Source organism: Lysinibacillus sphaericus (assembly GCF_001629735.1).
GTDB lineage: Bacteria > Bacillota > Bacilli > Bacillales_A > Planococcaceae > Lysinibacillus > Lysinibacillus pinottii.
Genome location: NZ_CP015224.1, coordinates 4,494,560 through 4,609,902, shown reverse-complemented (window position 1 = coordinate 4,609,902; position 115,343 = coordinate 4,494,560). Strand labels below are relative to the sequence as shown.

90 protein-coding genes and 3 pseudogenes (1 of these 93 cut by a window edge) are annotated in these 115,343 nt (G+C 36.5%); 22 read left to right on the top strand and 71 right to left on the bottom strand.

The features are described 5' to 3' along the window. Positions 1-564, top strand: partial view of a Crp/Fnr family transcriptional regulator gene (locus A2J09_RS22320; RefSeq protein ID WP_012292949.1) — the 3' portion only. The gene continues 132 nt to the left of window position 1, outside the view; only the last 564 of its 696 coding nucleotides appear in the window; its start codon lies beyond the left edge, outside the window; the stop codon is at positions 562-564. Between the two features lie 59 nt (positions 565-623). Here the strand turns inward: A2J09_RS22320 and A2J09_RS22315 are convergent, their stop codons facing one another. Both A2J09_RS22315 and A2J09_RS22310 read right to left on the bottom strand, forming a co-directional pair. Further along, positions 624-932: a metal-sulfur cluster assembly factor gene (locus A2J09_RS22315; RefSeq protein WP_025116795.1), complete on the bottom strand. Its 309-nt coding sequence runs from the start codon at positions 930-932 to the stop codon at positions 624-626. A 53-nt stretch (positions 933-985) separates the two neighbouring features. After that, entirely contained in the window at positions 986-1,750 is a 765-nt protein-coding gene (locus tag A2J09_RS22310; protein ID WP_031418750.1) for a prolyl oligopeptidase family serine peptidase, read from the bottom strand. A 121-nt stretch (positions 1,751-1,871) separates the two neighbouring features. On the opposite strand from A2J09_RS22310, the gene A2J09_RS22305 reads away from it, so the two are divergent. Together A2J09_RS22305 and A2J09_RS22300 are read left to right on the top strand one after the other, a co-directional pair. Then, positions 1,872-2,681: a Cof-type HAD-IIB family hydrolase gene (locus A2J09_RS22305; RefSeq protein WP_031418748.1), complete on the top strand. Its 810-nt coding sequence runs from the start codon at positions 1,872-1,874 to the stop codon at positions 2,679-2,681. A gap of 144 nt (positions 2,682-2,825) precedes the next feature. Further along, a complete protein-coding gene (locus tag A2J09_RS22300; RefSeq protein WP_012292944.1) occupies positions 2,826-3,683 on the top strand; it encodes a DegV family protein in 858 nt (285 codons plus the stop codon). 103 nt (positions 3,684-3,786) lie between these two features. Here the strand turns inward: A2J09_RS22300 and A2J09_RS22295 are convergent, their stop codons facing one another. The 8 genes from A2J09_RS22295 to A2J09_RS22260 all read right to left on the bottom strand — a co-directional run bounded on the left by A2J09_RS22295 (position 3,787) and on the right by A2J09_RS22260 (position 16,991). Then, complete coding sequence (locus A2J09_RS22295) at positions 3,787-5,253, bottom strand: alpha-amylase family glycosyl hydrolase (RefSeq protein ID WP_031418747.1); 1,467 nt, start codon at positions 5,251-5,253, stop codon at positions 3,787-3,789. Between the two features lie 198 nt (positions 5,254-5,451). After that, positions 5,452-5,820: a YisL family protein gene (locus tag A2J09_RS22290; protein ID WP_012292941.1), complete on the bottom strand. Its 369-nt coding sequence runs from the start codon at positions 5,818-5,820 to the stop codon at positions 5,452-5,454. A gap of 186 nt (positions 5,821-6,006) precedes the next feature. Next, positions 6,007-6,909, bottom strand: a complete 903-nt coding sequence (locus A2J09_RS22285) for a fumarylacetoacetate hydrolase family protein (RefSeq protein ID WP_012292940.1) — start codon at positions 6,907-6,909, stop codon at positions 6,007-6,009. 127 nt (positions 6,910-7,036) lie between these two features. After that, positions 7,037-8,200: a DUF418 domain-containing protein gene (locus A2J09_RS22280; RefSeq protein WP_036160846.1), complete on the bottom strand. Its 1,164-nt coding sequence runs from the start codon at positions 8,198-8,200 to the stop codon at positions 7,037-7,039. Positions 8,201-8,282: 82 nt separating this feature from the next. Beyond that, positions 8,283-11,999: a helicase-exonuclease AddAB subunit AddA gene (addA, locus tag A2J09_RS22275; RefSeq protein WP_012292938.1), complete on the bottom strand. Its 3,717-nt coding sequence runs from the start codon at positions 11,997-11,999 to the stop codon at positions 8,283-8,285. Position 12,000: 1 nt separating this feature from the next. Next, positions 12,001-15,510 carry a helicase-exonuclease AddAB subunit AddB gene (gene addB / locus A2J09_RS22270; RefSeq protein ID WP_012292937.1) on the bottom strand — a complete coding sequence of 1,170 codons (3,510 nt, stop codon included), beginning with the start codon at positions 15,508-15,510 and terminating at the stop codon, positions 12,001-12,003. Between the two features lie 279 nt (positions 15,511-15,789). Continuing rightward, entirely contained in the window at positions 15,790-16,428 is a 639-nt protein-coding gene (locus tag A2J09_RS22265) for a TVP38/TMEM64 family protein (protein WP_012292936.1), read from the bottom strand. A gap of 11 nt (positions 16,429-16,439) precedes the next feature. Then, positions 16,440-16,991 carry a helix-turn-helix domain-containing protein gene (locus A2J09_RS22260; protein ID WP_012292935.1) on the bottom strand — a complete coding sequence of 184 codons (552 nt, stop codon included), beginning with the start codon at positions 16,989-16,991 and terminating at the stop codon, positions 16,440-16,442. Between the two features lie 125 nt (positions 16,992-17,116). On the opposite strand from A2J09_RS22260, the gene A2J09_RS22255 reads away from it, so the two are divergent. From A2J09_RS22255 to A2J09_RS23575, 3 genes and pseudogenes are all read left to right on the top strand, one after another. Beyond that, entirely contained in the window at positions 17,117-17,851 is a 735-nt protein-coding gene (locus A2J09_RS22255) for an AzlC family ABC transporter permease (protein WP_012292934.1), read from the top strand. Further along, the gene (locus A2J09_RS22250; protein ID WP_012292933.1) at positions 17,848-18,174 is read left to right on the top strand and encodes an AzlD domain-containing protein; all 327 of its coding nucleotides are present in this window, start codon (positions 17,848-17,850) and stop codon (positions 18,172-18,174) included. The genes A2J09_RS22255 and A2J09_RS22250 overlap by 4 nt, the downstream gene beginning before the upstream one ends. A gap of 172 nt (positions 18,175-18,346) precedes the next feature. Further along, a pseudogene (locus tag A2J09_RS23575) lies at positions 18,347-18,608 on the top strand (IS5/IS1182 family transposase); the annotation flags it as partial. Between the two features lie 140 nt (positions 18,609-18,748). On the opposite strand, the gene A2J09_RS22245 reads toward A2J09_RS23575, so the two are convergent. From A2J09_RS22245 to A2J09_RS22190, 12 genes are all read right to left on the bottom strand, one after another. Continuing rightward, entirely contained in the window at positions 18,749-18,970 is a 222-nt protein-coding gene (locus tag A2J09_RS22245) for a DUF2198 family protein (protein ID WP_012292931.1), read from the bottom strand. Further along, entirely contained in the window at positions 18,970-20,151 is a 1,182-nt protein-coding gene (locus A2J09_RS22240; protein WP_012292930.1) for a PDZ domain-containing protein, read from the bottom strand. The genes A2J09_RS22245 and A2J09_RS22240 overlap by 1 nt, the downstream gene beginning before the upstream one ends. Before the next feature lie 121 nt (positions 20,152-20,272). Continuing rightward, entirely contained in the window at positions 20,273-21,715 is a 1,443-nt protein-coding gene (locus tag A2J09_RS22235; protein ID WP_012292929.1) for a S41 family peptidase, read from the bottom strand. Between the two features lie 245 nt (positions 21,716-21,960). Continuing rightward, the gene (locus A2J09_RS22230) at positions 21,961-22,548 is read right to left on the bottom strand and encodes a redoxin domain-containing protein (protein WP_012292928.1); all 588 of its coding nucleotides are present in this window, start codon (positions 22,546-22,548) and stop codon (positions 21,961-21,963) included. Then, complete coding sequence (locus tag A2J09_RS22225; RefSeq protein WP_036160843.1) at positions 22,545-23,177, bottom strand: hypothetical protein; 633 nt, start codon at positions 23,175-23,177, stop codon at positions 22,545-22,547. The genes A2J09_RS22230 and A2J09_RS22225 overlap by 4 nt, the downstream gene beginning before the upstream one ends. A 330-nt stretch (positions 23,178-23,507) precedes the next feature. Continuing rightward, entirely contained in the window at positions 23,508-24,818 is a 1,311-nt protein-coding gene (locus A2J09_RS22220; RefSeq protein ID WP_031418728.1) for a murein hydrolase activator EnvC family protein, read from the bottom strand. A 62-nt stretch (positions 24,819-24,880) separates the two neighbouring features. Next, positions 24,881-25,765: a permease-like cell division protein FtsX gene (gene ftsX, locus A2J09_RS22215; RefSeq protein ID WP_031418727.1), complete on the bottom strand. Its 885-nt coding sequence runs from the start codon at positions 25,763-25,765 to the stop codon at positions 24,881-24,883. Further along, on the bottom strand, positions 25,755-26,441 hold the full coding sequence (ftsE, locus tag A2J09_RS22210) for a cell division ATP-binding protein FtsE (RefSeq protein ID WP_025116775.1): 687 nt from the start codon (positions 26,439-26,441) through the stop codon (positions 25,755-25,757). The genes ftsX and ftsE overlap by 11 nt, the downstream gene beginning before the upstream one ends. Before the next feature lie 240 nt (positions 26,442-26,681). Then, on the bottom strand, positions 26,682-27,869 hold the full coding sequence (locus tag A2J09_RS22205) for a DUF4097 family beta strand repeat-containing protein (protein ID WP_012292923.1): 1,188 nt from the start codon (positions 27,867-27,869) through the stop codon (positions 26,682-26,684). Between the two features lie 195 nt (positions 27,870-28,064). Continuing rightward, positions 28,065-30,932, bottom strand: a complete 2,868-nt coding sequence (gene uvrA, locus A2J09_RS22200; RefSeq protein WP_012292922.1) for an excinuclease ABC subunit UvrA — start codon at positions 30,930-30,932, stop codon at positions 28,065-28,067. Positions 30,933-30,939: 7 nt separating this feature from the next. Further along, positions 30,940-32,919: an excinuclease ABC subunit UvrB gene (gene uvrB / locus A2J09_RS22195; protein WP_012292921.1), complete on the bottom strand. Its 1,980-nt coding sequence runs from the start codon at positions 32,917-32,919 to the stop codon at positions 30,940-30,942. 325 nt (positions 32,920-33,244) lie between these two features. Next, the gene (locus A2J09_RS22190) at positions 33,245-33,493 is read right to left on the bottom strand and encodes an IDEAL domain-containing protein (RefSeq protein ID WP_012292920.1); all 249 of its coding nucleotides are present in this window, start codon (positions 33,491-33,493) and stop codon (positions 33,245-33,247) included. A gap of 226 nt (positions 33,494-33,719) precedes the next feature. On the opposite strand from A2J09_RS22190, the gene A2J09_RS22185 reads away from it, so the two are divergent. Continuing rightward, entirely contained in the window at positions 33,720-34,229 is a 510-nt protein-coding gene (locus A2J09_RS22185; RefSeq protein WP_031418723.1) for a competence protein ComK, read from the top strand. Between the two features lie 40 nt (positions 34,230-34,269). On the opposite strand, the gene prfB is transcribed toward A2J09_RS22185, so the two are convergent. The 37 genes from prfB to A2J09_RS22000 form a co-directional block, all read right to left on the bottom strand. After that, positions 34,270-35,374 (bottom strand): peptide chain release factor 2 gene (gene prfB / locus A2J09_RS22180; RefSeq protein WP_206700897.1). Its coding sequence is split into 2 segments (ribosomal slippage): positions 34,270-35,298 and positions 35,300-35,374, totalling 1,104 coding nucleotides; the frame shifts between segments, so codons are not numbered across the junction. Between the two features lie 101 nt (positions 35,375-35,475). Beyond that, a complete protein-coding gene (locus A2J09_RS22175; RefSeq protein WP_036160840.1) occupies positions 35,476-36,009 on the bottom strand; it encodes a competence protein ComK in 534 nt (177 codons plus the stop codon). Between the two features lie 354 nt (positions 36,010-36,363). Then, positions 36,364-38,874, bottom strand: coding sequence for a preprotein translocase subunit SecA (gene secA, locus A2J09_RS22170; RefSeq protein WP_012292916.1), 2,511 nt, complete (start codon positions 38,872-38,874; stop codon positions 36,364-36,366). 141 nt (positions 38,875-39,015) lie between these two features. Beyond that, a complete protein-coding gene (gene hpf / locus A2J09_RS22165) occupies positions 39,016-39,567 on the bottom strand; it encodes a ribosome hibernation-promoting factor, HPF/YfiA family (protein WP_012292915.1) in 552 nt (183 codons plus the stop codon). Positions 39,568-39,666: 99 nt separating this feature from the next. Next, positions 39,667-40,047 (bottom strand): PilZ domain-containing protein, encoded by a 381-nt coding sequence (locus A2J09_RS22160; protein ID WP_008178814.1) that lies wholly within the window; start codon positions 40,045-40,047, stop codon positions 39,667-39,669. Between the two features lie 193 nt (positions 40,048-40,240). Next, entirely contained in the window at positions 40,241-40,651 is a 411-nt protein-coding gene (fliS, locus tag A2J09_RS22155; RefSeq protein WP_012292914.1) for a flagellar export chaperone FliS, read from the bottom strand. Positions 40,652-40,861: 210 nt separating this feature from the next. Then, entirely contained in the window at positions 40,862-41,221 is a 360-nt protein-coding gene (locus tag A2J09_RS22150) for a flagellar protein FliT (RefSeq protein ID WP_012292913.1), read from the bottom strand. Between the two features lie 28 nt (positions 41,222-41,249). After that, on the bottom strand, positions 41,250-43,742 hold the full coding sequence (fliD, locus tag A2J09_RS22145) for a flagellar filament capping protein FliD (RefSeq protein WP_012292912.1): 2,493 nt from the start codon (positions 43,740-43,742) through the stop codon (positions 41,250-41,252). Between the two features lie 21 nt (positions 43,743-43,763). Next, on the bottom strand, positions 43,764-44,156 hold the full coding sequence (gene flaG / locus A2J09_RS22140; protein ID WP_012292911.1) for a flagellar protein FlaG: 393 nt from the start codon (positions 44,154-44,156) through the stop codon (positions 43,764-43,766). 199 nt (positions 44,157-44,355) lie between these two features. Next, positions 44,356-46,374 (bottom strand): sulfatase-like hydrolase/transferase, encoded by a 2,019-nt coding sequence (locus A2J09_RS22135; protein WP_231112980.1) that lies wholly within the window; start codon positions 46,372-46,374, stop codon positions 44,356-44,358. Between the two features lie 58 nt (positions 46,375-46,432). Continuing rightward, the gene (locus A2J09_RS22130; RefSeq protein ID WP_012292909.1) at positions 46,433-47,098 is read right to left on the bottom strand and encodes a class I SAM-dependent methyltransferase; all 666 of its coding nucleotides are present in this window, start codon (positions 47,096-47,098) and stop codon (positions 46,433-46,435) included. A gap of 141 nt (positions 47,099-47,239) precedes the next feature. Next, positions 47,240-48,463 carry a flagellin lysine-N-methylase gene (fliB, locus tag A2J09_RS22125; RefSeq protein WP_036160838.1) on the bottom strand — a complete coding sequence of 408 codons (1,224 nt, stop codon included), beginning with the start codon at positions 48,461-48,463 and terminating at the stop codon, positions 47,240-47,242. A gap of 39 nt (positions 48,464-48,502) precedes the next feature. Beyond that, positions 48,503-49,189: an acylneuraminate cytidylyltransferase family protein gene (locus A2J09_RS22120; RefSeq protein ID WP_012292908.1), complete on the bottom strand. Its 687-nt coding sequence runs from the start codon at positions 49,187-49,189 to the stop codon at positions 48,503-48,505. Further along, positions 49,179-50,231: a nucleotidyltransferase family protein gene (locus A2J09_RS22115; RefSeq protein ID WP_012292907.1), complete on the bottom strand. Its 1,053-nt coding sequence runs from the start codon at positions 50,229-50,231 to the stop codon at positions 49,179-49,181. The genes A2J09_RS22120 and A2J09_RS22115 overlap by 11 nt, the downstream gene beginning before the upstream one ends. A gap of 4 nt (positions 50,232-50,235) precedes the next feature. Continuing rightward, positions 50,236-50,859 carry an acetyltransferase gene (locus tag A2J09_RS22110; protein WP_008178832.1) on the bottom strand — a complete coding sequence of 208 codons (624 nt, stop codon included), beginning with the start codon at positions 50,857-50,859 and terminating at the stop codon, positions 50,236-50,238. Continuing rightward, positions 50,852-51,931, bottom strand: coding sequence for an N-acetylneuraminate synthase (neuB, locus tag A2J09_RS22105; protein WP_008178834.1), 1,080 nt, complete (start codon positions 51,929-51,931; stop codon positions 50,852-50,854). Before neuB ends, A2J09_RS22110 begins: the two co-directional genes overlap by 8 nt. Then, positions 51,928-53,055, bottom strand: a complete 1,128-nt coding sequence (gene neuC / locus A2J09_RS22100) for a UDP-N-acetylglucosamine 2-epimerase (protein WP_012292906.1) — start codon at positions 53,053-53,055, stop codon at positions 51,928-51,930. The genes neuB and neuC overlap by 4 nt, the downstream gene beginning before the upstream one ends. After that, a complete protein-coding gene (locus A2J09_RS22095) occupies positions 53,052-54,212 on the bottom strand; it encodes a LegC family aminotransferase (protein ID WP_012292905.1) in 1,161 nt (386 codons plus the stop codon). Before A2J09_RS22095 ends, neuC begins: the two co-directional genes overlap by 4 nt. Beyond that, positions 54,209-55,213 (bottom strand): NAD-dependent 4,6-dehydratase LegB, encoded by a 1,005-nt coding sequence (locus A2J09_RS22090; RefSeq protein ID WP_012292904.1) that lies wholly within the window; start codon positions 55,211-55,213, stop codon positions 54,209-54,211. Before A2J09_RS22090 ends, A2J09_RS22095 begins: the two co-directional genes overlap by 4 nt. Before the next feature lie 24 nt (positions 55,214-55,237). Then, positions 55,238-56,464 (bottom strand): motility associated factor glycosyltransferase family protein, encoded by a 1,227-nt coding sequence (locus A2J09_RS22085; RefSeq protein ID WP_233499891.1) that lies wholly within the window; start codon positions 56,462-56,464, stop codon positions 55,238-55,240. Next, positions 56,442-56,783, bottom strand: coding sequence for a DUF8042 domain-containing protein (locus tag A2J09_RS22080; protein ID WP_008178846.1), 342 nt, complete (start codon positions 56,781-56,783; stop codon positions 56,442-56,444). The genes A2J09_RS22085 and A2J09_RS22080 overlap by 23 nt, the downstream gene beginning before the upstream one ends. 2 nt (positions 56,784-56,785) lie before the next feature. Beyond that, on the bottom strand, positions 56,786-58,483 hold the full coding sequence (locus A2J09_RS22075; protein ID WP_036160835.1) for a motility associated factor glycosyltransferase family protein: 1,698 nt from the start codon (positions 58,481-58,483) through the stop codon (positions 56,786-56,788). Between the two features lie 102 nt (positions 58,484-58,585). Continuing rightward, a complete protein-coding gene (locus A2J09_RS22070) occupies positions 58,586-59,398 on the bottom strand; it encodes a flagellin N-terminal helical domain-containing protein (RefSeq protein ID WP_008178849.1) in 813 nt (270 codons plus the stop codon). 179 nt (positions 59,399-59,577) lie between these two features. Beyond that, positions 59,578-59,799: a carbon storage regulator CsrA gene (gene csrA / locus A2J09_RS22065; RefSeq protein WP_036160832.1), complete on the bottom strand. Its 222-nt coding sequence runs from the start codon at positions 59,797-59,799 to the stop codon at positions 59,578-59,580. Continuing rightward, positions 59,799-60,242 carry a flagellar assembly protein FliW gene (gene fliW, locus A2J09_RS22060; protein WP_008178852.1) on the bottom strand — a complete coding sequence of 148 codons (444 nt, stop codon included), beginning with the start codon at positions 60,240-60,242 and terminating at the stop codon, positions 59,799-59,801. The genes csrA and fliW overlap by 1 nt, the downstream gene beginning before the upstream one ends. A 14-nt stretch (positions 60,243-60,256) precedes the next feature. Next, positions 60,257-60,820: a DUF6470 family protein gene (locus A2J09_RS22055; RefSeq protein WP_012292900.1), complete on the bottom strand. Its 564-nt coding sequence runs from the start codon at positions 60,818-60,820 to the stop codon at positions 60,257-60,259. Between the two features lie 60 nt (positions 60,821-60,880). Next, entirely contained in the window at positions 60,881-61,783 is a 903-nt protein-coding gene (gene flgL, locus A2J09_RS22050; RefSeq protein WP_012292899.1) for a flagellar hook-associated protein FlgL, read from the bottom strand. A gap of 72 nt (positions 61,784-61,855) precedes the next feature. Beyond that, on the bottom strand, positions 61,856-63,448 hold the full coding sequence (flgK, locus tag A2J09_RS22045; RefSeq protein ID WP_012292898.1) for a flagellar hook-associated protein FlgK: 1,593 nt from the start codon (positions 63,446-63,448) through the stop codon (positions 61,856-61,858). 16 nt (positions 63,449-63,464) lie between these two features. Then, on the bottom strand, positions 63,465-63,965 hold the full coding sequence (locus A2J09_RS22040) for a flagellar protein FlgN (RefSeq protein WP_012292897.1): 501 nt from the start codon (positions 63,963-63,965) through the stop codon (positions 63,465-63,467). 27 nt (positions 63,966-63,992) lie between these two features. After that, positions 63,993-64,253 (bottom strand): flagellar biosynthesis anti-sigma factor FlgM, encoded by a 261-nt coding sequence (gene flgM / locus A2J09_RS22035; protein WP_012292896.1) that lies wholly within the window; start codon positions 64,251-64,253, stop codon positions 63,993-63,995. Positions 64,254-64,373: 120 nt separating this feature from the next. After that, positions 64,374-64,787 (bottom strand): TIGR03826 family flagellar region protein, encoded by a 414-nt coding sequence (locus tag A2J09_RS22030; RefSeq protein ID WP_012292895.1) that lies wholly within the window; start codon positions 64,785-64,787, stop codon positions 64,374-64,376. 79 nt (positions 64,788-64,866) lie between these two features. Then, complete coding sequence (locus A2J09_RS22025; RefSeq protein WP_012292894.1) at positions 64,867-65,457, bottom strand: ComF family protein; 591 nt, start codon at positions 65,455-65,457, stop codon at positions 64,867-64,869. Continuing rightward, positions 65,454-66,839, bottom strand: coding sequence for an ATP-dependent helicase ComFA (locus A2J09_RS22020; protein ID WP_012292893.1), 1,386 nt, complete (start codon positions 66,837-66,839; stop codon positions 65,454-65,456). The genes A2J09_RS22025 and A2J09_RS22020 overlap by 4 nt, the downstream gene beginning before the upstream one ends. Before the next feature lie 45 nt (positions 66,840-66,884). After that, on the bottom strand, positions 66,885-67,727 hold the full coding sequence (locus tag A2J09_RS22015) for a DegV family protein (RefSeq protein ID WP_012292892.1): 843 nt from the start codon (positions 67,725-67,727) through the stop codon (positions 66,885-66,887). Positions 67,728-67,971: 244 nt separating this feature from the next. Next, positions 67,972-68,523 (bottom strand): DUF3225 domain-containing protein, encoded by a 552-nt coding sequence (locus tag A2J09_RS22010; protein ID WP_012292891.1) that lies wholly within the window; start codon positions 68,521-68,523, stop codon positions 67,972-67,974. 295 nt (positions 68,524-68,818) lie between these two features. After that, positions 68,819-69,493 (bottom strand): response regulator transcription factor, encoded by a 675-nt coding sequence (locus tag A2J09_RS22005; protein WP_008178876.1) that lies wholly within the window; start codon positions 69,491-69,493, stop codon positions 68,819-68,821. A 30-nt stretch (positions 69,494-69,523) separates the two neighbouring features. Beyond that, entirely contained in the window at positions 69,524-70,672 is a 1,149-nt protein-coding gene (locus A2J09_RS22000; RefSeq protein WP_012292890.1) for a sensor histidine kinase, read from the bottom strand. A gap of 165 nt (positions 70,673-70,837) precedes the next feature. Between A2J09_RS22000 and A2J09_RS21995 the strand changes: the two genes are divergently transcribed. Further along, positions 70,838-71,473, top strand: coding sequence for a YigZ family protein (locus tag A2J09_RS21995; RefSeq protein WP_012292889.1), 636 nt, complete (start codon positions 70,838-70,840; stop codon positions 71,471-71,473). A 149-nt stretch (positions 71,474-71,622) separates the two neighbouring features. Further along, positions 71,623-72,684 (top strand): LCP family protein, encoded by a 1,062-nt coding sequence (locus tag A2J09_RS21990; RefSeq protein WP_031418683.1) that lies wholly within the window; start codon positions 71,623-71,625, stop codon positions 72,682-72,684. Between the two features lie 481 nt (positions 72,685-73,165). Here A2J09_RS21990 and A2J09_RS21980 read toward each other — a convergent pair whose 3' ends face one another. Then, positions 73,166-74,233, bottom strand: a complete 1,068-nt coding sequence (locus A2J09_RS21980) for a glycosyltransferase family 4 protein (protein ID WP_031418680.1) — start codon at positions 74,231-74,233, stop codon at positions 73,166-73,168. A 224-nt stretch (positions 74,234-74,457) separates the two neighbouring features. Between A2J09_RS21980 and secA2 the strand changes: the two genes are divergently transcribed. Both secA2 and A2J09_RS21970 read left to right on the top strand, forming a co-directional pair. Continuing rightward, entirely contained in the window at positions 74,458-76,821 is a 2,364-nt protein-coding gene (gene secA2, locus A2J09_RS21975; protein ID WP_031418679.1) for an accessory Sec system translocase SecA2, read from the top strand. After that, positions 76,821-77,717 carry an accessory Sec system S-layer assembly protein gene (locus tag A2J09_RS21970; RefSeq protein WP_031418678.1) on the top strand — a complete coding sequence of 299 codons (897 nt, stop codon included), beginning with the start codon at positions 76,821-76,823 and terminating at the stop codon, positions 77,715-77,717. The genes secA2 and A2J09_RS21970 overlap by 1 nt, the downstream gene beginning before the upstream one ends. An 89-nt stretch (positions 77,718-77,806) precedes the next feature. Here A2J09_RS21970 and A2J09_RS21965 read toward each other — a convergent pair whose 3' ends face one another. Continuing rightward, positions 77,807-78,703, bottom strand: coding sequence for a C40 family peptidase (locus A2J09_RS21965; protein ID WP_012292883.1), 897 nt, complete (start codon positions 78,701-78,703; stop codon positions 77,807-77,809). Between the two features lie 249 nt (positions 78,704-78,952). Between A2J09_RS21965 and brnQ the strand changes: the two genes are divergently transcribed. Both brnQ and A2J09_RS21955 read left to right on the top strand, forming a co-directional pair. Then, entirely contained in the window at positions 78,953-80,284 is a 1,332-nt protein-coding gene (brnQ, locus tag A2J09_RS21960) for a branched-chain amino acid transport system II carrier protein (protein WP_036160825.1), read from the top strand. A gap of 192 nt (positions 80,285-80,476) precedes the next feature. Then, complete coding sequence (locus tag A2J09_RS21955; RefSeq protein ID WP_012292880.1) at positions 80,477-81,850, top strand: S41 family peptidase; 1,374 nt, start codon at positions 80,477-80,479, stop codon at positions 81,848-81,850. Between the two features lie 24 nt (positions 81,851-81,874). Here A2J09_RS21955 and A2J09_RS21950 read toward each other — a convergent pair whose 3' ends face one another. After that, complete coding sequence (locus tag A2J09_RS21950; protein ID WP_031418674.1) at positions 81,875-82,495, bottom strand: TetR/AcrR family transcriptional regulator; 621 nt, start codon at positions 82,493-82,495, stop codon at positions 81,875-81,877. Between the two features lie 611 nt (positions 82,496-83,106). Here A2J09_RS21950 and A2J09_RS21945 point away from each other — a divergent pair. Then, on the top strand, positions 83,107-84,081 hold the full coding sequence (locus tag A2J09_RS21945) for a proline dehydrogenase family protein (RefSeq protein WP_012292878.1): 975 nt from the start codon (positions 83,107-83,109) through the stop codon (positions 84,079-84,081). Between the two features lie 124 nt (positions 84,082-84,205). Here the strand turns inward: A2J09_RS21945 and A2J09_RS21940 are convergent, their stop codons facing one another. Then, positions 84,206-85,543, bottom strand: coding sequence for an AAA-type ATPase lid domain-containing protein (locus tag A2J09_RS21940; protein ID WP_012292877.1), 1,338 nt, complete (start codon positions 85,541-85,543; stop codon positions 84,206-84,208). 177 nt (positions 85,544-85,720) lie between these two features. Here A2J09_RS21940 and pruA point away from each other — a divergent pair, with 177 nt between their 5' ends. After that, positions 85,721-87,265, top strand: coding sequence for an L-glutamate gamma-semialdehyde dehydrogenase (gene pruA / locus A2J09_RS21935; protein WP_061504551.1), 1,545 nt, complete (start codon positions 85,721-85,723; stop codon positions 87,263-87,265). Between the two features lie 262 nt (positions 87,266-87,527). After that, positions 87,528-89,507: an S-layer homology domain-containing protein gene (locus tag A2J09_RS21930; RefSeq protein ID WP_012292873.1), complete on the top strand. Its 1,980-nt coding sequence runs from the start codon at positions 87,528-87,530 to the stop codon at positions 89,505-89,507. Between the two features lie 132 nt (positions 89,508-89,639). Here the strand turns inward: A2J09_RS21930 and A2J09_RS21925 are convergent, their stop codons facing one another. From A2J09_RS21925 to A2J09_RS21910, 4 genes are all read right to left on the bottom strand, one after another. Beyond that, entirely contained in the window at positions 89,640-91,556 is a 1,917-nt protein-coding gene (locus A2J09_RS21925) for an N-acetylmuramoyl-L-alanine amidase (RefSeq protein WP_031417531.1), read from the bottom strand. A 236-nt stretch (positions 91,557-91,792) separates the two neighbouring features. After that, a complete protein-coding gene (locus A2J09_RS21920) occupies positions 91,793-92,704 on the bottom strand; it encodes a C40 family peptidase (protein WP_012292871.1) in 912 nt (303 codons plus the stop codon). A 221-nt stretch (positions 92,705-92,925) separates the two neighbouring features. After that, the gene (locus A2J09_RS21915; protein ID WP_227256794.1) at positions 92,926-93,984 is read right to left on the bottom strand and encodes a CAP and S-layer homology domain-containing protein; all 1,059 of its coding nucleotides are present in this window, start codon (positions 93,982-93,984) and stop codon (positions 92,926-92,928) included. A gap of 221 nt (positions 93,985-94,205) precedes the next feature. Next, a complete protein-coding gene (locus A2J09_RS21910) occupies positions 94,206-98,207 on the bottom strand; it encodes a rhoptry family protein (RefSeq protein ID WP_230584336.1) in 4,002 nt (1,333 codons plus the stop codon). Positions 98,208-98,776: 569 nt separating this feature from the next. Here A2J09_RS21910 and A2J09_RS21905 point away from each other — a divergent pair. Both A2J09_RS21905 and A2J09_RS21900 read left to right on the top strand, forming a co-directional pair. Beyond that, positions 98,777-99,454, top strand: a complete 678-nt coding sequence (locus A2J09_RS21905; RefSeq protein ID WP_012292868.1) for a hypothetical protein — start codon at positions 98,777-98,779, stop codon at positions 99,452-99,454. Further along, positions 99,454-100,707: an HlyD family secretion protein gene (locus A2J09_RS21900; RefSeq protein WP_036160813.1), complete on the top strand. Its 1,254-nt coding sequence runs from the start codon at positions 99,454-99,456 to the stop codon at positions 100,705-100,707. The genes A2J09_RS21905 and A2J09_RS21900 overlap by 1 nt, the downstream gene beginning before the upstream one ends. An 87-nt stretch (positions 100,708-100,794) precedes the next feature. On the opposite strand, the gene A2J09_RS21895 is transcribed toward A2J09_RS21900, so the two are convergent. Both A2J09_RS21895 and A2J09_RS21890 read right to left on the bottom strand, forming a co-directional pair. Beyond that, positions 100,795-103,296 carry an S-layer homology domain-containing protein gene (locus tag A2J09_RS21895; protein ID WP_231112979.1) on the bottom strand — a complete coding sequence of 834 codons (2,502 nt, stop codon included), beginning with the start codon at positions 103,294-103,296 and terminating at the stop codon, positions 100,795-100,797. Positions 103,297-103,355: 59 nt separating this feature from the next. Next, complete coding sequence (locus A2J09_RS21890) at positions 103,356-105,248, bottom strand: stalk domain-containing protein (protein ID WP_036160808.1); 1,893 nt, start codon at positions 105,246-105,248, stop codon at positions 103,356-103,358. A 1,191-nt stretch (positions 105,249-106,439) separates the two neighbouring features. On the opposite strand from A2J09_RS21890, the gene A2J09_RS21885 reads away from it, so the two are divergent. Continuing rightward, the gene (locus tag A2J09_RS21885) at positions 106,440-107,471 is read left to right on the top strand and encodes an ETX/MTX2 family pore-forming toxin (protein WP_051563179.1); all 1,032 of its coding nucleotides are present in this window, start codon (positions 106,440-106,442) and stop codon (positions 107,469-107,471) included. 433 nt (positions 107,472-107,904) lie between these two features. Here A2J09_RS21885 and A2J09_RS21880 read toward each other — a convergent pair whose 3' ends face one another. Next, the gene (locus A2J09_RS21880; RefSeq protein ID WP_012292862.1) at positions 107,905-108,945 is read right to left on the bottom strand and encodes a Fic family protein; all 1,041 of its coding nucleotides are present in this window, start codon (positions 108,943-108,945) and stop codon (positions 107,905-107,907) included. 1,637 nt (positions 108,946-110,582) lie between these two features. Between A2J09_RS21880 and A2J09_RS21875 the strand changes: the two genes are divergently transcribed. Then, entirely contained in the window at positions 110,583-111,155 is a 573-nt protein-coding gene (locus A2J09_RS21875) for a hypothetical protein (RefSeq protein WP_012292861.1), read from the top strand. Positions 111,156-111,403: 248 nt separating this feature from the next. Continuing rightward, positions 111,404-112,468: pseudogene (locus A2J09_RS21870) on the top strand (phosphatidylinositol-specific phospholipase C); the annotation flags it as partial. A 388-nt stretch (positions 112,469-112,856) separates the two neighbouring features. Here the strand turns inward: A2J09_RS21870 and A2J09_RS24360 are convergent. Continuing rightward, positions 112,857-113,481 (bottom strand): annotated as a pseudogene (locus A2J09_RS24360) (IS3 family transposase); the annotation flags it as partial. A gap of 263 nt (positions 113,482-113,744) precedes the next feature. Here A2J09_RS24360 and A2J09_RS21865 point away from each other — a divergent pair. Then, entirely contained in the window at positions 113,745-114,914 is a 1,170-nt protein-coding gene (locus A2J09_RS21865) for an FtsW/RodA/SpoVE family cell cycle protein (protein ID WP_012292857.1), read from the top strand. Positions 114,915-115,343 lie beyond the last annotated feature (429 nt).

Here is a 115,343-nt window from a genome sequence, read left to right as displayed (position 1 = left end):
TCGGGTGTTGTATCAATTAGTCAAGAAACCGAAACTGGGAAGGAATTGACGATTCGAATATGTGGTCCTGATAGTATCATTGGAGAGGGTTCATTATTTTGTAACCTTGTCTATAATTCCATGACTGCAAAAGTTTTAGAATCTGCTACGCTATATGTTTTAAGTCGGCAGTCATTAGAACATTTACTGGAAGAACAGCCTACGATTATGGTGGAATATATGAAGTGGCTACAAACAGAAAATTTAAAGCATCAGAGTCGTTTGCGTGATTTAGTGTTAAACGGAAAAAAGGGTGCCTTGTTTTCAACGCTCATTCGTCTATCTAATACGTATGGTAAGCTTTTAGAGGATGGTTCCATTTTTATTGAGTTTCAACTAACAAATACGGAAATTGCAAATTTGTGTGCGACTAGTCGTGAAATGATTAATCGCATGTTGAATGATTTAAAAAAACATGACATTTTGACTTTTGACAAAGGCTTTATTACTATTCATGATTTACAATTTTTAAAAAATGAGATTGCCTGCGAAAATTGTCCATTACAAGTATGCCGTATCGATTAATTCGTTACATGCTAAATCCCTGCTTATTAAAAATAAGCAGGGATTTTTAATAGACACTATTAGCGTACACCCAATGCCATTTTGGCATAGCGTGACATTTTGTCTTTTGACCAAGGTGGATTCCATACAATATTTACATTTGTACTTTTCACTTCTGGAAGCTCGTTTAATGCTGTATTCACTTGATCCACAATCACTGGGCCAAGTGGACAGCCCATCGATGTTAACGTCATTGTAACCGTTGCTACACCTTCATCATCTAAATCTACATCATATACTAAACCTAAGTTGACGATATCAATTCCAAGCTCAGGGTCAATTACATTTTCTAATGCACCTAACATGCTATCTTTCATATCCTGATCCATTCCCATTTCTCCTTCCATCATAGTGTTAACCTTATCATAGCAGATGCATCATATTATGCCAAATGCTCTGCAAGCCACTCTGTTGCTGCCAACATTCCATCACGTGGTACAACATGTCCAGCCTTTTTATTCACCATGAATGTTAAATTTTCAGGGTTTGCTTGATAGTATTCCCGTAATGTTTCATAAAATTTATATGTTTCATGGAAAGGGACGGTTTTATCTAATTCACCGTGCCAAAAGAATATCGGGCGTCCCGCAAATTTTTCAGGAGTTAGACTAACATCATAGTTAGCTAGGACCTCATTAATTTTTTGAACATCATTCTCTGTCATGGGCCAATTGACACCACTTTTTATGAATTGCTGTAATTGGTATTCACCCAACTTTATAAAACCAGGCGCACCCATACATATTGCAGCCGTTTGAATCCAATCATAAAGCTTAAGGCAGCCTGATGTCACAATACCACCCATGGACGTACCTGCTAGGCCAACTTTATGATTAGCTAATAAATTTTTATTCTTTAATTCATTATATAATTGTTCCACTTCATGAATAGAATTTATAACAATGTCCCAAAATTTCAAGTTCATTTGCATCTCTGTTAGGCCTTCGTTACGATCACCATGAAATTTTGCATCTGGTAATAGGACACGCACCCCTTTATGCACCAATTGATATGCATAGTGTAAGTTATGTTCTTTTGCACTCATAAAGCCGTGTAAAAAGATCACTACCGGTGTTTCTTCATTCATATTGTCTGAATGTATATGTAATAAAGGAATATTTCCCCACATTTCTTTTTCTACAAACATTCTTGTCACTCCCAACTCTTGTCTCATCTTTATGTTAGCAAACTTTTTTCACTGTGACAAAATTTTGACGAATGAAAGACAAAGAGATACTATTCAAACTATAGGAAAGGGGCAACGAGCTATGAAACCGCATTTAATCGTGTTAGATTTAGATGGTACTTTATTAACAGACCAACAACAAATTTCCTCAAAAACAAAAAAATCATTATTGCAGGCTAAGGAACAGGGGCATCAAGTGATGATTGCAACTGGCCGTCCATATCGTGCTAGTGATATTTATTATCATGAGCTTGGGCTTACAACACCAATAGTCAATTTTAATGGAGCTTATGTGCATCACCCTAAAAATGCCTCTTGGCAGCATATGCACACTCCCATTGATTTAAGTGTTGTCCATGATGTCGTTCATTCCATTAATAGTTATGAGTATGAAAATATTATTGCTGAGGTAAAAGATGATATTTATGTACACACAGAGGATGATCGCATCTTAAATATTTTTAATATGGGTAATCCCAAAATTACACTTGGGGATTTATACACACATCTCTTAGATAATCCTACAAGTTTACTGATACAGGCAAATGAAGCCAATTCTGTCATTATTCGTGACCATTTACAGGCTGTACACGCTGAAGTTATTGAACACCGTCGTTGGGGAGCACCGCTTCATATTATAGAAATTGTTCGCCGTGGCTTAAATAAAGCAGTAGGCATTGCACACGTAGCAAAGGATTTAGGTATTCCGCGTGAACGCATTATTGCATTTGGTGATGAAGACAATGATTTAGAGATGATTGAATATGCTGGAATTGGCGTAGCGATGGGGAATGGTATATCAAGCCTTAAAAATATTGCCAATGAAATAACTACGACAAATAATGAGGATGGGATTGCAAAAATACTCATCGAACGCTTGAAATTATCATAGTTAAGTAGTAACTTCAAGTTACTATACCATTTTTACCAGTTTAACTTTATTCAGTGGTACCCCTTCCGGTTGACTTAAGTGAGTACCGACTGAATAAAGCTAAACAGGCTTTAAAAAGTAAGTTGAAATTAGGGGGACAAGAGAATGAAGATTTTTACGGATAGTGGATGTGATTTACCAAAGTCTTACTATGAAGAAAATGATGTCGTGCTACTCCCTTTACGAGTGCAATTGAACAACAAAGAATATGAAGATGTCATTTCCATTGATTCCAAAGAGGTTTATGATGGAATCCGTCAAGGTGCCCAACCAAAAACATCTCAAGTATCGCCAGAGCTTTTCTTGAAGCACTTTGAAGATTTAGCCAAAAAAGAGGAGGAAGGTATCTATATTGCCTTTTCTTCAGAATTATCCGGCACATATAGTACTGCTCAAATGATTCGGAATCAAGTATTAGAACAATATCCTTCATTGAAGTTAGTCATTATTGACTCTAAATGTGCATCACTAGGACATGGACTTGTTGTAGAAGAAGCTGTTCGACTTAGAAATTTAGGAACCTCCTTTGAAGATGTAGCGACTAGAATTAGCGCTTTCGCTCCTCAGATGGAGCATTTATTTACAGTTGAAGATTTGGACTACCTCGCTAAGGGTGGGCGTGTCTCAAAGGCTAGTGCCTTTTTAGGTGGTCTTCTAAGTATTAAACCTATTTTAAATGTAGAAGATGGCAAGCTTGTACCGATAGAAAAATCACGTGGTCGTAAAAAAGCACTTAATCGTATGCTGGATTTAATGCAGGAGCGTGGAGGTAGCTTTACGAATAAAATTGTTGGTATTAGTCATAGTGATGATGTGGCCTTTGCCAATGAAGCAAAGGCATCCATTCAGGAGCGTTTTTCTCCACAGTCGGTTCAAATTACAATGATTGGCTCAGCGATCGGTTCACATGTGGGGCCGGGCACTATCGCAATCTTCTTCACGAATAAGAGCTATCAAGGCTAAGCCATGAATGATTGGCATTGCCGAGCTGTTTGAACTTCACTGAATGAAAACAAAAATAGCATGTTAGGACGACTCCTAGCATGCTATTTTCTTTGTGAAATTATTAAGAAGCGTCTTGTTCTTGACGACGAACTTTTCCTCGTCTAATGATGATGACAACAAAGCCAATAAAGATGACCCAAACTAAGCCAAGAGCAACCATATACGGCACGTTTAATCCCTCATCATTTCGAACCTGATAAATCTCTACCATTTCTCTGTCTAAAATAACTGGATAAACTTGCTTTTCATTTATACGAACTTTTTCCTCATGTAAAATCCCGTTTAGCATTTTCCCTTCACCCAGTTGTTCAGGTGTTAAGTCCACGCGTTGTGTTTTGCTCGTATTATTAACCATAATTACCCATTGTTCTTCATCCGAAGTACGTGTAAAGACAAGTAGACCATTTTCATTTGTAATGACTTTAAAATCACCATTACGTAGAGTGGCAGACTGATTTCGTAAGGTTTGAACATTTTTTATATAATCAATTAATTCTTCATCTGTTTTAAAGTTATAAAGTTGATGTGTATCAGGTTTAGCTTCCCCGTTCATCGCAATTTCTGTACCATATTGGACAACTGGAGTTCCTGGCATCATAAATAAAGCACCCATAGCCATTTTTAAACGTGTAGGCGGGAACATATTTTCATTCGCAGAATCGAATGTAAAACGGTGGGTTTCTAGAGAATCTACCATAATTTGCGTCGGTTTTTCTCCTGAAAATGGCTCTGTTAATTTAGACGAGTCCATATCAACATTCTTAAAGATATTACGATAAATTTCTGCTGTCTCCGTTGAGAAGGTTGCATCAAAATCAGCATCGCTCGCTTCATTTGTTATGACATAAAGAGAGGCTTTAGTATCTTTTAATGCAGCTATCATGTTATTTATAAAATCCGTATCAGCATCTGAAATATGGGTTAATCGAATCCCACCAATATCATATGTAGAAACAAAATCTATGGCTGATTGAATAAGCGCTTCTTGCACGTCTTTATTCGATAAATCCCACTGAATTTGCCCATTATTCGTAGAAGCAATCCAGTCTGCTTTGGCAGCATCCTTTCCCCATTCATGATTAGGACTTACATCACTGAGTGGGAAATCCACCATGATAGACATGTTTTTAGCTTTATAGGCCTCTACAACACTTTGGAATTCTTCTGTAGTCCCAAAATGGCGTTCAATCGTAGAATAGCTTGTTGGCATAGATCCATCATATTTTTCTGTAGAGTAAATAGGTCCAATGGAAACAATTGTATAACCCATTTCACCGATAAATTTTAATTTATCTTGTAGACCTGTAAAATCCCCCCCTGCAAATTTCGAAGGGTCTTGCGTATTTGTATCAAAATCGTTTGTGCCCGAGCCATTAAAGAAACGGTCAACGAGTAAATCATAGATGCTCTCTTCTGCAATCGATGTTGTCGCTTTTGCATCCGCATGCGCAACAGGTGTAGTACTTACAAATGTAGTAGCTAGTAAAAGTGATGCAGCTGTCGCACTTATCCACTTCTTGAATTTCACTGTTATTCCCTCTCTTTCAAACCAATCCATCGTCATTTTACCAAATAACACTGTCACGTCGCTATCATTTCAAAAGATTTTACGAAAATGCGGAACGAATTACGGCAAAAAGGTGTCCGTTCACTTCCATTTCAGTATGCTATCTGCTTAAAAAAAATAAAAGCCGCGAAGCACATACTTCACGACTTTCACCAAATATTATGCTAAGAAATTTTGACCCATTGGTAGCTTGAAGCCTAGGAACAATGTAATCAATAAGAATACTGCAAATAAAATCCAGAACATGCCAGTTGGTTTATTTTTCTTTTGGCGTACTAATACCATTTCCATCATACCAATTACTAGAATACCACCTATGAATTTAAAGCCGTAAAGCATGCCCATGTTGTAATTCATGCCTTCAATGAATAATGCCCCACCTGTAATGATAATTAGTACATAGAATAGACGCAATGTCATATGTAAGCCTTTTGATTGCTTGCCCATTAGCGCAGCGATTAAAAAGATAACAATAGCTACTACCCACGTAGTAATATGCAAATGCGTTTGGCTAGTTAAAAAACCCATGTTTGTCCCACCTCATTCATTTTTCTATCAAACTCTATCCTACCATGCGATGGAAAGGGTTTCAAACATTACAATAGTGTTCACATAATTTACACTATTTGCGACTTAGAAACTCCCTAGAAAGCAACTTACACAGGGAGTAATAAAAAAATCCGCGGAGTAAAGACTCACACGGATTCCCTTTTATTATTCAAAATGGTTGACTAAAGTACCGATGCCTTGAATAGATACTTTTACTGTATCTCCAGCTTTTAAGAATTGTGGCGGGTTCATGCCTTTACCAACTCCTGCTGGTGTACCTGTTAAAATAACATCGCCTGGCTCTAGTGTTACATGCTCAGATAGGATAGATACTAAAGTTTCAACTGAGAACATCATGTCCTTCGTCGAGCCGTTTTGGCGTACTTCATCGTTTACTTTTGTGACTACTGTTAAGTCCTGAGGATTCGGAATTTCATCCTTTGTTACAAGGTATGGTCCAAGCGGACAAGTGCCCTCCAAGCTTTTACCTAAGAAGAACTGTTTATGCTTCTCTTGTAAATCACGAGCTGTTATATCATTGGCAATTGTATAACCAAAAACATAATCATATGCTAAGTTTTTCGGAATGTTTTTACCACGTTTTCCAATAACGATAGCAAGCTCCCCTTCATAATCCATTTTAGATGAAAGGTCCGCATGGATGGAAAGCGTTTGTCCATCTGCTGCAATAGCCGTTGGTGATTTTGTAAATACCATTAATTCCGTTGGTGCTGCCTCTGCACCCATTTCTTTGGCATGTTCATTATAATTTTTACCTATACACATAATATTTTTAGGTGTTCGTGGGATTGGTGAAAGCCACTCGATTTCTGTAAATTCACGTTTAAAACTATTAGCACGATCTGATTTTTCAGCTGCTTCTACTAATTTACGAATCTGTTCAACAAAATCAAAGCCTAAAGCAATGCCATCTACAATTGAACTTGAAAAAGAAGGGAGAACTTGAAGTTCATTTTGAATAGCGAGTACATCCCATACCGCTTCTTCTTTTTTTACTTTTGGTCCAAAGCTTACATGTCCACCTAATTTGAATGATAAAATTTTCATGATTGAAAGAGCTCCTTCTTTTTTCTACATGATACAACAATATGATAGAAATTGCCTCACTTTTGCGACAATAATTTTATAAGTTGTTATATCTTCATAAATTATGCATGTGAAGCGGAATATATTATCATATTTTTCCTTTTTCCTTATACGTTAATTTGCGCCATAAAGCCTCTAACGGACCTTGCTTCCATTTTGATAACCAAATTTCGGCTATGATCATTTGTACAACAATTATTCCAAAGGCAATGAATACACCTGTTTCTACACTTACTTTCCCATACCAACCAAAGCCAAATTGATAGAATAAACACGTGCCGATTATGGATTGCAATATATACATCGTTAACGACATTCTTCCAATTTTGCCAAAAGGACTAAGTAGCTTAGGTACAATTGGCAGCAGGCAAAGTAGCACTATGACCGCGATATATCCCACAGAAAGGATAGGGCCACCTATGTATACCTTTAAATAATCTAATAAATATGTCCGTGTAAGCATAATAGGCAAACTTTTGATTGTTATGCCGATAATCAATCCGGCAAGGGCAAGTGCTAGCCACAGCCATTTTAATTCTTTTGCTCGCTCTACTAGACGCCATTTTGATGCAGCTGCGCCTATTAACATATATGGTAAAATAGTAAACAATGCGGCAAACCACATCCCTATACTTGCTTGCATCGATAAGTCTGTTAAGCGTTGCATAAAGGCATCTAGCCAGTTTCCAGTCCCATAAGCCGTAATCGCCTTCTCAACAGATACAATATCTAAATAGTCATCCACCTTCGTATTAAACTCCATAATCCCTAAAACAAATAACATAAAAACTTGCATCAAACCATTCATGATAATTGCACTAATCAATAACCAAATAGGGCTTAAACGTAGTAAAAGCACTAAAAATACCCCACAAAAGGCGTACACCATTAAAATATCGCCCCACCATATGAGTACGGCATGTATTAAACCAAAGGCAAATAATACAGAAAGTCTTCGTAATCCTAGCGTATAGAAATTTTGCTCACGACTTTGTGCTTTTTGCCACTGCATGGCAAGCCCATAACCGAATAGCATCGCAAATAGTGGATAAAAGCTACCTTGTACATAAATATCTAAATTTTTCTGCCAAACGATATCGGATGGTGTTGTAAACCAAGATGCCAAATCAATATGCGGCATTGGCAAATAAAATGCATACATATTTACGAGTAAAATACCTAATAAACTAATACCTCGTAAAATATCTAATGTTGCCAGTCGATCCTGCAACATTGTCGGTTTAAACTCCACAAAATAGCCCCCTCTTAAATAGCAGCTATGGTGTAAGCAGAGCAAGCAAAAATTGCATGACTCCGCTTTCCATAACAAATGCTTATGCCTGTACAGTTTGTTCATTATCGAATAAATACAGCACTTTTTCACTTACTTTAATTTGTAAAATCGATTCAATAGCTTCACTATAAACACGAAGCTGAACAGCATAACGCCCCATTATTTCCTTTGTCAGGGCGGGCTCCTTTGCAAAATGTGGGAGGATGCGGTCTGTCTTGTAATCTAGCAAGACCCAGTTACCATATTCATCCTCAAACAAACAATCGATAATCCCTTGGACGATTTGAGCATCCCCATCTTCATCTACTCTACTAATAGTAAATGGCATTTCTCTACGTATCTGTCTTGCCTGCTTAAAGCGTTGTCCAATTTCGGTATGAAAGAAATGATAAACTTTCTTTATCGGAACCACTTTTCCCTCTGCCTCTGTTAGTAGCTGTTTTGCTACTAAATTTGCTACAAAGCCTTTTACAGCTTCAATAGTATCAAAGCCAAACTGTGGAATATGCTGCATCACTGTATGTACAGCCGTTCCTATTTCCGTGCCTGTTAGCTGTTGATCCTGTAAAAAGGTTGGTCGTGGTGCAATAGAAGTTGAAGTCCGCTTAGCTGGAGTAGCAAAATAATATTCTGGCTCCTCCTGACGCTGTAAGTTTTCTAAACGTTTAATTTCACTGACCGACGTTTTAGAGCGTTTTCTTGTTGATTTTTGATACGTATACTGCGCGTGAAAGCGTGCCTTTATTTCAGATAAAAGTGCCTCATCCTCTTGTGTTGTAAGGTGTTGTTGTATTTCATCATTAAATGCCTGTATATCATACGAATAATGTCTCGTATCAATGGGCTGTATCCACCAATGGGATGGACTGTCCAATTCTTTATATGAAGTGGTAGCTTGGGAGGCAAAGTCACCATGTCTTGCCACAGCTGGTCCAATCCAGTCTAGATAACTATTAGCTCTAGCCCGCAAATATTCTTGAAGCGGAGCATCACTCGGTATATTTTGTGCATCCTGCCAGTTGTCTCGTGTTTTCTCCCAATTTTTCACGGAGCCCACTAAAATCAAACGTTCCTTTGCACGTGTCATGGCAACATATAAGACACGCATTTCCTCTGCACGCATTTCCAGCTCTTTTTTCTCTTTCAGCGCCAAAAACGGTAATGAAGTATAAGTTATTCGATTTTCTGGGTCAATGGCCTTTACAGCTAGGCCAAAATCTTGGTCGAATAAATAAGGATGATGAAAATCCATCTTATTAAATGGGCGTCCCATTCCTGCCACAAAGACTACAGGGTATTCTAATCCCTTGGAGGAGTGAATGGTCACAAGGCGTACTACGTCGTCCTTTTCACCAATTGATTTAGCAGTCCCTAAATCATCTCCGCGTGTACGCATCCGATCTATAAAGCGTAAAAAGCGGAAGAGTCCTCGAAAGGCCGTTTGCTCATACATTAATGCACGATCATGTAAGATACGTAAATTGGCCTGCCGCTGCTTACCATTGGGCATTGCACCAACCATTTCATAATAATGTGTATCTAAATAAATCTTCCAAATTAAATCTGATAGTGATCCACGCCGTGCTAAATCTCGCCAATTTTCAAAAGCTAGCATAAAGCGTTGAAGTTTTTCAAATGTAGTCGTCTGTACTCCCTGTCCTTCACTTCGAATAAATTGTCGTAATGCATCATAGAAAGGTACCTTTGAATCAGCTAAGCGGATTTTAGCTAATTCATTTTCCGTCAAGCCAACAAAAGGTGCACGCAGTACAGAAGCCAAGGGGATGTCCTGATAAGGGTTATCCACTACCTTTAGGACATTTAATATAATCATGACTTCCAGTGCATCAAAATAGCCCTTGGACGACTCTGCATAAAGTGGAATACCCGCTAGTTTAAATTCCTCCACTAAATCCGTCGACCATGTCATAGAGCGCATTAAAATAACAATATCACTATACTTCAATGGCCTTTCTGTCATTGATTTCGTATCATAGACAGTGGTGCCATCTTCCATCATCTGTCGTATACGATCAATAATAAAGCGTGCTTCATATTGTGACTTTTTTAATTCCTCTAACTCAGATGCTTCATCAGTTTTATCCTCTTGCTCGTCTACTGTTTCCTCATCCTGTGGAGGATGCATCACGACAAGCTCAACAGGTACTTCTTTTTCATCATAGGGCGCTGCTGGCTTTAATGACGCATTGTCATCATAGAGAATTTCGCCGACACGCTCACCCATAATTTGAGCAAAAATATAGTTTGTCACGTTCAATACCTCTTTACGACTACGAAAGTTGGCATTTAAATCGATACGCATGCCCGTTGCATCAGGCGTTTCCAAAAACTCACTATATTTCCTCATAAAGAGCTTAGGTTCGGCTAAGCGGAAACGATAAATACTTTGCTTGACGTCTCCCACCATAAACAGATTTCCATCCTGTTCTTCTCCTGATTTGACAAGTTGTAAGATCGTTTCCTGTAGCATATTTGTATCCTGATATTCATCCACAAGTACTTCCTTAAAACGTTTTTTCAGATCAAGCGCTACGGGGGATGGCTGTAGCTCTCCATCTACCTCAACTGTTAAAATTTGCAGTGCATAATGCTCTAAATCTGAAAAATCAATAATACCTCGCTCTAACTTGGCAAGTCTGAATTGCTCACTAAAAATAGTCGTCAATTCCACTAATGTGCCAATTATTGGCGCCATCAAGCGTATTTCTTCTAGCAAACGTGCGGGGGTGCGAATAAAATAGGTTTCTTTCATTTTATTCATAATTTTTTTCGCTGCTTCCCGCTTTTTCTTTGCAAGCTCCTGTAACTCCACGTCTACTAAAGCATCCTTTGATACTCGCTTTAATGTAGACCACTTGACAGTCGCAAAATAATCAAAGAGTTCCTGCCATGTACCTTCCTGACTTATTCGAATCCCTTCCTGAATCATAGCAAAATCAATTTCTGCCGTTTCAGCATATGGGGCTGGTCCATCGGGTTGGAGGGTAATTGCTCGCATTTCTGAAATTAGTACGAAGGCTTCCTCCAAACTATGTCGAACAGTCAATTTAACATAGTGGGATAGCTCTAAATCATCAATTGTCACTTCCTCCGCTAATTCATAAGCTTTCGGTAAGCTCCACAGCCATCTTTGAGGCTCTGCGTGTACCCGAGAAGTATCATAAAGCTTACTAATCAGCGTTTCTATAGCCTGATCATCTCGATCTGACGTAAAGCTATCCACAAGTCGATAAATAGCTTGTACCTGTGTCTCTTCTTCAGAATCATAGGCTCCTTCTAGAACATCCGCTACTATATCATCTCTTAATAAGGCTACCTCTGCCTCATTAGCAATACGAAATCCAGGATCGATGTCGAGCAAATAAGCGTACTGTTTAACAATTGCTAAACAAAAAGAATGCAATGTTGATATTTGCGCCTTATTAATAAGACTCAGTTGTCGTCTTAAATGACTGGAAGTTGGATTTTCTACTATAGCCTTTTCTAGAGCTTCTGACATTCGATGGCGCATTTCAGCTGCTGAAGCATTCGTAAAGGTCACCACCAGTAGCTCATCTACATTGATGGGATTGTCAGTAGCAATAACTTTTTCAATCATACGATTAATCAGTACCGCTGTTTTCCCAGACCCCGCTGCAGCCGACACAAGTGTATCCTGACCACTAGCGTAAATGGCTTTCCACTGATCGTCTGTCCATGAGACATCCGCCGGCTTTATAGGAATTGTTTGGACCATGCTACTCTATCTCCTTCCGAATTTTATCAACAATTTCATTTGGTTTCGCTTGCATTAACTGACGATAGTTTTGTTTACCATCAGATGGATCAAATTGACAAACTGCTGCAAACTGACAATAATCACAGGCCGTTTTGGATTTTAATTTATACGGGCTGATGGCCGTGTCACCAGACAAAATCCCATTCCCAGCCTCCTGATGCTTACGACGTACGAAATGCTGAAGTCTTTTCATATCATTCACAGGCACAATGCGAGATTGCGATTCAGAAGGTGTTCCATCTTTTTTCATATAGACTGGGATAATTTTTGAGTGACCACTACTTTCCTCTAACTGCTCGTCCATTGATAAAATGGATTCAGCATTCTCAGACAGTAGACCCTTCATTTTATACTGCTTTAATCGGTCCTCTTCTATTTCACTATCCGTCATATCCTTATCTAGTTTTAACATGGGGTTATGGACATGGACATACAGTACCCCAGCAGGTTCTGTTTCCCCTGGAAGCCAATAGGTGCTATTTTCCATTGCCACGTCTAAATAGGTAAGAACCTGTAAAGACAAACCATAATAAACCTCATTTAAATCTAGATCTCGAGCTGATGATTTATAATCAACAATCCGTAAATAAGAGCGGTCATCTATCGTGGCACTATCTATTCGATCAATACGCCCTCGCATAAACATTTTCTTACCACTAGTCAAATCAATCTCAAGAGGGGGAAGCTGTTCATGTTGTCCTGGGCCAAACGATGCCTCGATCGCAATTGGTTTAAAGTGAGACACATTTGCATGCTGCGTCAATGCCATCATCGTGCGTTCCACAATTCGAATAAGCTTACGCTGAATATAGCGATAACGTGCACTAGACAATAAAATTTGATGGGAGAAGACAGGAACAATTTGCTCTACTGCTTGACGTGCCAACTGTTTAATTTGTTGTTTTGTTAAACGAATCCAGGATAGTTGCAGTCGGTGAGTTTCCTCTGTTATCCACTTTAACGCCTCATGGAATAAATCACCCATTGCAAAGGTTTCCAAACGGTACTCCGCACGTTCTTCTAAACGTAGACCATACGTTGTGAAATGAGAAAATGGACATCTAAAATATTTCTCTATTCGAGACACACTAGATGTGAGCTTTTGCCCATATAACTCTTGTGTTATATAGGTTTCCAATGGCTCTGCTTCATTTTTATGAGTAATTGGATAATGTACCCGATCAAAAATAAGTGCCCAATATGGGTCCTGTTGATAAAATTTTTGTAACGCTAACCATTCTGGTGCTAGCTCACGGCTATGCTCTGCCTGACGTAGTTGCACCATTAAATGTGCTAACGCTGTTCGCGGATGGCGTAAATACGGTAAAGCACTTTCATCTAATAATTCAATTGGATCCATTACAACACGCTCCGCTTGAACACCACTCAACAACCCAGCTATTTTGTCATTTCCGATGAATTTTTTTATATAAAGAGACGATAACAGTGCCTTTCCTTCTTCATCTGCTGTTGGATACGTCAAATAAAGCTTGTTTGACGGTGTGGAGGCCGCTCGATAAAATAAGAAATTTTCCTGTAATAAACGGTTAGAAGAGGTTGGTGCCAGCTCATAACCAATTTGACTAAACCATTCACGCTCTGTATCTGACAATAAACCTTCATATTCCATCCGAGTTGGATACACACCATCATTCATCCCTAAAACAAAGGCCACTTTAATATTGGATAAACGAGCTAAATCAACCGTCGCTACCATAACCTCATCTAAGGTTGGCGGAATGCGAGAAAATTCTAATGTATCAAAGCCCTCATCAAGAATTTTAGCTGCTTCCTCCACTGACATCTCCTGCTCGCCAAACATATAGACAAATTGATCCAGTACATTGATCCATTCATTCCAAGCTTGCTCATGCTCACTCGCTGCGAGTGCATCTCCTCGCTCAAGCTCACGATCCTTCATAGCTTGAAGCTTCTCATATACCTGTAATGACTCTACTAGCTCAAATAAAGCGGTGGCAATATCCTTACCTGTTGACGCTATACTCAGTTTGTCTTGTAAACTCTTTAACGGTTGACGAATTTCGTCACGAATTGCCTCAATTTCTGCTTGCATCGCACGTTCTTCATCTGTTTGTACACGCGAATGGAACTCAAGCCCACGATACTTTTTATAAAACCAACGAGGCTCTTCAAACCAACGTTCACCATAGATTCCTTGCGCTAAGCAATAATTTTCCAATCGATCAGCTCGTTCACGCCAGATAGTTAGCTCCGCTTGTAAGGGGAAAAACAAATCTGTTTTTACACTTCGAAATACAGGCTCATACTTCCAATTAGACGTCATGATTTCTAATGCCGAACGACTAAGCTCTATCAATGGATGATGGAGCATTGTTTTTTTAGTATTTGTAAATATAGGAATTTCATATTGTTGGAAAATACTTGTAATCAATGGATCGTAAAGCTCTGCTTGTCGATATAAAAGGACTATATCTTGATAACGATAGCCATATTCTCTTGTAAGCTTTGTTATTTCCCGGGCAATCGCGTGAACCTCCGCTCTACGATTGGATGCTTCAAATACCATTACATCTCCAGAAGTTTTTTTGGTGTGGGGCACCATATTAGCAAAATTTGCCTCTACATGTTGTAAATCTTCAGATTGAAATCTTTGAGTATAATAAAAATGTAAAGGTGGCTCAACGTCTATGCCTTCTTCATTTGCAATATCATGTAATCGCTGATTCGTTAACGCCGCTTCATGAAAAAGAGCCTGTTCATCAAAAGCTTCGTCTATATGATCAAACGGAAGAACCACAGTTACATGTTTAGTGACCTTAAGCAATTCACGGACCAGCTCTAACTCTCGCACCGTAAAGGCCGTGAAACCATCAATGTAAATGGTTGCTTGCTTCATCGTTTCAGCATACTTCAATTGCTCCGTTAAAATCGGATAATACCCCTCACTATCGACATATGTCGTACCAAGGCGTTCCTCTAATGCCTGCAAAACGACATATAAATCATTCGTTTTGGCTTGTAAGGTATTTGGCGCGTCAATTGCCTTTAAGGATTCCTTTACCTCAGCTAAAACAGAGCTATTTACACTATATCGACTAAATTCTTTTAAAAGTGTTTCAATTTCCTCCGTAAAACCACGTTTTCCAGCAGCTTGTCGGAATAAGGAGAACTCACTTTTTTGTTCCTCCAGTAGTTTACGGATTAGCATTCGATAACCATAGCCATTTACTTCTTTACGAGCAATCCCACCTGTCTCCTGTAAAACGAGCCATGCTAAACGCTTAAACGTCATCACTTGTGCACGAATTAAGCCTTGCAAACCATGCCTATTCGTTAGCTCATATTCCGTAGAATAAGACATCTGGTCAGGAACAATTATAAAAATAGGATGACCTAGTGGATCACTCTTTAGCTGTTCAACAATTTCTTGATGAATAAATACCGATTTCCCTGTTCCTGAGCGTCCTGAAACAATTCGCAATGTCATATCCGTTTCCCTCCTCTATAGATTGCCTTCTACCTATCTTGATTGAGCGTTAGTAGCGATTCACTAACATTTATATATAAATTATTTTTTATCGTTTCTATCACTAAATCATATTCCGTTAAAAATGATTACGCCATTAACAACGATGGTTAGCTATCTTAAATTCTATCGAAAAAAACTAGCAAATACTATCTATCAACCTTCGATAGACAATAAAAACCAATGAATTCATTTCACAAAAAAACAGCCTCTTCAGCTATTCAAAGAGGCTTCAACTATTTATCTTACATGGTGATCCTGATTTTTCGTCAAATTTCGCGCTTGTTTTAAATCTCTCTCTACACGGGCATTCAATCGCTTCTCAATCAGCTTACCGATAAACCATAAAACAACAATCGCAACAGCTGCAATTATTAATTTCACGGGGCTTGTTAGTAACGATTTTAAATCATATCCCAATACACTCATACCTAAAATCATGACGAACTTGCCGGCTAGTAATACGACTAAGTAAAACTTTTTATGAATATGAGATAAACCCGCTACAATATTCACGATGACAGAAGGTGTAAAAGGGAAACATAGGAGGACAAAAAGAGGGCTTATACCATTCATATCCACCCACTTAATAAGCTTCTGTACTTTCTTACTGCCAGTTATAAATCGCAACCTTGGATGTTTTCCAAAATGTCGGACAAGCAAAAACACTACATAGGAGCCAGCTGCAGAACCCAACCAAGATAATAAAAACCCAAGCCATAAGCCAAATGCACTTGCATTAGCTACAACGAACACCACTAATGGTAGGAATGGTAAAAACGCTTCTAGAAAAGGTAGCAGTAAACCAATGATGGGGCCGAGTGTTCGATACTGCGCCGCCACAAGTTCAATATTTTCTACTGTAAACCATTCTTTCAATATCGACACCTCTATTTATACTGTAAAATTAAATGAAAAATTGTTAACCCTTCAGATGTATTTCGATATTCATGGGGTTGATGCCCCGAGAATACTAGTGTATCCCCTTCATCCAGTAATTCATGCATATCTCCGGCAGAAATAGCAGCTTGTCCTTTGATGATCATGACAGTTTCCTCTACCCCTTCTGTATGGGCTTCACTCCTACTAACAGCTCCCGGCTCCATTTCAACCTTGTAGAATTCCCAGCCTCGTTCTGGATTATACGGAATAATTGAATAGACACGATAGCGTCCCTCATCCTCATCAACATGTGGCACATCCTTACTGCTATAACGCATGAAATGAGCTGTTGGCGGCTGTAATAATGAAGAAAATGAAATACGCATACCAGCAGCTATTTTCCAGATGGTTGATACCGTAGGATTGGCCTCTCCTTTTTCTATTTGAGCGAGTTGCGCTTTACTAACGCCTGTCGCTTTGGCAACATCATCTAAGCTTAAATGACGTTGTTGTCTAATTTTCTTTAATTGAAAGGCTAAATTTCGACTCATTTGTTCCATTTATAATCACCAATTTTCTATTGTTTATTTTATCAGACATATGTATACTTTAATAAACATCAAGAACTATCAAACTATTCCATCAACAGTATACATGGAAATTTTTAAGAAAGGATGACCTATTTATGACAAGTACAACAGAGCTTCATCATGATCCGGCAACAAGCTCTCCTAACGATAGCTTTATACAAGGCGTGAAGGATTGTGTACCCACTTTACTCGGTTATATTAGTATAGGACTTGCATTCGGTGTTGTAGGTTCCGCTTCAGGACTATCAGTGCTAGAAATCGCCCTTTTAACTATATTGATTTATGCAGGCTCTGCACAATTTATCTTTTGTGCACTACTTTTAACAAGTAGTCCTGCTTCTGCTATCATTGTAACCATTTTTGTCGTCAATTTACGCCATTTATTAATGAGTTTAACATTAGCACCTCATTTTACGCGTTATTCCATGCTTAGAAATGTAGGCTTCGGTACTTTATTAACAGATGAAACCTTTGGAGTGGCTGTGACTAAGCAAATGCAAACCGGTAAATTATACGGTAAATGGATGGATGGGCTTAACTTAACTGCGTATCTTTTTTGGATTTTATCTTGTGTCACGGGTGCCTTCTTAGGGCAATGGGTGGCAAATCCTGAACAATGGGGATTAGATTTCGCCTTAATCGCTATGTTTGTCGCTCTTTTAGTTTTACAATTGAGTAGTGTCGGCAAAAGTAAAATCGTGCATTATATTAAGTTAATCGGCTATATGGCTGTTATTATGTATGGTCTATCTTATATAGTACCTTCACATGTGGCTGTTTTACTAGCAACAGTAATCGTAGCAACCATTGGGGTGGTGACAGATAAATGACAACAACCGCTTATATGGTATGGCTAATTATTGGCTGTGCGCTTGTCACATGGCTACCACGTGTCATTCCTTTTATTTTTGTACGCAGTGTTACACTTCCAGATGTTGTCCTGAAGTGGCTTAGTTTTATTCCTGTTTGTATTTTAAGTGCTCTTGTCATTGAAAATTTAATCGATACCGAAAGCGGCAAAATTGTGACGCTTGATTGGCCTGTCTTTATTACATTTATTCCAACGCTACTTATTGCACTGATTACGAAAAGTTTATCTATTACTGTCGTTGCAGGAGTGATCATCATGGCAGCTGTGCGATTTTTCATGTAAAAAGGTCAGTCCCCCATGAGGACTGACCTTAGACTGTAGACAAACTCAATGAAATAAAGTAAAGCCGTTGATTTCCACTACGGGCGGACGCTTTCCGCGGGGGGGTCGCCCTTCGTTCCCATCAACTTCTACATAAAGTACCCCATCTACATAGGTAAATTTTTGAGAAACATCGAAACCTTTGAATGGTGCTAAGTGTCAAGCCTTTCCCAATATACAGAAAGTAAGAATCACAAAAAACTCATTCAACGCCATATTGGGGAACTGTATGTGGAGGAAGCTGAACATTTACGCCATTCCTATGACATCAAACAAATTTCCCTAGAGGTCTGAAAAATTGTCCATGCAGGCGATACCTACTACTTGCTGCCATGAATTTAAAGAAACTAGCTACTTGGACGTGGCAGGCGGCTTCAAAGAGTTCTTATACTTGAAGAGTCTGTTTTATTGGATATCGAATTACCATTTTTAAACATAATGAAAGAGAAAAAAATGACAAAAGGAATCGAGTGTGAACTTCTCAATTCCTTTTGTCGACAGTCTGAGGACAGTCCCCCATGAGGACTGACCTTGTTTATTTCTTCATTTTACTTGCTAGCCAAAAGCCCACTGTCAATGAAAATGCATCTATAACGAAAATAATTGGTGGAGATGTATATCCAGCATATACTGAGGCAGCGATAAGCGCAATGGCCAATAATAGGGCAACATAGCGATTAAACGTAATTCTTGTGAACAATAGCACCAATAAAGCAGGTATGAAGAGCGCTAACATCATTTTGCCAAAAACGTCCATTATATATCCCTCGGCTCAGCTAATAGTAATCCAATTCGGTAATGATCATTACTATAAATTACATGCTGCGTTAAACGAATTTCATTGTTTCGGTCTAACACTTCAAGACGACAATGAGCTGCATTTAATTGTAATGCCTCGTATAATTCATTTTCTGTAAAAATAGAAACACCATTTACTTTCCGAATACATTCCCCTGCAAGTAAGCCCATTTTCTCAGCTGGCGAATCAGTAAGCACTGCTGCAATAATAGCACCCTTTGTGCTAGGTGCTACCGCATAATGATCTGTTTTATCCTGCTGAGCATAATAAATGGAGATGATGATACGGATAATCGCTCCCAACCCAAGCGTCATATAACCGATCATTGGTTCAAGATATGCAGCCAGTCCCCCTATTAAAATAAGCTGTCCAAGTATCACTACAGAACGTCCAATTTTAGGTAATACTAGGGCCGGTAATTCCCTTCTTATCAGCTTGGAAAAGCCAATTACGAGTGGGAAAAGGACGAGTGCAAAGCTAGTATCCCCAATCGTAAACTGTGGCCAGTACGGGAATACAGCAGAAATCGCATCACCAGGCATAACAAAGAAAATGGGCAATACCCAAACATTTCTTGAACGATAGACAATCGCCTGCATACCTCGTTTTGTTTTTTCCATACCAGGTGTTGTGACCTTTATTGCCGCACGTCGAATTAAAAGCCCTTCAGCAATGACGCAAAGACCTACAATAATAGAAATGGTAACGATAGCCCCATTCTCTAAATCGACACCTGCCAGGGAAATGCCCCCCCAAGTAAATGACCAATTGTAGTAAAACATAGCCCATATTGCTAGCGTTGCTACACCCATGGTTAAAATAGGTGACAAAGCATTCAGGAAATACAATACGAGCCCTACGATAGAGACTGCTATTACAAGGATTAAAAAAACTTTTGGAACGGTAAGGCCTGCCGCCACACTAATCAGGGAAATAAGCAAAGCATAAAGCCATCCATCTTTCCATTGTCCGATTAACTCTGTCCAGCCCCAAATAATCCGTCTATTAAAATATTTACGCTCCTGCTTTACGCGACGATAACCTAATAAAATAGCAAATATTATGGCTATATACAGTAATGGGTTGAGTAAAAAGCGGCCAATCGCTGTTACAATTTCTAATAAAATCTCACTAACCATACGAACACCCGCCGTTTCTATCTTGAATACTATGAATTTATTGTATCAAACGACTACACTCTTGCGTAGTACAAACTCATAGAAAGCTTTGTATTATGGTATTTTTGTTCTACTAATTAGTTTATTGTTCGATTGTGTGTAGTAAAAAACTAGTTGCCATTTGGAATTGTTGATCATTCTGACGATCTGTTTTATAATTTTTCAATGTTTCATTCAAGCTATTAAAGAAGGTCGTATCCATATAAAATTCATCTTCTGCTAGCTTTAATTTTTTCTGTTTTCGATAAAGGTTAACCGCTTCAGCCGTTGTATCATCCATATAGCCATCTAACCGATCTATTTGATAGCCAAGTTTCTGCAAGGCATTTTGTGAATAAGAAATTTCCTCGCTCATATCGCCCACTTTAAACTTCCCTGTCAGTGGATGTAGTTGAAAAGCGAACAATTCATTTTGCTCAATTACTAAACTAGCCTCGATGCCTTGCCCATGAATCCATTCTCGCTTCGGTGTTAGCCATTTATTTGTAGATAATTTAAGCTCTCCTCCATTAGAAAGCTCCCATGATTCCTGCACCGTTCCTTTCCCAAAGCTCTTCACTCCAACAAGAGAAGCACGTCCCCAGCTTTTTAAGGCTCCGCTTAATACTTCACTTGCAGAAGCACTACCTTGGTTTTGTAAAACAACAATCGGAATCTTGTTCATCTTTTCTAAATATTTTTCATCGATACCTTTTGTTTGTGTTTTTAATGGTTCCATAGCACCTTCAGCATTTTGCATATATGCAAATACCTTGCCACTATCTAATACTGTGCTTAGTAGCGCTGCGACGCTATGTAAATAACCCCCTGGATTATCACGAACATCAATAACAATTCCTTCAACGTCTTTCCGAAGTAACTTACTTGTTTCAGCAACCCACTCATTTGCCGTCTTCTCACCAAACAGAGAGATAGAAACATAGCCAATTGTCGTGTCCTCTACTTTTACAACTTCACTTGAGACCGTCTTGTTAGAGATAGCTGCCCGTTCCATCGTCATCTTAATATGCTTATCCTCACTTGGACGGTACACAACAATAGTTACCTTCGTCCCCTTCTCCCCTTGAATTAAATGCATTAATTCACTCATCGTTTTACCATCTACACGAACACCATCAACTTGTACAATTTCATCAAGTGAACGCATACCAGCCTTCTCTGCTGGTGATGAACGAACAGGGGAAACTACGATAAATTTCCCTTTATTTTCTGAGAGTTCAATACCAATACCTACTCTTTCCTCAGCTAGCATTTGTCGATGTTGCTCAGCCTCTTCCTTGGAATAATAAGTGCTGTAAGGGTCCTTAATGGCATCTGCCATACCTCGAAGGGCTCCTTCCACCAATGCATCCTTTTTTGTATTGTACACTGATTTTTCTTCAATGAGGGTTATGGCCTCACCAATTGTGTCAACCTCCGTAACAGGCTCCTTTTTATCACCCATATTAAACCAATCAAAGTAAATACCACTGCCTACCACTAAACTACTAAGTAGGACACCGACACCGGCCGTTAATTTGCGCAAATCTTCCCTCCTCCGTCTCTTTTACTGTATGACACTATTTTTTCAAACATACAAGATTGCTTTTCAAAATTATGAAATGAAGAGATACTTTCTCTCAATTTGTGAATAATTGGCATTATCCTACTGGAATTTGGCCTCACCATGCGCGAGCTTCTATTCACTTAAAGATTTTTCATCACTGAGTCAGTGAAAAATAAAAAAAACTGCTCGTTTCAACTATAGAAATCGAACAGATTTTTTATGAACTAATCTAATGCATCTACATATTCTTTTAACATATCCACGTCCATTGGTCCTTTGATGGCACGCTGAATATAACCGTTAGAATCAATAAAATAAGTGGTCGGTATGGTAATAATTTGATAGTCCGAGCCGGCTGAATTTTCAGGGTCCAACAAAATTGGGAATGTTAGCTCAAAGCTATCTCTAAAAGTCATCACCGTATCCACTTTCGCATCAGCTGTCACATCACGCTCAGCGGATGTTAAATTGACAGCTATGATTTCAACATTTTTTTCTTTCCCATATTCATCATAGAAACTTTGCATATGAGGCATTTCTGCCTTACATGGTGGACACCATGTCGCCCAGAAATTTAACACAACCTTCTTTCCACGAAGATCACTTAATTTGACATTTTTCCCGTCTAAGCTTGTTAACGAAAAATCAGGCGGCGTATCTCCATTGCCTAAACCAATTTTTCGCTCCTCAATATCCTTGCCAAGAGCAGATTTCTCAATTGCTCGGTCTTCATCAATTTGCTGTTTTACATATGTACCAATCATCGCAACTACTAAAAGCACGACAATCAGCAGTCCAATATTTTTTTTCATCCTTTACCTCCCTCTTTGATTCCTTCTTGTTCTAAAATAATACCAAGACAAAGCAATACTAGACTAATACCTACAGCCGTTTGCCATATACCAAGTGGCTGGAAGAAAGCAACAATGCTTAGGCCAGTAGTATAAAGTATTAAGCCACGCTTAATCCCCTGCATTTTCCATAGTATGAAGATGGTCAAAACACTTAGTACCAGTAATGTAGTAATCTCACTCGTTGTAGAGTTGTCGTTGAGCAGTACAACAAGCCATTGATAGATGGATTGGGTTAAGATGATTGCCCAGCTATACGCCATCACATGATGGCCTTGTAATGGGAGCTTTTGTCGCTTCCGCCATATTTGCAAAGATGCAACAATGGCGCCAAGAAAGACGCCAACCGTACCTCCGTTGAAATATAGTAAGGAGATGGGTTGCGCCACAACTGTTTTAAAGTCAGTGACAAGCAAGCTAAATTTCCAAACAAGTATAAACGTAAAGGCTGCATCACTATATGCCTCAGACCACTTTTTTGAAAATTGTAAACGTAGAATAAGCCAAACTATGAAAAATGTAATAAGCAGAGCAATTGCAGTTGCTGGTAAAGTTAGTGCTCGGATGGAGTACCAATCTGTATTGATCACTCTATAATCCACCTCCGAAAGATACATACAGCATAGCATAGAACGTTTTCAAAATAAGCCTGTTTCACATTGTGTTCAGAAAATCTTAAGAAATATACCCCACTATGTATATATTCATCATAACATTAAATAGAATTTGATAATAGGAAAAGGAAGGTGCCTCCCTTTTTCAACACTACCTTCAATAATTACTGTCTATCAAATAGTTATGTTTAGCTAGTAATTCTATTATTTTTTGCTGGAGCACTAAACATAATTAAGAACTTCATAATGATGAAGGACAAAAAAAAGCTACACACTAGATTGGCTCTAATGTATAGCTTATAGTTTTTACAACGGAATATATTTTAACGGGTTTACACTACCAACTGCCTGTCCTCTCCAAGGACCAATGTGCACTTCGAAGTGTAAGTGTGGACCAGTAGAACGACCAGTACTACCCATTGCAGCAATTTGCTGTCCCTGTGTTACTTCTTGTCCTACACTCACATTAAATGAATTTAAATGTGCATATACAGTTGTATAGATTTGCCCATCTACCGAATGTGTAAGAATGACCACATTTCCATATGAGCTTAATGGTGCAGCGTAAGCAACTACACCATCTGCTGCTGCCCAAATTGGTGTCCCTGTTGAATTGGCAAGATCTACACCATAATGGAATTCTGGGCCTGCTCCAAGGTTACGCCATCCATAAGGTGATGTTAAACGACCATTCGTTGGTTTTATCCATGTGCCGTTTGATTGAGGGGCATTGACTGTACCACCAGATGAGCCACCACCGCCATTGTTGGCAGCAGCTGCAGCAGCTGCAGCCGCGGCTGCTTTACGCTTTGCTTCTTGTTGACGAGCAATTTCTGCTAAACGCTTTTGCTCAGAAATAATTTGATCCTGTAATTCTTGGCTTACTTCCAAAGCCTCTGAATACTCTTTTTCAAGTAATACTTTTTCTGATTTTAGCTTTTCTTGCTCTTTTTCTAATTGGTCAACTAATTTATTTTTCTCAGTTTTTTGGCTATTTAATGAAGCTTTTAGTCGTTCAAGCTCCGCTCGTTGGCCTTCTAATTTTTTTCGTTTTTCTTCTACACTTTGCTTTTGTTCTTCTAATTTTTGCTTATCATCTTTTTGATCTTGAATAATTTGACGATCCGCTTCCATTAAGGCATTGACCGCAGAGAATCGATCAATAAAGTCAACAAAACTATTAGAACCTAATAATACGTCTAAATAGCTAACAGAGCCTCCTGCTTGAATTGCTCGAGCTCGCTCTTGTAACAAAACATCGCGCTCTTCAATTTTATGCAAAAGTTCTTTAATAGACTCTTCTAGTTTTTTTATTTCTTCATTTGTTGCTTGAATTTCGGTTTGTACATTTTTTATATCACTATTTGTTTTGTCGATTTCAGCGTTTAATGCTTGAATTTGATCTATGATTTTTTGTTGTTTTTCTTGATTGGCTGTAATTGCATTTGATTTGTTTGAAATGGATGAATTTAATTCATTTTTCTTTGTTTCAATTTGCTTTTTTTCTTCTTTTAAATCCGATAAACTTGTTGCAAACGCTGATGGAGTTTGGATAAAAAGAATGAGAGCAGATGCTACTGCAAGTGTTTTCAATGTGTTTTTCGCCTTACTTTTCACCGATTGAACTCCCCTTCGACTATTCATTTTCCCACTCACAAATATCCGCTGTGAGTGCTAAACTAAATTTTTAAAAATTTACGTACTGACATGAAGCTTCCCCAAATACCGATCAATACACCAATGAGTAACAAAAGACCGCTCACTTGATACACAAGTGGAGAAAAATCTAATACTTGAATGAGCTCACCTTGTAAACGAGGTGCAATAATTTTATATATATTGTGGTAAAGGGTTGTGACAACCGCAATCGGAATAATAGAACCTAAAATACCGAGCCACATTCCTTCCAATAGGAAAGGGATACGCACAAATGAATTCGTGGCACCTACTAGTTTCATAATTTCGATTTCATCTCGTCGAGCAATAATCGTAATTCGAATAGTATTTGAAATTAAGAAAATTGCTGTGAATAATAACCCTAAAATAAGCACGATTCCTACATTACGACTCATATTTAAGAAGTTAAATAGTTTTTCTACTTTTCCTTCGCCATACATAACGTCATATGTATACTCATATTTATCAATCGTCTTGGCCACTTTTGCCGTTTGCTGAGGTTCAGTAGCTTTTACATAAATTACATTACGTAATGGGTTACTTTGCTCAAATAGTTTAAAATCGTCACCAAAATCTTTGACTAATTTGGTTAACTCATCTTCCTTAGTTGAGTAGTTCATTTCTAAGACACCAGGTAATTTTTTAATTTTCTCAATGAGTGCTTTTTCAGCGGCCTCATCTGCTGTCTCATCAATTAAGACTTTTATCTCAACGTCGTTTTCTAAATCAGTTGCCACCTTATTTAAATTCATCATAATAAGCGCAAAAACGCCAACTAGAATAAGTGTAACTGTGACTGCACTGACAGACGCAATAGTCATCCAGCTATTTCGTCCAAGCGACTTTATACTTTCACGGAAGTGGCGCTTTACTGTACTAAATTTCATAGCCGTATTCACCTCCGTGTTCATCACGGACAATTAAACCGCCCTCAATAGCGATCACTCGACGTCGAATCGTATTGACAATTTCACGGTTATGGGTCGCCATTACAATGGTTGTCCCCCGCGCATTAATTTCCTCAAATAAATTCATAATCTCCCATGAAGTTTCTGGATCAAGGTTTCCTGTAGGTTCATCCGCAATCACAACTTTTGGTACATTGACGATAGAGCGTGCAATGGACACACGTTGTTGCTCTCCCCCTGAAAGCTCATTCGGAAACATTCTGGCTTTATGCTTTAATCCAACAAGCTCTAAAACTTCCATAACGCGACGTCTGATCTCATCAGGCTGTTCCTCGATTACTTCTAGTGCAAACGCTACGTTCTCATACACGTTCAAACGAGGTAATAATTTAAAATCTTGGAAAACAACACCAAGTTGACGACGCAAAAAAGGGACTTTCTTATTCTTTAACGTTGCTAAATCGATACCATTAACAATAATCTGCCCTGACGTTGCTTTTTCTTCACGGTACATCAATTTGATAAATGTAGATTTACCTGCACCACTTGGGCCAACTACATACACAAATTCTCCCTGCTTTATATTTACAGAAATACCATTTGTCGCAACAACGCCATTGGGGTACTTCTTTGTCACATTTTTCATTTCTATCATGATTAAACCACCTAAAACTCTCACTATGTAAGAGGTATTTCATTTACTATTATAGCACTCTATTTCTGTTTTTTTATTACAGTTTCATTTCAATCCGTGGTAGTTCCTTCTATTTCGTTCTTTCCTTGCCATAATCCTTAAAAATATGACATACAATAAAAACAGCAATCGACGACATACGGTGTCGATTGCTGTTTCACAAGAAAAAAGCATCCAGGCAATCAGCCTGAATGCTTTGTATTAAACTTGCTGCTCATCTGTTGTTGTGTAGCGAATTAAAACAGCACCTGTTTTTGATTCTCCCTCAATAAATAAGCGATTTGCATGTTCCACTTCTTTATCAAAACGGACAACTTTAGAGAGGAATTGATCCTGGGACTCCATTTTGGAAACATCCTGTATTCCGACGTCTACTTTCCCAAAGTTAGTTACCACTTTACCACTTAATGAAATAGTACGAGGCACATATAATTCAACCGCTCCTGCAACAGTTTGAGCTTTTATTTTGGATGAATTTGTTGAACATGTTGTCACCACAACATGTCCATTCACAGATTTAGCTTCTACTTCATCCAACGCGCCATCTAAATAAACGCGACCATTTAAAGTTTCAGCTTCTAAATCTTTCCCGCGAACCTTCGTTAATTCAATGGAGCCATTAGAGGAATCTACTTCCGCTTTCCCAAAACTGAACTTAGTCCCTTTAATAGCACCATTTAATGTTTTCACCTTTAATTCTTCAACATCTGTATCCTGTAATGAAACACTACCATTCATAAGTCGGACGGATAGCTTTTCAAGTTTATCCTTTGGAACAAGTACCTTCGCATTGACTTGAACAAGCTTTAATTGACTTAAAATTCGAAGTGAATGCTCATCTTCTTTCACAACAAATTGCTCTAAAAAGTGATTGCGTGTTTCTTCTTCACTTTCATTCATAAGCGGTGCCTTCACCTTGCAAATAACTTGAATTGTATCTCCCTCACTGGATTCCAATGAAAAGTTACCATTTGGTAATTCAGCGATAATGCTTTCTACATTGGCAGCAGCCACTTCTTCTGTATGTGTAAACTCAATTTTGTCGCCAAATGGAGAAGCAACATCAAATTCCTTCACCTTTTTGACAGCTGTATTCATCATATCCATAAAAAGAGAACCAATCTGCGTTAAATCTTTACGGAAATCTTGCATCTCATCTTGGAAATGTTTCATAAAATCTTCTTTTTTCTTGTCGCCATCTTTAGACTTTTCTTCAAATAGTGACTCTTTGTCAGTTGAAAATGACTGTGACTCTTTAGACACATCATCCATAACATTTTGAGTAGATTTGCCAGATTGCTCTAATGCCTCTAATAATGTAATCGCCTCTTGTGCCGAAATCGTACCTTTTTCTACAAGTTCTAAAATTCGTTGACGTTCATTTTGCATAACTAAATAGCCTCCCTCAGTTCGTTATACTATTTATACGATTCTTTAATTGAAAAGTTTCACTGCAAAATTGAAATAATATGGATTTTCTATCACAACCAAGGCTTTCCTTCTCGTCAGCTTGAAAGATGTGCTCCAATCTTCTTTAATTTTATAGATTAAGTAGCGCTTTTCGCATTCCGTTGATGATTAGGATTAAGATTTAGAAGCTTCTGCTAGTACTGCATCCATTCTCATACAGTCGCGTTCTAAAATTGGTTTTAAATACTTTCCTGTGTAAGAACCAGGCACTTCTGCCACTTCTTCAGGTGTACCTGTTGCAATGATCGTCCCACCTTTGTCTCCACCCTCAGGACCTAAATCGATTAGATAATCAGCTGTTTTGATAACATCTAGATTGTGTTCAATGACTAAAACGGAGTCGCCATTTTCAACAAGACGTTGTAGCACGACAAGTAAACGCGCTATATCGTCTGCATGTAAGCCTGTCGTTGGTTCATCTAGAATATAGAATGATTTACCTGTTGAACGTCGATGTAATTCAGATGCTAATTTTACACGCTGCGCTTCTCCTCCTGACAATGTTGTGGCAGGTTGTCCTAATTTCATATAACCTAAGCCGACATCTACAATAGTTTGTAGCTTACGTTGGATTTTAGGAATATTTTCAAAGAACACTACTGCATTTTCAATTGTCATATCCAGAATATCTGCGATACTCTTATCTTTATATTTCACTTCAAGTGTTTCACGGTTATAGCGTTTCCCGTGACAAACTTCACAAGGAACATACACATCCGGGAGGAAATGCATTTCTATTTTTATTATTCCATCTCCACGGCATGCTTCACAGCGGCCACCCTTGACATTAAAGCTAAAACGACCTTTTTTATAGCCTCTTACCTTTGCTTCATTTGTGGTAGCGAAAACATCACGTATATCATCAAAGACTCCCGTGTAAGTGGCTGGATTCGAGCGTGGGGTACGGCCAATTGGGGATTGGTCAATATCGATGACTTTTTCAAGTTCATCCATCCCCGTTACCTCTTTATGTTCTCCTGGTTTAACCTTGGAACGATTCAGCTTCTGTGCCAATGATTTATATAATATTTCATTAATCAGCGTAGATTTCCCTGAACCAGACACACCCGTTACTGCGACAAATAAACCAAGTGGGACGTCGACTTTGACATTGCGTAAATTATTCTCCTTGGCACCCTTAATCGAAAGCTTACGACCATTTGGTTGACGTCTTTCCACTGGCAATGGAATAAATTTTTTACCACTTAAATATTGTCCTGTTAAAGAATTATCATTTTCCATGACTTCCTGTGGTGTACCAGCTGCAACAATTTGACCACCATGTACACCAGCCCCTGGTCCAACGTCAATCAGATAATCAGCTGCTAGCATCGTATCTTCATCATGCTCCACCACAATTAGTGTATTACCAATATCTCGCATGTTTTGTAAGGTGCTAATCAAACGATCATTATCCCGTTGGTGCAAACCAATCGATGGTTCATCTAAAATATAGAGAACGCCCGTTAATCGTGACCCTATTTGCGTAGCAAGACGAATACGTTGTGCTTCCCCACCTGATAATGTGCCTGCTGCACGACTTAAAGTTAAATAGTCTAAACCTACATTGACAAGGAAGCCTAGTCTTTCTTCTATTTCTCGTAAAACTAGACGAGCAATTTGCATATCCTTTTCAGTGAGATCTAGCTCTTTGAAAAATGTATCGGCTTCCTGAATCGAATATTGTGTCACTTCACCAATATGCTTATCAGCAACTTTCACTGCCAATGTTTCTGGCTTTAAACGATAACCCTTACAGGAAGGACAAGCCTGTTGTGCCATATATTTTTCCATTTGCTCACGAACATAATCTGAAGTTGTCTCTTTAAAACGACGTTCTACATTTCGCACAACACCTTCAAATTCAATCATTTGGTCTCGCACATTGCCAAACTCATTTTCATAATGGAAGTGAATTTTCTCTTTGCCTGAACCATATAAAACTTTATCCATCTTGTCCTTTGGTAAATCTTTTACTGGTACATCCATTGGAATCTCATAGTGGTCACATACTGCTTTTAATAATTGAGGATAGTACTGTGAACTTGTAGGCTCCCAAGGTGCAATAGCATGCTCTAACAAGGAACGATCCCAATCTGGCACCACTAAATCTAAATCCACCTCTTGTGTGGAGCCTAAGCCATCACAGCTAGGACAAGCACCAAATGGACTATTAAATGAAAACATGCGTGGCTCTAGCTCTCCAATGGAAAAACCACAAATTGGACAGGCATGATGTTCACTAAACAGTAATTCCTCGTGCTCCATGACATCTACAAGAACACGACCATCTGCTAAACGAAGAGCTGTCTCTAAAGAATCACTTAAACGTGCAGCAATACCTTCCTTCATTACAACACGGTCGATCACAACCTCAATGGAATGCTTTTTATTTTTATCAAGATCAATCGCATCATCTAAATCTCGTAAATCCCCATCAATACGCACACGAACGAAGCCTTGCTTTTTTAAATCTTCCAGTAGTTTTACATGTGTTCCTTTACGACCAGAAACCATTGGCGCAAGAAGTTGCATCTTGGTTCTTTCTGGATAAGATAATAAACGGTCCACCATTTGCTCAATCGTTTGGGAAGTAATTTCTATCCCATGATTCGGACAAATCGGCTTACCAATACGTGCATAAAGTAAACGTAAGTAATCATAGATTTCTGTAACTGTCCCGACCGTAGAGCGTGGGTTACGACTCGTCGTTTTTTGGTCAATTGAAATAGCAGGCGATAATCCTTCAATTGCATCAACATCTGGTTTGTCCATTTGTCCAAGAAACTGGCGAGCATAGGCGGACAGAGACTCGACATAACGTCGTTGTCCCTCCGCATAAATCGTATCAAACGCTAGTGAAGATTTACCTGAACCTGATAATCCTGTTAAAACGACTAATTGATCACGTGGAATTGTGACATTAATATTTTTTAAATTATGAGCACGTGCACCTTGCACGACAATTTCAGTATTTTTCACAAGTCATTCACCCTTCTACCTTCAATTCAAATATTGTATCTCTAAGCTCCGCTGCACGTTCGAAATCAAGCGCTTTTGCTGCTTCCTTCATTTCTATTTCTAGAGAAGCTAAGAGCTGTTCTCTTTCTGCCTTTGTCAGCTTTTTGCCCTTCGTCGCCTTCGTTACATAGGATTCTTCTTCTTCTGCCACTTGTGTAGCACGAATTACTTCTGGTATTTTTTTGCTAATAGTTTGAGGTGTAATACCATGCTCTTCGTTATATGCCATTTGCAATGCACGACGACGTTTTGTTTCATCCAGTGCCTTTTTCATCGAGTCTGTTACATGATCCGCATACATGATGACATGACCATTCGCATTACGCGCAGCTCGGCCAATCGTTTGAATGAGTGAACGTTCAGAACGTAAGAACCCTTCTTTATCTGCATCTAAAATGGCTACAAGTGATACTTCAGGAATATCAAGGCCTTCTCGCAATAAGTTAATGCCAATTAGTACATCGTATGTGCCCTTCCGTAGCTCACGGATAATCTCAATGCGCTCTAATGTTTTAATCTCAGAATGCAAATATTCAACCTTTAAGCCCATCTCCTTCAAATAGGCGGTTAAATCCTCTGACATTTTCTTCGTTAGCGTTGTTACTAACACTCGCTCATCACGTGCAATTCGATCCTGAATTTCATCAATCAAGTTATCTATTTGACCTTCAATTGGGCGGACATCAATTAATGGATCCAATAAACCAGTAGGTCGAATAATTTGCTGGATCATTTCTGGTGTATGCTCCAACTCATAAGGCCCTGGTGTGGCAGATACATAAATAGCTTGATGTACTCGAGCTTCGTATTCTTCAAAACGCAATGGACGGTTATCTAGAGCAGATGGTAAGCGGAAACCATGTTCTACCAGTACCCCTTTACGTGCTTGGTCACCGTTATACATCCCTCGTACCTGTGGGAGAGTTACGTGACTTTCATCTACTACAAGTAAAAAGTCCTCAGGGAAATAATCAAGCAAAGTATAAGGAGTAGCACCTGCTTCACGTAAAGTTAAGTGACGGGAATAGTTCTCAATCCCCGAACAAAAGCCCATTTCACGCATCATTTCTAAATCATAACGCGTTCGTTGCTCTAGACGTTGAGCCTCCAACAATTTATCCTCGGCACGCAATAATGCCAAACGATCTTCTAATTCTTTTTCGATATTTTCAATTGCTTTTCGCATTTTTTCTTCTCGTGTAACGAAGTGGGATGCTGGAAAAATAGCAACATGCTCTCGATCTGATAATATTTCTCCAGTTAAAGCATCTACTTCACGGATACGATCAATTTCATCCCCAAAAAATTCGACACGAATACAATGTTCATCACGTGAGGCTGGGAAAATTTCAACTACATCTCCTCGTACCCGAAACGTTCCACGTGTAAAACTAACATCATTGCGCTCATATTGAACATCTACAAGTTTGCGCAGTAACTGATTACGTTCAATTTCCATACCTGTGCGAATCGATACAACCATTTCACGATATTCTTCTGGAGAACCAAGACCGTAAATACAGGATACAGATGCAATAATAATGACATCATCACGCTCAAATAATGCCGAAGTTGCAGAGTGGCGCAGCTTATCAATTTCATCGTTAATGCTAGAATCCTTTTCTATATAAGTATCTGTCTGCGGTACATAGGCTTCTGGTTGGTAGTAATCATAGTAACTAACAAAATATTCTACAGCGTTATTTGGAAAGAACTCTTTGAACTCACTATATAATTGGCCCGCCAATGTTTTATTGTGTGCCATAATGAGTGTCGGTTTTTTAACCTGCTGGATGACATTAGAAATCGTAAACGTTTTTCCAGTTCCTGTAGCACCTAGTAACGTTTGATGACGCTTGCCTGCCTTCACACCCTCCACTAATTCCGCAATTGCCTGTGGCTGGTCCCCATTAGGCTGATATGGCGCTTGTAAATCAAAAGTTTGCACACCTGTCCCCGTCCTTTCTTTCCAATTTGTACATATATTTTAGCATAGCAATATTAAAATATCGAACATTTAACGAACGAATGTTTGTAAATTTTTTTTCTATCCCTAAAATGGAAGATGGCCCATCAACCTTCTACTTTCATCATAGCCGTTTCAACAGGTTTTCAAGCTTTATCTATTCATTAGTCAATTATAGAATGGTAGTCGCAATTTCTCGTTTCTCATTTTTAGTGCAATTTCATAAATTGAGTGCATTGGACCCCACCCACTCTATCATTTCCAAAAACAAAAATCCCGCTCTCCATAGACGCGGAGAGCGGAATAATTAGTATGATTCATCTTCTGTTTGATGCAAGGAGTTTAGTTCGGTTGCGTATTGATAAAATGCGTTTTCATCTTTATCATCGAGCGCTCTATCTATCAGAACTATGAGCTGCTCTTGTCGATGCATACGCTGGATACGATTTAAAAATAAATCTAAATAAATCTCGTTTAATAATCTCTCTGCCTCATCAACTTTTTTTGAATGACCAACGGCTTTTAGAAAATCTGTGTACGAATAATATTTATCCAACGATCTCACCCCGATCCTTTTCTAAATTATATGAAAATTGAAATTAAAAAGCAATGCTTACGATTTGAAAATAACTTGAATTAGCTACTAAACTCGTGAAGTTTAAAGCAAACTCTCTAAGCATTTCATTCATTTATAAGCCTTGTTCCATTATTTTGTATATTTTTTGAAATTCATATTATGTACTACACTACGATTATCAATAGAAAAGGGAGGCACTTTCACTATGACTACCAAATTTGTTAATGGCTATTTAATTTCCTTTAACACTTACTTGCTACAACCTATTCAGCATGACGCTAAAGTTTTTACTCATGTTATTGACAAACATAATGAGCTAATTGTTACTCGGAAACCGATGCATGTACTAAGAAAATCTTGTATATCATTAGGCTCCACCTATGAAGCTGCCAAGCAATCTGCTAAACGTTTTTTTGGTAATCAACATAAGCTACCAATAGTTGTGGCTTTTGATTATGGGTTTCCTTGCATTTTTCTACCAACCTATTCACCGAATTCAATTCATAATATATGGATAGGACTCCATGCTATTACTAACATTACACCTAGTAAAACAGGATGTGTTGTCACATTAAAAAATGATAAAAAGATTGAGCTACCTATTCAATATGCTTCTATTAGTAAGCAGTTTGTAAATGCATCAATGCTCTATAAACATTATATGAACGAACGAAAACAGCTTAGTCAAGACTCCCCCTATCATCCACCCTTTTAACTGCAAGAATCCCCCAAGATTAACTCTTGGGGGATGGATATTAATTAATTTTTGAACGTAAGTACGCATTAATAAACGGATCTAAATCGCCGTCCATTACCGCTCCGACATTCCCTGTTTCTTCATTGGTACGATGATCTTTTACCATAGAGTATGGATGGAATACATAAGAGCGAATTTGCGAGCCCCAGCCAATGTCCTTTTGTTCACCACGGATCTCATCAAGCTGCGCCTGTTGCTTCTCTAGCTCTAATTGATATAATTTCCCTTTTAACATAGCCATCGCTTTTTCACGGTTTTTAATTTGTGAACGTTCTGCTTGGCATTGTACAACCGTGCCAGTCGGGATGTGTGTAATACGAACAGCTGAATCTGTTGTATTGATGTGCTGACCACCCGCACCTGTCGCACGATACGTATCAATCTTCAAATCTTCTGTGCGAATATCAATTTCAATATTCTCGTCAAACTCTGGCATAACATCACAAGAAACGAAAGAAGTATGACGACGTCCTGAAGAATCAAATGGTGAGATACGTACTAGGCGATGGACACCTTTTTCGGCCTGTAAATAACCGAAAGCATTATGCCCCTTAATCGAAATGGTTACAGATTTAATCCCTGCTTCATCACCAGGAAGATAATCCATTGTCTCCACTTTAAAGCCACGCTTCTCAGCCCATCGTGTATACATACGTAAAAGCATAGAACCCCAGTCTTGTGACTCTGTTCCCCCTGCTCCTGGGTGCAATTCTAAAATGGCATTGTTTTGATCGTATGGACCGCTCAATAATAATTGCAGCTCAAAATCAGCCATTTTTTGTTGGAATTCCACCAGCTCTTTTCCCAATTCTTCCTGCAATTCTTCATCTGGCTCTTCACGTAAAAGCTCCAATGTCATATCTAAATTCTCATGTGTTTCTTCTAATTCTTTATATTCATTAACGATTGCTTTTAAGCCATTACCCTCATTAATGATCACCTGTGCACCTTGCTGATCATCCCAGAATCCTGGCTCTAGCATCATTTCATCTAACTCCTGTATACGTGCCTCTTTGTTTTCTAAGTCAAAGAGACCCCCTGAAGTCCACCAATTTTTTGGCTGTAGTATCTAACACATTGCGTACATCTGCTAATTCTATCATTGTAAAATCCTCCGAACGTTTGTAATGGAGCCTAGTGTGAAAGCTCCGTATCTTTTTATTATAACGTTTTTACAGAGGAAAACATACATAAATACACAATCCTAAGTCTCGTCCTCAAGCATATCAAGCGTAAAACGTTGAAATACTTTCACACGATCATATTGAACAAGTAAATGCTTCGTCCTTCTCTCTAATCTATATTTTAATAAAAATGCCCGTTGAATACGATACTCTATCGTTTTGACACTAACATCTACAATAATTTCCTGCCCATTCGTAAAGATTATCTTTGTACTCTTTTTATCCACAGAGATATACTCATCAATATGATGGACAGCAAACCATATACATTCCGGATGTAGAGGCGACTTGCTCGGAAACCATAAAATATTACCTCGCTCATCCACAACGATTGGGTTTTTATTAAGCTTACCTAAAATCATTTTTGATCCATCAAAAGCCCCTCTTAAGCTAGAACCATAATAACGCAGATTATAGTCCATTAACTTTGTCGGCGGTATTTTAGAAATATAATCTTTACTTTTTTCCATTACCCGAGTACATAAATTTCCAAAGGAATCATACACAGGCATATACAGCATAGTTTCACTACTCATAATATCCTTCTTATGCATCATTATTCCCCCTTTATGCACTTATGTTTTCAGCCTAAATAAAAAAAGAATATACCCATGTCCGTACATTCCCGCTTTTTTCTACAAGTCGAAATTGCTTGGAAAACTCTATTTCCACCCACATTTCTCCCACCCCATCTTTAATCTTTTGTCACTCTTAATTCTTTGTTTTCAACCCACCTAATTATTAGGTAATAATAGAAGTATTCTCTAAAACTAAATCCCTAATATTACAGCTATTGTATACCCACATTTTACTATTGTCTATAAATTCTGACTTTTATAACAAAAATTTATTTATTTATAAAAAAAGATCATTTCAACACACAGTTAAAATGACCTTTTCCCTTTATATTATTGAGCTGCGCCATGACAGTTTTTAAACTTCTTACCGCTTCCACACGGACATAAATCATTACGTCCAACATTTTCAGCTTTACGAACTGGTTGCTTTTTCGGAGCAGGACCGCCTTCTTCCTTCGGATTAACAGCCTGACCTTTCGCCACCTCTTCACGCTCAAGATTACTGCGAATTTCTGCCTTCATTGCATACTTCGCAACATCCTCGCGAATGGAAGCAACCATATCTTCGAACATCGCAAAACCTTCTTGTTGATATTCACGAAGTGGATCATTTTGACCGTATGCACGCAGATGGATACCTTGACGAAGTTGATCCATTGCATCAATATGATCGATCCATTTTGTATCAATAGAACGTAATAAAATAACTTTTTCAAACTCACGCATACGCTCTGGAGTAAGCTCTGCTTCTTTTTCATCATATCGAGCATGAACAGCTTCTGAAATCAATTGATTAATGTCTTCAGCAGATTTGCCTTGGAAATCAGCTACTTTTAGTTGACCTTCCTCTAGCAAGTTAGCAGCCACAAAATCATCAATAGCCTTCAGATTCCAATCTTTTTGCTCCCCTTGTGTATAGAGTCCGACAACATTATCGATCGTCTCTTGAATCATCGATTCCACAAGCACACGCATATTTTCTGTTTCTAGCACATCATAACGCTCTTTATAAATAATCTCACGTTGCTGACGGAGAACATCATCATATTGTAATAGACGCTTACGAGCATCAAAGTTATTACCTTCGACACGTTTCTGCGCTGATTCTACAGCTCTCGACACAACTTTTGATTGCAATGGCTGTGTATCGTCCATTCCTAAACGCATCATCATAGACTTCATATTATCTGAACCGAAACGACGCATTAAATCATCTTCTAGTGATAAATAAAATTGTGTCACCCCTGGATTCCCTTGACGACCAGAACGTCCACGTAGCTGGTTATCAATACGACGGGATTCATGTCTCTCTGTACCAATTACCGCTAACCCGCCAATTTCTAAAACACCTTCACCAGGTTTAATATCGGTACCACGCCCCGCCATATTTGTGGCAATCGTTACAGCACCCTTTGTACCAGCATTTGCAATAATTTCTGCCTCACGTTCATGGTTTTTCGCATTCAGTACATTATGAGGGATTTTATGTTTATCAAGCAATTGCGAAATAATTTCAGATGTTTCAATCGCAACCGTACCAACAAGAACAGGCTGTCCTGCCTTATGGCGCTCTGCAATATCAGCCGCCACCGCTTTATATTTCCCTTCCATAGAAGCAAAAATTAAATCTGGACGGTCATCACGAGCAATTGGCTTATTCGTAGGAATCGCAATAACGCTCATATTGTAAATATTGCGGAACTCTTCTTCCTCAGTTTTCGCTGTACCTGTCATTCCCGCAAGCTTTTGGTACATACGGAAATAGTTTTGGAATGTAATGGTAGCCATTGTCATTGATTCATTTTGAATCTCAACGCCTTCTTTTGCTTCAATAGCTTGGTGGAGGCCATCCGAATATCGGCGCCCCTTCATTAAACGACCAGTAAAGCCGTCAACAATCACAATTTCGCCATCTTGGACAACATAATCGACATCATTATGCATACTCACATGTGCCTTTAACGATTGGTTAATCGCATGATTTAAGCGGACATGTGTTAAATCAAATAAATTGTCAATGCCGAATGCTTTCTCCGCCTTTTCCACACCAGCATCTGTTAATGTAACACCTTTTGTTGACTCTTCGTATGTGTAATCTGTTTCTGCACTTAACATACGTACAAACGCATTAGACTGTTTATACAACTGTGCTGATTTCCCAGCCTGACCGGAAATGATTAATGGCGTACGTGCCTCATCAATTAAAATCGAGTCAACCTCATCGATGACAGCATAGTGAAGTGGGCGTTGAACACGCTCCTCTTTATAAAGCACCATATTATCACGCAAATAGTCAAATCCTAATTCATTGTTTGTGCTATAAGTGATATCCGCTTCATAGGCCGCACGCTTCTCTTCTTTTGACAAGCTATTTAAATTTAAACCTACTGTAAGACCTAAGAAATTATACAGTTGTCCCATCTCAGCAGCGTCACGACTAGCCAAATATTCATTGACTGTGACAACATGCACACCTTTACCAGTAATCGCATTTAAATAAACCGCCATCGTAGCTGTTAACGTTTTACCTTCACCGGTCTTCATCTCTGAAATGTTACCTTCATCAAGGGAAGCAGCCCCCATGATTTGGACACGGAACGGATACATCTCTAACACACGTTTCGACGCTTCGCGACAAACAGCAAAAGCCTCCGCACGAATAGACTCTAACTGCTCCCCATCCGCATAACGCTTTTTAAACTCTTCTGTTTTCGCTTGTAATTGTTCATCTGAAAGCTGTTCCATTTGAGAAGCGAATCCCTCAACCTGGTCAGCGATTTTTTCTAATTTTTTTAACTCACGTTTATTGAAATCAAATAATTTATTTAATAGGTTTGCCATGAATGTTTTTCACTTCCTATATAGATTCAACTTTCATTTTACCATTGTGTAACAGTTTCATGCAAACAGTCACCCTACTTGCATGAGAAAGTCATACAAAAAAGACTCTCGCCATCGCGAGAGCCTTTGTCATCATGAAGTTTAAGTTGTTTCAATTAAGCCATATTTTCCGTCTTTACGTTTATACACAATATTTGTGCCGTTTGATTCAGCATCTGTAAAGACATAGAAATCATGCCCTAACATATTCATTTGTAATACAGCCTCTTCCTGATCCATCGGTTTTAAATCAAATTGCTTAGTACGTACAATGGAGTATTCTTCTTCATCCAAAGTCGTATCAGCGACTGCTTGAGTAGTAGCAAAATAAAGGCCTGCCCCTTCACGCTCACGGAATTTACGGTTTACTTTCGTTTTATGCTTACGAATCTGACGCTCTAATTTATCAACAATGAGATCAACCGCAGCATACATATCATTATGACGCTCTTCAGCACGAAGAGTTAAGTTCTTCATTGGGATTGTAACTTCCACTTTTGTTTGCTTGTCATTATAAACCTTTAAATTTACGTTAGCATTGGCGTTAACATCTTCGTTAAAATAACGTTCAACTTTTTCGATTTTATTCTCAACATACTCTCGAATAGCTGGAGTTACCTCAATATTTTCACCACGAATGTTAAAGTTTAACATGTAAACTCCTCCTTTATAACTGCTATACTATCTATTTCTACACAAGTGTGTGAAATTCCTCTAAAATAATTCTTTATTTTACAAAAAACTTTTATAAAATTAATATTGGCTTTGCTTTTTTGCTTCTGCCGCTTCTTTTTTGCGTCGTAGCTTTAATTCATCTACAATCAACTCTTCAACACGACCTTGATCATTAAAATAAACACCATATTGCTTACCACTACCAAATGGACGACTCCAAATCACTTCACCATAAGCCCGTACCTCTTGCGTATCAAGCACAAAATGGATATCTAATGGTGGGGGATTCACACCTAAATCCACTTCCGTATACATCTTTAACCCACGCGGACTAATATCCAGCAATTCAGCCATTGCCGTCTGCCCATGATTAACTCGCCCATTTTCATAAACAGCAAAAGTTATTTGAACAGGCTCCTCAAATTTAAATCGGAAACCTTCTTGACGCTTAAAAATCATATTCCCACCCCAGTATATTGTTAAACATTTATATTGCTTTGATTATGACACGATGCCCATCTTACAGCTAGGGGAATAAGTAACATATTTTACCGTTGAACAGCCTATTTTATGACTATTTAGTGATAATTTCTAACAGATGATTCTGTCTTAAAGAAAAGAGACCATCTTGGTGGATGGTCTCTAATAGTGTCTAAATTTGTCCGCTGTTTCCCTGACCAAATTGCTGTTGTCGATTAATGCGAATAACTTCCTTCCACGTATCGCGGAATTCCGTCACTAATCCTTCTACTTCTTCAATAATGGCTACATCATTTTGAATGTTTGCCTCGACTAGACGATGATTCATATATTCGTAAAGAGGTAGCATTTGTTTCGAAATCTCAATATCCATATTAAGCGTTGCCATTAATTCACTTATAATTGCCTGTGCCTTAATAAGATTTGTATTTTTTTCTTGGATATTTTTTTCTTGAATAGCTTGTTTCGCCTTATTCAAGAATTTTAAACATCCATTATAAAGCATTAACGTCAGCTCTCCTGGAGAAGCAGTGGTTACACTATTTTGTTTGTACGCATTTTGTGCTGTTAAATTTGCTGCCAATAAAGGACAACTCCTTTGAAAGGTTACTTATTTACTAGTTTAAACCATTTTCCGAAGAAAAGCTATTTGATCAATTACGCCCAAGCGTAATTGTGTCGGGATTTTGAATTGTGATAGCACAATTCACTTCTTTTAAAAATCCTTGACATACGCCTGGGCCTTATCTTCATTCAGCTTGCGGCTTCCACCACACTGAATGAAGATAAAAGTTCAATTCTTTTTGTCGTAATACATTCCGTCCATCACACGAACATTGGAGTAAGGGTTGAAATATTGCTGTTCACTTTTTTTTGTTTTTTGTAGGTTTGCCATGTCTTGTTTAACTGCATCCATAACAGCTGCTAATCGTTGTTTTATGCCCTTATCTAACTCTAACAGAGTACGATGAATACGATTTTGTTCATCGAATTGAAAACCTTCTTGTTTCAAGCCTTTAATAATTGTTTCACGCTTGTCCAACATGGTATTAATTGTTTCAATATATTCGTCACGTTCTTCACCATTTGGAATGTCACCTAAATGCTTAAATAGATTAGCGGACACCTGTAATAGTTGATCTGTTTGATACATTATACTCTCCTATCTAATAAAGAAATCCTTAGCCCTGCATGAACATGCTTGATTGTTGATTTGCTTTATTAATAGCTTGCTCCATTGCTGTGAATTGTTTCCAGTATCGTGCTTCTATATCCTCTAGTTTTCTTTTCCAAGTACTGATTCGACTTTCTGTATCCACTAAATTTTTTCCAATTGCATATTGAGCGTCGGTCATCGTAGAGCGGCCTGCTTTTTTTTCAATAGTAATTTCAAAAGTTTTCATCGATCCACGAAGTTTATCTAAATAACCGCGTGTATCGACTGTTTTTCCGTCTACGACATCATCCTTTTTACCTTCACTATTTTTAAAGAGTTTTTCAACTGCATCAGGATCTTCTTCCAATACTTTTCGTAATTTTGCTTCATCAATTTCTAAAGTACCGCCATCATTATAATTTTTTGATGTTGTAATCCCAATACTAAAGAGGGAATTATATTTTGAGTCAATACCAGGATTTGATTGGTATACTAAAGAACGCATACCTGCAAGCCCTTCACGAATAAGAGTGTCACCTCTTAATAACCCACTTTTCGCTTTTTCTTCCCAAAGCTTAATCTCACTTTCTGACATCTCTTCTCTTTGTTCACTAGTCAACGGTGTATAATCACGATATTTTGTTTCTTTCGTTTGATCATTTAAATCTTTGATAAAACCGTTATAAGTAGTGACAAATTCCTTAATTTTAGCCATGATGTCATCCACATCTGTTGTGGAAGTCATAGTGACCGCTTGTGCTTGTGGAGCAGCATTTACTTTATCCTCGTCAACTACTTTACCGCCACTACCATCATCCTTTAAAATACCTGCTGCAGTTGCATCTGCTGTTGCTGCTTTTTCGGTATTAGTGGCCTCTGTTAAACGAGTTTGAGCTGCTTTTTCTTCAGCAACTGCAGTTAAATACTCGGAGCGCTTAATATTTTGATCGGCTAAATCATAAAATTGACCTTTTTTTTCTGGTGATAAGCTATTCCAAATCTCTTTTTGTTTTTCTGTTAAATCCTCAACCTTTTTAGTACCTTCTTGCAACTCTTTAATTAACGCATCGCCTAACTGACTATACTTTTGTTTGAAATCGTCAGCCTGAGCTTTTTCTTGATAAGTTTTTAAAGTTGCTGAATCTGTTGCTATTAAATTAGTTAAATCATCTTTACTTAAAGATTTTAGCGCATCTTTGACTTCCTTTGTAAACTCCGGATTATCATCTATATCTTTATGAATTTTTTCAATTGAATCACTGCTGTTATATGAGAAACGTTTTAATGCATCAATGGCATTTTGATCAAAATCTTTTAATTTTACACCATATTTTTCGTATTCCGCTTGAGCTTTAAAATCTGTAAGCTGATCTTTGTTTGTAAATAAAACATCTAGGGCGCTATTTGATAAACCTTTTAATTTTGCTTTACTTTCATCACTTAAAGTACTTCCATCAATATTGTCTTTGATTCCTTGTACGGATGTCTGGTTTTTAATGAAATCTATTTCATCTGTTGATAAATTTCTCCATGCATCATTTCCTAGTTTGTTATATTGCACTTGTTGTGACAAAGATAAAGTATTACCAAAAGCGTTTTTATACGCAGTTTCATGGTTAGCGGTATAACTATTAATATCACTAGCACCATAAGCATTTTGTTTTGTAATAAGATTTGCTTGCTTATTTGCTAAATTGGTAGTAGCATTTTTTAATTCTTCCACAGCAGCCTTATATTTATCTGCAATCGTTTGGAGGCCATTAAATGTATCTTTTAGCGTTACATTATAGCCTGAAATAGTAAATGTATTTGTTGTTCTTTCTGTAGCTATGCCATTTACAGTGAAAATAGCATTTTTTCCTTCTGTATTTTGAACTTTATTAGGATCAGCAAACCCTAACTTGTTGAAAATATCTAAACCACCTACAACTTTGATTTCATCATCACCTTTAACATCACCAGTGTTTTTGGCAGTAAAGGAGAATCGACCATTTTCAAATACAGCACTTATTCCTGCATTACTAGAATTCACTTTACTAATAAATTGATCAACTGTCATATCAGAAGTAATTTCAATCTTTGTTGCTTCACTTGCTAATTTGCCGTTGGTTTGGATGGCTTTAAATTCTATAGTTCCTGTTGATGCAAAATCGGATATTTTCGTAGTTCCTACAGCATTAACCTGGTCACCAACTTTACGAGCTGCTGTAGCTAATTGAGAAACACCCTCAATTGACAGTGTTCCCGCAGCACTTCCTGTTGCAGTTGCAGTTACTAAGTTAGAATTGGAACTAGCTGCTGTTTTAGAAAGAAAGCTTTTTAACACTAGATTATCTGCAATGTAAGTATCGAATGTTTTTAATTTTGTATTAACACTGCGATAAGCGTCACGTTGCCATTCGTATGTTTGTTTCTTTTGATATAATTTGTTTAATGGTGCTTTTTCCGCATTCATTAATTTTTTTACCAGTGCATCTATATCCATTCCTGAAGCTAAACCGCCGATTCTATTTACCATTATATTTCCTCCTAAATATTCTTATATTTTTTCGTCCACGATCATTCCTAATAACTTTTGCATCTCATAATATGCATCTAAAAGTTTTTTGGGAGGGATCTCTTTTACGACTTCTTCTGTTTGGGTATCAACAACTTGTACAAAATATCGATCTAAACCGTCATGTAACACAAATTTAGAAGCATTATGATTGATTTGTAAAAATTCATTTACAGTGTCTACTGCATGTTGCAGCTTCTCTTTAGATATTTCTTGTACGTCAGCAGTAGGTAGATTTTCTACTTGTGATTGCGTTACTAATTGAGCTTTACTAGTAGTCGTCATCGTAGTTTCCTCTTTTACTGTTTTCTTCGCAACAGTAGACGACGCTGCAGTTCCTACATCTGTAGATTGTCCTTGAGCTGCAATACGCATAATATGTAACCTCCTAAACTTTTCTTATTCTTATATTTAATATCGGAAGTTTTTAGGAATGTTTGACTCTTTCTACTGAAGTACTTTGATTTGTTTGTATACTTCAAAGAATGGCCTCTCGTTCAAATAATTCTTTCTTGAACAAGAGGCCATCTATTCTATCCTATTTAATTTTAAATTATCTCACTGTATTTTTATTTTACGACTGTAATTTTATTGCTCTTTGAATAGTTATATCTACATATTTCTCTAATTTATCAATAAATTGTACTGATACATCTTCTAATGTATTTAAGTCTAATAATTGCGCTTCATAATGTTCTAAATCAACTAATCCATTGTCAGTTACATTAGATTTAGTCTTAAATCTAAAAATATGTTCAGCATCTGTAATAGCAACTAGATAAGGTTGATTAGGGTGTATTGTTTCCGTTGTGGCTGTACCACGCCCGTTACCTCCAAAATCTTTTAATACAACACCTTCATTACTATCTAACTTAATGTCAGCAAGTTTAGCAATTGTAGGGTAAATATCAAGAATTGAACATAATTCATTACTAATTTTCCCTTCAACTTTTCCACCTGCCAACATAAATGGGACCTTACGTCTTGGTTCATGTAAGAGAAAGTCGTCTTCTTTTAAATAAGTTTGTCCATGATCAGCTACTAAAGCGACAATAATATTTTCTTTGCCAAAACTTGATTCAAGGTAACTATATAATGAGGATAAATGTAAATCTACTCGCTTTAATTCTGATTCGTACTTTTTAATTTTATTTGGGTCATAAGGAGATAATACAGATGTAGCACCAAGATTTTTATTTTGTCTATATTTTGCTGACACATTTACCTGACTCATTAAATCATTATTAATTTCATCAGCTACATCATGTAAATCCATTAAGCTTATCCATAAAAAATGATTGTTATTTTTGAATGTCTCTAAGTGTTCGATTGCTTCCGCAACAACTTCTCCAGCTGTAAAGCCGCCTGTATAGTTTTGATATAAGATTCTATCCATCCCCTCTAAATAACCATAAGTAGGTGTAACCCGCCAGTCATTATTTATTTGGGTAGTCATATATCCATTCTTTTGAAAATCCTTAGTAAATAAATGATTATGTTTATTTAACTCAAAATGATTTGAAGGATGGTAAAGGCCGTGCTGTAAGGTAGTCTTGCCGGTATATATGCTTGCAACACTTGGTAATGTCCAATCTCCTGTTGTATAGCAATTATTATTTATATAACCATTTGAGAAAAAATTATATGTATGTGGCATTAAATCATTTAACTTTTCTTCTATTACACTATTTGCTAATCCATCTACAAAAATAGTTATTATAACTTGCGCAGATTTTAATTTAGGCTTCAAATTAACTGGTTTAGCAACAAAAAAGAGTTTACTAGACGTTACTTTATATTTACCAACATCCGCAAATGTAAAATAATTAAATTGGTTAGTCCTTAACACATTTTTAGGAAAACAAAAATTAATTTTCGGGCCTTCCACTAAAATATCATCATATTCTTCAAACAATGCTACTGGTAATGTTGTTTCATTATTAATTTCAAATGAAAATGAATCAGTAGCTTTCCCTTGTAACAATTCAGTTTTAAAATAGTAACGTGAATTTATATCTATATCCTTGACGTCCATTGATTTATACATTTCCGTAAAGTATTCATTGTCAGAAGAATCTTTTACAATTTTTTTAATAAGACTTTGATTAAAGCGATTAACTGGATACGTTCTCTCGTCTCCTTCATGAAGAATCATTTGTGTATAATTTAAAATTGAATGTAGCTGTTCAGGTATTAATGTAGAATCATTTTTTATTATTTTTATTATTTTATTAAGTTGATTTGCTACTTCTTCACTATCTTCGTCACAACTCGCTAACTTTAAACATCGTGCAAATAACCATAAGCTATGGATTTGTTCTCCAATTGCACTCTTTAAAGTTGCCAAATTATAAAAGATTTCAAATGAAAATGGGAACTCCTTTATTGCCTCCTCTAATAAGGTTATTCCTTGTTGATACTCATGTATTAAATAGTAGTAATTGGAAAATAAGGAATAATAAGCTTCATTTCTTATAATTATTTTATCTAATTTTTCTTTAGCTTCTGTAAATTGACCTTCATTTAAGAGATACGTAATTTCTTCCTCAAGCTTTTTAATAGCAGTTATTTTAACATCTTTCAAAAATATCACTCTTTCAATATTAAAATATTATTAGTATTATTTAAAGAATGCAGTTAAAATCACTCATCTAGTTCTTTTTAATAGCCATTCTTGCTAAAAATGGGTTTTCATTTTTATAAATTGAAAGTCCTCTACCTTTTGAAAATTCTTGAATTGAAAACCCTAGATTTATTAATTTGGTAATTAGCAAATCTGTATCTATATATCTTCTATAATGATTATCAAAAACTTTGTCTAATTCTTCATCTTCTTTTGTTCGAAACTCCGAAACTATTTCACATGGAATTTGAATATTCTCGAGAATGCTTTCAAAAATCAAATTTTCTGTTTCATCTGTAATTGCATGTAAGAAAAACCTAGTATAAAATAAAATATCCTTTTCTTGCGACATTGAAATTTCATTTAATTTAACCATTAATTTTTGAACTTCATTCTCATTACTTAAATCAACACAGTCGAAATGCACTTTATTATTTGTATTCAAATATTTTTTCAACGTGATGTTATTATTTTTTATTACTTCTTCTGATCCATCAATACCGATTACTTCAAAACCATTTTTTGCAAAATAAAAAGTATCATTCCCAGTACCACATCCTAAATCAATTAGAATTGTGTTTTTTATCATTCGTTCTTTTTTTCTAAAAATAAACTCACTAAAAGTTGATGATTCTGTTAAATTCACTCGTTTTTTATAAAATTTTTCCCAATACTGTTTATTTATATAATTCATAAAAAATTCTCCATTCTTTTTTTTTTTCGTATTTTCACCTCTTCTTCTCTTATTTCAAACTATCCAAATATTTATATTTTTTGAAAATTTGTTTATTTTCATTAATTTGAATTAAGCCGTTTATGTATAAAAAAACGATACTTAATTACTAATCATCACAAACATATGTCCCATTGTAGTATAGCCAGAATCCTCCATACCTTTACGAACGCCTTGAAGATAAGAAGAATTATGTTCAATTGCTTTTGCAAGTTGTTGTATACATTCAATAGCCATTTCTTGCGTTAAATTTTGTTCGTTTGAAGCCATTCCAATCATATGTAATTTAATAAGTGTAAAGTGAATAACAAGCATCATATAGCTCTCAAACATTGAATTGTAATTAAACGGAAATAGGTTTTTAAATATATAGTTGACAATATAATTTTCAAGTATATAACCCTGCTTTTCCATGAATGGTTCATAATAATCTAGATAGCTTTGATTATATTTAGCAATCGATTTATCCATGTCCTGTACTTCTTGATTGTCATCTTCATCTAATAATAATCCTTCTAATAGTTGAGATAGAATAGATAAATATTTTTCCGATGACACACCTCCAGCAGACATACGATAACGTATTAAATCTCGAGCTAAATTTAGTTGAAAAATCAAGTTCCCTTCAATATTTTTTAAGGATTCAATGAATTCTTCATTATCTAAGCGATTTAAATAATCTTCCATTATTTCAGGTAATTTTTTTTCTAATTCAGTTTGATTTAATTGCTCAATTTTTTGTATAAACAGACCCAAAATAATTAATCGGATTTCTATAGGTTGTTTACGACTCTGCATTAGTTGAATAGTAAAAACTCTTAAATCCCAAAATAAAGGATGCTTATTTAAATTAATTTCACCACTTATTAATCCTCGAGTATCTTTAGGCTCCTCTGTCTCAATAAAACCTAAACCTTCTTCACGTAATAGAACAACTCTTGCTGCCTCAGGGCAAGATAATGTTAAACTTTTTTCTACAATGGAACCTACTTGTGTAAATTGTCTTGGATAAGTAGCACAAGTATTACATAAAAACTGTTCTCCCAATTCTTTATGAATACTACATAGGCCATCCTCCAACATCATATGACAGTTCTTATTTTCGTCTAAAAGTAATTTTGCGTAACTCGAATCATCCTGTTGATTTCGATTACGTTTTACATAGCGTTGTAACTTCTCACTTATTTCTGGATGTTTTACTTTACGATAATTTTGATAAGTCTTTTTATCTACTGTAATATTCCACCCTGCACAACAAGTATCCTCACAAGCACCACCAATACAACTAAACTCTTCAAAATACTCTGGTATTAAAATTGGTCTCATATTTGCACATCCTAATTTTTTCTCATTTTAATAAATACTTTACATTAGAGTTTCCGTATAAAGATATTCACAAATCTTAAAATCTTCTTCTGTATCTATGTCGAATGATCTCTCAATTGGCATAACATAAGCTATAGTTTCATCTGTAATAAAGTTTCTCGTTTGTTTTAAAAGATTAATATTTGCTAAATAGATTGCTCCATTTAAAGTATATACTTTTGGCAAATCTTGACGTCTTGTTATTAAAGATTGTTGTTTCAATAATGGTTGCATTTTAGCACAATTATCTAATGTATACATCCAATATGGGGATTGCTCTACCTCACATACACTAACGCAAAATTTGGCTTTTTCTTGTAAAAAATACTCTATACATCCATCTATATCTTCAACTAAACGCAGGGGAGATGTTGGTTGTAATACAACAACATAATCATAGTCAGCAAAATGTTCTAATGCATGTAGAACTGGCTCAATTCCAGCAGTATTATCTTCTGCTAGATTAGCAGGTCTTACAAAAGGAACATATGGACCAAATTTTTGAGCAATCTGTAAGATTTCTTTATCTTCTGAAGAAACTATGACTCTATCAATATATTTGGACTTATTTGCTTCTTCAATTGTCCATGCAATTAACGGTTTCCCTGCTAACTCTTTAATATTTTTCCGTGGCACACTTTTTGAACCTCCGCGTGCAGGGATAATTGCTAAAACTTTAGGCTTCATTTAAAAGCTCCTTAACCTCATTATTTGCTTTATTAAAATCATCAATTTGCCCAATATCTAACCAATATTCTCTAATTGGGAAAACAGATGTTTTACTATTTTTTTCTATTAATTTTTCAAACAGGGAAGGCATATCATAAAACTCATCCTGTGGAATATAGTCAAGTACATCAGGATTTAATAAGTAAATTCCGGCATTAACAAAGCTACGATGAATCGGTTTTTCTTTAATTGTCACCAAATCGGTACCGTTTGTTTCAATAACTCCAAAAGGGATTTGATATTCAAATTCCCTTACACACATTGTTGCTACTGATTCATGCTCCATATGGAATTGCATTAGTTGATCGAAATTAATTTGTGTGAGCAAATCTCCATTCATCACAAAAAATGGTTTCGTAGGCCTTTTTTTTAATAATGAAAGTGCTCCAGCAGTCCCCATTTTCTTGTCTTCCTCGATATACTCAATCGTTACATCAAATGCTTCCCCATTTTGAAAATAGTCCTGGATTACCTCTTTTTTGTAATTAACAGAAAAAATAAAATTAGTATAGCCATATTGCTTGAAACCTTCTATTATTGTTTCTAAAATCGGCTTATTTCCCACTCTAAGCATTGGTTTTGGTGTATCGTTTGTTAATGGTCGCAACCTTGTACCTAATCCGCCAAGCATTAATACAACCGTGTTTTTATTTAATGTAGTTTCAATATTGTCCGCAAAAAGTATATTGATAATTCTATTATTCTCATCTACTATAGGTAACTGCTTAAGCATTTTTGATTTCATTAATTGCTTATATTTATGATACCTTTGACCACTTTTTGCAGTTATTGGATTTGGGTTCATAATAGATGTAATTTTCACATCAAGACCTTCACCTCGCAAAATGCCACGGCGAATATCTCCATCTGTGACAGTTCCAAGCAAATGTTGTTCTTCATCTACAACTACTGCAAATTGCAAAGAAGAATTATCAATAATTTTCATAGTTTCTAGTAAAGTATGATTTTGATCAACTAGCGTTTTTTGCCATTTTTTCATATAGTTACACTTCCTTTGCAGGTACGCCAACTGCTTTTACGCCATTTACAAAATTACTAACCACAACAGCCCCTGCACCAATTAAACAATTTGATCCTATATGAATGCCTTGAATAATTGTTGCCCCTGTTCCGACATGTGTTCCTTTTTCTATATGGACACTGCCTGATATTTTTGTGCCTGGCGCAATATGTATATGGGAACCTATTTGACAATCATGATCAATCAGCGCACCGGTGTTTATAATACTATTATCGGCAACTATTGTATTCGTTTGAATAATAGTACCAGCCATTATTTGAACACCTTGTCCTAATTGGACGGAAGGAGCAATAATGGCTGAAGGATGGATGACAGATTTAAATTGATACGTTTTTTGCGTAAATTTATTAAAGATTTTTTCTCGCAATGGGGACGGTTTAATTGTTCCTATGGCGAGTACTAGTTCAATGTCTGCTGGATTATATTGTTCTATTACCTCATCAGATCCTAAATAAGTTAAACCAAAAGCATTCTCTTCTGTAGTCGGTGCAGTAAATCCAATAATTGTTTCCTTCTGTGATAATAACATTTCAGTTAATACGGAGGCATGTCCACCATTTCCAATCATAATAATCAGCTTATTCATCAATTAGCTCATCCTCTTCATATGATTTTGAAGCAATTTCACCGATAAGAGACCAGTATTTAGAAGGTTGCATACCATCTCCAGGTCTTTTTACAGTTAAATTATCAGTAGTAAATACCTCACCTACATTTATAGGAGTTTTAGCAATAAGGCTTTTTCTGACAGGAATCCTATTTTTAATCTCTACAGAGTTAGGTCTTTTAATTCCATCTCCCAGTGCCAGCTCTACATCTCTAATTCCTTTTATCATGGACTTTAACTCTCCTGGATTTAAGGATGCAATATGATCAGGCCCTTCTAGTGTTTTATCTAAAGTAAAGTGCTTTTCTATCACTTTTGCGCCCAAGCTAACAGCTGCAATGGGTATATTAATACCTTCTGAGTGGTCTGATAACCCAATTGATAAGTTGAAACTCTTCTGCATTTCAGTCATTGCATTTAAATTAATAGAGTCCATTGGGGCTGGATATTGTGTAGTACAGTGTAATAATGTGACATATTTATTTAGCGCTTCTTTTGCTTCCGTCGTAGCATAAAAGCTGTATACCTGCTTAATCGTAACAGGTTCCATAGATTTCACTAAACCATAAGCTATAAATGCTAATGCCTCATGAATCTCTTCGACAGTTGCCATTCCAGTAGATAAAATTATTGGTTTTTGTTTTGTCGCTATATAATGAATAAATGGTGCGTTCGTTAATTCGCCTGAAGGAATTTTAGCTGTGGCAATTGCAATTTCATCTAGTAAAAAATCGACACTTTCAAAGTCAAAAGGTGTCGATAGAAATTCTATTTGCTCTGATTGACAAAACGATTGCAATTCAATAAATTCATCATAAGTTAATTCTAGCTTTTTCAACATCGCAAATTGAGATGAAGCCTCACCTAAATTTGCGACTTGATATGCAGCTTGCTGCGCTTGCTTTGTTACTAAGTTTTCAGCTTTAAACGTTTGAAATTTTACCGCGTCAGCTCCTGCTTCTTTTGCGACCATCACTAGCTCTTTTGCCATTTTTAATGACCCATTATGATTGACACCTGCTTCAGCGATGATATATGTTTTATTGTTCATAAATCATAAAACCCCTTTTGAATAGAAAATGAAGGTAAGCTGCGTAATACTGTCATTATTTTTTCCGATACTTTGCCATCGCCAAATAAATGTTCATATTTATCGCTAAACTTTCTAGCCTTTTCAATAGTATGATAAATATTTCCAGCATCCATCTTTGTATTAAATACTGAATTGGGATGCTCTCGTCCTTCTTGACGGTTTCCACAATTTACAGTAGGTGTCTCTAAATAAGGGACTTCAATTAATCCACTCGAAGAATTCCCAATGACAACCTCAGCATTCTTTACTGCACTTAAATACTTTAATTGACCAAGTGAATCAAATATTTTAGCATTACTATGTTTTAATATGAATTGTTGAATAGCCTCATTAATTAACCTTCCTCCATTATCAGCATTCGATTTTGTAAACACCAAATTAATATCGGAATAATTTTCCAAAGATTTTAACAATTCGTAGATCCCATTAATATGACCATTCGTTTCAGGATGATAAGTTATTAAAAACATAGGTTGTTGCTCATCCAGTTGAAGTTTTTGAAATAGTTCCTGACGCGTCAGCAGATTTAAATTTACAATATTTTCTATACCAAGAGCACCGACATTAAAGACACGTTCTGGAGATTCACCTAATTGAATAACACGTTTGCGGTGAGATTCTGTACTTGTAAAGTGCCAGGTAGCCATTTTTGTAATGGAATGACGAATTGCATCATCATACGCACCAAAAGTACATTCTCCTCCATGTATATGGGCAATCGGTATTTGCATAATAAGTGCTGTTTGAGCAGCAGCTAGCATTTCAAATCGATCACCTAAAATGATAAGTAAATCTGGTTGTAAACGGTTAAAAGCGTCTGCGAAACTAATTGCGGCAAGTCCAATTGATTTCACAATGCCAGTGGAAGAGTCCGCAGATAACAGAATTTCTATCTTTTCATCAATGAAAAAACCATCATTCTCAATCTCTTTATATGTACTTCCAAACTCTGGCGATAAGTGCATACCCGTTACAACCATCTGTAAATCAATTGCTTCATCTCGTCGTATCTTATTAGCAATATTTGACAGTAAACCGTATTCGGCTCTCGTACCAGTCACAATACAAATTTTACGTTTCATCGTGATCCCTCACTGATTGGTGTGCTAGGAATATTGACAACTCTTCTATTCAACTGTTCTGTCACATTTAAATCTGATTTCGGACAGTTTTGATAAATTGCTAAATGGTGCATCGGTGTCCAAATCGGACGGCTCATTACACCTTGCTCATTTAAAAAGCTTAATACCTCATCACGATTAATCTGCTCATCAAGGAGAATAGTCTGTAACCAATAATTGCTTCTAGTATTTTCAGGCTCTTTAAATAAATGCACGCCCTCTAAATTACTTAACCATTGCACATAGTGTTTGGTTAAATTGCGTTTTTGTTGAATAAACGTTGGCATTTTTTCTAATTGCGCGCAACCTAGCGCTGCATTTAAATTCGGCATGCGGTAATTAAATCCGATTTCATCGTGCTCATACGCCCACCGATGTGGGATTTTAGCAGTCGTTGTTAAATGTTTTGCATAGTCAGCTATCGCATCGTCATCTGTCACAATCGCACCGCCACCGCCAGTTGTCATTATTTTATTGCCGTTAAAGCTGATGGCACTTACTTTTCCAAAGCTACCTGTATGTTTTCCTTTATAATAAGTACCCAATGATTCTGCTGCATCTTCAACAAGCGTCACATTATACATATCACATACTTTTAGTAAACCTTCTATATCAACCGCATGACCGAATGTGTGCATTGGTACAAGCGCAGAAATACGTCTTCCTGTGTCTCTATTATAAAGCTGGTTGTTTTCTGTTGTTCCAATTTGCTCTAGGTAGATTTTTAATTTATCTGCATCAACACCTAAAGTATGAAAGGAAACATCTATAAAGTGAGGTACTGCACCCAAATAAGACACGGCATTGGCTGTTGCAATAAAAGTAAGAGAAGGCATTAATACTTCGTCTTCCGCCTTTACGCCTGCAATTTTTAATGCAATATGTAATGCAGCTGTACCATTTACAACAGCAACAGCACGTTTAACGCCCACAAAATTTGCAAGGTCTTTCTCTAAACGATTCACATAAGCTCCAACTGAGGAAACCCAACCTGTTTTGATACAATCCGTCACATATTCAACTTCTTTTTCATTAAATGTTGGCTCATGTAAAGGCACAAACTCTTTACCGTAAAACTGTTTTACATTATTCGCAAATTCCGACCATTGAGTATTCATATATTGTAAACATCTGCCTTATATTGAGATAAGTTTTTAGGATTTGTAAACCATTCTATTGTTTCTTCAAGACCTCTATGGAAGCCCTCTTTACCACCATATTGTGGTTCCCATCCAAGTAGTTCCTTCGCCTTTTTGTTTTCAGCCCAAAGACGCTCGACTTCACTTTTTTCAGGACGTAGGCGGTGCTCATCCGTTTCGATTGTTAAATCTACACCCATAATATCTGCAATCATTTGTGCAGTTTCACCAATAGAAATTTCGTAATTTGATCCAATATTAATAACTTCCCCAATTGAATTAGTAGATTCCATAACAGAAATAAATCCGTTAACTGTATCTTTTACATAGTTAAAATCGCGTGTAGGGCTTACAGCACCAAGCTTAATGTTCTTTATGCCACTTGCCAGTTGGCTAATAATTGTCGGGATTACAGCACGAGCTGATTGGCGAGGCCCATATGTATTAAACGGACGAACAACCGATACTGGTGTATCAAATGAGCGGTAAAATGATAATGCCATTTGATCAGCGCCTATTTTTGATGCAGAATAAGGTGATTGCCCTTGTAACGGATGCTCTTCATCTATTGGAACATATAACGCTGTTCCGTATACTTCACTTGTAGAAGTATGAACTACCTTTTCTATACCTAACTCTTTCGCTGCTTGTACTACATTTAAAGTCCCTGTCACATTAGTATCTACGTAAGTTGCAGGAGAATGGTAAGAATACGGGATTGCAATTAACGCTGCTAAATTAAGAACATGCGTACAACCCTTCATAGCTTCTTTCACACCATAAGGATCACGAATATCTCCTGAAAACACATCCAACGATGATTTAATTTCTGATGAAGACTGATCTAACCAGCCCCATGAATTAAATGAATTGTAATAAACAAATGCACGAACATCATAGCCTTGTCGTACTAATGTTTCTGTTAAATGTGAGCCTATGAAGCCATCTGCTCCGGTTACTAAAATCTTTTTTTGCTTCACACTTATCCCTCTTCTTCTAAAAAATTATTGATTTTTCGCTATTAATTGTACAAATTCCTCTTCATTTATCAAAGGAACATTTTTTATTTTAGCTCCTTTAATAGCCGTGTTAAATACATTTACTTTTGTTTTATCCATTTTTTGATTATACCAATACCAAAACACTTGAAACATAGATGTTGTATGGATAGTACTTCCATCATTGGCCTCTATATTTCTTAAAAAAATATCATTAGAAGCATCTCTTCCCGAGGTAGAATCTACTGCATGTGTTTGATTACCTGCGAACCCCAAATCTTGACCAAATAACACTATAGTTTCATAACCTAAATATTCAAGTAAACTAAACGCTGTTGTTCCTACAGATCCACCTGTTTCAATTAGAGGTATATTCCGCTTCTTAGCCTCTTCCTCCGCTAATTGATACCCTTGTTGAAAAAGTATATATCTCTTGCTACCATGTTGAGCTACGGTTTTAGAGTTTGCAGTACATAAATAATACAACTCTCCCTCAAAATTTGAATCTTGAAACTGAGGTATAGTTTCATCATTAGCATCTGACAAGACTGCAGCTTTTGGTGTAATTCCATTTCCCAACATCTTTTTTAATACTGCTCCTACAACAAATATATCCACTTGATATTGGTACTTTTTTAGCCAATGTATTGTATCGTTCAGGGATGGCCCTGCGGCAACTAGACAACCAATACTACGCTGCTTTTTTACTTGAATAATTTCGTCAGCTAAATTCATATTACAAGTGAAATTTTCTTCCATTTTACTTGAATCTCTTTTAAGAGAAAGTTGATTTATTTTTATCGTTTCTAAAATTGAAAATAATGGATGCCTTTGGCCAATCCCCTTAATCCAAGCATTTGGAAGTAAAATTTGAACATTATCTTGTAGTTCTGTTTGATTCAAGTCATGAACTATATGTACATTTCCTTGATTCCACCAGTGATCAGTATTATGAGCTAAAAATAATTCGTATTCATGTTTATCAAAATAATATACCGTCACGGTTTTATTTTTACATTGGCTAACAAGAGCATTTAAATGATAGCCTAACCCTAAACCAATTAATACGTAACTTTTTGCTTCTGAATTAATCTCAGCATTTAACCAACGGAAAGCGTCTTCCTTTGGTCGGTATTTACTATAGATAAAGACTCCATTTAACTGTAATGTAGGTTCTCCATTTTTAGCTTTTTCTACTAGCCATTGCAACTTATTGTACCGTACCTTTTGCACTAACTACTTCTTCAAAAAAAGGTGCGATTTCGTATTCAAACATATCAGCAACTAATACATAATCTTGTTTTTCTAATCCTTCGTTTACTTCTATTAAAAACTCCTGTATTTGTCCAATATTTAATGCTGCGTGTGCTCCATTTTTCATCAAAAGATCACTTGCTTCAGAAAGCCAAAGTACACCTTCTGAAAAATCTTTAATTGCTATTAAAGCATTATTTAGTTTGTCCTCCCGTAAATAGTTAGCAATATATATAGCCCCATCAGGTATCTTCTTCACATAGTCATTATAACTTTCTATTAGTTCTTTAATCTCCATTGTTATTCCCCCATAAGCTTTTCAGCTTCTCTAATTGTATCTTGTGTATACTGAATAGATTGTTCAGTAGCCTTACATAGTCTGTCATATAACTCTCTATTCTGTTCAAACACACGTTGATATGTTTGTTCTGGAGTTTCTTCTCCTTTTGCCTCATAATTCGTCATAACATCTAATGTTATTGGATCATTAATACGCTCCATAACTACTTTTTTCATTAATTTTGCTACCTTAATATCTACTTCGTCTAACGTTTTTAAAATACTAGGAGCAAATTCTGTCGTTAAAGTATTTTTTTCTAACGCCTGTTGAGCCAACTTTAACTCTAAAATAATATTTTTATATATTCTAATCTCCTCTCTTGCACTACTTATATACTTGGCTAAATCCTTTTTGTTCTCTTTTGCATTATATAATTTCACTTCACAACTTCGATCTACAAATTGACGACAAAATTGTCCAAAGGATTTTTGCTGTATATTTACTATCTTCACCCCTCCCTCTGTACAATTGAAAATGGTATTAGGGTCTTCAATTTGTTTCATTATTTCCTCAAAGCTTTCCTTCATGGAAAATAATGAGTAATCTGTCATCACTTTATCACCATAGTAACCTTCTATTTCAAAGGCACCTTGAAAAGCTAGAAATGCACTATCAGCTGCTTTTAAATGCTTATTTCCCTCGGCATGAGTCTTACCCTCAGTATAAGCTAAATCCTGCCCTATTAAGGCTATTGGACCTGTAGATAGATAACGAGCAATACTTAATGCGAAGTTTGCTACCGATCCACCTCCTAAAATATTAGGTAATTCGATTCCAAGTGTCTTATTCACATGCTCCTTATACTTATTTTCCCTAGTATCTAGAAAAGCATATTGTCTATTTTTAAAATTTTGTTGTATTTTATAATGACTAGTCGAAGCATACATTAGCTCAGCTGACTTTACTTTTAAATCTTTAAAGTGAGACTCAAAATTTATTTCAGAGCCGTCAATTGTAATAATATAATCAGGTTCAATATTATGTGTCATTAAAGTATTTACAGTTGAACCTGCAGCAATTAATATAACATTTTTTCTAATACCCTTCAGCGTATTAAGTTGTTTAGTTAATGACGGCCCTCCAGATGCTACTACCACTGGGCAATCGTAAAACTTTTCCAATACTTTTAAAGAACCATTAATATATGTTGGTAGCATATTGCGAATACTATTTTCCTGCCAGGTAACACTTAAATCCCTAACGGTATTATTGTAAACCACATTTAAACTTTGAATATCTTTCACCTTTTTTAGAACATTCACATATAAAGAGGAGAAGATCTTATCATAGTTTGGAGCACAAATTACATTAATTTTTCTACTAAAAAAGCGTAGCTTTCCGTCAATTGCTTCTTGAATTTCATCTAAATTATTTCCAAATACAATATCATATTGTTTAGTATTATATTTATCAAAAGTAGTAATTGGTTCAATAAATAATATTTTTTCATTACTTATTTTTTCTTTTACTAACGCATTTGCAAGATAGCCTTTTCCATATCCAAAAATAACATTAATATATTGTTTATTAATTTCTTTCTTAATCAAACTTTCTGCTTCTCGTAGAGGATTATATTTACTATGCAATAAATATCCATTAACTTCAAACGTTTCATTGCCGTCTTTTGCAGTTATACTTTTTATATTTAGTAATTCCATAAATCTATCAATCACCTCACTTTGTATATCGGCATTCTTTTAAAAAAATAAAGAAGGCCCTCTCAATAAATAGAGAGAGCCTTCTTCTTAATCATTTAAAGATTATTGTAATAATTGTAGAACACCTTGTGGTTGTTGGTTAGCTTGAGCTAACATAGATTGAGCAGCTTGCATTAAGATGTTATTCTTAGTGAAGCCCATCATTTCTTTAGCCATATCTGTATCACGGATACGTGATTCAGCAGCTGTTAAGTTTTCAGAAGTAGCACCTAAGTTGTTGATTGTGTGCTCTAAACGGTTTTGTACCGCACCAAGTGCAGAACGTTGTGTAGATACTGTTTCTAGAGCTTTATTGATCGTAGAGATTGCTTTGTTAGCTACAGATTGTTTGTCAATCTTAACTCCACTTACACCAATACCTTTAGCACCCATATCTTTGATAGTTAAAGTAATGCTTTGGTCTTTGTTAGCACCAATATGGAATACTTTACCTTTAAAGCTGCTGTTTAATAATTTTTGAGTATTGAACTCTGTATCTGTTGAAATACGAGTAATCTCAGAAGTTAATGCATCTACTTCTTTTTGAAGTGCATCACGGTCTGTAGATACGTTTGTATCATTCGCAGATTGTACTGCTAATTCACGCATACGTTGTAGGATTGAGTGTGTTTCGTTAAGAGCACCCTCAGCAGTTTGGATTAAAGATACTGAATCTTGAGCGTTTTTAGTAGCCATATCAAGACCACGGATTTGTCCGCGCATTTTTTCAGAGATTGCTAAACCAGCAGCGTCATCGCCAGCACGGTTGATTTTGTAACCAGAAGATAACTTCTCAAGGTTTTTAGATGCTTGTGTGTTGTTGAAAGCTAGGTTACGGTGTGTGTTTAAAGCTGAAATGTTGTGTTGAATTCTCATTTGGAATTCCTCCTTGAATGTTTGTTTTGTTATTCCACATCCGTGTGGAATTTAGGAATAGGTAGTATGTATATACTTCCTGCCCCCTACAAACTATATATCGTATTTAGCTGGAAATGTTTAATAGTTTTTTAGAAATTTTTTTAATTTTTTTATGTAATAATTTTAAACAACTTATATCAATTATTTTTCTTCAATTGCTCTAAAAAGTTTGTTGTTGAAGAAAGAGCTTCTTTATTTTGAGCTTGTATTGCTTCAAAAACTTCCGAACGATGTACTTTTACCGTTTTTGGGGCAACAATACCTAGCTTAATTTGCTCGCCTTCTACGGCTAAAATCTTTATTTCAATTTGCTCACCAATCATGATCGACTCATCTTTTTTTCGCGAAAGGACTAGCATTATTTCGCACTTCCTTCCAATGGTTGCATTGGATAACGTAGAGGAAAGGCTTTATTGTCTTGGAGAACGATTTGCTTGCCTCGTTTTTTAGCAATATTTAAAATAACGGGTGCTAACAAGTTAATTGTAGAGTCTTGAAATGTCTCTTTCATTGTTACAATGGCGTATGCAAGAACATCTTCTTGTTTTTCAATTTGTAATTGCTCACGATCTTCTTCGCTAATATCAAAGCTATAATCTTTTTTGAATGCAAATGGATAGGCAACAACAAAGCCAATTTCAACATGTTGAACAGATTGAAGTAACGCGAGAGGTAAGTCTGCATCGATTGGAAGCAAAACGAACTTTCTTTCTTCCTCTAAACCTAATAAGCCATGTTCAAACGTCAAAATATCTTGATTGGCAATTTCAACTTCTCCTAAAAATTTAGTAGCAATTTTCATTTATAAACTCTCCTTTAAATGATGACATCTATGTCAACATCTGGTCTTTGTATCATTGTACCAGTTACTTTTCCTGGTGTGTATTCATGTATAGGTTTGTTCACTTTGGCGTCAATTACTGGTTCTCTTCGTTGAATATTGATATCCGTTGTACCTGGAGTGAAATTAATTTTGACGGATCCTACGGATGGTACAAATTTGACATTGAATTGTACACGATGTGGACCGTGGTTTTGCTGAGCGATATTTTGAATTACTGCACGCCCTTGATCTTTCCCTGAATTCTCCATAATTTGTCGTCCTTCTCTTGCTCTTCGTGCCATTCCTTTTAGCGCCTCTTGTTTCCCTTTTTCAGCATAATTTGCACTTGATTCTAAGGGACCGATCATTCCTATGTCTCTTCTTGCCTGTGAGGAGTCAATCTTTAAAACACTTCTCGTTGTATTTATATCTAAAATAGCGGCTGGCTGTTCAATATGCTGTGTCGCTTTTGGTTGTTCAATATACTGCTGAGGTTTACCAATATGAAGATCAATTTTGGCATCGATTGTACGAATTTGTATTTGTGGTAGCCTCACAATACTAGCTCTCCTTTCAAGAAAAGCGTTTGAACAAGGTGTCCAAACGCCTAAATGATATTAACGGATAAAATCCACTAATGTTTGCTGAATTATTTTAGAACCTACTGAAAGTGCAGCCTGATGAATAGATTCATGTGTTACCATTTCAGTAATGGCCTTTGCATAGTCAACAGACTCATTATCTCTCAATTGCTTTGTTACGTTAACCTCACGTACACCCAAACGATTTTCCATCATTTCTACACGATTTTGTCGTGCCCCGATGTCTGCCTGTGCTTCTAAAACTTTATTATGCATGGCTGTAATATCATCATTTGTAGTTGATGAGGATACTCCACCTAGCATGCTAGCAATTTCTTCACCTGTTTTGGTTGGATCGCCTAATAAATCCGAAATTTTCCCCATCATATCATCTATATTATTAAATAGATCTTTCCCTGGGGTATTCACAGAAAGCTGGATACCATCATATATTTCTACTTTTACACTCTCTTGATTAGTATTTGGGTTTATGGCACCTCCTATAAACAAAGGCTCGTTAGTTCTAGTTCCGCTAAATATGTAACTACCACCTATATTCGTATTCCCTACATCCTGTAATTGTTGGCGAATTTGGTCAATTTCTTTTTTTATTTTGTCGCGATCCTCTGATGTATTTGAATCAGTGGCTGCTTGAATAACTAATTCGCGAACTCGCTTCATTTGCTCGCCAACCTGGTTAAGAGATTCATCTGTCGAATCTAACCAGCTACTTGCCGTAATCGTGTTTCGAGTGTATTGCTCTACTTTAGCCAAATCACGACGATAGCCCATACCCTTTACTGCAATAACAGGATCATCAGATGGACGAGTGATTTTTGAACCCGAATTGATTTGATCTTGAAGCTTAGACATTTTACCATAGCTGATATTTAAATTGCGTAGCATGTTACTTGATAGCATAGATTGTGTTACACGCATCTTGTAAAAAACCTCCTTCTTGTCAGTTGGAGAAAGTTGTCTCCATTAATTACTCTTGATTTCTTTCTATCGTTATAATCCAACTCGGCCCATGCCGTTAATAATTTTATCCAATGTTTCATCGACAACCGTAATCATACGTGCATTTGCATTGTACGCCTGTTGGAAAGTAATCATATTTGTCATTTCTTCATCTAGCGAAACAGCACTTACAGAATCACGGCTTTTGGAAACCATAAGAAGCTGGGATTCAGAAGATGCCGCTAAACGTAATGCTTCTTCACCATCTACACCAACTTTACCGACAATCGCTTGATAGAATGACTGTAAGCTTGCGTTATCTATATCTGCATATAATTTATGCTGCATATTGGCAAGTTCATAAGCATTTTTACCATTTCCTTCTTCTGTCGGGTTAGCCGATGCTGCTAAAAGATTAGGATTTTTTAAGATATCCTCATTAACCTTAATTCCACCTGCACCTGTTCCTTCAAAGAAAACGCCACCTGGTTTCGAAGCATTGATGATGTTTCCATTCGCATCTTTTTCTTCAAGGGTATAACCTTTTGCATGCTGCGCATTGAATTCTTTAATAAATGCATTAGCCAGCTGATCTAATTTTTGTAAAGTTTCCGAGTAGTATCCTTTAATATCGCCGCCTGCACTTTGATACCCAAACGAATTAATGAGTGAAAGTAATTTCCCTTTTGATGCTTCAAAGTCTTGCTGTTTAATGGCCGTTTGTGTACTAGTGACAACACCTGCTTCGTGCGCATCTAGAGATTCCAATCCTGTTAATTGTAATTCAGAGAAAGAGTTTGTAATATCGTCGCCTGTCACCTTCGTGCCATTCGTACCCATTGCTGTAAATTGAGCAAAATCTTTACCGTTTACTAAATCTCTGACAACACCGTCTGCACCTTTAAATGTAATTTTTAAGCTGCCCTCTGCAACCTCTGATGCTAAACCACCAGAAGGAATACGTTCAATTGATACGGGGATATACTCATTTAATTTATCAACTAGAGTATCACGAACATCATATAAATCATTTGGTACATGTCCACTAGGTTCAACCTCTTGAATTTGTTTATTAACAGCAGCAATCTGTTTTAGGATGGTATTAATTTGAGTTGTCGAAACATTAAGCTCATTTCCAATATTACCCTGAATCATTTTCAATTGTTTATCAAGATAATTAAAGGATTCAGCTAAGTGCTCTGCACGACTAATAGCTACTTGACGTGAAGCTCCATCTGCAGGCTTAGTCCCCACATCTTCAAGTCCCTTCCAGAACTGTTCGAAAGCTTTATCTAAACCGAATTCTGAAGGTTCATTCATAACATCTTCCATTTGAGCAATGGCATTTGTTCTAGATTCCCAGTACCCTAATTTATTCGTCTCCTGACGATATTGGCGGTCAATAAATTCACTGCGAATACGTTGGATAGACCCCGCTTCCACCCCAGTACCAAGATGTCCTGGATAGGTTGGTTGGTTTAATCCAGCGGTTGGAAAACCAGGTGTTGCCTGCATATTTACTCGTTGGCGTGAGTAACCTAATGTGTTGGCGTTGGAAATATTATGTCCTGTTGTGTATAAAGCTGTTTGTTGTACGAAGAGGCCGCGTTTACTTGCTTCTAGACCCATAAATGTTGAGCGCATGTTTCTTCCTCCCTTATTAGGCTTGTGAATCGAAATATGATTTTTTTGCTATGTTATTTGTGCCGAGAACCTCGTTGCTAGAGTAGTTCATTTGCTCTGTACGAGGTCTTACGGCATCTAATGTTAGGTTGACAATTTGAAGTGATTGGAAAACGAGCTTTTGATTTAAGTCATTTTGTTTTCGTAGGTCATTGATAATTTGCAATAAGCGATCGCGAACTACTGATAATGTTGCTTTGTCAGTTTGTTTTTCAGCAGCCTCGATGACGTCCGCAACAGTTGTTTTGTCAGTTGAAGCAAGTCCCTTTGCTTCAAGGTAGTCCGTTACCTGTTTCTGACGCTGTTGTTCGAGCTTATCGATGGCCGCTACGTGTGCCTGCTCATCCTTGAGCAATTGGTCTAGCGCTTCGATATCGCCAGCTTTAATAATTTCTGTTTTTTTACAGGCTAGTTCAAGTAAGCTTTTATGCATTCTCTCTAGCATCGTTAATGTAGAATTAATCGCTTCTACAGACATATTGCTATACACCCTTTCTGCTATACCCTAGAAACGATAATATTTCAGCATATCCTCAGCTACTTTACGAGCATTTACTTTGTATTCTCCAGAATCAATGTCTTTTTTCAGCTGTTGAACACGGTCAGCTCGTTCCGTATTGTAGGTTGAAACGCTTTTCATGTCTTGAGCAGCTTTTGAAATTTCGATTTTATCTGCAAAAGATGCTTTGTTTGTATCGGATTTAACATTGCGCACTTGGTTTTTATAGGCGTTCACTGCATTAATTCCATAAGATGTAATTTTCATCTTGAAACCCCCCGTCTAAAATCTTATCTTACTATTATTTCGGATTGTCTCACATAATGTTAAGTTTTCACATATAAAAAAGTGTGCTAATTTTGTTTAAAATTAACACACCTTCAATTATTAACGTTTTCGATCTGCGTGATATGTGACACGGTCGCGTTGCTCAACACTATCTCGGAATTCCTTAGCCGCTTCAAAAGTACGTAAATCAGCCTTTAATTCATCCTGACATTTAGTGCAAAGCTTGCCCGTTGTCGTTAAATGACCACAGTTATCACATGGGTAGCCTAAGTTAGGGAACATCGCTGGCTGCAAGCGACCTTTACGAACCCATCTATATAGTAGCTCTTCCTCAGCACCCGTTGCCTCTACAATACGCTCCACTGTTGCAGCACGGTTTTCACGTTTACGAAGGAAGCGATATACGATCTGATACAGTTCTTCTTCTGATTGTGCACATTTATGACAAACTTCCCGTACCCCTGTATAATTAAAAAACTCATTACATTTTGGACAATTTCGAACCTCTGCCATCTACTTTTCCTCCTCTAACAAAATATCTTATCTACGCATACTAAACTCATCATCTATTATACATAATACATTGGAAAATTCATCCTTCAATTAATGTGAAGTATTGGACATTTTTCGCACCTGCTTGCATTAAAACTTCTGCAGCATGCTGTAAGGTGGTTCCCGTAGCTTTTATATCGTCAAAAAGAAGGTAATCTTTATGCTCTACATTTGCACGCACTTTTAAGCGAAATAGCGGAGTTGCACGTAAGCGTTGTTCTCTATTTTTGGAGCCTTGTGTCTCTGTTGTTGTCTTTTCGAGCAGCTGAATAAAGGGTATATTTGCTGCCTTTAATAATTCATCGGTATGCGAGAAAGTGCGCTCCTGTTGTTTGATGGGATGCATGGGAATCGGTAGAATAATGGCCTTTTCTTTATTGAAACGAGCATACAGCTCCTGCCGAAATACTTTTGCCAGAGCTATATCTTGTAGGAATTTGAATTGGTGTAAATAGACTTTCATGGCCTCATTATATTGATAGATTGCTGTAACTGACTGTGATTGTTCAAAGCGAGCAGAGCATGATGTACATATAGTTGGAGTAAATTGCTTTGTTAATAGCGTTGTCCAAGAAATTGAGGTTTTTAATAGCTGTGAGCATAATAAGCAATGCGATTCCGTTTTATTCATACGGTAAATCCTTTTTTATTATAAAAAAGGATTTTCGCACATGCCTCATCCATCTCTGTCGTGATGCCATGGTGAAAGTATACGACGTCCCCATTAGGATATTGACTATTTCGTCCAACTCGTCCAGCAATTTGTATCAGTGCATTTGCGGTAAATATCGCGGATTCTGCTCCAATAACTGCCACCTGTACATTACTAATGGTGATACCTCTCTCTAATATGGTGGTCGTTAAAAGTCCGGGTACTTCATTATTTCGGAGCCTCTTTACTTTCTCTTTCCGATCCGGATCTTCTGCGTGCACAGCAAGTATATTTTCATTTACTAGCTGAAAAAGAGGCGCTGCTTTATGCATGAGGGCGATGGTAGGGAAAAATAGTAAAAATGGTTCCTTTCGTTCAAGGCGTTCTACTGTCCATTTTATTAATTTCTTAGGGATTCTTCCTTGATGAAAGCTTTTATTATAACCCCATAAAGCACGAATCTGAGGAACTGGTAATGGATGATTGTGAAAGCGTTTGGAGATGAAGGAATAGCTTTCATGTTGGAAAGCATTGAGTAATTTCTGTGATGGCGTTGCGGTAACAAATACGATAGGTGCCTCTCCCTTTTTGGCCTTTGTTACTGCTCTTTGTAGAGCTTGATCAAAAGTATAAGGAAAAGCATCTGCCTCATCTACGATCATGACATCAAATGCGTTCTCAAATCGGTAGAGCTGATGAGTTGTGGCAATAATAAGCTGGGCATAAGCATTTTGCTTCGTTACACCACCGTATAATGCATGAATAACTGTCTTAGGGAAAACTTGTTGAAAGCGTGGATATAGCTCTAATACTACATCCGTGCGCGGTGTAGCAATACAAACACGTAACCCTTTCTTTAATGCTTCGTGAACAGCAGGAAAGAGCAACTCAGTTTTGCCTGCTCCACATACAGCATGAATAAGATGGGATCGTTTTGCCTGTACACTTTCTCGCATTTCATTTGCTGCCTGCTGTTGGAGCTTAGTCAACTGCCCTGCCCATTTCAGTGTATGCTTTCTCATTTTGATAACTTTAGGGCCTGTCCAAATCATTAACTCTGTACAGCTACTCACCCTACCCATTCTAATACAATGCCGACAATATAAACATTGCTGCTGACATTTTGAACAATCGAATAATGTGAATAAATGTGGGTCTATATTGTGGCAACGATTGCATTTGATAACAGGCATCATTTCAATTCCATCTATTATATGGAAGTAATTTTGCTTAATTGCTCGATCAGTATCTGTAGTTGAAAATGGAGAATGATGTTTTAACCAAATACGTCCTTCATGGAAATCCCGTAAAGCTGGTGGTAACAGCCAACCTTTGTATCTCAAGATGATGTCTCCCTTCATCGAAAAAAGCCTCTACTTTTGCGTAGAGACTTTCATCAATTACATTTATTTTTTTGTCCAACCTAATCCCATTGATCCTTCTCCTAAATGGGTACCTATGACAGGACCAAAATAGCTTAATTTAAAGTTGACGTTTGGGTAAGTTGCAGCTAATTGTTCTAGCCATTCTTGTGCTTCTACAGGGCAATTGCCGTGTATGACCACAGCATCCATGGCATCATATTTTTTAGCATCCTCAGCTAATAATTCCTCTACACGCTTTAAAGCTTTTTTACGTGTTCGGATCTTTTCGAAAGGTACAATCACCTTATCCACAAAATGAAGAACAGGCTTCACCTGTAAAAGGCCCCCTATCAAAGCTGCCGCAGAAGACAAACGCCCACCACGTTGCAAATGTGCTAAGTCGTCTACAATGAAGTAAGCACGAATAGACTGCTGCATGTCCGCCAATGCTGCAAGTATTTCTTTTGCTGAATAGCCCTCTTTCGCCATTTCAGCTGCTCTTAAAACGTAAAAGCCTTGAACAGCACAGGATATTTCACTGTCAAAGGCATAAACATCAATACCTTCCACCATTTCACCTGCCTGCACGGCACCTTGGTATGTTCCACTAATTCCACTCGATAGATGGATGGAAATAACCTCATCGTAATCCTTTGCTAGCTCATCGAAAAGAGCGACAAATTCTCCGATTGGAGGCTGTGTTGTTTTGGGGAATTCTTTGGCACCACGCACCTTATCATAAAATTCAGATGCTGTGATATCTACTTCTTCTGCAAATAATTGACCTGAAATATTAACACTTAAAGGTATCATATGAATATTTAAGTGTGCACGTTCCTCAGCTGTATTATATGCAGTACTATCTGTTACGATTGCCGTCCTCATCTATGTCCACTCTCCTATGATTCATAGTTTACAATCTATTTCATCTTGGTGCAATTGTTGTTGGGCTTCCCACAGATTTTTGAATGAAAACAAAAAAGAAATGAATGTGTTGAAGGACGAACGTATATTTCACGTTTTAGTCATTCGAGCATCGAGCTAGTGGCTAGCTTTCATTTCACATTCATTTCCTATGTATAGTAGGCGTATCTTCACCCAATTCTACGTTGAATGAAGATCGCTCCTCTTAATTGCCTGTACTTGACTGTGAGTCATCACCAATATAAAAGACGCTTGTTACTTTCCAAGCATCATCTTCTTTGACAAAGACCGTTACCTGTCGTCCTGCACTTTCATGCTCGACATTTGTTTCAAGCTGAAGTGAATGCATTTTCATGTTGGCAAATACTTGTGCTTCTTCAGGCGCGTATTTGGCAATCGTTACATTTTCGACATCACGCTTTATATCAAATTGATCGAACACTTCTGTTGCATATGTTTTTTCTTCATCGTATTTAAAACCCTTTGGATTTTTGGAAATCGTTTTCATATAGCGGTCGATTTCTTCCGCATTTAGGGCTGCAATATACTCATCGAAAGAAGCTAAAATAGCTTTTTCATCTGCTGCTGGTACGTTTTCTGCCTTTTCAACATTACCGCCCATCATCTCAAAGCCAACGGTACCATCCTCTATTACCTTTTCTCGATCGTCGTCACTAATCTTCTCTTCTTTATTACCACATGCAGTTAAAGTGAATACAAATAAAATTAAAACTGCTAGAAAACTTTTCTTTAACATCACAAAACCTCCCGCGCATATTGTAGCATATAAATGCTGTCGTAGGAATTTTGTTGTGCTTTTTCAACATTTAGGTGCTACATCTTCCTTATGACGCATTTGACAGTAAAATGTTGCATGATCTGACAGTTTCCATATTTAATGTCTACTAACAGGACAAAAAAGCATTGTTACAAATTTGTGAAAGGCGGTCCATTATCTTCAGATGACCATACAAAAATTTACCAAAAAACAATAAAAAACTGTTTTAAAAACTACTCCCATAAAAAGTAGCTTTTAAAAACAGTTTTAACAATTATCGTACTTCAACCCAACCATTTTTAATGGCTGTTACAACGGCTTGTGTACGGTCATTCACATTCATTTTTTGTAAGATGCTTGATACATGGTTTTTAACTGTTTTTTCAGAGATAAACAGTGTCTCACCAATTGTACGGTTAGATTGACCATCTGTTAATAGTTGTAATACTTCACATTCACGTTTTGTTAGTAAATGGAATGGACGGCGAATTTCCGTTTGGTGGAAGTTCCCTTTATTTTCGTGTTCTGAAAGTCTTTTGAACTCTGCCACTAAATTTTTCGTTACTTTTGGATGTAAGTAAGATCCACCGTTTGCAACGACTTTAATTGCCTCCACGATTTCATCTGCATCCATTTCTTTTAACATATAGCCAAGAGCGCCTGATTTTAATGCATGTGTCACATATGTTTCATCATCATGGATGGACAGCATAATTACCTTCGCATCTGGAAATTCATTAATTAACTCCGATGTTGCTTCTACTCCGTTTTTACCTGGCATGTTAATATCCATCAGTACTACATCTGGTTCGTTTTCAGCGTATAACGTCACCACATCCGTACCATCGTCACCTTCTGCTACTACGTCAAACGTATCTTCAAAATCTAAAATACGTTTTACTCCTTCACGGAATAGCTGGTGATCGTCTACAATAATAATCTTTGTCATTTGTCTTTACCCCCTAAATTTCTGCAACAGTTACTTTACTTCTAACGGAATTTTAAATAACACCGTTGTACCTCGGTTGATTTCACTAGTAATAGTAATTGTACCATTTAAAATTTCAATACGTTCTTTCATTCCTAAAATACCAAAGGAATGGTCTTTCACTACTTGTTGGTCAAAGCCTATACCATCATCTTTAACAACGATATTAACAGCATCTTTTAACCACTCAAGCTTTACCCAAATGTCTTTACATTTTCCATGCTTCATGGCATTTGTTACGCACTCTTGCACAAGTCGGAAAATGGATACTTCATAATTGGAAGGTATACGTTTTTCAGTACTTCTCGATTGGAAATGAATGTCGACACCTGGATTATATTCAGTGACTGTTGATAAATACTTCTTTAATGTCGGAATAATTCCCAAATCATCAAGTGCCATTGGTCGTAGATCATAAATAATACGTCGCACCTCAGATAATGCGTTTCGCACCGTTTTCTTTAAATCAGCAATTTCTGCCAATGCATTTTCTATGCCTTTTTCACGATACGTTCTATCTATTAAATCAGTGCGCATTAGTACATTTGCAAGCATTTGAGCAGGTCCATCATGAATTTCCCTAGACAAACGCTTACGCTCCTCTTCTTGAGCTGCAATAATACGTATCCCAAAATCTTGCTTCATTTTTGCTTGTTCAAGCGCTAAACCAACATTTTTTAAATCTGAAGTTAAGTAATTCAAAACGACATTTACCTGATTGACAATATGATCAGCACGTTCAATCGTATCGAGTAATCCTCTTAATCTTCTCTCTAGATCATCTCTTTTATCCCGTAGCTGTTTTTCTTGCGTTCTAATAACGGAGAGCTTTACTTGAAAATCATGTGCAGTTTCATATGCTTCTCTAACTTGTTCTTCGGTATAATTATCAAAAGCTTTACTTACTAAGACAAGTCTTTGTTTAGCAAGCTGCGTACTTTTTTCCAATGCGTCGCCTTCATCAATTACAATTGATATTTGTTTTCGAACAATTTCTAGCTCTTTTTGCATATCTTCAAAGCTTATACGGCTTTGTTCGCTTATAATAAAGATATCATCTTTCGAGCTCATGATTGTATCTAACATTCGATTAAAAATGTCATCAAGCGACTTTAAATCGAAGGTATCATTTGAAAACATACTATACTCCCCAGTCTAATGTCTTATGATTACTTACTATTTTAATAGACCAAATTCTTATATTCCATAGTCTACACCTATTATAGCATTACCATGCTAAAATTTAATGCTTTTTCTTTACGAAAATTATAGAATAGAACTCTAGTTAAAAGGAGATTGATACGGATGAGAGAAAACTATTTAACAGTAAAAGGATATGGTGAAAGCGAAATTGTTATTTCTAAATCACGCTTTCTCACTTATATAGAACGTGCAGAAACGGAAGAGGATGCAATTTCTTTTATAGAACGTATAAAAAAAATGCATCACAACGCAACTCATAATTGTTCAGCCTATATAATCGGCGAACATGATCACATCCAAAAAGCGAATGATGACGGGGAACCTAGTGGTACGGCTGGCGTCCCTATGTTAGAGGTCTTAAAAAAGCAAGGCCTAAAAGATACGGTCGTCGTCGTGACACGCTATTTTGGAGGTATTAAACTCGGCGGTGGCGGTCTTATACGTGCATACGGAAAAGCAACAACAGAAGGTCTTATTGCTGCGCAAGTAGTGGAACGCAAGCTTCATCATTTCATGAAAGTTGCCATTGACTACACATGGCTCGGGAAAGTCGAAAATGAAGTAAGAGGTTCGTCTTATACGTTAGAGGAAATACGTTATTTGGAGGGTGTCGAAATCATCGTCTCTGTGCCTAAAGAGGAAGAAGAACAGTTTCGAGGTTGGATGACAGAAATCACAAATGGACAAGCATCCATTACATTCGAAGATGCTCAATTTATAGAATTTATTGTCAAATAAATAGTTTTAATTGTCGAAACTAAATATGCATAGTATAATTTTTTTGTTAGGCTATTTTTATGGACCACACGTTTACTTCTTTAGTAATTGAATAAAATTTAGCTTTATCGCATTATTATTCCCAATAATAAGAGGAGAATATATCCAATATGAAAAAAAGATCTGTTAATAAGTTCAAAAAGAGATCTTCTAAAGCTTCCTTAATTATAAAAGTTACACTACTCCTAGTGGCTAGCTTAGTAATTTGTGTTACTGCTTATGGTGTTTACCTTACAAAACAGGTAGAGCATGCGGCAAACTCAGCCCATGAAGTATTAGAAGGTCGGGAAGTATCTAAGCTCCGTGAGGAAAAAGTAGAACCCGTACATGATAATGTTTCTATTTTATTTGTCGGAGTTGATGATAGTGATAATCGTGGACAAGGTTCTGATCATTCACGTTCTGATGCGCTTATTTTAGCAACATTAAATAATAAAACACATACCGTTAAAATGTTAAGTATCCCTCGTGATTCTTACGTTTATATTCCTAAGGTCGGCTATAAAGATAAAATCACTCATGCTCACGCAATGGGTGGGACCCTTACTACGATTGAGACAGTAGAACAATTATTCGATATCCCAATCGACTACTATGTACGAATGAACTTCAATGCCTTCATTGATGTTGTCGATGCATTAGGCGGTGTAGAGGCTGAAGTACCGTATGCCTTACACGAACTTGACGAATTTGATAAGTTTACAATCAATTTACAGCCAGGACTACAGCATTTAAATGGTAGTGAGGCACTCGCTCTTGCAAGAACACGTAAACAGGATAGCGATATCGAACGTGGTAAACGTCAACAGGAAATTCTTTCAGCTATTATTAAAAAAGTAGCTTCTGTAGGTTCCATCACAAAGTATGATGATGTAATCAAGGCACTTGGTGATAATATGAAAACAGATATGACATTTACTGAAATGAAATCGTTCTTATCATACTTATCAAAAGGCGCTCCGCGTATCGACACTTTAACTTTAGAAGGTACAGATGATATGTCTACTGGTATTTATTATTACCAGCTAAATCAGGATTCTGTGGAAGAAACAAAGGAAATATTCAAAAACCATCTTGGCCGAAATGAAGAATCTTCAAGCCTAACTTCAAGTGGTAGCAACAATACAGGAACTGATAGTGCTGCTAGCGATGAAAATTCAGTGGTTGAATAATCAGTTCGTATAACAATAAGACCCTTCAGACCATAGACGAAAATTTTGTCTATGGTCTTTTTATTCTAGCCAACGCCATTTTAGTTTATCTCTCCTTCTCTTTTCCATTCGCCATAACGACCATACGAGCAGATTTTTTGTTGTTCCTTCTTTTCCCTTTAATCTGCTACTTTAAACAGCTCTCCGTTAGTGACAATAACCAACTAACCTCATAATAAAATGTTAGACGCGAAGGAGGAAAAAGCATAACGCCCTATGCATTGTGAAACAACGATTGACCCAATCAAAAGCCTTCAAGAAGTTCTCGCGTCTCTTTCGTATACTTCCCTTATGGATAGATGTCCTCTCTTAAAATTCCAACTCAAAGTAGAGATCATGCAGGAAGCATTTCGACCTAATCTGGAGTTATGGAAATCAAAAAAGACTAAAGACAAACTCAATTTTTTGAGTGCGTCTTTAGTCTTTAGTATGTCACAAAGCTTTATTTACTAAAGCTTCGTACAAAATTCAATAATGGTTTGTAGTTTTTACCAGCTAGCCCGATAATTTCTACAAATATTTCGATAGCTGTTAGAATGACAGCGACAAGTAAAATCGCACCCCATACTTTTGCCATTGAGAAAATAATTGCTGCTAATCCAAACATCACTGCAATTCCGTAAATAATAAGTACAGTTTGACGATGTGTGAAACCCATATCCAGTAAACGATGGTGTAAGTGGGATTTATCTGGATCAGACCATTTCTTCTTCATACGTACACGTCGAACAATCGCAAAGAACGTATCAGAAATCGGAACACCAAGAATAATAATTGGGATGATTAAAGAAACGAACGTAACATTTTTAAACCCAAGTAGCGCTAGTACAGAGATCATAAATCCAAGGAATAGTGCTCCTGTATCACCCATAAAGATTTTGGCTGGGTGGAAGTTATAAAATAAGAAGCCAAGTGAAGCTACAGCTAAAATGGCTGCTATTGCTAATACAAACATATTACTCATAATAAATGCCATGACCGCTAATGTAATCAGCGCTATTGTGGATACACCAGCAGCTAGACCATCTAAGCCATCAATTAAATTAACAGCATTTGTAATCCCAACAATCCAAATGATTGTTAAAGGAATACTTAGTAAACCAAAATCTAATGTACCTAAAAATGGTAGGTTTACCACATCAATTTGAATGCCACCTACAAAAACAATAATGAGAGCAGCACCCAGCTGACCAAGCATTTTTGCTTTCGCAGAAATCTCACGCATATCGTCCACAACGCCTGTCGCTACTATAATACAAGCACCAATAATAATCGCTATTAAATAATCGCTATTGCCATTTTTAGTATGAATTAAATAAGAATATAAAATCGTTACACCAATTATAAATGCAAGGAAAATAGCCAAACCACCAAGTCTTGGCATAATTCGAGCATGTACTTTTCGATAGTTTGGTGCGTCCACTGCACCTATTCTAAATGCTAAACGTTTCACTAATGGAGTTAACAAAATGGATGCAACGAATGCTGCTATTAAAGACACGTAAATCATGTCTCTCCTCCTCAAAAAATAATCTACATTGAAATCCAAATTGATTATAGCACGAACAAGCATTGAAATATACTTTTTCTAAACATTTTCCACGATTTCACAAATATTTTGTACATTTTAGCATTAATAGATTCCTATATAGTCAATTGTAGTCACCATACGTAAAATTTGATAGAATAATGGAGTGTCTAGCATTTAGACAACATTAAAGGAGCGTATATTTCATGTTCTCAATTTTCAAAAGTAACAAAGAGCAAACGAGTGCTCGTCAATTAAAACGCTACTACAAAATAGTAGATCAAATTAATAATCTTGAACAAAAGTATGTTGACAAGTCAGATGCCGAATTACGTGAAATGACTTTTATTTTCAAAAATCAATTAGAACAAGGTGAGCCTATTACATCAATCATCCCAGACGCATTTGCTGTTGTACGCGAAGCCTCAAAGCGTGTATTAGGAATGCGTCATTTTGATGTGCAGCTTATCGGTGGTCTAGTGTTAACAGAAGGTAATATTGCTGAAATGCCTACAGGTGAAGGTAAAACACTAGTGGCATCTCTTCCCTCTTACGTACGTGCATTAGAAGGTAAAGGCGTTCATGTCATCACCGTGAATGATTACCTAGCAAAACGTGACTATGAGCTAGTTGGTCAAATTCATCGTTTTCTTGGCCTAACTGTTGGTTTAAATATTCCAATGATGGAGGCTGATGAGAAAAAAGAAGCCTACAATGCAGATATTACATACGGTGTGGGTACTGAATTTGGTTTCGACTATTTACGTGACAATATGTCCTATAGCTTAGCAGATAAAGTACAGCGTCCTTATCACTTCGCAATTATTGATGAAGTGGATAGTGTATTAATCGACGAAGCTAAAACACCTTTAATTATCGCAGGTAAAATGCCTTCAAATGATGAATTACATCGCATTGCGGCTATGTTAGCTAAACGTTTCAAAAAGGATGAAGACTATGATTTCGATGATGAAACAAAGGCTACATCTCTAACAGATAAAGGTATTGAAAAAATTGAGGCTGCTTTCAATGTTGAAAATCTGTATGATTTAGAACATCAAACACTTTTCCATTATGTCATCCAAGCAGTACGAGCTCATGTCATGTTTAAACGTGATGTGGATTACATTGTGAAAGATGACAAAATCGAGCTTGTGGACATGTTTACAGGCCGTATTTTAGAAGGACGTTCGCTTTCTGACGGTTTACATCAAGCAATTGAAGCCAAAGAAGGCGTCACTATTACAGATGAAAATAAATCACAAGCACAAATTACAATTCAGAACTATTTCCGTATGTATCCGAAGCTTTCTGGGATGACGGGTACAGCGAAAACACAGGAAAAAGAAATTCGTGAAGTATATGGCATGGAAGTTGTACAAATTCCAACGAATCGTCCACGTCAACGTGTCGATCAGCCTGATATTATTTTTAGCACTCAAGAGGCAAAATATAAGTATGTGGCAGCCGAAACTAAAAAGCGCCACGAAAAAGGACAGCCTATCTTAATTGGTACAACATCGATCTTACAGTCTGAGACAGTGGCCGATTATCTAAAAAAGGAAAAATTAACATTCCAATTACTAAATGCAAAAACCGTTGAACAAGAGGTTGAGCTTATTTCGCAGGCAGGTCAAAAAGGGCGTATTACGGTAGCGACAAATATGGCTGGTCGTGGTACGGATATCGTGTTAGGCGATGATGTTCACGAACTTGGTGGTTTATATGTTATTGGTACCGAAAAGCATGAAAGTCGCCGTGTAGACAATCAGCTTCGTGGTCGTTCTGGTCGACAGGGTGACATAGGCGAAAGCCGCTTCATTCTCTCTATTGAAGATGATATGTTCCGACGCTATGCAAAAGAAGAAGTTGAAAAATTCTCTGCCAAGATGGTCGTTGACGAACAGGGCATTATTCAAAATAAAGAGGTTCAGGAGCTAATAGACCGTACACAGCGTATTGTCGAAGGTTCTCAGTATGGCATGCGTGAGTATAACTTAAAGTTAGACGATGTTATTAATGATCAACGTACTGTACTATACGGACTACGAGACAAAATTTTAGCTGGTGAAGACTTAATGGGCGAGCTGAAAAAAATGCTACATGAAACGGTTGACTTCGCTGTACTAGATGCTGCACCGGAGGATGTATCCTCAATAGATTGGGATTATGATCGGATGGAGCATGCACTTAACTCCCTTTTCATCACACCGGTTACAATCGATCGCGAGGTTGGTAAAGTAAAACAAATTTTAGCTGATATTCAGCCTTCTGAACAAGAGCTCCTCAATCATATGGAGAAATTTGCGGAAAATGAAAGAGTAATTGAAGTTCTTCCACAAATTATGCTTAGCTATATCGATAGTGGTTGGGTAAGACATTTAGAGGCAATGACGCATTTAAAAGAAGGAATCGGCTTACGCCATTATCAACAAGAAGACCCAATGCGAATTTACCAACGAGAAGGACTTGAATTGTTCGGTAAAAATTTCCAAGAGCTACGTCGTTCAATTATAATAGAGATTACAGGCTTCATGAAAACAGTCGAGGCACAACAGGAGGAACAATAATGGGTTTATTTTCATTTTTTAAAAAATCGGACAAAGTCGGTCAAGAAAATACGATTGACTCTAAAGACCTGCTAGGAAATGCTACAGCAAATAAAGGTGATCACCGTGATGTTGTAACAAAACTGTCCTTTCATCCAGAATGGGATGTGCCGCAGGAGCAAAAGTACATCTTTAACTTCCTTGCGAATGAGCTAGAACCATTGAAACCGAATCAATTATCGCTATCTTCTATTAGTATTGAAGAGGCTCGCGCTGGAAAATGGCTAGTTCGTGCATTTTTCCGTTCTTCTTTACCACAAGCAATTGAGCTAGGTGAAATTGAACTTTTCATTCTAGATAAAAATGAAGAGCTTATCGCTTCTAAAAAATTCGATTTTAAAGCTTTAGGCACAATTCCGGCAGAAAGTGCTCGTCCATGGGTATTTGAATTTGAAAAATCTACTATTAAAGTAGACGAAGTTCCTGAAGATGGCTGGAAAATTGCCTTTAACCTTGTCTCCCTTCGTGGTCACCAATTAGAGCTAGATCCATCATGGGAAAAGCAATTACCAGCAGCTCAAAAAGAAGAGCTTGAGAAAATCGTCAAAACATTACCAGAACTTGGTGAAACTGAGGTAAACTTTACAGGCCTACAGGCAAAACTAGCAGACAATGGTAATCTAAACGTATCCATCTTTATCCGAAATGGTCACAACAAAGCGATCAATTTAGAGCAATTACCTTTAGAAATTATTGATTCGACAGGTAAGCAAATTGCAAAAGGTTCTTTTAAAATGGACCCAATTCTAACTGTTCAACCGAACTCAACAAAGCCATGGACATTTATCTTCCCAGCAGAGCTTGTTGATGCAGAAGACGCTGATCTTTCTCGTTGGACAGCACGTGTAACGCAATAATACATAAAGCCCCTTCTCAATAAAGAGAAGGGGCTTTATAAGTTCCCACTACACTAGTGATCTCTGCCCTAGCAAAAATCCCTAGTTTTTTATTTCACATTATCAAAACGTTTATAGGCAACTAGTTTAGATGACCAGTATGGATACGTAACATCTGAAATTTCTACACCATCTGTACCTGCATGGACAAATTTATTCTCACCAAGATAAATACCCATATGAGAAATCCCTTCTTTATATGTGTTCTCGAAGAAGACTAAATCACCAGGTACTGGATTTTGTACAGCCGTTGTATTGCCATTAAAATACCCTTCACTACTCGCTCTTCCTATTTTTAAGCCACCTTGATTAAAGGTATAGAAAATAAAGCCACTGCAGTCAAGGCCTACAGGTGTATTTCCACCATATAGATACGGTGTCCCAACCAATGTATTGGCCACTTCTATTGTCTTCTTATAAATAGCTTGTCCATTAGTGGTAGGATCATTTGATGTTACTTTTGGTGGTGTACCCGCATCTGAAGTCACATTATTATGTATTGAATCGCTCTCGGGAATAACTGCGCCTGGAGACATTTTTAACACTTGTCCAATGTAAATTGTGTCTTTCTCCAGCTTATTCCAACTCATAATATCCTTAATGGTCACATTATATTGCTTAGCAATTTTGGATAATGTATCACCCTTCGCTACTGTGTGAGAAGTAGTTGTTGGCTGCTTTACGGTTGTTGATGGAACTGAAGTATTTTTACTATCATTCGTCGCTAGCTTTTGAATTTCAAGCTTTTGAGCCACATAAATCGTATCTTTCGATAGATTATTCCATTTCATAATATCTGTAATCGTTACTTGATGATTTTGGGCGATTTTAGATAAAGTATCGCCTTTTTGTACAGTATATGTTGCAGCCTCTGCAGTTTGTAGTGTTAAAAATGAAGTGGCTAAAGTGCTTAAAACGAGAATTCTCCATTTTTTTGTTTTTTGCATACCAAAGTGCCTCCGTTCGTGCTAGAATATTTCCTTGTGTGTCTATCATACTAGATAATTATATTATGAAAAATCGGAAATACTGACTATTTTTCAAACTTTTTATCAAACTTATAGAAAACGACGAAATCCGACTATATTACAATAGTATATTCATTGCAAGAATTTAGTTCCTATGATAACATACACTTCTGTATTTAAAATTTTTAGAAAGTTTCATCTTTTCAATCTTAAAGGAGTTTTTAACTTATGAAAAACATCATGCATTTCCTCAAAGGAAATTTAGCAGTAGGATTACTACTATTTGCCTTATTCTTGGGTGCTGGGAATATTATTTTTCCACCGTTATTAGGTCAACAAGCAGGTGAAAATATCTCAGTAGCCATGATTGGCTTCCTAATTACAGGTGTCGGTTTACCATTATTAGCTATCGTTGCTGTCGCTAAAGCAGGAGGCGATTTACAACTGCTCGCCAATCGTGTTAGCCCCGCTTTTGGTATACTCTTTACATCTATTGTATATTTAGCAATTGGCCCGTTTTTTGCTGTACCACGAACTGGATCGGTGTCCTATGAAATTGGAATTGCCCCTTTTCTTTCAGAAGGTATGAAGGATCATTGGGCACCTCTTTTCATTACATCTATTTTGTTTTTTACCTTAATCCTTTATTTATCCATTAACCCTTCGAAGCTTGTCGATCGAGTAGGAAAAATCTTAACCCCTGTCCTACTTCTTGTCATTTTATTGCTGGCTGTCAAAAGCTTTCTTTCTCCAATGGGCGAGCCTGGGGAAGCGGTTGGAAACTATATTAGCTCCCCATTTGCTGAAGGATTTGTACAGGGATACTTAACAATGGATGTTCTGAGCGCTCTTGTATTCGGTATCGTTATTTTACAAGCATTACGCGATATGGGCATGACAGATAAGAAAAAGCAAGTCAATACAACTATATTTGCTGGTGTTGTTGCAGCAATTGGTTTATCTTTTGTTTACATCTCACTCGGTCATATCGGTAATACAAGCATTGCTGCCATTGGTACTTCTGCGAATGGTGGAGATATTATTGCAAAATCAGCAGAAGTACTTTTTGGAAGTCTAGGAAGTATTATTTTGTCTGCGACTATTTTACTAGCTTGTATTTCAACAGCTGTAGGTTTACTAACTGCCAACGCACAATTTTTCCATAAACTATTCCCAAAAGTATCCTACAAAACATTCTTAATCGTCTTTACTATTTTTAGTACAGCCATTACAAATGTAGGGCTTTCAACAATTATTAAAGCATCTCTACCTGTGCTGTTAATCATTTATCCAATAGCCATGGTATTGATGGTGCTATCATTAATGGATCACTTCTTTAAAGGTGGACAAATTGTTTATATTTTAGCGTTAATCCCTACCTTCCTTGTCAGCCTATATGATGGATTAAAGCAAATGAAAATCGAAATCACTTCATATGAAAATATTCTTCAAGCCTTGCCATTGTATGAGCAAAACTTAGGATGGCTTGTACCAGCCATTGTTGGTGCATTTATCGGTTTTATTATTTATAAACTATTTAACAATCAAGTCTCGGCTTAATGGACCTGACATTTTTCATGAGAATCTACTTGCTATACAAGGCAAGTAGATTCTTTTTCTATGACATTAAATTCATCCACTATTTCTATCGTTCATGTATAATAAAAACTAGATACTCAATTGTAAAATGTATCCATCCATTAACTAGGAGGACATACATTCCTATTGTGAGTTCTAGAAAAGAGGTGTTCAATGAAAAAATTAATATGGCCGTTCGTATTTATTCTAGGCTTCTTTCTCCTACCACTAACATCTACGCAAGCAGCTAGCCATGAACAATCGTTAGTAAGAGAAGTAAAGGATATTATACAGAATACGTATGTGGGGACGATTAACGGAAACTTAGAAAAGGCTACATCCATCGCAGAAATTATTGATATGCTGGATCCTTACTCCACTTATTTTACAAAACAAGAATTTGAAGATTATATGAATAGCATCAATTTATCATCCATCGGCATCGGTGTTGTGATTGAAGAGCACGAAGATGGTATTCATATTTTACAAGTAATTGAGGGCAGTGGTGCATTTGATGCAGGCTTACAAGCAGGAGATATCATTATTGCAGTAAATGGTGAGTCAATTATTGGTCGTTCTACACAGGAGACCTCTTCTCTCTTAACTGGTCATGAAGGTAGTCAGGTGAAAGTTACACTTAAACATAGTAATGAAACGACGACGACAAAAACCATTACACGAAAAAAATTCACATTACCAAATGTACAATCTAAATTATTGTTTGGGCATGTTGGCTACATTTCACTAGCTTCATTTTCAGAAGATGGTGCACAGCTTGTCAAAAAAGCGTTAGCTGATTTAAAAAAGCGCGGTGCTAAATCGTTTATCTTCGATTTACAAAATAACGGTGGCGGGTATGTTACAACAGCTGAAGAGCTTACAGGTCTATTTCCATCAGCAAAAGTTGCGTATCTATTAGAGGAAGCACATGCCTCTTATACAATACCAGCCGTTAAGCAAAATACGAAGTTTCCAGTAAATACGCGTATTTTAGTCAATCGATACAGCGCTAGTGCTTCTGAAATGCTTTCTGCATCATTAAAAGACCAAAAAGCAGCTATTTTATACGGTGAAACTACTTACGGGAAGGGCGCCATGCAGGGCTTTTATATGCTCCATGACGGAAGCTACTTAAAATTAACTGTAGGCAAATTTACAGGTCCTGCCCAGCAAACCATTCATGAAGTAGGAGTCAAACCCAATATTCAAACAACAACAGCGCCTATTTTCCAGGCACATTTTGATGCCATAAAGGAGCAATACCCTAAATATAAAAAGCTTTCAATTGGGAAGACTAGCATTCAAACAGGAAAAATAACGGTGAAACTACCTACAGCACTTGTTTCACAAATGGATAAGGGGTCTATTCAACTTATTGCTTTAGGGGGCGATGAAGTATTAGCCACTACTAAAGTCGAAGGGCAAACATTAATTGTTACTCCAACGAGTCCTTTATCACTCAATCAGGAATATATGCTACTCATTCATCCGAATAAACAAAGCAAGGGACAAAAAGGTTATTATCAGCACATAAAATTTGAAAATTAAGAAAAATCCTCCCATCAATCTACATTACGACTGATGGGAGGATTTTTGTATGATTTCTTCAGTTTTCCAAAAATATAATTGTACAATATCGTTTGCTAGTTCTGCTGGCAATCTTTTTTGCTCTAGTAAATTGGTTAAAATCAGTCTCTCCATCGATCCAACTAAAGAATCTATTAAAATTTTAATATCTACACGATAACGTTGTAAATCCTTGTCACAATCATGAAGATAAATAAGATGGATTAATTCTTGCGTTAGTTGAGATTTTACTAAAATTGCCTGCTTAGATTCTATAAAACCGATTTTTGATAGCTTCGGATTTTCGATTATGTAGAGAAACAATTTTGACAGTTTTTGTTCTAAAATCGAAATAAATGCTTCTAATCCATTAGCCATACTATCAGAGGATTTACTATTCATCGCTTCAAAAAAGCCACTCTGAAATTGCAAGTTCAAATCATTATAAAGTGCATCTTTACTTTTAAAGTATAAATAAAAAGTAGGCTGTGTTACATTAGCAGCCTTCACAATATCACTAATTTTTGTATGATGATATCCTTTATCAGAAAATAGCTCTATCGCTTTTTCAAGTAATAGTTGTTTGCTTCGTTCACCATTTGAATTAAATTTTCTACCCCTTGCCATACTTTCCACCTTATCTCAGTTTATAGTCGCCCTAATCCCTTAGCATCACTAATAGACACACTATTCTTAATCAAAAGTAACTAAATTTTCATAACATGTGCATTTTTTATTCATGATTATACACCATTGTATTATAATACACCTTTTAAATTTTTACTATAAATGATAGATTTATGATTACACTAAAAAGTGTATATTTTTTATTTAATTTCCAAAATACCTCAATTATCCATACCATAAAATTATATCAACATATTATCAATAGAAGGATTTCACTTATTTCTTTTTTTCTTATAGATTGGGTTTAAATAAACACTCTTTCACCCAATAAATTAGCAAAATTATAGCAATAAACTCCTTCAATAAAGCAGCACTTCCGTTTTAAGACAAAAATTTTAACATAAAACAAAACTATTATTTTGAAAAGTCCTTTTTTTTGAAAAAATATTTTTTATGGCCGTTTTTAAATTCGAAAAATCAATTACGCCAAGAGTTTACCTCCTCAGTCATCTGTTCAAAAAATTTTTTTCTAAAAATCATCCCATTTTACTTTTCGAAAAAAGTGTTATAATCGCCAAGAATTTAAAATTTTCAATTTTGGAGGCATAAAAATGGTACTACGTGATTTTTTCATTTACTTATCAGAAAACAAAGTATTAAATAGCGCTGCACAAAAATATGGTCTAAAAATGGGGGCACAAAGTGTTGTTGCAGGCACTAGCTTACCTGAAGTTGTCCAATCTATTAAAGAATTAAATAAAGCGAATATTTCTTGTACAGTCGACAATCTTGGAGAGTTCGTTTATGAGAAATCAGAAGCAACTGCTGCAAAAAATAATATTTTAGCTGTTGTCCAAGCGATTCACGATGAGCAACTAGATGCTCATATTTCACTTAAACCTTCCCAATTAGGGTTAGATATTGATTACGCATTTTGCTACGAAAACCTAAAAGAAATCGTAGAGCTTGCACATCAATATAATATTTTCGTGAATTTCGATATGGAAAATTATGAACGTTTACACAGCTCTTTTGAATTATTAGAGGAGTTACACAAAGAATTTGATAATGTGGGAACTGTTATTCAAGCTTACTTCTTCGAGTCAGAGGAAAATATTGAGAAGTACAAAAACTTCCGTTTACGTATTGTAAAAGGTGCTTACAAAGAGCCAGAAAGTGTAGCATATCAATCAAAGGGTGATATCGACCGGAACTATTTGAAGCTAATCGAACATCACTTGTTACATGGTAAATTTACTTCTATCGCTACTCATGACCACAATGTTATTAATCATGTGAAGCAATTCGTTAAACAGCATAACGTTCCAAATGATAAGTTTGAATTCCAAATGCTATATGGTTTCCGTAAAGAAATGCAGTTAGACCTTGCACGTGAAGGCTATAATTTCTGCACATACCTACCATTTGGTAACGACTGGTACGGTTACTTTATGCGCCGTCTAGCTGAGCGCCCACAAAACGTAGCACTTGTAACAAAACAAGTGTTTAATAAAAAAACAAACCTAGCAATTGGCTTAGGAGCAGCAGCCTTCGCCCTTGGTCGTCTTTCAAAAAAAGGAAAATAAGACTTAAGGCTAGTGACTATCCAACAGTTCGATAATTCTAGCCGTCACTTTCGGAATTCTATCCGTCAGTTCGACTGCTTTATCCGTCATTCTAAACAAGCTATCAAAAAAAGCGAAAACATTGTTAATCCATGTTTTCGCTTTTTTTATTGAGCTTATAGTTTTTTACGCGATATTGTAAACTTTGTCGTCGAATTCCCAATGCAGCCGCGGTTTTGGAGATATTACCTTGATGAAAGTCTAAAGCCTTGGAAATATAATATTCCTCCACCTCTTTCATGTAGACATCTAATGGTCGAATGTCTTGCTGATTTTTAATGACAAACAAATCACTTGTTGATACTTCATTTTCTGTTTCCTCACATGTACTTTGGATTTTCCATTTAAAATGAACAGGTAGCATATGGGATTCTACGACCGTTTCATTGGTAATCAGAGAGGTAATTTCATCCAGCAATACTTCTAATTCCTTTAAATTACCTGGCCAATCATATTTCAAAAATATCTCTTGAACTTCTTCCGAAAGTCCTTGAATCGTTGAGCCAAAGCTATCACGATGCCTTTTGAAGTAATCATCAATAAATGGCATCATATCTTCTTTTCTTTCACGCAAAGGTGGTACATAAATTGTGATTCCAGAAAATAAGCGGTACAGTTTTTTAGAAAGCTCCTGTTTTTGAATCAAATCTATTGGGTCTTTGCCAACACTAGCAATTAAAACATGCTGATGATTTGGATGATCGTTGAATAGCTCGACAATCTTTTCTTGTGCCTCGAGTGATAAATATTCGATGCGTTCAGCAAAAAAAGTAATTCTCTCTTTTTCAACAATGTATTTTTCAAATTGATTCAACACTGTTTGCTCATCTCGCCGGCAAATTAATGCGATAAACATATCATTTTGCACGTTTAGATCATGATGAATCCCCTCAGCAATCATATCAATTCCAGTACCTGACTCCCCTATTAGCACAACAGGCATTCTGCTCAAGGCGACAATTTTTGCCTTTTCAATGACACCCTTCATAACTTCGGAGACAGCCGTAATAATATCAAATGTTAGCGGTGCACCGTATCTTCTTAATGGCTGATACATCATATATTCAAGCTGCGTAATATCCCGAGCAAACTCTACAGCCCCTACTAAAACACCCTCATAGTGCAACGGATAAATATTGCTTATGTAGGTCACTTCTTGATTTTTTTTATTCCAATACGTTTTTTTCACATGTAGAACTGGCGTTTCAGAACTTAGAACTTTAAAGATATCGCTTTTTTCGATTTCGAAATCAATGATTTCTATTGCTCGCCTCTCCTCATACTCGTCTTCATTCACGCCTTCTAGTTCTCGCATTTTTTTATTGTAAATGAGCAATTTGCCTTCTGTATCCACAACGCAGATTCCCATATCACCTTTTTCAATGACGTATTTATAAATGCTTAGTAATACATTATTATCCATCTTGTCCTCCTGTATTCCATTATGCTTATTCTAACACCAATACGAAAAACAGATGCAATAATTAAAAAAGTTTTAAAATTAGTTGATTAATGCCAAATTATATTGCATTATATAATTAACAAAATCTTTAAAGGTGCATAATCATTTTGCACCCTTTATCCAGGGGAGGAAACAGATATGATTCCATACAAACACGAACCATTCACAGATTTTTCACAAGAGGCAAACTACAATGCTTATGTAGAGGCTTTAAATAAAGTTGAAGGTTACTTAGGGCAAGACTACCCACTTATTATCGGTGGTGAGCGTATTACAACGGAAGATAAAATTGTTTCGTACAATCCTGCAAAGAAAACAGAAGTTATCGGCCGTGTGTCAAAAGCAAGCAAAGATTTAGCTGAAAAAGCGATGCAAGCAGCAGATGAAACATTCAAAACTTGGAAAAAGGTAGATCCAGCTATTCGTGCAGACGTTCTTTTCAAAGCAGCAGCTATTATTCGTCGTCGTAAACATGAATTCTCAGCATTATTAACAAAAGAAGCTGGGAAACCATGGGCTGAGGCAGATGCAGATACAGCAGAAGCAATCGACTTCTTAGAATACTATGGTCGCCAAATGCTACGTATTAAAAACGGTCAACCAGTAGAAAGCCGTCCAGGTGAATACAACCGCTATGACTATATTCCACTAGGAATCGGTATCGTCATCTCTCCTTGGAACTTCCCATTTGCGATTATGGCTGGTACAACAGTGGCTGCTTTAGTAACAGGTAACACAGTATTACTAAAACCAGCTTCTACAACACCAGTAGTGGCATATAAATTTATCGAAGTATTAGAAGAAGCAGGTCTTCCAGCAGGAGCTGTTAACTTTGTACCAGGTTCTGGTGCTGAAGTGGGCGACTACTTAGTGGATCACCCAAAAACTCGTTTCATCAGCTTCACAGGTTCACGTGATGTTGGTTTACGTATTAACCAACGAGCATCTGTCCTAAATGATGGTCAAATTTGGATCAAACGCGTTATCGCTGAAATGGGCGGTAAAGATACAATCGTTGTCGATAAAGAAGCAGATCTTGAATTAGCTGCACAATCGATCGTGAAATCAGCATTTGGTTTCTCAGGTCAAAAATGTTCAGCATGTTCTCGTGCTGTTATCGTAGAAGATGTGTATGACCAAGTAGTGAACCGTGTAGAAGAGTTAACAAACGCATTAACAGTTGGAGATCCAACAGATTTCAGCAACTTCATGGCAACGGTTATTGACCAAGCAGCATTCAATAAAATTACGGAATACATCGAAATCGGTAAAGGCGAAGGTCGTCTAGTAGCTGGTGGTACAGCAGATGATACAGTAGGTTACTTCGTACAACCAACTGTATTTGCGGACGTAGAGCCTTCTGCACGTATTATGAAAGAAGAAATCTTCGGACCAGTAGTAGCGATTGCAAAAGCAAAGGATTTCGATCATGCGATTGAAATTGCGAACGATACAGAATACGGTTTAACAGGTGCTGTCATTACGACAAACCGCATGAACTTAGAAAAAGCACGTGAAGAATTCCATGTTGGAAACCTTTACTTCAACCGTGGTTGTACAGGTGCGATTGTTGGCTACCAACCATTTGGTGGCTTCAACATGTCAGGTACAGACTCAAAAGCTGGTGGCCCAGACTACCTACAACTTCACATGCAAGCAAAAACAACTTCTGAAATGCTATAATATTTTCCAGCATAAAAGCCGTACATAGTTTAATATGTACGGCTTTTTTTATTGTTTCACTCAAACCTATATATAATAGAAGAAACTCATGTGAATTTTGATTCACTTCCCTCTCAGATTCCACTATTACGTTCTCTATATAAGCCAAAAGGATACTTTTCTCCTATAACAATCTGGTATATTTTATGATATTTCTAACATTTGACCCTTAACTTGATTCTGTAACTTTGTTAAAATGATAACAGTTTAGGAGGGTAAAACTATGAAAAAACTATCAATTTTAATGTTACTCATGATGCTTGTTAGCGTACTCATTTCGCAACCCCAAAAGGCCTATGCTGATGAGCTATCAGGACATATGCATGAAAGTGGTCTGCGTTATTTGATTTCCAAAGGAGCCTTGCTGAAAGATGCAAATGGCAGCTATCGTCCGAATGATACTGTTACACGCGGTGAATTCGCCACATACATAGCAAAAGCTTTAAACTTAAAGACAAAAGATACTATAACGTTTACAGATGTCTCTGACACATATTTATTGGCCAATGAAATCAAGCTTGCTGCTACTGCTGGAATAATTACCGGCTACACAGACGGCACATTTAAGCCTGAAGAACGTATCTCAAGAGAGCATATGGCCGTTATGTTAATTAGAGCGGTTGATTATTTAAAAATCCCAAAAGGGACTTCCTCTATTACATTTAAAGACAATGCTACTATTTTCAAAGATTTCCGTCAGGACATTGCCATAGGAGCTCAATTGGGACTTATTAAAGGAAGCTCTAACGGCATGTTCTTACCTAGAGACAATGCTACCATTGCTGAAGCTTCAACTTTTATACTTCGCTTAATTCTCCTTGCTGATACTGTTGAAAATAATGATGGGAATACTGATAGCAACGGTAATACTGGTAATTCTAATAATAACGGCAACTCTGGTAACGACAATAATTCAGGTAACAATAATAATGAGAATGCTGCATTTATTGTCAAAGAAATCACAAATGGTAATTTAGTAGACAAGCAATCCTATACTAGCTTTGAAGCTGCTGAAAAAGCAGTGACAAACGGTTCTTTAGTGGTTACTCAAAATAATAAGATTATAAAAATGTCTTCGGGTATGATTGTCACAAATAATTATGTCGCATTAAATTCCGAGACGATTAAGGATCAAATTGCAATTGCTGCTAATACAGAAATGGAGTATCTAGGTAGTGATGCGACTCACGTTAGAGTACGTCTAGCTGGACATGTTGGCTCTTTAAAACAAGCAGACGTTACCTTAATCCCTTCTGCTTTAGTAAAGGGACGCGCTTATTATACAAATGAAAATGGTGAAATTAAACATACCTTATACGATTATAAATCCAATAAGTACTCATCTAGTTACGTCTACGGCAAGGCCCCTAGCTTTATGAAGCAAGGTGAGAAATACTTTAGCTGGGATGGTATTAATTTTACGAATGTGAACGGCTCTTCAAAAGGTGAAGGCTATAATTACTATCAATTCTTACCTGCTCGAGCTACGACACAATATACAGCTGAAGAAATTGATCAATATATTATGCAAAAGCTAGCTGAGGTTGAAAGCTCAGGTGCTTCTATTTATAAAAATGCTACAACGAAAAGTAAACTGATTGGTTTAGGTTCCGTGTTAAAAGATATAGAAGCGAATGCTCATATTAACGCCATGCTTATTTTAGCACTTGCACAGCATGAGAGTGCCTACGGAATGAGCGATCATGCTCAAAATTTTAATAACCTATTTGGTTTATATGTATATGATACAAATCCTCTAAACAAAAAATTTGATAGTGTTGGCGCAAACATTAATGAGCTTGTCGAAAAGTTTCTACAGCCCAATTACATTACGCCTGGCGGACGTTATACAAATGGTTCAGTCGTTGGCTCTAAAGCGATTGGATTTAACGTCAAATACGCCTCTGACCCTTTCTGGGGAGCCAAAATTGCTGGACACTATTATCGTGCAGAAAAAGTATTGGGCTATAAAGATGCTAATAGCCCGTATAAAATTGCACTAACAACAACCGCTGGTCTAAATGTTCGTGCTGATGCATCAACACAGCAAAGTCCACTATTCACCTTTAATAAAAGTAATATGCCTGTCATTGTCACAGATACTGGAACAAATGGTTGGTATCAAGTGATTTCAGATAAATTACACTCAGAACCAGCTTATATTAGTAAGGATTATATTAAATTCATTAATACAGTAAAATAAAACCCAAAAAGCTACCTCTCCAACAATGGAAGGTAGCTTTAATTGTTTATTGTTTGGGAAACTGGGTAGTTATTAGTAAAGAGAAAAAACGATCCCAAAGCTCGTAAAACTTTGGAATCGTATCTTCAACTCTTATTGTTTTTTATAGTATTGCAAAATACCATTATAAATAGATTCTGCAAATAGATTCACGTATTGATCATTGGTCATTTTATTATGGTCCTCAGTGTTTGTTAAGAAACCAAGCTCCACTAGAATAGACGGAATGACCATATTACGAATTACGTAGTACTGTTCTTGTTTAACACCGCGGTTTTTCATATTTAAATTGTTAACAATTTGGTTATTTACAAATGTAGCTAAATCTATGTCTTCCTGATACATATCTCCTGTAGATATAGCATAATATGTTTCAGTACCTTGTGCTGACGAATTGGCAGCAGAATTGACATGGACACTAACAAAAATCTCACCATAGTTTGCTTGCGTGAAATCTACTCGATCTTGTAATGATGGATACGTATCACCAGTACGTGTCATATACACTTTGGCACCAGCACTCTCTAGTAATTGCTTTACTTGCGTGCTGACCTTTAATGTAATGCTCTTTTCAGAAACAGAGCCTTTTACTGTCCCTGGATCTTTACCACCGTGACCTGGGTCTAGGATGATAACGCGATTTTGTAGAGGTTTAGCTGACTGATTTAATAGCTTTAAGTAAGATTTATGAACATAACCTGTTTGTCCATTGTAAGTAATTTCTGCCCAGTAACCACTAATGCTATTAACTTGGACATACTCTCCTTTATTCAGCTTGAAAAGTACTGCTGACGTTGAATTACTTTGACTACGTACATTTAGGTTAGCAACCGTTACTCTTCCCAGTACATCTCCAGAAATAACTGGTGGTGTACCTGGATCTGGATTAGGTTTTTCTTCTTCAACCGCATCTGTTGTACTATTGGCTACAACATAACCAGGTAAACCATCCACTTGTGTTAAATAGTAGCCACCTACTGTTTTATACACTGGTAATTTTACATTTGTTTTAATCGTTGAAATTACTTTTGCAGAAGAAGTTGGCTTCACATATAAGTTAACCGCATTTTTTGTCGTTACTTCTTTTTCGACTGCTCCTAGCACATTACCATCTGCATCTAAAAACTCAGCGTACTGTTTGAAAATATAAGCATAAGCACCTTTATAAGATACTTTTAACCAATTGCCTTCAACTGCATATACTGATAATTTACCACCTGTATTGACTTTACCTACAATGTTCGTAGTTGAACTACTATCCGTTGATTTACGAATGTTTAAACCATCTGTAGTAACCTTTACTAAGCCAATAACTTGAGATGTATCTGGTACAGTTACACCTTTTACAGGCAATTCTAAACGATATTTCTCACTTTTTGCACGTGCCACAAATAATGAAAATTGAGACCGTGTCACCGTGCTGTTTGGTAAATATGTTTTACCTGTTCCGTTTGTAATCCCATTATAATAGATCGTATTGATGTACTTTACATATTCGTGTGTAATCCCTACATCCGTAAATGGAGAGTCAATTCCCTCATACTCACTTGTATCTAAATTAAATGCTTTTGTTAAGACATAGCTCATTTCTCCACGAGTTAGGGCTTTGTTTGGTAGAAATTCACCTTTTATATTTTTGTCGAAGAAACCTAATTGTACAGCACGTTCTATATAACCTGACATTTCAGTGCCTACTGTAACATCTGAAAAGCTTGATTTATTTACGATTAATGGTTTGTTTCCAGAGGCAACGACAACCATTTTGGCTGCTTGTCCTCTTGTTACATTGTTATTTGGGCCAAAAACTCTTTTACCATTCACAAAATAGCCTTGGATTACACCCAAACTTACTAAATAATTGATTTCTTCATAGGCTGGGTGATTTTTAGTGACATCTTCAAATGTTATATTTGAGTTGGTAGCTGCACTGACACTTGCACTATGTATCGTAAACATAGAAGCCGAAATGAATAAGACGCACAAGATAAGACTAATTTTTTTGATGTTCAATGTCTTATTTCCTCCCTTCTTGTTCTCTTAACGTGTCCATTTTAACAAAATTAGCTAAATAATGCATCATACAATAGAACTGTTAAAATATATTTTCCATATCACTTCCTCTCCTACGTAGTTATCATAAAAATAGAAGAGTCTGCAAATGCAAACCCTTCTTCCATTATAAGCTATTCAAAAGATCAATTCTTGCAATCTATGACAAAATTAACATGTAAAATTCATGAATTTATTTATTGTTGAATTCTTTCAATAAAAACTTTAAGTTGATTGATTTTTAGTAAATCATCAGAGCCGAAGCTTCCATCTCCATCGCCATTTGTAACACCATTAGACGCCAGGATAGAAACATAATCACTAGCCCAGCTATTTTGTGAGACATCACTAAATGCTACTGTTTCCCCTTGGTTTTCAAGACCGAAAGCTAGTACTAAAACTTTTGCGATTTGTGCACGTGTAATTGGTGAAGATGGGTTGAACTTACCATTTTCATCCCCTTCAAAGATACCTAATCTTTCAACAGCCGCAATAGCACCTGCATTTGCATTTGTTGGTTTTACATCTACGAAATTAGTAGTTGTATTAGAAGTATCTAAGTTTAAAGCTTTTGCAATTTGTACAGCAACTTCTCCACGAGAAGCATATACTGAAAAGTCAATTGCAGCTTTTTTTACTTCAGCTTGCTGTTGCGAATCAAATGTTGCCACACGTTTAGCCCCTACATAACGAGAACCCCAATAATATGGGTCGTTAACACTTGAGTAGCTAACACCTTGACCAGTTTGAGAGTGGATCATTTTTCCATCACCTATGTATATACCCACATGTGAAATACCACTACCACTTGTATTGAAAAATACTAAGTCACCAACTTGTAAATCGCTCTTTGCTACTGCATCACCTTGTTGGTATTGAGAGCCCGATGTACGGTTTAATTGAATACCTAAGTCTGAAAATACTTTAGATGTAAAGCCCGAGCAATCAAAACCACTTGTTGTTGTACCGCCGTATTTATATGGAGTACCTAAATATTTAGAAGCTGTTTCAGTGACATTTTCTTTTGTCGCTGCTTCAGCAGTATTTATATGAGTTGTTGAAAATAACATGAAAGATGCAAAAATCGGTAATAACCATTTCTTATTCATACTTTTGTTATACCCCTCTCAATACTTTTTTGCCTATAAATAGACTATCACAAAAGAAGGTCTTGTTATTTTTCATTTGTGTAACGGTTTTAGACAGCAAAAAAACGCTGTAATACCAACGTTTGGTCGTATTTCCAGCGTTAAAAGAGGAATTTTTTTATTAAATTTCGAAGCCTTCGTAACATTACTGTAACATTAGTGCTCCTTTGTTACATAACAACTTATTGACTAGAAAACAATTGGACCCAATAGTAATTTTCTTTGCTATCCTGCGCTATTGCAACACCTGTATTCGTATAATTTTCTTTCAAAATGTTATCACGATGACTCGGTGAAGCCATCCATGCCTTTACCGCAACCTCTGGCGTTTGGATATTTCTCGCGATATTTTCTCCAAAGCTCGTGTAATCATAATCAAATAAAGTCGCTAAATCCCATGGGGCACCATAATATGGAGAAACGTGTTCAAAATAATGGCGGTTCACCATATCCTGTGCTTTAATAATTGCGATTTGTGTCAATTTTGGATCATACACAACAGGTTCTAGTTTTTTCTTTTGTCTTTCAACATTAATTAATTCAATCACCTTTTTAGACCACTCTGTAGAAAGGTTGACAGTTGGGATATAATCCTTTGCCAAATAATCATAGGCCACTTCCAATTTGTTTATTTTCTGCTGAAAATAAATACTTCGTTCAACGAACACAGCAAATTGGGCGCGTGTCACTAATTGATCAGGTGCAAAACGTTTAGCTTCAACCCCACTGACAATGCCTATATCAGCAAGCGACTCAATATAATTTTTTGCCCAATGAGAGCCAGGAATATCCGCAAATTGGATACTATTTTTGTTATCAACCTTAAACTGATATGCTAATGCTAGCATTTTTGCCACTTGCATTCGCTTTAAAGGCTCCTCAGGATAAAAGGCTTCTCCTTTTTGGATAATCCCCAATTTAACAAGCTGGCAAATTTCTTTGTAATAGGGATGACTAGCAGGGACATCCTTAAAATTTGTCATATTCGCTATGTCTACATTGGTCTGAATAGAACGAGCAATGGCTGCAGCCGCCTCCGCTCTTGTAATAGCCTGCTCTGGCTTAAATGTATAATCGCTATATGTAGTCATATATTTTTTTGAAAGCATATGTTGTATCGAAGCATTTGCCCAATATGAATTTGAAACATCTACAACTTTGGCAGATGCCGCTTCTACCTGATTTAAACTAGTTAAACTTCCTACGGTTGCAGCTATTGAAAGTACAACAATACTCAGCATTTTCTTCAACAGGGCTACCTCCTCCATATGTCAAATATGTAGCAAACGGCGCTTTTTCATCACTGAGGTCAGGAAACGAAAATTCACCATACCTACTATATGATACGAAATTCAAATAAGATAGTTTCACTTTTTTGGAAAATCATCAATAGATTCATCATTGATCATTATAAAAGGAGTTTTCCCTTAATATTCATTGGGAAAACTCCTTTTTTCTCATACTATTGAATCATTTTAAGATATTCTTCTAAAATACGATAATTATATACTAATCCCTGTTGCTCTATCGACAATGAGCTGTAGTCTTTTTGAGCTGATAGCACTTTTTTCTCAAAGGATGAGCTATCTGGATCGATATTTCCAATCGCTTGAACAACCTTAAGAACTGCAGCCACATCTTTTTCAGCCTGTTTAAGTAAGTCTTCATTGATGACTTGTCCGCGTACTTTAGAATCCAATGCCTGATAAGCAGCCACGGCATTAGCCACATCTTCAATATACGTTGGTGAGCTTGGAGAAAGTCCCGCAATTATTTCAACGACCTTCTTGACATCGGCCATACTTTTCTCCGCTTCTAAGAGAATCGAATAATTGGAGATACGCTGTTTATCTGTCGTATTCAAACTATCGTATTCTTTTCGTACGGCTTCAACCATACCAAAGTAGAATTTATCCTTAGGATTTAATTTTGCAATGTTATTATAGACTTTTATAACGTTGTCTAAGGATAGTAATAATTGGTCGTTATACACATATCGTCTTTGGTCAGCATTCAGCTTATCATAAGCTTTTAAAATCTTTTGATATTGACTATTCATATCTTTTGCTGTTAAAAGTCGATCAATATCCTCCACAATACTCATAACGGGCTTAATCAGCTTTTCTTGGTCTTGTAATACTCTGTAGTTTTGCACAGCTCGTTGCTGATCCTTTGGTAAAGCATTATAAGCAGCACGTATTTCTTGAATACGTTTGACATACTGCTTTGGATCAATAGATGGTAAAGCATCAATCATCTGCATTACATTGCCAGCCCCAAGGATACTTGATTCAGCCGCTTGCAATAAGTAGTAATTTGTCACATATTGCTGCAAATCGGCAGGAAGTGCATCATAAAGTGAACGGGCTCTTGCTGTATCTTGAAGGAATGTATTACTTGAAGATTTTAGTTTACTAATCAATTCCACTACATCGGATACAGGCTCATATTTTAATAGTACATCAATATTGTTGATGTATTTTTTTTGATCTTTTGTTAGTTTGTCATATGCCTTACGTATAGAGTTGACATTACTAACAAAGCTTTTCGATTGTGGATCTAGTTCATTAATTTGTACCATCACACTTAAAATAGGTTTAACCTCTTTTTCACGTGTTGTTAAATCTTTAATATTCGACACTAATTTCTTTTGATTAGATGACAGCTTATCATAGGCTACACGTGCATTCATCAGCTTTGTTAAATAGTCTGCATCTTGCACTTCTGTTAATTTAATTAGCTCAATTACACCTTCAGCTAGCCCCTGTTCATTTTCAGCGGCTACCAGTGCATCATAGTTGATAATGGCTTGCTTCTTCTCCTCAGATAGCGCATCGTAAAGCTCACGTGCCGTTTTCATATCTTGGTAGAATGTTTTACTTGTTGGCTTTAACGTAGCGATTAGGCCAATTAATGAAGCCACATCTTCGACAGACGTGAGGTTCGCATAGTTCGTCACATGTTTTTTTGAAACTTCATCAAGTGCATTATAAGCCTTTCGAGCGCCAAGTACCTTTTTCGTATAATCCTTACTCGATGGGTCCAACGCATTGATTAGTTGAATAACCTTGATAACAGCTTTATTGCTCTTTTCATAATTACTTAAAGTTTTTGCCTGCTCCACAAGCTTCTGCGCATTTTTATCTAATGCTTTATAGGCTGTCGTTAGCTCTGCTACCTTTTGGACAAATGTATCTGGATTCTCATTGGCTAATGCAAGAACACGTTCATCAAATGCCTTTGCCATATTGATATAGTTCTGTGCTTTTGTAAGGTCTGGATAATTAATAACTTGGTCTTTATCTGCTAATGCTGTGTAAGCATCTGTTGCTGCCTTCACATCATCTTTATACGTTTTTCTGGAAGGATTTAATGCATTAATTTGCACAATTACCTCTATTACAGGTACAAGCTCTTTTAAATTCTTATAATTTTTGACATAGGTTTTATTCTTGTCATCTAGCTTAGCATATGCTGTATAAGCTGATTTAGCTTTTGAGATATAGCTCTTAGAGGATGGATCAAGTTTTTCAAATTGTGAAATGACATTCACAACCGTTTTATAGGATTTCTCTAAATCAGTTAATACCTTAATATTTGTTACACGGCTTTTTGCTGAAGACGGGAGACCATCATAGGCAGCTCGGGCTGCTAAAATATCTGTAATCATATCATTTGATTGACTTAGTTTTGATATTTGCTCAATCACACCTGCTATTACTAAATCTTCATTTAATAGATTGGATAGTTTTTCTTCAAGTTTACTTTTCATTTCTGCCAATGGAGCCGCATCATCACCATTACCAGCATTTAAAGACGTCACTTTAGATTGCAGTTCCGTAATTTGGTTCTTGTAATCTTGCATGGTCGGTTTAAGCGCATTCACTTGTTTCGATAAAGTCGCATATTGGATTAAAAGCTTTAAGCGATCACTCTTTTGCACAAATGCCTGTTCTTCCACAGCTAATTTATCAAAAGCCGATTGAGCAGCAAATGTTTTACTCTCGAATGTAGAAGCTTTAGGATCAATAGCATCAATTAATTTGTCCACACTTAAAGACGCATTATAAACCTTCTCCCACTTTGTCAGCTCTGCAAGGTTATTGACAATTTTTTTGACATTCGCCGCGTTAATAGCTGTGCCATTTGTTGCTTGCGGCACATCATAGGCAGTACGAGCATCTTTGATAGCTTCCACTTTATTTGAGGCATTTGCAATTGCCACAATAAGTCCTTCGATTTTTTCAGCAGAAGCAATATTTGCTATTGCTACCTGTAGATCAGCTGTATTTTTTACAAGTTCTTTATCGATTGTTAATTGATCATAACTACCTTTAATCGAATCTACTTCTGTGCGATAAGCAGGATCATTTGATACACGCAGTGCTGAAATTCGTTTGGAAATATCAGCAGCCTTTTTATATTGTTCAAATGTAGAATAGTTTGCCACTAACTTTTGTGATGCTTCATCTAAGGCATTGTAGGATTTTTCAATAGCAGTTACTGCACTAATAAAGCTTGTCGCTGAAGTAAATTCTGTTGGTTTTTTAGCCATTAATTGCGTAATACTTAATGAAACTTTATCTATGGCTGATAGACCAGTTAAAGCATCCTTATATTTTTTAAAGGGTGTTACCACATCATTATTTGGATTATAAGCTTCAGCCACTTTCTTTTGATCGGCCGTTAGTAAGTTATAAGCTGCTGTAACTTTATCTAATGCTGACGAAATAGCTGGATAATCTGTTGGATTTTGCTTTAATACAACTACTAAAGCATCTAGTTCTGTAGCAGTAGTTTTTACTGCTGCTGCATCATCAACCAATTTTCCTAATTTCGCAATATCTACTCCTTTGCCCTTAAAATAGTTATTGCGATCAGCCTCTTTATAACCATATTGTAAGACTGTTCCTCGAATGGTATTAGTAATACTGCTAGCGCTATTAGCAAATGCTGCATCGACAGCTTCCTCAAATTGTTTTTGTACGAATAAATATGAATGGTCTGTCGTTTCATTCCCTAAAAAATTGTCATATTCTGTTTCTACAGCTTTCACATCATCTATAAATGTCTTACTAGTATAAGAGATAGTACTAATTTTCTTCCAAATTGCTTGTAGCTCATTTAATAGACGACGTTGCTCCACTACATAATCGTATTTTGCTTGAATAAGCGCCTTTTCATTGTTGTCAAATCCAAGATCATTTGAATTTTGTACAACTTTGATATCACCATCTGCTATAACCATCTCATTGGCAGTCGAATTCTCTGATAATTTACCGAATTGGGCAATGAGCTGTTCCTTTGTTGTAGCAGCTGCTACAGCATTGACATAGGAAACTTGCTCCGTTTGAACTGTAGCACGAGATTGTGCATCATTTTCCTGTGCATTTGCGATAGCTGTAGGTGCTAATAATAGACTTGTTATAACACCTGCTGTCAATTTTCGATTCAATCGAACCACCCTTTCATTTTTTATGTATAAGAAAATGATTCTGTTCATTTTCATTTATCCTAAATCTTCATGTGATTAAAAAGCCTCCGAGGTTTTTCGAGCAAAATCGAAAAAATCTGGACATAATTACGCAAAGACATAATTAATGAATCATTACTTTAGTATCGGTGTAAATTACATGTTTTCAAGCCATTCTATTATATTTACAAAATAACGAGCGTCAAAAGTAGTTTTTCAAAATTACTAGCTAGAAAAACAGGAAGTTATTTCAATTATACTATACAATAGATTTATATGGATTCTTCGGATTTCAAACGCCTACCGAATCATATTAAATCCTTTGGCAGAAATCACAGATTTTTGAAAATGGGCTTTCGAGTAAGTCCGAAATAATGTGACACGAATCTGCCCAGATGTAATTGATAGTAGGATGTTTTTCATCCATCGACATGTAATGACGAAATACGTTTTTTCAACGAAATTATTGGAAAAAAACAGCTATTTTCATATGTCATAATGTCTTTGCAAGGTGTATACTACATCTTTGATATCCTATTTTGGAAGAAAGGACGCTGTTTATGTTTTACCATTATAAGTTCTGGCATAGCTTAAAAAATCCTACCTACTTTACAAACATCGTAGAAAAGGGCGAGATCATCGGATATAAAAAACGTGCATTAACGGTGTTCATTCTTTTCATCCTATTATTTGCTGCTCGCGAATATTGGGGAATGGGGACAGAGAATTTAACGTCCTTATTTGCAATGGATTTACAAAATGAATACTATGTAGCACGCGTACTTTCCATGCTCGGTGCCATTTTATGGGCAATTATTTATTTTTGCTTCCATTATTACGGTGTTACCTACTTATTACATCTATTAACGGACATTCCTTATACTTGGATAAAAAGAGTCCAGCTTTATGTTGTTGCCTTTCTACTCATTGAAAAAGCAATCCTCTTTGCTGTTTTTTATGGAGTTGGCTATACAACGATGTTTTCATTCTTTTCTTTGGCACCCGCTGCCTTACAGGTCATTAAAACTGACTTCGTGTTATTTACAATCAATCAGCTGACAGTAACGTCCGTTTTAATCATTATTGTGCAGTATTTATTCCTGTCGAAATGGGAGGAAGAAGCTAGTAGAAAAATGTTAGTAGTCAAATTGATTGGCTTACAACTATTTATGGCCTTATTTGTGGGCATGATTAGTGTGCTACCCATTAAAGAATGGATTGCTAGGGGGTTAGGATGATGGCATTTATCAAGACAAGACCATGGACAAGTATAGGTATTGTGTTGGCGATGCTCATAATCGGTATAAATGCTTATTTTGTTTTCAAAGAAGATAGCACCGTGACACGATCCTACTTTATTGACGAATTTCAGAAAGCATATATCGGTACGAATACAGAGCGTGTCAATAAGGAAACCATTGTGGCACCCGCTGAGACGTATACCATTACAGCTGATGCAACAAAGTTATCCGCTGTCAATGTAAAGCGCGGTCAGGAAGTGATGATGAATGATTTACTCGCTACCTTTAAAACAGATGAAGTAGACGAGGAGCTTACAAAGCTTGAATCGGAACGTACTGCCTATGAAACAGAATTAAATGATTTACAAGATGCACTTGATCAAATTGAAGATGAATACGACGATTCGAATCCAAAAAGCTCTATTAATACCGATCAAATCAATGATAAATTGTCTGTGACATTAAAATTAGAGCTTGCTCAACAAAATTCGCTATCGACAGCAGTTGCCCTGTTAAATCGACATATCGCTGAAACGAATCGTCAAATTGCGCTCATTGACGCACAGATCACACAAATAGAATCACGTCAAGGCATCATCAGTCCTATCGACGGTGTAGTAGCAGCGGTGAAAGAAGAAGCTGGTGCTTTAACCTTCGAAATCTATTCTAATGAAAAAGCCATGTATGCTTATTTATCTGAAAAAGAATGGCAACAGGTACAGGAAGGCCAAACGGTTGATTTTAAAGTGAAACATGTCAAAGACGCATTATCTGGCATCGTATTAGATAAGCAAATGATTGCTACAAATGATGAAACCTTTTGGGCAAATGAATTAGCCAAAACAACAGACCTACCGCAGCCAACAAATTATGAAGTAGTACTGCAACAAGATGCGCCAATAGAGGATGTACCGTTTTCATCAACTGGCAAAGCCTCCATTATTGTCAATGAAGCGTTCGATTCTTATAAGGTCGATAAATCGTGGTTAGCGACAACAAAAAAAGGAAATAAAAAGCTTCATATCATTAATCAGGATGGGAAAATCCAACTGATAGATATTAATGTCCAATTTAATACGGCTCAATCTGCTATTTTCTCGGACTATCTCGATGAGGGAACACCAATGCTCTCTAATGAGAAGCGCAATATGGAAGCCTATACCTTCCGTACTTTACCTATTGAGAAGTTACACTGGAAGCAGTTTAAAGAGTTAACTTGGAAGCAATATGTGAAATACATTGTTTTCTAAATGAAAAATCCGCTTCATTCTCTTCAGAGAGTGGCGGATTTTTTCTGTAAAAATACCCCCTGTAGCTATTACAGGGGGATTTCAAGATTATTTTAATGATAGGCATCTATTTAAGAAGCTTGCAAATTGAGCACGAGTAATTTGTGCATCGGGTCTAAATGTATTATCTGGGAAACCTCCTGTTAAATCATTCGCCACAAGTGCCTGGATATTACTGTATGCCCAGTGCGTTGATTTAACATCTGTGAAGGTAACTTTACTTGTACCTGTTAATTTGTAGGCTCTTGTTAAAATCGCTGCCATCTCTGCACGTGAAAGCTGTCCGTTTGGGTTGAACTTCCCTGGTTCTTGCCCTTTAATAATGCCAGCCTGCTCGACTGCTGCAATGGCACTATATGCATAATGACTTTTACTTACATCTTTAAAGCTAGAATCCTTCGTTGTTGATAGATTCAGTGCTCTGGCAATGATTGTAGCTGCCTCTGCACGTGTAATGGACGCTTCTGGCTTAAACGTACCATTAGAGTAACCTTTGATCAGTGATTTATTGTATAGGCTTTGGATTTCTGAAAACGCCCAATGCCCTTTGTTCACATCCGTATAAACTAATTCCTCATGATTATCTTTGTAGACAGCCTGTAATTGATCAAAATACAGCTGTCCTTTCTTTTGAAGAGAAGCTGTCGGTTGAGCAACATATAAACGTTCGAATTTCAATGGTGTTGCTAGATTACTTGGAATATCCGCCTTTACGTATTTCCAGCCATTCCAGTCTAAACCGCCCTGGCTTGTGAAATCAATCGTGTGCTTAGTCCCTGATCCATCTACAACCACACCTCTTAGCCAATGCTTACCTGCATCGCCAAATACCCAAACACCGATATTTTTCGGCTGACCTGTTATAGTAATGGGTTTTTTAGCAACCATATAGGCAGCCTTAGTCCCTGAGCCCGCTACTGTAAAATCGTAGTTTAATTGCATGCTAGCTGTTCCCTGTCTCGCATACTCTTTAGAATTTGCTAACGAAGCATTCGCTTTTGCTACTTCTGTTGTCCAAGAAGACACATTATCAAAGCTATCTAGTACAATAGGTTTTTCTGCTAAGTCTATTACAGATACAGCTGTGGACGTACGAATACCTCCATATTCCCCAATAATTTTCCCTTCACCTTTTTGGGTAGCCGTAAAGGTTGCACCATCCATCTTACCGATATTTCCTTCAACTGACCACTTCATGCTCGCTGGGTTGATAGTCATTGGATTTAAATATTGATCATAGGCAGTTGCTACTTGCATATCTACAGATGAACCTTTCATGACTTGACCAACACTATTTAGCGTAATAGATTTTGCGTTCCCTGGTGGTGCTGTATTAACGACCTGTAAAATGGCCGATACACGACGCTCACTACCCTCAGACGGTTTGTTCACAAGGTTGGCGAAATACCCTCCTGGATTGCGCGCGACCATCGCTGTAGAACCGCCACCATCTAAGTTAATAGCTGAAGTAGCTCCTATTGAAATTAAATGTGAAGCTAAATCTGATAAGTTAACACCATTACTATGACCACTTAAGCGACCATCAATTGTAATAAGTGATACCTTTGTACCTGTAGCATCCACCGCTACTGCTGTACGAGGACTGCGTGTCGAAGCAAAACCAGAATTTGTTGGCATGGAAATATCCACTTGACCATTGCGTACAAGCATTGGTCCTGCAGCTAAAATGAATTGAGCATCCATCCATTTTTGATCGATTGACAAGCTGACATCGATATTTGTACCTGCTGAAATATTGCTTAATTCAGCGGCTAATTCTTTATTTTGTACAGAAATAACAAAACCATCCGCTGGTACTGCTGAGTTTCCTTCTGCACCATACGTTGTTACATGAGAAACTGTCCCTGAGAATTGATCACCAAAATGTAGGGTATTTGTATCCTGACTAGCTCCTGACACCACTAGTTCTAAGCCCCATGCATTTGTACCAGTTGTCTTTTTTTCTGGCGTATATAAAACGTTTTTATTTGTTCCTCGTTCACTATTAATTAGATCAATAGGATATGTTTTTCCATTTACTTGGAAAGATAGATTCGTTGTATAATAATCTGCAATCGCTTTCCCTGATTTAGATAAGCCAAATGCAACTGGCTTTTGCGTCGGGCTATCATACGTATCTCCCAAAATACCATAGTTGACAATTTCATTCTTTTCCGCTAACAGGTTCGCAGGCATCCCATTTCCTAAAAAGTATGAAGCATTAACAGCTCCAACAACTCGATGGCCATCATACGTGTTTTGCTTCGCCATAGCTGAAGTTGTTTTTAGGGAATTAATAGGATTCGGCATCCCAATTTCTAGTTTTGTATATGTATTATTTAAATTTACATCTAAAACATTTACAAACTGACGTATAGAACCTGACGTATAGGTTTGTTGTACGTGATTTACTTGTGGTGATACCTCTGTTTTCACTTCACTTACTTTATTTCCAAAACCAGCTGCTTGTCCATTGATGGGGCTAACTGTTAACATAAGCACGAACATGACTACAACAATTGTTACTAATTTTCTTGCCAATTTCTTCACTCCGAATTAATCAAAGTATGGCACGATATCATGTCATATGAACCGTGCCAGGGACTTCTTTATTTTGTTTCCACATAGATAGCTACTGGAAGATTGACACCACCAGCATGCATTAGCTCTAATTGAATCGTATCTGTTGCACCCTTCATTTCGTAATCAGGTAATTCAACATACTCTTCTCCTACTCTTAAAGAAGGCACTAAATGCACTTTGCCATTCACCTTAATTGCTCCACTGTATAAGCCTCCACGACCAGCAAGTTTCAGCTTAATCGTTTTGGTCGTCCCTGTTGGATTTACAACAGGAATGGAAACCTTGTAGTTCATACCGAAATGACCTGGATTTCCGACTGCTCCATTAATTTGTGAAAATGAATTTTCAGCTGTTTGTAAATGGTCAGTACGGCCATTCGAAATGTTATAGCCTACTTCTGGTGAATCTACTGTATAGGCTGGTAGTTCTGCTAGAATTGTAGCGCTTGGCCAAGCACCTCTTGGATGCTTTGCATACTCATCGATGGCAACCTGCTCCGATTGAATCGTTGTTAAATCACTATTATCTTTTGTAAGCACTGTGCGAATGGTATACTCTGGTTTTCCACCATTGACCGCTTGAATATCTAAATCATGTAAAAAGCCAATAATATATTCATGGTGTAGATCGTATGTTTCAATGACCTTTGTTTCTCCTGGTGCAATGACAATACCGCTACTTTCTGATTTTTTCAGCTTGTTATTTAATGTAGCATCAGCAATGGTCAAACCAATATCATGACCTACCCAGCTATTTCCTGTCTTTTGGTTAATACCTCTAGAATCTACAACTTTAATACTCTCTGTCGTAGACTTATTTTGAACCGTAATCCCAATATTGACATCTGTACCTAATGTATTGTAATGCCACCCAAAGACACGATGCTTATTCGTCACTGCCGTTGAGTTCACGTCATATTGTGAAAGCGTTGCATTATTCTTTGGCACAAGCTTACGCGTTAACGTTTCAGGATTATCACTAATAAATAAATCACGATCTCCCTCTAAACGAGCAGAAGGAACAGCTGTTGGCGATGATGTAGAACCATAAGATTTTTCAAGGAATGAACTTGTGTACATATAACGGTAAACGTAAATATACATTTCTTTTTTTTCACTGATATAGCGTAAATTTCCGCCTAAAGCATTCACAAGAAACGTAATAGGCACATACATTTTTCCTTTTTGAATAAACGGTTTTTCTGTTAAAGTTACCGTTTCGTTATTCACAAGAACCTCATTACTATTATCTTTGAAAACAAAGCTCATCCCGGCAATTTGTAATTCAAAGGAATTGTCTGGGAGCCATGCACCAGCAGAATCATCTAAATAATCATAGATATAGCTAGCTGGTAAATAAGATCTTGAATCTTTCATAATAATAGGATCTTTCATCACGATACGTTTGTTATTGATATGTAAAATATAAGGGTCTTCCTGAGGCGTTTCAGGCAGATCATCTGACATCGTAATATCTACCGATTGTGTTTCTGGGTCCCATTGAACATTCCCATCAAAATTTTCACTAACGAAACGCAGTGGCATATAAGTACGATCCTTATACATGAACGGTGCAACATCCATCACCACTTCTTGTCCATCTACTAAAGCCATCATCGAATCAATCTTTAAATCCACAATCTTCCCGTTACGAGTAGCTGACGCTGTCTGTGTTTCTTTATTCCAATCCACATTCGCACCAATCGCTTCATATAAAGCACGCATTGGCAATAATAAGAAATCCGATTTATTTAAAATAGGGTCATAGACACTAATCGTCTCTCCATTAATTGTAATTGAAACATTGTTTTTTATCTGAATTCCATTGTTACTAGTTGCTGATGCAGATGCTTGTCCAGGTAAAATTGTAGCCAAAGCAACCGCTGATACAATACATGTATTCCTTAGTTTCTTAAACATGCTAATCTCCTTTTTTTCACATTCAATTGTCTTTATCATCTTAACATGAAAAAACCCCAAAATGTGGGATTCTTATCGAAAAAAGTAGAATTCGGTACTAGAGTTCTAACCTCTCTCCTTCAAAAGCTTCATATGAAGTAAATGATATTCCAAATGGCCAGTATATTTTCTTGCAAACTGTTTTCTTCCTGACTAGATCCTTATATATACCCTCCCTAGAAGCAAATTTTAAAGCAATGGTGTAGCTGCTTTCTATCAAATTGATATCGAGACATAGCTAGTAGTTGATCAGTAACATTATGGGCTGATATCAGCATGTCATCTAGCAAACTATTGTATTAAGTAGACTGGTTTTTTTAAAAAAAGTTACACAGCCTGGAGAAAATGGTGGATTATTCACGTGAACTGTATTAAAAAAGCTATATTCCAGGAATACGGAATATAGCTTAAAAAGGATGAGCGACACCAGTAAAGCACCATCAGCTGAGGTTAAAGAATACCGTTTTAGTTACAAACAAAAGGATCTTCAATTGATGATCAAATTTTGTACATAACTAACTTTCATTAAGAAAATTATTGTCTACTTTTGATAAACACAAAACTTCCTTTAGAGGCAGTCTTATTATTTACGTATAGCTATCTTTGTTTAAATAAATTTTAACACTAACATTTACTTCATCACCTGTTTATTGTAATGATAGATAGCTTGCTATATCTTAGTATTGTTATCTCAACCAATGAAGCCTAATAGTAATGTACATGGTAATACTATCACTAATAGGAATGGGACATTACTCCATTGGTAAACTATCTAGGCAGTTTCCTCGGTTAAACATTGACTGAAGTAATCACATATCTTTAACCCTTTAGAAATGCTGGGTCTGTTTCTTCGCCTTCTTTTTCATCTCGTATAGCTTCTAAAAATGGATATTGTAAATTCAGCTTCAAGTAAATGAGTACGTGCCTCCTTTTTTGTGACAATTAAAAAACCTTATGACCTCTTAAAAATGAATAAATTAGTATAATGTCGTTGGAATTACGTACTTAATATCATTAGAATCCAAAATACGCGTTAACAAATTGCGCTTTTAGATAAGGATTTCGTTAAAATTACAGAATATTTGCTCAATTATGTGAAGAAAACTATTATTTTTAGTGTGGCAGAAAAAAATCGAAAAGGAGAAGATATCTATGAAAAAGAGGAACTATTTAGTGCAAAAAACTTTAACTATAGCTGCAATTGCATCTATAGGAACCACATTTGCTTTAGCATCCCCAAGTTTAGCTAGTGCAAATCATATTAGTACTTCTCAAGAACAAGGTGTTCTAGCAGAAAATACTCCAACTAGTATAAGCATTAATGAACAAGCAAACGCAGTAGGTATTAAAGATGTTCAATCTGAATTGAACAAAATCGGAAAATACTATTATACTAATGAAATAGCTGGAACAAAATACTATTCAAAAGGACTTCCACTAATTTTTAATCCAGCCCCAGATAGTGTTGAGACAGAGCTAAACTTTAGTATTACGAGTAATACATTAAATAATCTTAACTATGATTCAACAACGATTAATTACGTAACAGTAGGCCAACTTGATAATACAAAAACTCCTCTAGAACAGATACTTACAACAATTAGTTACAGTGAGAGTGTACAAGAAACAACATCGACAGCGACACAAAACGGTTTTAAAGTTGGAGGGTCTGGTGACCTATTTTTTAAAGTTCCTCTATTAGTAGAAGGTTTAAAATTAAATGCAGAATTTAATTCTTCTACTACAAACACAACTACAAAGAGCGTGACAAGAACATTAACAGCACCTTCACAAAATATAAGAGTGCCATCGGGTAAAAAATATAAAGCAGTCGCTGTTTTAAAACAATTAAATTTTTGGGGTGATGTTTCGTTTACTGGTGAAGGAGTCAATCCTATGACTACAATAAAAGGGACTGCTGTATATCGTGCACCAAATGGTCATTATTGGGAAAATCATACATGGAGCAAATATACGGCTCAATTTTGGTATGAACTGACTAATGCTCAGAAAAATGATTTAAATGGAATAGAATTCAATTACTTTCCAAGTACTGGTGGAGTTATAGTAAAAGCACAAGGGACTGGTAAATTCGAAGGTGTAATGGGTAGTACACTAGAGGTCGATATTTTAGATGTTACAAATCCAGCAAACCCCATTTTAGTGGAATCAAGACCTTTTTAATAATTTATTTTTTTAGTATCTGAATCAGTTTCATAGTTCATAGTATTCAAGAGCCTAGGCTACTCCTATTAAGAAAACTTATGTTTATAAAATTTAATTGGTGAATATAATGTACATGGCTAAAGACATGGAGAACAGTTGTATGACGAAATCGGAGAACAAAGTCTTCTGCATAAATTGGCCCTTACTAGGCGTAGTCTGAAAATGGACGCTGTACCTAATTAATTGATATCCGAAACGGACACGGACATTCATAAATTTCATTTATTGAAATTTTGAGTATTTCAAATGTTGAATGATCATTGTAGTGGCTTACTGAATTTAGTTAGCCGCTTTTTTGTTGTTTATAAAAAACAGACAACTGTGATATACAATCCTCAAAGGCTGCTTTAAGTAATTCTGGGTTGTTGGTTCTAATCCCATACTTTTAAGGTTACACTTTCATCCAGCACGCATTTCTCCCTTTTGAAACAAGCTTAATTTCGCCTAATAATTGTAAATCATTTAAAGCTTTACTAATTGTTCTTTCGGCTATATCAGGATACATACTCCGAATGCATTCTTTTGTGAAAGGTTGTTCGTGATTAAGAACAAAATTCTGAATTCTCTCTATCTTAGTCTGTCTACTTATAGAATCCTTAACTCTATTATGTAGATTTTTATAAGCATCTAAAATAATTGTTAAGAATATTTTTAACCAAAAGCTACTATTATGCTCATTACAATACCAATTTGCTGATGATTTATAGATTGCTTCATAGTATTCTGATTCTCTTTTCTTTATATGTTCATCTAAACAAACATATTTTACAAATGTATGGCCGCTTTTTATTAGTAATAATTGCATTAACATTATAGTCACTCTCCCATTGCCTTGACTAAATGGAATTATACAATAAAGATTGAATATAAAATAAGCTATCAGTAGAATAGTAGGACATTCTTTTTTACAGTTTAATAAATTATACTGGTCGCATAATTGTTTTACAGCCACTTGAATTTTTTCAGGTGGAAGAGGACGATAAACCTTCGTGTACATCCCATTCTCCAGTATTCCGGGGATAGAAAATGGTTTTTGTCGCCATTTTGCACCATCCGAGGTAATAAAATGAATTAATTGAAAATGCAATTCTTGTATAGTATCTGGACTAATAGTAAAAACATTAGATTTTTCACGCACAAGCGTCAGAGTTTCATAGTAACAAAATATCGCATCTTCTGAGATCGACTGGGGTATTATATCTCCTAAAATAAGTTCTTTTAATCGTTTATTGGAAACTTTTATATCCTCATAAATTGAAACATAGTTTTTTATGTATTGTATTGGCATAGCATTTTCCAGTCTAGTAAATATATCAGATCTTTGTTCTTGATAAGCAGTTAACTTTCCTTTGTATTCACTAATTTCACTAACTAAGTTTATTATTTGATTCTCCCCATTATACTTATACTGATCTTCGAAAAAATTTCTCATTTTCCCTCCTACTTTCCTTTGTTACAAACATACATATTATTATTGTAAAATGAAAATCTTCACAGAAATAAAAATTTTTATTATTCTATATTAGTTAATTCACTATATAATTGTAGCCCACTATAAGATAATTACAGAATAATTAATGGGTAAATTCTTTTGACTTTGCATAATAAAAAACGATATAGAATTAATAGCTTGGAAAAGAGGGTTTAATCAAATAATCCCTATTTATTAGCAGTTGGTGGCAATAAAAAGGAAATATCCGCTACGTTATTGCTAACATCGGGATGATTGTCTATTAACATAGAGGCTCATATTCTTCCGTTACTGTATTCACTATAAGAATCATTACCTTCCGAATAATATGTTTGATCAAATACAATTTGATATCCTGCTTCATATGCTTTTGTATTCATGTTGTTAAGACCGTGGTATTTTGTATTACCATACCAACTAAAAAAATCAAGAAATGAACTTTATGAATGTCCATGTATTTGTCTCGAATATCAATTAATTGGTATAAGCGTCCTTTTTCAAACTACGCCTATTAAGGTCAATTTATGCAAAAAAAACTCTGTCTCACTAAAAACAATAGTGTTTTTCGCTAAATCTAGCAAATATTCTGTAATAATAGCAAAATTTATACCTTAAAGCGTATTTTGTAACGCGTATTTTTGATTCTAGTCATAGTATGTACGTAATTCCAACGACACTTTACTAATTTTTTACTTTTAAGCATTCATCAGACTTTCTAATTGTCACAAAAATAGTTAATAAAATATTATAATTTTTTTAAAAAACATACTTTAAGACTAAGAGCTTATTGAATACCTCCTTGTATATTTTTTTCATTAATTCTGTTTAACTCATGATTTTAATTCATTTAGCCAATGTTTTCCACCATAAATCCCCAAAATATTTTCCTTTTCTAAACAGAAAATATGAATTCTTTGCATAATAAGAAGATTTAAACCTAATTCAGTCCACCTAATTCAATACATATCTATCAAGTATATTTAAGGGTGAAATTATTGCTTATACGATGTCTGATACTCAAAATGTAAACCTTGTGTTAGATAATCTACAGCATTATCCGTTTTACTGCAAGGTGGTTTTACACAGCTACCATGGATCGATTTATACTTCTGCAGCGTACCAACAAGCCATCAAAGCAAAAGGCATTATCATAAGCATGTCCCGTAAAGGATGCCCTCTGATAATGCCCCAATCGAAACGCTTCATGAGACACTTAGAGCAGAAACGTTTATTCCGACTGATTACCTTATTTTCTCGCTTATTAATTCTAGCTTCTTTCAAAATTTCAGCCAAGTATGTCACTTTAAATTATAATTTGTCATCTTTATACTTTAAACATATTTCAAATTTGTGTCATTTATCTTCCCTTATACTATTTTTTCAACCGTTATCATAGTGTTTTATTTGGATTATATGCCATTTAAAGTAAATAAGAGGGGATTTTTAAGTGATAAATTTATATATAAAAGTGGTTATGAGTTACTTAATATGAAAATTGAGGGAATTTGTGAAGAAGGTTATCATATCTATATATCATTTGTTTAAATGGCGCGCATTTTAAATGGTATACAATATTATCGAAAAAGGGGATAAAAATAATGAAGAAAAAACAAAAAATGTTAGTCACAGCAGCAATGGTAGCCACATTAGCTACAAGTGCATTACCTACTACATTAGCGTCTGCTGCAGAAACAAATGCTCCTATTCAACAACAAGAATCACAAAAGAGTATTCAACCATTCTCACAGAGTAATTTAGAAATAGCTGTAAATGCTGCTTTATATGGTCCAGAAGTAAAAAAAATTAAAGTATTTGAACATGAATTCAATGTAAAACCAGTTGAAGTAGTAAATTTAGGCGGCGGAAAACAATATGTTAAGGGCCAAATCTCTCATCATTTAACTCTTCGTCCAGATGATCAATTTTACTATGAATTTACAGTAAAAGATGGAAAAGTAACTGATACGCCTAAATTTTATATTGATAGAGGTGGCTTTACACCATTTGCAGCACCACTTTTATCTATTATTGCTGCATATAATGGGATTCCTGTTAATCCAAATGATTTAAACACACTTGGTCAACAAATTGGGAGAGTGATCGATGGTAGTTGGGAACATGCAGCACAATCTATTGCTACTATCGTTAGTTTAACCTTTAACGAGGAATAGACCTTTCTAGGAATGTAACTGACATCAATTATTAAACGAATGTATCTCATTTATAACTGTTGACGAATCCGTAAAAGATCCGTGCTACTTTACCATTGTATGTTACAAATAGGAGTCTTGTTTAAGACTCCTGTTTTGTTTGTAAAAAAATATATTAAATAGATTTTCTCATCATTTTGTTGAGATAAATATGTATAATTACACATTTTATTATATGCGATTATTTAGTTTAAAAAAGGAGAGATAGCATGAGGAGCGTCTTAAAATTTAGCATTCTTACTTGTGTAATATTGGCAAATTTATGTACAACTTCTACTGTATTTGCTGATAGTCACCCTGGTTATTCATATGAATCAAATATAGGCTATCATAATTCAACCTGGATGTCAGAAATAGAGGGTTCAAAAAAAATAAGCGAGCTATCTATTCCAGGAACTCATGGTTCTATGGCTTTACATGGAATAAGTGTTTTTGATGAAGATCTGACTAGGAATCAAACCATGAACCTTTCACAGCAATTAAATTCGGGTATTCGTTATGTAGACATGCGAGTGAAATGTGTTAAGGATTCCTTCGCAATGCATCATGGAATTGTTTATCAAAAAGCAATGTTTGAGGATGTATTACAAGAGATAATTCAATTTTTAAAAGATCATCCGAATGAAACAATTTTAATGCGTTTAAAAGAAGACACTGATCCCGAAACCGGCTCACAATCATTCGAACAAATATTTAACAATTATAAAGAGCGTAATGCTCCTTATTTTTGGGACCCAGATTCTGTAGCATCTTCAGAAAGAAATAATCCGAAACTAGAAGATGTCCGAGGTAAAATTGTAATACTACAAAATTTCACAGCCTCTCAAACATATGGTATTAACTATGATTCTTTATATATTCAAGATAAGTTTGAAGTCGGTATCGGACCAAACGGAATATATGATAAATGGAATTCAGTGAAAGCTCATCTTCTACAGGCAAATAATAACTCGCAAAATGGAAAAATCTATTTGAACCACTTTAGTGGGACAGGAGGCGGATTAGCATTATTAACTAATTTCTATCCTTGGTTTGTTGCAAGTGGGAAAGAAAGTCGCAATACAAATAGCAATCAAAAGCTGATTCAAAAAAATGCTACAAATGAATGGACGGATTTCCCTCGTGATATGAATGACCAAGTATTTTACGGTGGAATGAATACAATGGGAACTGAATTCATTCAAAAAAGTGGGCTGCATCATGTTGGGATTATCGCTGCTGATTTTCCAGGCCCCGGTTTAATAGATAGTATTATTCAGTTGAATGGGATAAATTAAAATGAAAAAAAGAATTATAATGGTCAATAAGAAATACTGGAGCCCTACACTCATTACAACTATCTTTAAATAAAGTCGCCAAAAGAACAAGACTTTATTGCTTTGACAATCTAATAAGTTTGAATAAACTTATATTTTCCTAGATCATAACTTTCTTTTATTCAAAGTGTTGAGAATCATCAATAGTTGCCGGTAGCTCGTAGCTCTTTATTTTGGAGATTTTCGATTTGCAGCTACATCTCCATTTTTTCTTTTCAAACCTTTATAATAGCTTCAAATGTAATAAATTCATTTACCATTTCAATTGCTCTGCTTTGAACTATAGAAAAAAGCTTAACGACAATATGGGACTGAACCCCATAAGTGAGGCAGTCTCAAAAAAGCATCACCCTACCAGTTTCCGATCATTAATTGGAGACTGGTTGTTTAATTGCAATTGAATTCGAGTATTGTAATAATAATTTATATAATCTCTTACGTTTGATCTACAATGACCGTTGTAGCTCGAGTTAATCCGTCTAGATAAAACGTTTCTGCTTTGAGTGTCGCATGAAACGATTCAAATGGGCATTATCAGCGGGCGTTCCTTTACGGGACATGCTCATGATAATGCCCTTTGTATAAACCGACCCCTGATCACTGTGTAAAAGACAACCTTGCGGTAAAACAGGTAATTGCTGAAGTTTATCTAACACAAGGTTTACATTTTGAGTATTAGACATCGTATAAGCAATAATTTCACCATTAAATTAATCGAGTATACTAGATAGATATAACGTTTTCCCGCCAAAAGGTAAGTAGGTAATATTTATAAGAAGTTTCTCCAAGCGTTTTTGTGATGTAATTTCACGATTCATCAAATTATTAGCCACGTAATGTGGTTGTCCTGTTTGTTTACGTTTTTAAACTTTCACACGACATGGCCAACCATACTTTTGCATGATACGTTGCACAGCCTTATGATTCACGACCCGACCTTGTCTTAAGATTGCCGTGATTTTTGGATAACCATTGGAAAGATAATAACTCCAACTGGTACCCACCATAATAGATGAAAATATAAAGCCAGTGATCTGTTTTTGTAAAGATTGTACGAAGATTTTCTGCCCCAAGCAGCCCCATTTGACGAACTCGAATAGAATAAAATGCAAAACCAAAAAATGGTGAAATTGGTTATTTTTTAAAAATATTTAGAATATTTCTTAAACTCGCAACCTTATCTATACCTCTAGCGTTCTTCTAATAGTTTGATCGCTAAAAAGGAGGTATTTAAATGTTACAAATCAATAAATTAGATAAAAGTTTAGTAATTAGCTTGTCATTACTCGGTTTCATTAGTTGTCTGTTTGTCCATTCCAGTAGTACGGTATTTGAGCAGTATACAAGCTCATTTATTGTTAAGCAGTTATTCTATTACCTAATAGGTTTTTTAGTGATGTATGGTGTAGCGACGCTTGATATCGAGCAGCTAAAAAAAGTCTCCTGGCCATTTTATTGGGCAATGGTCTTGTTAACATTTTGCTTATTTATTGCACCCGAAAGTATAGCCCGAACGGTAAATGAGGCGAAGCGCTGGTACCAAATTCCAGCTTTAGGATCATTTCAGCCGTCAGAGTTTTTAAAATTCGCGCTTTTAATCGTTGTCAGTAAGGTCATCGTTTCACATCGAGAAAAATATGTGCACCCTACCTTTTTAACGGATATGCGACTCCTCATAATAATTGCGGCTATCACCTTTCCCCCTATGCTCGCTGTTTACAAACAGCCAGATACAGGCATGACAATGATCTATATGTCGATGCTTATTCCTATGCTTTTCTTTTCAGGTATACAAAAAAAATTGCTTATTATCTTTACAGCCATTCCGGTATCAATTCTCAGCATTGTGACTATTTTATATGTAAAGTATAATGAATTTTTTACAAACAACATTTTAAATAAACTATCAGGGCATCAAATTTCTCGAATTCAAGGATGGTTGCAACCTAATGAATATCCGGACTCATCTTTTCAAACAAGACAAGGGTTTTTGGCAATTGGTTCGGGACAGTTTACCGGAAAAGGATACATGAAGAATAATGTCTATGTCGTGGAAAAGCATACCGATTTCATTTTTGCAAACATCGCTGAAGAACTCGGTTTCATTGGAGGGGCTTTCGTCATTACTTTGTTATTTTTTGTGATTTACCGAATTGTTCTTATAACAATAGAAGCAAAAGATCCATTTATGACGTTGATGGGAGCAGGGATTTCTAGTTTATTAGCCTTCCAAATCACACAAAATATAGGTATGACAATTGGCCTTTTGCCCGTAACTGGTATGACATTGCCATTTTTAAGCTATGGAGGAAGTTCACTTATATCAAACTTCATGTTAATTGGCATTGTGATGATTATCAATAAATCTTATAGTAGCTACATGTTTAAAACAACAAAAGATTAGGGAAGGTGTGTACATGAGAAGTGTTGTTCATACTCATACTGCGCCTACCTTTTAAATGCTATAAGACAGCTTTTCTTTTAGAACTAAACATTAATGGAACCCCACTAATAAAGATTCTCTTGAATAATATTAAGATTTGTAGATAATGTTATTTACGTTATGAAAGCTTGCAACAGCTGCACCATTGTTGCAATGCTTGTGCTGTTTGGCACACTCATCTAGTCATACCTAGCCTTCTATGAGATTCGTGTTCCTCGGACCGGTGTTTTGCCTTCAGGTTCCGCGTCACCACGGATACCCTTGCTCTTGGCTAATCTCTACTTCTTTCTTCGAGATTCTTGCCTTACACCCTATAGTTCATGTGCATTGCCGGGCGCACCAAAAAGAGAGCCCAGAGTGTTGCTCACTGGGCTCTTGAAATGTTTTCTT

What these genes read in the sequence shown, in the direction of transcription:
- A2J09_RS21990 (WP_031418683.1), top strand. Translation starts at nt 71,623, where the DNA reads ATGAAAAAAAGATCTGTTAATAAGTTCAAAAAGAGATCTTCTAAAGCT.
- flgK (WP_012292898.1), bottom strand. Translation starts at nt 63,448, where the DNA reads ATGCGCTCAACATTTATGGGTCTAGAAGCAAGTAAACGCGGCCTCTTC.
- csrA (WP_036160832.1), bottom strand. Translation starts at nt 59,799, where the DNA reads ATGCTAGTCCTTTCGCGAAAAAAAGATGAGTCGATCATGATTGGTGAG.
- A2J09_RS22310 (WP_031418750.1), bottom strand. Translation starts at nt 1,750, where the DNA reads ATGTTTGTAGAAAAAGAAATGTGGGGAAATATTCCTTTATTACATATA.
- A2J09_RS22080 (WP_008178846.1), bottom strand. Translation starts at nt 56,783, where the DNA reads ATGGAGATTAAAGAACTAATAGAAAGTTATAATGACTATGTGAAGAAG.
- ftsX (WP_031418727.1), bottom strand. Translation starts at nt 25,765, where the DNA reads ATGAAATTTAGTACAGTAAAGCGCCACTTCCGTGAAAGTATAAAGTCG.
- A2J09_RS22010 (WP_012292891.1), bottom strand. Translation starts at nt 68,523, where the DNA reads ATGTTAAAGAAAAGTTTTCTAGCAGTTTTAATTTTATTTGTATTCACT.
- A2J09_RS22130 (WP_012292909.1), bottom strand. Translation starts at nt 47,098, where the DNA reads ATGAATTATATAAATAAACAGTATTGGGAAAAATTTTATAAAAAACGA.
- A2J09_RS22240 (WP_012292930.1), bottom strand. Translation starts at nt 20,151, where the DNA reads ATGGTTAGTGAGATTTTATTAGAAATTGTAACAGCGATTGGCCGCTTT.
- A2J09_RS22245 (WP_012292931.1), bottom strand. Translation starts at nt 18,970, where the DNA reads ATGGACGTTTTTGGCAAAATGATGTTAGCGCTCTTCATACCTGCTTTA.
- A2J09_RS22285 (WP_012292940.1), bottom strand. Translation starts at nt 6,909, where the DNA reads ATGAAAATTTTATCATTCAAATTAGGTGGACATGTAAGCTTTGGACCA.
- A2J09_RS22150 (WP_012292913.1), bottom strand. Translation starts at nt 41,221, where the DNA reads ATGTATCAAACAGATCAACTATTACAGGTGTCCGCTAATCTATTTAAG.
- A2J09_RS21865 (WP_012292857.1), top strand. Translation starts at nt 113,745, where the DNA reads ATGTTACAAATCAATAAATTAGATAAAAGTTTAGTAATTAGCTTGTCA.
- A2J09_RS22255 (WP_012292934.1), top strand. Translation starts at nt 17,117, where the DNA reads ATGACAAGTACAACAGAGCTTCATCATGATCCGGCAACAAGCTCTCCT.
- A2J09_RS22120 (WP_012292908.1), bottom strand. Translation starts at nt 49,189, where the DNA reads ATGAAGCCTAAAGTTTTAGCAATTATCCCTGCACGCGGAGGTTCAAAA.
- A2J09_RS22040 (WP_012292897.1), bottom strand. Translation starts at nt 63,965, where the DNA reads ATGTCTGTAGAAGCGATTAATTCTACATTAACGATGCTAGAGAGAATG.
- A2J09_RS22025 (WP_012292894.1), bottom strand. Translation starts at nt 65,457, where the DNA reads ATGAATAAAACGGAATCGCATTGCTTATTATGCTCACAGCTATTAAAA.
- A2J09_RS22115 (WP_012292907.1), bottom strand. Translation starts at nt 50,231, where the DNA reads ATGAAAAAATGGCAAAAAACGCTAGTTGATCAAAATCATACTTTACTA.
- A2J09_RS21940 (WP_012292877.1), bottom strand. Translation starts at nt 85,543, where the DNA reads ATGGATAATAATGTATTACTAAGCATTTATAAATACGTCATTGAAAAA.
- secA (WP_012292916.1), bottom strand. Translation starts at nt 38,874, where the DNA reads ATGGCAAACCTATTAAATAAATTATTTGATTTCAATAAACGTGAGTTA.
- pruA (WP_061504551.1), top strand. Translation starts at nt 85,721, where the DNA reads ATGATTCCATACAAACACGAACCATTCACAGATTTTTCACAAGAGGCA.
- neuB (WP_008178834.1), bottom strand. Translation starts at nt 51,931, where the DNA reads ATGAACAATAAAACATATATCATCGCTGAAGCAGGTGTCAATCATAAT.
- A2J09_RS22260 (WP_012292935.1), bottom strand. Translation starts at nt 16,991, where the DNA reads ATGGAACAAATGAGTCGAAATTTAGCCTTTCAATTAAAGAAAATTAGA.
- fliD (WP_012292912.1), bottom strand. Translation starts at nt 43,742, where the DNA reads ATGGTAAATAGAATCGGCGGTTTAGCTTCAGGAATGGATATAGATGCA.
- brnQ (WP_036160825.1), top strand. Translation starts at nt 78,953, where the DNA reads ATGAAAAACATCATGCATTTCCTCAAAGGAAATTTAGCAGTAGGATTA.
- fliB (WP_036160838.1), bottom strand. Translation starts at nt 48,463, where the DNA reads ATGAGACCAATTTTAATACCAGAGTATTTTGAAGAGTTTAGTTGTATT.
- A2J09_RS21945 (WP_012292878.1), top strand. Translation starts at nt 83,107, where the DNA reads ATGGTACTACGTGATTTTTTCATTTACTTATCAGAAAACAAAGTATTA.
- A2J09_RS22315 (WP_025116795.1), bottom strand. Translation starts at nt 932, where the DNA reads ATGGATCAGGATATGAAAGATAGCATGTTAGGTGCATTAGAAAATGTA.
- A2J09_RS22305 (WP_031418748.1), top strand. Translation starts at nt 1,872, where the DNA reads ATGAAACCGCATTTAATCGTGTTAGATTTAGATGGTACTTTATTAACA.
- A2J09_RS22005 (WP_008178876.1), bottom strand. Translation starts at nt 69,493, where the DNA reads ATGACAAAGATTATTATTGTAGACGATCACCAGCTATTCCGTGAAGGA.
- flgM (WP_012292896.1), bottom strand. Translation starts at nt 64,253, where the DNA reads ATGAAAATTACATCTTATGGAATTAATGCAGTGAACGCCTATAAAAAC.
- A2J09_RS21875 (WP_012292861.1), top strand. Translation starts at nt 110,583, where the DNA reads ATGAAGAAAAAACAAAAAATGTTAGTCACAGCAGCAATGGTAGCCACA.
- A2J09_RS22030 (WP_012292895.1), bottom strand. Translation starts at nt 64,787, where the DNA reads ATGGCAGAGGTTCGAAATTGTCCAAAATGTAATGAGTTTTTTAATTAT.
- A2J09_RS21885 (WP_051563179.1), top strand. Translation starts at nt 106,440, where the DNA reads ATGAAAAAGAGGAACTATTTAGTGCAAAAAACTTTAACTATAGCTGCA.
- A2J09_RS21905 (WP_012292868.1), top strand. Translation starts at nt 98,777, where the DNA reads ATGTTTTACCATTATAAGTTCTGGCATAGCTTAAAAAATCCTACCTAC.
- A2J09_RS22095 (WP_012292905.1), bottom strand. Translation starts at nt 54,212, where the DNA reads ATGAATACTCAATGGTCGGAATTTGCGAATAATGTAAAACAGTTTTAC.
- A2J09_RS22110 (WP_008178832.1), bottom strand. Translation starts at nt 50,859, where the DNA reads ATGAATAAGCTGATTATTATGATTGGAAATGGTGGACATGCCTCCGTA.
- A2J09_RS22070 (WP_008178849.1), bottom strand. Translation starts at nt 59,398, where the DNA reads ATGAGAATTCAACACAACATTTCAGCTTTAAACACACACCGTAACCTA.
- flaG (WP_012292911.1), bottom strand. Translation starts at nt 44,156, where the DNA reads ATGCGTATTGCAGCTCAAGGACAATCTACAGATGTAGGAACTGCAGCG.
- A2J09_RS22300 (WP_012292944.1), top strand. Translation starts at nt 2,826, where the DNA reads ATGAAGATTTTTACGGATAGTGGATGTGATTTACCAAAGTCTTACTAT.
- A2J09_RS22185 (WP_031418723.1), top strand. Translation starts at nt 33,720, where the DNA reads ATGACTACCAAATTTGTTAATGGCTATTTAATTTCCTTTAACACTTAC.
- A2J09_RS21930 (WP_012292873.1), top strand. Translation starts at nt 87,528, where the DNA reads ATGAAAAAACTATCAATTTTAATGTTACTCATGATGCTTGTTAGCGTA.
- A2J09_RS21965 (WP_012292883.1), bottom strand. Translation starts at nt 78,703, where the DNA reads ATGCAAAAAACAAAAAAATGGAGAATTCTCGTTTTAAGCACTTTAGCC.
- A2J09_RS21890 (WP_036160808.1), bottom strand. Translation starts at nt 105,248, where the DNA reads ATGTTTAAGAAACTAAGGAATACATGTATTGTATCAGCGGTTGCTTTG.
- A2J09_RS22230 (WP_012292928.1), bottom strand. Translation starts at nt 22,548, where the DNA reads ATGAAAAAAAATATTGGACTGCTGATTGTCGTGCTTTTAGTAGTTGCG.
- A2J09_RS22205 (WP_012292923.1), bottom strand. Translation starts at nt 27,869, where the DNA reads ATGCAAAATGAACGTCAACGAATTTTAGAACTTGTAGAAAAAGGTACG.
- addB (WP_012292937.1), bottom strand. Translation starts at nt 15,510, where the DNA reads ATGACATTGCGAATTGTTTCAGGACGCTCAGGAACAGGGAAATCGGTA.
- fliW (WP_008178852.1), bottom strand. Translation starts at nt 60,242, where the DNA reads ATGAAAATTGCTACTAAATTTTTAGGAGAAGTTGAAATTGCCAATCAA.
- A2J09_RS22075 (WP_036160835.1), bottom strand. Translation starts at nt 58,483, where the DNA reads ATGGAATTACTAAATATAAAAAGTATAACTGCAAAAGACGGCAATGAA.
- flgL (WP_012292899.1), bottom strand. Translation starts at nt 61,783, where the DNA reads ATGCGTGTAACACAATCTATGCTATCAAGTAACATGCTACGCAATTTA.
- A2J09_RS21970 (WP_031418678.1), top strand. Translation starts at nt 76,821, where the DNA reads ATGGGTTTATTTTCATTTTTTAAAAAATCGGACAAAGTCGGTCAAGAA.
- hpf (WP_012292915.1), bottom strand. Translation starts at nt 39,567, where the DNA reads ATGTTAAACTTTAACATTCGTGGTGAAAATATTGAGGTAACTCCAGCT.
- neuC (WP_012292906.1), bottom strand. Translation starts at nt 53,055, where the DNA reads ATGAAACGTAAAATTTGTATTGTGACTGGTACGAGAGCCGAATACGGT.
- A2J09_RS21900 (WP_036160813.1), top strand. Translation starts at nt 99,454, where the DNA reads ATGGCATTTATCAAGACAAGACCATGGACAAGTATAGGTATTGTGTTG.
- secA2 (WP_031418679.1), top strand. Translation starts at nt 74,458, where the DNA reads ATGTTCTCAATTTTCAAAAGTAACAAAGAGCAAACGAGTGCTCGTCAA.
- A2J09_RS22160 (WP_008178814.1), bottom strand. Translation starts at nt 40,047, where the DNA reads ATGATTTTTAAGCGTCAAGAAGGTTTCCGATTTAAATTTGAGGAGCCT.
- A2J09_RS21950 (WP_031418674.1), bottom strand. Translation starts at nt 82,495, where the DNA reads ATGGCAAGGGGTAGAAAATTTAATTCAAATGGTGAACGAAGCAAACAA.
- A2J09_RS21980 (WP_031418680.1), bottom strand. Translation starts at nt 74,233, where the DNA reads ATGATTTACGTGTCTTTAATAGCAGCATTCGTTGCATCCATTTTGTTA.
- addA (WP_012292938.1), bottom strand. Translation starts at nt 11,999, where the DNA reads ATGGTCCAAACAATTCCTATAAAGCCGGCGGATGTCTCATGGACAGAC.
- A2J09_RS21955 (WP_012292880.1), top strand. Translation starts at nt 80,477, where the DNA reads ATGAAAAAATTAATATGGCCGTTCGTATTTATTCTAGGCTTCTTTCTC.
- A2J09_RS22290 (WP_012292941.1), bottom strand. Translation starts at nt 5,820, where the DNA reads ATGGGTTTTTTAACTAGCCAAACGCATTTGCATATTACTACGTGGGTA.
- A2J09_RS22015 (WP_012292892.1), bottom strand. Translation starts at nt 67,727, where the DNA reads ATGAGGACGGCAATCGTAACAGATAGTACTGCATATAATACAGCTGAG.
- A2J09_RS22175 (WP_036160840.1), bottom strand. Translation starts at nt 36,009, where the DNA reads ATGCATAAGAAGGATATTATGAGTAGTGAAACTATGCTGTATATGCCT.
- ftsE (WP_025116775.1), bottom strand. Translation starts at nt 26,441, where the DNA reads ATGATAGAAATGAAAAATGTGACAAAGAAGTACCCCAATGGCGTTGTT.
- A2J09_RS22250 (WP_012292933.1), top strand. Translation starts at nt 17,848, where the DNA reads ATGACAACAACCGCTTATATGGTATGGCTAATTATTGGCTGTGCGCTT.
- A2J09_RS22020 (WP_012292893.1), bottom strand. Translation starts at nt 66,839, where the DNA reads ATGAAGGGAGACATCATCTTGAGATACAAAGGTTGGCTGTTACCACCA.
- A2J09_RS22000 (WP_012292890.1), bottom strand. Translation starts at nt 70,672, where the DNA reads ATGTTTTCAAATGATACCTTCGATTTAAAGTCGCTTGATGACATTTTT.
- A2J09_RS21920 (WP_012292871.1), bottom strand. Translation starts at nt 92,704, where the DNA reads ATGAATAAGAAATGGTTATTACCGATTTTTGCATCTTTCATGTTATTT.
- A2J09_RS21995 (WP_012292889.1), top strand. Translation starts at nt 70,838, where the DNA reads ATGAGAGAAAACTATTTAACAGTAAAAGGATATGGTGAAAGCGAAATT.
- A2J09_RS21880 (WP_012292862.1), bottom strand. Translation starts at nt 108,945, where the DNA reads ATGAGAAATTTTTTCGAAGATCAGTATAAGTATAATGGGGAGAATCAA.
- A2J09_RS21915 (WP_227256794.1), bottom strand. Translation starts at nt 93,984, where the DNA reads ATGCTGAGTATTGTTGTACTTTCAATAGCTGCAACCGTAGGAAGTTTA.